Origin of the sequence: Actinomyces mediterranea (assembly GCF_900155595.1) — a bacterium.
In the GTDB taxonomy this organism is placed as follows: Bacteria; Actinomycetota; Actinomycetes; order Actinomycetales; family Actinomycetaceae; genus Pauljensenia; species Pauljensenia mediterranea.
On sequence record NZ_FTPB01000003.1, the window covers coordinates 57,672 to 173,014 of the forward strand.

Here is a 115,343-nt window from a genome sequence, read left to right on the forward strand (position 1 = left end):
GCTCAGCGGCGTGCGGTCGTGCCAGCAGTAGGGCAGCACGCGGTGGCCCTCGTAGGCGAGGTTCTTGTCATAGAGAGTCTTGAACGCCCAGATCACCGATTCCATGTACTCCGGGTCGAGGGTCTTGTAGTCGTTCGCGAAATCGACCCAGCGGGCCTGGCGGGTGACATAGTCCTCCCACTCGTCTGTGTAGCGCAGGACGGAGGAGCGGCAGGCGTCATTGAACGCGCCGATGCCGAGGCCACCTTCGCGGGTGATCTCGGTGACGTCGTCGATCCCGAGGATCCGCTGGGCTTCGAGTTCTGCGGGCAGGCCGTGTGTGTCCCAGCCGAAGCGGCGTTCGACGCGGTGCCCGAGCATCGTCTGGTAGCGGCCGACGATGTCTTTCACGTAGCCGGTGAGGAGGTGGCCGTAGTGGGGCAGGCCGTTCGCGAAGGGAGGGCCGTCGTAGAAGACGAACTCGTTCTCGCCATTGGCTCCGGCGGGACGGTTGTCGATGGACCTGTGGAAGGTGTCATTGGCGGCCCAAAAGGCCAGTGTCTCGCCTTCCATCTGCGGGAAGGACGGGCTCGGGTCCACCTCGGTGTCGCGGTGGCGGGGATAGAAGCCGTGCTTCGTCATGGTGTCCTCGTCTGTTCGTTGCACAGGGACGAGGACCGGCGACGCCGGGACCCGCGGTACCACCCCGCTTGCCGCTCCCCCGACTCGGGGGTGCAGCCGCTTATTCACAGCTGTGTCGGGCTTACCCGTCCGGTTCTAATGAGGCACTGCCACGAAGCGGGCGCCCGTTCTTCCGAAAACTCCCCGGTGATACCCCCGTCTGCCGCCCGAAGGCGAGGATCCGGGGCCGGATCAGCGTCACCGCCTACTCTAGCGACTAGTCGTCTCATCTGCCGCATCGGTATGCGTGCGCTTGGACTCAGTCGGCTGCTCGCCGAGCTGGTCCTCCATGGGGCCGCAGGGGCCGACGACCTCGAATCTGAAAGCGTTCCTGGGCACGATGAGGCCGCGTGCACGTGCGGCGACGAGCAGCACGACCGCAACCGACAGGCAGAGGAGGACGGCCGTCACCGATCCTTCGAATCCCATGTCACCGCCCGTCAACCACCAGGGCCCCTCGATACGCGCGGAGAGGAGCCCTGTGTTCTCCAGGCCGTTGCCGGACACGTCGGAGGAGAAGATCCCGCCCTGCATAAAGTTCCATGCGGCGTGGACCCCCATGACCAACCACAGTCGGCGTGTGACGATATAGCAGGCACCGAGCAGCACTCCCGCTTCGAGGGCGATCGCGATGGCTCCCCACCAGTCGGCCTCCGGGTTGGCGAGGTGAGCGGCACCGAAGAGCGCGGAGGTGAGGACCAACGCCCACCATGTGCCGAGCCGGTGCTCGATGAGGCGCAATAGTCCCGCTCGGAAGGCGATTTCCTCCACGACGCCCGCGAGGGCGGCCTGAGCGCCGGATGTCACGATGAGCCTGTTCGGGTTGATGCCGACTACTTCGTACGCGCCTAATGCCCACGCGACGGCGACGACGATGCTCATAATGATCGCGCCGAGAAGGATGCCAACCGCGAGTTCGCCCGCCCATCCGCGCTTGTCGAAGTCAGTGGCGGGTCGTTGGGCGACGAAACGGACGGCGACGATGTAGACACCGATTGAGAGCATGATTGCGACGAGGCTGCGAAGGACTTGCGCAGCCTCGCCCCCGAACATTCCGTGGGGAATGATCGTGTGGGCGATGATCTGGGCGGTGATCACCCCGAAGCAGAGGACGAGGCCCTGGAGGATCGGCATGCGCCCGGTCGAGGACAGTGCGGCGAGGGCCTTCGGTCCAGGAGCGGGGATAAAGGGGGCGCCAACGTCAGCACGCCGAGGCGGGATCCAGGTCGTCATGCCTCTAGTGTCGCAGAGGCGCACAAATGCACACAGTCTCGCTCGTGCGACGACCGTCACCGTAACGTGAACCGCAGTATCATGCGGATCGAACGAACACGATGATCGAAGAGTGTGTGCATTTTCGCGGGTGGTGGCGCTGGGGCAGATGATGCCTACCCCGCGCATCCAGAATGCGGACATCGGATTGCGCAGGTCACTCCCATCGCTACAGTCATCACCGTGACGACATGCACAACCCGCACCTGGTGGCGGCTCCCGTAAGGCGAGCCGCTCACTGTTGTACCCTATTCACGCTCGCCCTCGTCGGCGGGCGTTTTTCGCACCCGGGCCCGCCTGACACTCGACCATCAACTCAGGAGAAACCCCGATGACCGCTCACAACCCCGCAGGAGCCGCTCCCACCGCCAACCGCATCCCGACGGGAAGCATTGACGGACTCGGCGAGGCGAGAGTCCGCGACACCATCCTCCCCGCATTCTTCGGCCGCTTCGGCGGCCAGGAAGTCCCCGACTTCCTCCTCCCCGCACTCGACGAACTCGAAGCCGCCTTCACCGAAGCGATGAGCGACTCGGAGTTCCTCGCCGAACTCGACGAGTTGCGCCGCACCTACCTCGGACGCGAGACCCCTCTCTTCGAATGCCGCAACCTTCCCGTCGGCGGCGGAGCGCGCATCGTCCTCAAGCGCGAGGACCTCGCCCACGGCGGCGCCCACAAGGGGAACAATGTCCTCGGGCAGGCGCTCTTGGCCAAGAGGATGGGCAAGAAGCGCCTCATCGCAGAGACCGGCGCCGGCCAGCACGGCACCGCCACCGCCATGGTCGCCGCACTCATGGGAATGGAGTGCACCATTTACATGGGTGCTCACGACGTCGCCCGCCAGCGCCCCAATGTCGAGCGCATGGAGCTCATGGGCGCAACTGTCATCGGCGTCACCCAGGGCAATCAGGGCCTCAAGGACGCGATTGACGTCGCCCTCGAAGAGTGGAGTACGCGCCTGGAGGACACCTTCTACCTCCTCGGCTCTGCCACCGGCCCCCACCCCTTCCCCACTATCGTCCGCACCTTCCAGGAAGTGATCTCCCAAGAATCACGCGCCCAGATGCTCGATCGCTATGGGCGCCTCCCCGACGCGGTCGTCGCAGCCGTCGGCGGCGGCTCGAACGCCATCGGCTCCTTCGCCAACTACATCGCCGACGAGGGCGTGCGCCTCATCGGCGTTGAGCCCGCCGGAAAGGGCCTCGATTCGGGCGAGCACGGCGCGCCGATCTGCGCTGGCAGGATCGGTTCCCTCCACGGCATGCGCTCCTTCGTCATGATGAGCGACGAGGGCGAGGTACTCCCCTCGCATTCCATTTCGGCGGGCCTCGACTACCCGTCGGTCGGCCCCGAGCATGCGATGCTCGCCGACACCGGCCGCGGCGAATACGTCGGCATCACCGACGACGAGGCTCTCGAGGCGTTCAAGCTGTTGAGTTGTTGCGAAGGCATCATCCCCGCGATGGAGTCCTCGCACGCCGTGGCGCAGGCGCTGAAGATGGCGCGCGAGAACATAGAGGCGAATGGGGCGGACGCCGAGCCGCTGCTGCTGCTCGTCAACCTGTCGGGCCGGGGCGACAAGGATATGGAGCAGGTCGCCGACCGGCTCTGAACGGGCCATTTCAAGGACCTGCGAATCGAGGCAGACCGGGCGCTGGCGCCCGGTCTGCCCGAATGCGGGCAAGGGAGTCTTACTCGCGCGTCTCTTGCGGCGAGTCTTCCCTGCGTCCCTCGGGCGAGGGCGGCGCCCCCTCTTCGACCTCGACGGCGAGGCTCGACTGTGCCTCTTCCTCCTCAACGAATCGGGGCGCTCCCGTTACGAGGATCTCATTCATCGCTTCGAAGGCCGCAGCACCGGACCCGGATCGGCGGCGCCGCCAGTAGATCCACCCTCTTGACTCGGCCCGCAGTAAGAACCTATCGATGAGGAGCACTCCCACGACCACGAGAACGAGGATCAGGAGGATTCGCCCCATGCTCCCTCTCAGCCCTTCCGCGCGACGAGGGTGTTCGTCGCCTGTGCGACGGGCCGGATGATGAGGGAGTCGATGTTGACATGCGAGGGACGAGTGAGCGCCCACACGATCGCGTCAGCGACATCCTCAGCGACGAGTGGCGCGGCGACACCCTCGTAGACCTTCTCCGCGGCTTCGGCGCTGCCCAGACGGTTGAGCGAGAACTCCGGCGTCTTCACCATGCCCGGAGCGATCTCAATGATGCGGACGGGTTCGCCGACGAGTTCTTGACGCAAGGTGTTAGCGATGATGCGTTCGGCGTGCTTCGCCGCGACGTAGCCGCCCCCACCGGGGTAGGTGTCGTGCCCCGCCGTCGAGGTGAGGAAGAGGAGGTCACCGCCGCGCTCGCGCATCGCGGGCAGGAATGCACGGGTGCAATGCAGCGCCGTCATCACATTGCGCTCGTACATGGCGATCCACTTGTCTGGGTCTGCCTCGGCGACGCTGTCCACTCCGAGCGCACCGCCCGCATTATTGACGAGGGCGTCAACGGGGCCTGCCTCGCTCACCCGTTGGGCCATCGCCTCTACTGCGGCACCGTCACGCAGGTCGACTGCTTCGAATGAGCAGCCCGTTTCAGCGGCGAGTGCGCGCAGCCGCTCCTCGCGGCGCGCCACTGCGACGACGTCCCATCCGAGCTTCCTCAGTTTGCGAACAGTGGCTTCGCCGATTCCAGTCGATGCCCCGGTAACGACGGCTTTGCGACGTTCACTCATGGTCGGCCTCCTCGCTTATCGGGGCGGATTCGCCCTCGATGGATGTCGTGTCGACGCCGACCGCTGTAGTCTCCGCAGGAGCGAACGCCCCATTGGAGACTGTGGTGGCCGTGGGCGCATTGCGGCGCCACCAGCGCCCCGCGCCATTGTCGGTATTCGTCGCCTGGAGCGCTCGACGTGCGCGCCGTCTGCGCCACCACCAGATGAGCAACGCCACCAGTGGGACGATGACGATGAGCCACGGGGCGAGCATGATGAGGACGTAGGCGATGATGTTCATTCCTTCGAGGAAGGACTCCCACGATCTGACCCACACCGACCGCGAGGGGGCGGCTTCGACTGACGGGGAGGACAATTCGATGTCGAGCGTCGACAGGGCGACGCGGTCCGCGTACCAGGCGCGCTGGGAGTTCAACGAGTCGAGGTCGGCCTGGCGGTTCGTGAGTTCGCGCTCCGCCTCAAGCACCTCCCCCGTTGTCGCCGCATCTTTCATGAGTTCGGTGAGCCGAGCGATTGAGGATTCCAGTGCGGCGATCCGCGCATCGAGGTCGGCCACCTGCGCACCGACGTCCTCGTTCGTCGTCGTCATCGATTTGACGTCTCCGAGTTCGTGAATCTGGGAGAGGGCTTGATCGAAGGAGGCCGCGGGGATTCGCGCCGTCATATTCGCATACGGCAGGTTGGAGCGCGTTGAGAGGGACTGGGAGGCGATCTGGCCTCCATGGGCTCTCACAATATCCGTGATCTGCGATGCGGCGTCGCCGGGACTCTCGACGACCATCCGCAGCGATCCAGTGACGATGATCTGTTCATCAACGTCGATTCGAGAGGCGTCTGTGGGGGAGGCGGAGCCAGCGGTCCCCGCGGTCTTGGTGCCGGAATCCATCGGTTCCGCTGATGAGTCCGCACTGCCCATGCTGTACGAATAGTCTCTGGCCTCGCTGGCCGACGGCATCGAGGACGAGCATCCGGACACTGCGATGGCGCATGCGACGCCCAGTGCCGCAGCGTGCGTGAGGACACGGCGGTGTCGAGTGGTCATATCAGCCTCCTTGATCGCCACGTGTCACTACTGTCTCAAAGACTCGCCCCCTCCGCCAGCGTTTGACCGCTTCGCACCCCGATCGACACCTCGGTGCACGACTGCGACACGACGACGATGGCTCGCAGACATTGGTGGCTGCGGGCCCCTGTCACGGTGGATCAGTGCAGGCCGTAGGCCTTGTGGATCAGCCAGATCGGGTGCACGACATTCGCACCCGTCGCTGTGCGCAACTGCCAGCGGCAGGTCTCGGTGTCGCACGCCGCCAATTCGACATTCACTTGTTTGATGAAGTCGAAGACGGGTTTGCCGACCGCCTGAGCGATGTCGTACTTCTCCTTCTTCATGCCGTAGGTGCCCGCGATGCCGCAGCACGGCTGGTTCGATTCTTTGACGGTCACGCCCGGGATAAGTTCCATGAGTTCAACGGCGGGCAGGCCCAGCCCCTGTGACTTGAGCTGGCAGGGAGCGTGGTACGGGATGGTCACGTCGATCCGGTTGAAGCCCAGGTCGAGTTCTCCCCTGTCGTACAGGTGCATGAGGAACTCGCAGATGTCCCATGTGCGCGAGCCGACGTCCTTCAGCTCGGGCGTGTCCATTTCGAGGATCTCGTGGGCCTCGTGGCGCAGCATTCCCGCACACGAGCCGGATGCGGAGATGATCGGCGCGTCGCGATTCGCCTTACGCAGGTCATTCGTCAGCTTGGACACGTACTTCCTCGACTCGTCGTACAGGCCGTTGGACTGTAGGGCGAGGCCGCAGCAGCCGTGCTTGGGCACGAGGACCTCGTAGCCGAGGTGCTCGAGCACTTGGACGGAGTGGATGGAGGTCTCGACTTCGAAGTACTGGCCGGCGCAACCGTGGAAGAAGATGACCTGCCCCTTCGTTCCGGAGTTGGGAAGGGGCGTGTGCTTCTTGAACCAGCCTTCGAAGGTGCGCCCCGCGGCCTTGGGCATAGGAGCGGAGCGGTGGACGCCGATGACGGCTTCCATTGCGATGCGGATCGGCTTGACGTCGAGGGCCCAATTCGCGATCGGGGCGACGGGCGTCATCATCGTGCCGATGAATCCGGTGCGCCCGATGAGCTGGTCGCGCATCGGGATGCCTTGCTCCTTCTTCATCTTCGTGCGGGCGTGGTGGATCATCTCGGTGACCTTGACGCCCTGGGGGCACACGAGTGAGCAGGTGCCGCATGAGGAGCAGTAGTCGATGGACTTGTCGACGATGACGCCAGGTTTGCGGTACCGCTCCGCTTGCGGTCCTGAATACTTGGGGCCCGCGAAGAGGTCGGTGACGCGCATGACCGGGCACTGGGTCTCGCAGATCGTGCACTTAACGCAGGCGTCCAATGTGGCGCGCAGGCCGAACTCTTCTGCCGTTAGGTCCAGGACGGATGCTTCTTCGATGGTCATGCGATGCTCCCGAGGATCTCGTCGGCGGCGCGCAGGGCCGAGGCGAGGGCGATGCCCTCGCCCGACTTCTCGCGCCAGCGGGTGGCGCCCGCAAGGTTGGACCCTGCGGCGTAGACATTGGAGTAGACGGGGCGTCCCTGCGCGTCGAGGGGATGCATCGCATCGTCGACGTTCAGGCCCGCGAGGAAGACCGGCTGGTCGGACCCCCAGAAGTCGCCGTGGAGGAGTTGTCCCTCGGCTCCGAGGATCGGAAGGCCTAGGATCGTGTCGGTGACGGTGCCATAGGAGTCCATGTCGATGGCACCGGACTCGAATCCGCCGGCTGCCAGGACGACGCTCTTGGTCTCAATGCGCGTGTTCCGTCCCGCGGTGGAGATCGACACTGCTCGGACCTGCCCGTCCTCGACTTCGATGCCGGTGACCTGAGAGCCGAGGATGAAGCGCGCCTCATCCTTGACGAGGGCGGTCAGCGTCTGGTTGAGTCGCATCCCGGGGACTGATGGCGGCTGCATCAAGATCTCGAAGACCTCGTGCCCGAGCCGGGACGCGAGGTCCTTCCACGCGGCGAGGTCGTTCAATCCGAGGATCGCGGGCAGGCCGACGACTTCGCCGTCGCGCACGAGCGGGGCAATGGCGTCGGCGAGTCGGGCGCGCATCTGCGGATCGTCGAGGGCGCGCGCCGCATTCGTCGAGGTCGTATCCGCTTCGCCCGGGCGGATCTCGAAGTCGATGATCTCGGCGCGCGCGATGATTGGCTGTCCGTCGGCGCCGCTCTGACGCGACAGGTTCTCCGCGATGAGCGTCGAATAGAAATCCTTGATCTGACGCAGTCCGACGATCACGTACCCGCGCCCGGCTTTCGGGATTCCCGCAGCCATTGACGGCTGGTAGAGGCTGGTGGGGCGGAGCGCGCCGACGGCGGTCGGCAGGAGCACATTCTCATCGGGGTCCCCGACGAGCAGGTCATCGCCGAGGAGGTCTCGCACCCACGATGCTGCTTCGCCTACGTAAGAGGGTGTGAAGTGGGTGTAGGGGTGGGTGGGGCGCGTCGCCACATGGGATTCGATGGCCTCCAGGGGCGCGTCGACGCGATCGGCGGAGTACCCGAGGATGTCGATGGTGCCCTGGGAGAGCTGGAGCCCTCCCAGTCCCTTGGCGACGAGGGTGACTCGCGCACCGCCTCGGGCCAGACGGAGTGTTGCGGCCAAGCCTGCGATGCCGGCGCCGATGACTACTGCGTCTCTCATCGCACGTCCTCCTTGACGGGTGCGGGAAGGTGCTCCACGTCGAGGGCGCCCTCGTGGATCCAATTGTCGAGAGCCGCCTGGCGCAGTTGCTTGCCGTAGAGGATCGGCCACAGTCCGATCCAGCGGTTCTTGAGGAAGAGGCGGAACAGCTCATTGGCCTTGACGGAGTCGATGTCGCCGCGCTCGTGGGCGATGCCGGTGGCCCGCTGCGAACAGTAGCCGCCCTGGCAGGGGCCCATTCCGAGGCGCACCTGGCGGCGCACATCGTCGAGCTGACCACCAGGGAGGGTATCCATGACGGATTCGAGCATGGAGCGGGTGATGAGTTCGCATTCGCAGATCACCTGATCGTGGCTGGGCGCCGTATTGTTGTGCTCAAGCTCTTCGAGACGGTGCCCGATCGTGTAGAGCCTGCCCCCCTCGGCGGGCGGGACGACCTCGTCGGCCGTGCGACACTCACGTTGCTCACCCATCTCGTCGCACATGATGTCGACGATGCGCTCAGCCATAAGCCTGTAGGTGGTGAGTTTGCCGCCCGCAATCGTGAGCATGCCGGAAACGCCGTCGCGGCTGTGGTGATCAATGACGCTCATGCCGCGCGCCATGTGGCGGGTATCGGATGCGGCGACTCGGGAGTCTTTAATGAGGGGGCGCGCCCCCGCCCAGGCGTGCAGGGCACGCGCCTTGCGGAATCCGGGAAGCATCGCCTCGCCTGCGTCGAGCATCTGCTGAACCTGCTCTCCCGGAATGGACAGGGCATCGGGATCCTCCACTTTGAGGTCGGTCGTCCCGATGATGCACACAGGGTGGTCGGGGACGATAATGTCGCCGTCGGCGGGCCAGATGCACCGGTTAAGGACGGATTGGGTGAGCCGGTAATTCATCGCGATCATGATGCCCGCACCGGGGACGACCTCGACGCCGTGACAATCGCCCATAGCAGCGATCTGTCCCGCCCAGGGGCCACCGCAGTTGAGCACGAAGGCGCATTCGATACGGATGTCCTCACCGCCGCGCTCATCGTGGACGATGACTGCGCTGACCCGGTCGCCCTCCCGCTCGATATTCGTCACGCGGTGGTAGGTGAGGATCTGAGCACCGTAGGCCTGTGCGGAGCGGATGGCGCCCCACACCATCTGCCAACCGTCGACAGAGCCGTCGTTGACTTCGAAGGCGCGCTTGAGTCCCGGGTCGAGTCGCGGCTCGCGTTTGAGAGCCTCTGATACGGGGATCTCTCGCGCCGCCACCATCGTCGCATTTGCGCGCTCGACGAATGTGTCGGCGTATTCCTCGTCGTCTTGGGATGTGACGACGAAGAGCCCACCGGTGTCTTCAATGGAGTTGGCATTGATGCGTTTGAGGATGAGGTTCTCCTCGGCGCATTCGGTCGCGGATTCGGGGTCGGACGCGACATAGCGTCCTCCCGAGTGGAGCAGTCCATGGAAACGTCCCGAGGTGCCCTGCGCAATATCGGCACGATCGACGAGGACGCTTCGAAACCCCCTCATTGCGACATCGCGAACGACACCGGCACCGGTGGAGCCGCCACCGATGACGACGACGTCAGTGTTGATCGTCTTCACCTTCGATCCCTTCACTGTCAGTCCTGTGGGCGCGGTCCACCCGGGCCTCTTCGCTATCTTCAATAGTGCCGCGCCGTCAGCATATTGAGCGCATTGTTCACACCCTTCGCACATACGTGCACGCATCCGCGAGAAGGTCTTGACGATTCGCATGACACGGCTTACACGCACCTTTCCCCCCCCGAATTACATCGCATTGCCGTAGCCAAAATCCGATCCGGAGTCCGCCGCATTATCCGCATACTCCTCTTCTCTCTGATCATCACCGTTCGGATGCCTCCGCAGCGATGATCGTCCCCTACAGTGGGAGCCATGTCTGACAAGATTCGCGCACACGTCCTCGATCCGAACACCATGGATCCCTCCATCCGGCCGCAGGATGACTTCTACCGGCATGTCAACGGAGCGTGGCTGGCCCACCACGAAATCCCCGCCGACCGCCCCGTCGACGGGGCATTCCACGCGCTGCGCGATCTGAGCGAAGAACGAGGGCGCGCCATCGCCGAAGAGGCGGTCGTCGGAACACTCGACGACCCGGATGCCGGGGTCATCGCCACGCTGTGGTCGCAGTTCATGGACGAGGACGCAATCAATGCCGCGGGGATCGGCCCTCTGAGCCCCGATCTCGACGCCATCGCGAACGCGGCGACCCGCGACGAGTTGGACGCCCTGTCGGGGCGCCTCATGAAGGAGGGAATCGGCTCTTTCTTCGGCGTCTACGTCGGAACGGACCTCCACGACTCCTCCGCCTATATGCTCTCCTTCGTCCAATCCGGGATCGGACTGCCTGACGAGGCCTATTACCGTGAGGACGCCTACTCGCAGATCCGCAACGAATACGTCGCCCACCTCGAACGACTCATCACTCTCGCCGACATCAACGAGGACGCTTCCGGCGCATCGGGGCGCATCATGAGCCTTGAAACCGCATTCGCCTCATACCACCGCGATTCGGTGTCGAATCGCAACCCGTTGCTCTCCGACAATCAGATGACATGGGCTGAACTCAGGGAATCGGCCCCCGGGTTCGGCTGGCACCAGTGGGCCCAGGGTGCCGACGCGCCCCTCGACGACGAAACGGTCGTCAATGTCGACCAGCCGGACTTCCTCACCGCCGCCGCCCGGGCATGGGGGCAGACGAGTCTCGACGATATCAAACTCTGGCTCTCCGTTTCCCTTATCGACGCGCGCGCATCGCTGCTGTCGCACGAATTCGTCGAGGAGAACTTCTCCTTCTTCGGCCGCGTCCTATCGGGGACGAAGGAGATCCGCCCCCGGTGGAAGCGCGCCCTCGGACTCGTGCAGAGCGCGGCGGGGGAATCAGTCGGACGCATCTGGGTCGCCAAGCACTTCCCGCCCTCGTCGAAGGAGCGGATGGATGAGCTCGTCGCGGGGCTGCTGCGCGCCTACGAAGAGGCGATCCGCGCCTCGGAATGGATGGGAGAGGAGACGAGACGAAGGGCTCTCGACAAACTCGCGACATTCAAGCCGAAGATCGGCTATCCGCCGAAGTGGAAGGATCTCGCCGGGCTCGACGTGTCGGAGCAGCGCCCACTCGTCGCGAATGTCGCCGCAGCCATTGCCTTCGAGACGATGCGCGAGTGGAAGAAGCTCGGCACGGCCGTCGACCGTGACGAATGGCTGATGACACCGCAGACCGTCAATGCCTACTACAATCCGGCCCTCAATGAGATCGTCTTCCCCGCGGCGATCCTCCAACCCCCCTTCTTCGACCCCGAGGCGGATGACGCCGTGAACTTCGGCGCGATTGGCGCCGTCATCGGACACGAGATCGGCCACGGTTTCGACGACCAGGGATCCCGCTACGACGCGCACGGCAACCTGGAGAACTGGTGGGAGGAGGACCGCGAACGCTTCGACGAACTCACGTCCGCCCTCGTCGACCAGTACGACAGCCTTACCCCAGCGGATTTGGCGGGTGACGATGCGCCGACTGTTAATGGCGCGCTCACCGTCGGGGAGAACATCGGGGATCTCGGCGGTCTGTCGATCGCGTGGGCGGCGTGGGTCACCGCTCTTGAAGCCCAGGGCCTCACTCCCGAGTCGGCCCCCGTCATTGACTCCATCACCGGGCCGCAGCGCTTCTTCTACTCGTGGGCGAGGGTGTGGCGCACTGCGGCGCGTATCGAGTTCGCCACCCAGATGCTCGCAGTCGACCCGCACTCCCCTGCCGAGTTCCGCTGTAATCAGGTTCTGTCCAATGTCGACGAGTTTTATGCGGCATTCGATGTTCGCCCCGATGACGCGATGTGGCTCGCCCCCACTGAGAGGGTGCGCATTTGGTGACGCGCCGACTAGCGAATACACACGGTTTTCTCTCACCCGGATGCAGGATCGGGTGCAAGAGTGCAAAAATGCCTGTAATCATCCCTCACGTCCTATTGATTCGACACTGTGAAAGGTGACCCATGCCCGGCCTGAACCTCACCCGCGACGAGGCGTCTGAGCGCGCCGACATCCTGTCGGTGCACCACTACGACATCGATCTGGATCTCACGACGGGCGCCGCCGATTTCCGTTCTCATACGCGCATCGAGTTCGATGCCGTTCCTGGGGCCTCCTCCTTCGCCGATCTCGTGTCGACGAATGTCCGCTCCATCCGCCTCAACGGCGCCGATATTGACCCGTCGGCCCATCAGGACCATCGGATCGGCCTCGATTCGCTCGCCGAGCACAATGTGCTCGAAGTCGACGCCGACTGCCAGTACATGCACACGGGTGAAGGACTCCACCGCTTCACCGATCCTGCGGATGGCAAGGACTACTGCTATTCCCAGTTCGAGGTGCCCGACGCGCGCCGCGTGTACACGACTTTCGAACAGCCCGACCTCAAGGCGACATTCACTGTGACGGTGACCGTGCCCGCGGGATGGGTGGTCTTCTCGAATGCGCCGACCCCCGAGCCCGAGAAGTCGCCATCCGCGTGGATCTATCGCTTCGCCGAGACGGAGCGCATGTCGACGTATATCACGGCGATCGTCGCCGGACCCTACGAGGGCGTCAAGGATTCGCTCGTCTCCACCGACGGGCGCACCATCGACCTGGGCGTCTGGTGCCGCGCATCCCTGCTCGAACACCTCGACTCCGACCGGATCCTCGATATCACCCGCAAGGGATTCGCCTTCTTCGAGAAGCAGTACGGCATCGCCTACCCCTTCACGAAGTACGACCAGATTTTCGTCCCCGAATACAACGCCGGGGCGATGGAGAACGCGGGCTGCGTGACATTCCGTGACGCCTACGTCTTCCGCACCCGCCCGACTGCCGCACAGCTGGAGACGCGCGCCAATACGATCCTTCACGAACTCGCCCATATGTGGTTCGGCGACCTGGTGACCATGAAGTGGTGGAACGACTTGTGGCTTAACGAGTCCTTCGCCGAGTACATGAGCCACCTTGCTCTCGCAGAGGGCACGGAGTTCACTGATGCGTGGACCGGGTTCATGCTCCGCAAAGACTGGGGGCTCAAGCAGGATCAGCTGCCCACCACCCACCCGATTAAGGCGGAGATCCGCGACCTCGCCGACGTCGAGGTGAACTTCGACGGCATCACCTACGCCAAAGGAGCCTCCGTGCTGCGACAACTCGTCTCCTACGTCGGGCGCGACGCCTTCTTCGAGGGCCTGCACGCCTACCTGACGGCCCACTCCTACGCCAATGCGACGCTCGCCGATCTGCTCTCCGAATTGGAGACGACCTCGGGCCGCGACCTGTCCGCCTGGGCGAGGGTCTGGCTCGAGGAGGCCGGGGTGACGCTGCTGCGCCCCACCGTCGAATTGAGTGACGACGACACGATCACGACCCTCGCGGTCATCCAGGAGTTCTTCTCCGAGGGCTCCTCGCTGCGGCCGCATCGCATGGCGGTCGCGGGGTACTCCCTTAACGAGCGGGGCTCGCTCGCGCGCATCTTCCATGAGGAACTTGACGTCGACGGCGAGCGCACCGAGATCGCCTCCGCTCGGGGGCTCAGGCGTCCGGACCTCATCCTCCTCAACGACGGGGACCTCGCCTATGCGAAGATCCGCATGGATGACGAGTCCCTCGCCTTCGCCACCCGTCATATCGACGCGATCACGGATTCGCTGACCCGCGGCATCGTCACGGCGATCGCATGGGATATGACGCGCGATGGGGAGATGTCGGCGCACGACTTCCTGACGATGGCGACGGCCACCATTTCGCGAGAGACGAATATGTCGATGTTGCAGCTCGTCCTGCGCCACATTGAAGAAGCGGTCCGCACCTTCGTCGCCCCCGAGCGCCGCGACGGGGCCCTCGCCGGAGTCGCTCGCGATCTGCTGTTCCTCGCCCGCACCGCCGAGGCCGGGTCGGATTCCCAGAACATGCTGGTGCGTGCAGCGGCCCGGGCCGCGACCGCCGATGACCAATTCGCGGCGATCAAGGCGCTCTACGACGGGACGGATACCCTGTCGGGGCTTGACCTCGACCTCGACTGCCGGTGGACGCTGCTGACATCACTCGTGCGCGGCGGCGCCGCAGGCGAGGACGAGATCGCCGCCCTCGAGGCGGAGGACGGCACGATGACCGGCCACCAGAACGCCGCCTGTGCCCGGGCTGCACTCGATGATCCGGATAACAAGCGGCGGGTCTTCGACGCCGTCGTCTCCGACCAGTCGATTCCCAATGATACGCGCTGGGCGATGGTGTCGGGCTTCTGGGCTCAGGCTCGCACCTCCCCCCAGTCCTACGCCCCCTTCGTCGAGGACTACTTCAATGCTCTTGAGCGCGTATGGGCGGACAACACCTTCCACACGGCCGAGGACATCGTCACCCTCATGTTCCCTTCGGATATTGCCGGATATGCGGATGGCGTCGACCTCGTGGTGAGTGGACAAAAGTGGATTGACGCCCACCCGGACGCGTCGGCGGCACTCATCCGCATCATCCGTGAGCGCATGGATGTCGCCCGCCGCCAAGTGGAAGCGCAGGCGGCCGACAAGCAGCAGATCACTCCCCCTCGCGGCGACTAGCCTCCCAGGCGCACCGCGAGGGCGTCGAGCGCCGTGCTCGTTCCCGACTCGATGCGCACATCGGCAAAACGGTCCACCTCCGTTGGCCCGCGGTTGATGACGGCGAGCGTTGCGCCGGATCGCAGGGCCTCTTGGACGACCCATCTGCCCGTCGACACGACGAGTGAGGTGCCGGCGACGAGGACGACTCGACATCGGCATGCCGCATCCAATGCGGGGCCGAACGCCGCTTCGGGCAGTCCCTCGCCGAACATGACGATGGAGGGTTTGAGCATCCCGCCACAGGCATCGCAATAGGCGGGCGTGAAGGTGCAGGCCTCGGCGCGGGCGCGGTCCGCCTCGGGCGTGATGTCGACGTGTGCGGGGTCGGTGTCGTGCGGGCAGTCGGGGTTGAGCGCGCTCAGCCTCTCCGAGAGCTCTGCTCGGGTGGTACGGCGCCCGCAGTCGAGGCAGTCGACGGTGTCGTAGCGACCGTGGAGCTCCCACAGGTGCTGTACTCCGGCTCGTGCATCGAGGCGGTCAATGTTCTGGGTCGCGACGCCGATGAGGTGTTCTGAGCGTTCGAGCGCCGCCAGTGCCCAATGCCCCGGGTTCGGTTCGAGATTCTCGAGGGCGAGCCATGTCGCCTCATTGCGGTACCAGAGCCAGCGGTACCACACCGGGTCGGAGACGAACATGTCGAGTTCGACGGGCGGTTTGGGCGTCGATCCCGTCCCCCGGTAGTCGGGCAGACCCGAGTCGGTGGATAGTCCCGCGCCAGTAACCGCGAGGAGGCCGCCCCCTGCGCACATCTCCGCGAGCTCATCGATTCCACTCATAGCGCCTCCCCTGTCGTAGCATCGCTCCCCACCCTATGCCCGCCCCGGTTGTAATAGGCGCCGTCGTCAAAAGGACGATGCCCCCCAGTGAAAAGTTGACGACACGGCCGTCGGCGATGATCGCACCCTTGTCAAAAGGCCACGTCATCGGGGCGGGCGCGCAAGTCGTGCGCTTGACCCACTGTATGCCTGTATGAGGCGCATGTCGACACATATTGTTTATCATCTCAATAAATAGATGGCGTCGTAGCCGCCTCGAATCCGCGACGCTCATGATCCTCCTCGGGACTTGTAAGCAGACACTGTCACCAGGGAGTTGATGGCGCGGATCGCGCCATCGACGGACGCTTCAATGGACGGCTTGGGCTGCGCAAGTCGAATAGCACCGATTGAACGCCATATGGACTCCGGTGGCCGCTTGTGCGCCCCGGGCGCATAGTGGAAGCATCGACCATCGACAGGGGGCAGGCATCTGCATGGACACTGTGGCACAGCAGCGATTCACCGGGGAGCGGGCACTGTTCAAGGCCCGCGATCTGACCATCACCGATTCAGTCTTCGACAACGGTGAGAGCCCTCTGAAGGAGTCGGCCCGCATCAGCATCGACGATTCGATCTTCCGCTGGAAGTACCCCCTGTGGTACTGCCGGGACATCACAGTCGCCAATAGTGCTTTCCTCACCATGGCCCGGGCGGGCATCTGGTACACACGGGACGTCGACCTCGTCAATTGCACCTACCAAGCGCCCAAGGGCATCCGCCGCTGCTCGGACGTCACCATCACCGATACCGCCTTCACCGACGCCCAGGAGACCCTGTGGTGGAACGAGCGCATCACCCTCGCGAATGTCACCGCATCGGGCGACTACTTCGCCAAGGACTGCACCGACATTCGAGTAACGGGCCTTCGGCTCGTCGGCAACTACGCCTTCGACTCGTGCCGCAACGTCCTCGTCGAGGATTCCCATCTGCTCGCCAAAGACGCGTTCTGGAACTGTGAGAACGTCATCGTGCGCAACTCGTTCATCACCGGGGAGTATCTGGGTTGGAACACCCGTGCCCTCACCCTGGAGAACTGCACGATCGAGAGTCTCCAGGGGCTGTGCTACGTCAATGGCCTGACGATGCGCAACTGCCGACTCATCAACACGACTCTCGCATTCGAGTACTGTACGGACATCGACGCCGAGATCACGACGACAGTCGATTCGATCCTCAACCCCGTCAATGGGCGGATCCGCGCCGCAGGATTCGGCCAGATCACTATCGACGACCCCGATATCGACCCCGCCCGCACTCGGCTCATCACGGAGTAAGCATGCCCTCCCCCTTCGACGCTCTTTTCGATCAACCCGTCAACCGTCGCGGTATCGGCTCCTACGCGTGGAATATCGATGACGGCGAATTGCCGATGTGGGTGGCGGATATGGATTTTACGACCGCGCCCGCGATCATCGACGCCATCGGCGCACGCCTTCAGAACGGCACCTTCGGCTATTCGATCATCCCCGACTCCTTCGCCCAGTCGGTGCGATCGTGGTGGCAGCGCAGGCATGATGTCGATTTCCCCGAAGGATCCATCATCTTCTCCAGCGGCGTCATCCCGATCATCTCCTCCGCTGTGCGCTCATTGACGAATGTGGCCGAGTACGTGTTGATCCAGCCACCCGTGTACAACATGTTCTACAACTCGATCGCGAATAACGGTCGGCGCATCATGTCCTCCCCCTTGAAAGAGCAGTACGGGGAGTACTCCATGGATTGGAAGGATCTCGAGGCCGCGCTGTCCCACCCCCAGTGCACCCTCATGATCTTGTGCAACCCCCACAATCCGACGGGGACCGCGTGGGATGCGCCGACTCTCGCCCGCCTGGGCGACCTGTGCGCCGCGAACGGCGTCACCGTCCTCTCCGACGAGATCCACTGCGATGTCATGGCCCCGGGCAAACGCCACACGCCCTTCGCCGCTGCCTCGCCCACCTGCAGGGATATCGCTGTAACCTGCGGATCTCCGTCGAAGGCCTTCAATATTGCGGGACTGCACGCCGCCTATTGCATTGTGGAGAACCCCCGGCTGCGGGCGCGCGTCGAGCGCGGACTCAACACCGACGAGGTCGCCGAGCCCAATGCGTTCGCCGTGGGCGCCCTCGTCGCCGCCTATAACGAGGGCGAAGAATGGCTGGACGCGGCATGCGCCTATATCGACGCCAATAAGCGCGAAGCGGTCGCCGACATCAACGAGCACTGTTCCGGCGCGCACGCCCTCGACTCCGAGGCGACCTATCTCGTGTGGGTCGACTGCTCCGGGTTCATGCGCGAACGCGGATTCGAGGATTCGAAGGAACTCGCCTCCCACATTCGCAAGACGACAGGACTGGTCCTGTCTCCCGGCTCCATCTACGGCGAGCCCGGGCGCACATTCATCCGTATGAATGTCGCGACCTGCAAGGAGCGCCTGAGGGATGGCCTCCAGCGCTTCGCACGGGCGCTGGCGTAGGGGGTATTGCACAGGTCGGGCATGTTCAACGGCAGCGACCGCTAGCCGACGCTGTTTACGAGTCAGTGACACGAGCGGGACCACCTGCGCTCCATCAGGGCGTCGGAAAGCGAGTCCCCTACCCGTGATGATCACTCGGATGTTGTCCGGATAAAGCGAAGGATCGATCTTATCGGCGAAGCGGGTAGGGCTCTTGGCTGCTTGGTCGATGACTTGTGAATGCCACCCGAGCTTGACTTCAACGAGGAGCACGGGCCCCTCTGGATACTCGACGATGGCATTAGCCTCTGCGCCCATGGTGTCTCAGGCGTGGCTCACCATCTGCCCGGAATAGACGCAGATCGTGAATGACCTGTGACTCGAATAGCTGATCGGTGTAGCGCAGATCCCGCATCAGCATGGCAGGCGTCGCATTGAGCGCAGCGACGGCCAATGAAGGATCGGCAAGACGACGCTGTGCTCTCTTGATGCAGCCTTGCCTTCGAGCGCAGGAGGCTCGACCACGCCGGTTGGTCATCCAACGCGAGGACACGGGTCAGAGGACTCAGATATTGTCGCTCCGCATCGCGGGAGAGCTGCGCGCCCGCAGCCAGTGTCGATACCGTCATCTCGGTCGCAATACCACGCGCGAGGGCAACCAGCAGTCGTCGCATGCGCAGCGGATCGTGAGCGACTTCTACTCCTTGGGGCACATCAACCTTCACGAGTGACGTGACATAGTCGCGCACGGCCTCGATCGCCGCATCAGAAGACTCTCCGACAGAGTCGAGGCTAAGTGTCTATAAGGCCGGAACCGTCTCGATCAACGGGTCCTCTTTTTATCTTGGAGGACGCCCAATAAGGTGAAAAAACCTGGCCTGGGACGAGGAAAGCATTACAGTGCTCTGCCGCAGAGTATCTTCGACAACCATGCCCCCACATCACAAGACCAACTGTCAAGGATATCCTGATACATCACGTATTTCAGTGTCTCGTAAACCTTTTAGCGGACGCCAAACAATTTAGCGGATACCGTCCCAGCGTCCTCAGGGCACCCAGTCCAACCTCTAAAACCGTCCTCATTCCATCCTCGCGAGCTCGATCAGGCCGTCACCGAGAAACCCCATCAACAGCCAGAAACCCGCGATAACAAGTAAAAACACCCATTCCAATACGCCAACCCGACCAAGCCGGGCTTTGTATCAAAATGAGCGTCAAAATGGTGGAGCTAAGGGGATTCGAACCCCTGACCTCTTCCATGCCATGGAAGCGCGCTACCAACTGCGCCATAGCCCCGTCTTCAGTTGAATGCCGCCCCACGGCGACCTGTTAAGAGTAGCGGGAGCAGAGCCGATCCGGCAAATCCTCCGCCTGTGCAGGTCACCACAACGCCCTCGTCAAGCGCCGAGAATATCCTCACGATGCCCGATATTGTGCGAGGTCAAGCGCCAGGACGCCCGTCCTGATGCGCCCGAGCCCCCACCGCCCATGCGCACGACCTCCGACCAATGGCAGTTGTCCAACCCCCGCAATCCGTCGAAGGACAGGGGATTCAAACCGAGCAGGGTGAGGATACCCCGGATAATCGCACTGCCGTGTGAGACGACGACAAGGGTCGACTCCTTCCCCGCCGACCTCGCCGCGTCCTCGCACGCGTCGCGCATTCGAGCGCCAACCGCGTCCGAACGCTCGATTCCGGCCTCGGCGCATTCGCCGGTATCGCGCCATTGAGCGAGTTCAGCGGCGTGCGTCTGTTCGATCTGGATCGTCGTGAACCCCTCGAAGACGCCGTAGTCGCGCTCGATGAGGCGCTCATCGACACTCAGACCATCGACGTCTGCGCCCGCATCGAGGAAACAAGCATGCAGGATCTGCGCCGTCTCGTGAGCGCGCGACAGAGGCGAGCACACAATCTGAATGCGGGACCTGGCCTGAGGAGCGACATTGACGCCGACCTGAGCGCTCGGGGACAGGACCCGTGACGCCAGAACGGCACCCGCCTCGCGGGCCTGCCTGCGACCGCGCTCATTAAGAGGCCGATCAATGATGCCCTGGAAGCGGCGCTCCACATTGAAATCCGTTTGCCCGTGGCGGACGAAGACAATCCGACGAGCGCCCCTGCCCGCCTGAGAATCGCCGCTCATGCGCCGACCCCCGCCTGAGTTCCCACGTGGGTGATCGTGCCGTCGGCCCACAACTTCTCCAGGGCGTAGAAGCGTCGATCTTCGTCCACCATGACATGGATGACGCAGTCCGTGTAGTCGATGAGGATCCACCGGGCACCAGAGCGCCCCTCGATATGGGCGGGCTCGATGTGCAGTTCGTGTGCGACGCGGTCCATGATCTCTTCGGCGATTGCGCGCACTTGGCGCTCAGTGGGGGCGGAGAGGATGAGGAAATACTGGGCGATTGCGAGCCTGGCCGAAACGTCGACGAGAACGGGATCCTCTGCCAGTTTGTCCGATGCCGCTTCTACGGCTGCTTCGACGAGGGTTCGTGTCTCATCCGACACAGCGGCTCCTTCACATGGTCCGGTCAATAATACGTATTCCGATACAGATCATACTTATTGATGTACTGGACGACACCATCGGGGACGAGATACCACGCGGGCTTGCCAGCGCTGACACGCGAGCGCACATCCGTTGAGGAGATCGCCATGGCGGGCACCTCCACCAGGGATACGGCATTGCGGGGGAGACCCTTCGGGTCGAGTGCGTGACCCGGGCGCGTCACCCCGATGAAGTGCGCCATGTCGAAGAGCCTCGCCGCATCCTTCCACTGCGCGATCTGCGTGAGGGCGTCCGCGCCGGTGATGAAGTAGAAGTCCGTGTCCGGGTACTCGCCGTGCAAGTCCGTCAGCGTGTCAATCGTGTAGGTCGTCTGCCCGCGGTCGATGTCGACGCGCGACACCGTGAACCGGGGGTTCGAGGCGGTCGCGATGACCGTCATGAGGTAGCGGTGCTCCGCGTCGGTCACCTGATGCCCCGCTTTGAAGGGCTGCATGGCGGCGGGAACGAAGATCACCTGGTCGAGGGCGAACACCTCCATCACCTCAGAGGCCGCGACGAGGTGCCCGTGGTGAATGGGGTCGAAGGTGCCGCCCATGATGCCGATCGATCGGCGAGGGCGCCCCGCGGAGAACTCCTTCGCGGCGCTCGTCGTCACCGATCGCCTCGACGGCGACGGCTGCGGTGCGCCGACCTCGCCCGTCGGAGTGTGCTCGTCGCTCATGGGCGGATCGTCCCATCGCCCTCAATGATCCACGTTGACGTGGTGAGCTCTTCAAGGCCCATGGGGCCGCGCGCGTGGAGCTTCTGCGTGGAGATGCCGATCTCTGCGCCGAGCCCGAGCTGTCCGCCGTCGGTGAAGCGGGTGGAAGCGTTGATCGCGACGGCCACCGAGTCGAGTTCCGCGCGGAAACGGTTGGCGGAGTGGATCGAACGGGTGCAGATGGCCTCGGTGTGCCCGCTTGAATAGCGGCGGATGTGGTCGATCGCCTCGTCAATGGAGCCGACGACTTTGACCGCGAGATCCATCGCCAAGTATTCGCGCTCCCAATCCTCGTCAGTGGCATCGACGACCATGTCGGCATCGATCGACGGATTCGCATCGGCGATCGCGCGGGCGCGCTCATCGACGTGGAGGGTGACGCCCGCTGCGCTCAGACGCGCAAGAGAGCGGATCAGGAACTCCTCGGCGGCGTCGACATGCACGAGGAGTGTCTCCGCGGCATTGCACACTCCGACGCGCTGCGTCTTCGCGTTCATGATGATGCGCTCCGCAGCGTCCAAGTCCGCCCCCGCGTCGACGTAGATGTGACAATTCCCGGTGCCGGTCTCAATGACGGGCACCGTCGACTGGGCGACGACCGCCGTGATGAGTCCGGCGCCGCCCCTGGGGATCAGGACGTCAATGCCCCCGCGGGCGCGCATCATCGCAGTCGCGCCCCCCCTGCCCCACGGATCGACTGTTTGGATGAGGTCGGCGGGAAGGTCCACTGCTCGCAGGGCGTCGCGCATGACGGAGATGATGACCCGATTCGTCTGCTCCGCCGCAGAGCCCCCTCGCAGGATGACCGCATTGCCGGACTTGATGGCGAGAGAGGCGGCGTCGATGGTGACATTGGGGCGGGCCTCGTAGATCATGCCGATGACGCCCATGGGGACTCGCACCTGTGTGATACGCAGCCCTAGTTCATTCGTCGTCCCTCGGATGACCTCCCCCACGGGATCCGCGAGGGCGATGACGTCGCGGACCGCGTCGGCGATCGCATCGAGGCGGGGGGCGGTGAGCGCGAGACGGTCGAGCAGCCCCTCGCTCATGGAGTTCTCGCGGCCTCGCTCGCAGTCAAGGGCATTCGCTTCGAGGATCTCATCGCCGCGGTCGACCACGGCATCGGCGATTGCTGCGAGAGCGCGATTCTTCACGCCGGTTGTCGCGGTGGCCAGGACGCGCGCGGATGCGCGGGCGGCTGCGGTCATAGAGGAGATGTCGATGTCGCTCATGGCCTCATAATCGCACACCGCGGTCCGAGAATGCGGTTCAGAGCACAGGCGCGAGATCGTCGCGGTGGATGATGGGACGCGGATGGTCCCAGCCCGCCAGTCGCAGGTCCGCCGCCGAAGAGCCCGCCATCTGGGCGATCGTGTCCGAATCATAGGTGACGATGCCCCGTCCCACCAACCTGGTCGGCGACGCGATGTTGACGACGTCCCCGGAGTCGAAGTGTCCATTCACCCCGGTGATGCCCGCGGCGAGCAGCGACTTCTTCCCCGTTGTCACCGCCTCGCCGGCGCCCTCGTCGACGAGAATCTCCCCGCGGGAGGGGGCGGCGTGGGCGATCCACAGGCGCCGCGACGCCGGCCGGATCGACGTGGGTTCGAACCATGTGCCCGACTCGTTGCCCTCAAGCACTTGGGCGAGTTCGTCGGCGCTGGTCAGGACCACGCCGATGCCCGAGGAAGCCGCCATGGTCGCCGCCTGGACCTTCGAGACCATTCCACCCGAGCCGATCGCGGAGCCGGAACCCGTGACGAGGACGGCGTGCAGTTGATCGGTGGATGTGACCTCCCGAATGAGAGCAGCGCCGGGGCGCGAGGGCGGCGCCGTGTACAGGCCGTTGACGTCGGTGAGCAGGACGAGGGCGTCCGCGGCGACCATCTGTGCGATATAGGAGGCGAGCCGGTCATTGTCCCCGAATCGCAACTCTCGGGTCGTCACCGCGTCGTTCTCATTGATGATCGGCACGACGCCGAAGCCCATGAGACGATCGAGGGCTGCGCGCACATTCGTGTAGTGCTCGCGGCGCATGACGTCCTCAGTGGTGAGCAGAACCTGCGCGACGTCGAGATGGTGGGCCTGGAAGGCGGCGCTCCACCGGGCGACGAGCAGCCCCTGGCCCATTGCCGCGGCAGCCTGGACGGAGGCGAGGTCTCGAGGGCGGTGCGCCATCCCCAACGGGTCGATGCCCGCGGCGACCGCGCCGGAGGAGACGATGAGGATCTCCTTGCCGACCGTCTTCCACTTGGCGACGAGTTTGGCGACCGCGTCGATGCGGTTGAGGTCGAGACCGCCATCCGCCCTCGTCAGGGAGGAGGAGCCGATCTTGACGACGATGCGCCCGGCCTCGTTGATACGCCCTTTGAGGGAGGTCACCGCTTCGCCTTCCCGCTCGTGTCCTCATCGGTCCACATGCCCGCCTGGCGCTCCATCCACAATTCTTCGCGGGCAGCGGCCTTGGCATCCATGACCTGATGATAGACCTCGCGCTTCTCCTTGCGGGTGGGGCGTTGCGACTGATCGAGGCGAAGGTCGGTTCCGCGCTGCCCGAGCAGCTCGGGCCCTGTCGTCAGCGTCGGCTCCCAGTCGAAGACGACGCCGCCCACGAGATCTCCGATGACGACCGTGTCCCCTGCGACGGCGCCCGCCTCCATGAGCGCGTCCTCTACTCCTGCCGCTGCAAGGCGGTCGGCGAGATAGCCGACGGCCTCGTCGTTGGAGAAGTCCGTCTGGCGCACCCAGCGCTCCGGCTTGTCGCCGCGCACCTGGTAGACGTCCTCGCCGTCTTTGCTGGTCACGGTCACGCTGATCTTCGAAGCAGAGCCCACCGCCTTGGGGCGGATCACGGGCCGGGCCGCTTCGAGCGCGGGCAGTGAGGCGCGGTGTTCGAGGACGAGCCGGGCGAGGGTGAAGGACAGTTCTTTGAGTCCCTCATGAGTGGCCGCCGAGACCTCGTGGATCGGCCAGCCGAATCGTTCCAGGTCGGGGCGCGTGATCTCGGCGAGGTCGCGGCCGTCGGGGACGTCGATCTTGTTGAGGACGATGACGCGGGGGCGCTCCATGAGCGGCACATAGCCCTCGACGGCTCCCAGATCGCCCTCGTAGGCTCCGAGCTCCTCTTCGATCGTTTCAAGATCGGAGACCGGGTCGCGCTCCACGTCGTAGACGGCGGTGTCGAGGACGTGGACGATGACCCCGCAGCGCTCGATGTGGCGCAGGAAGTCCAGTCCGAGGCCCTTGCCCCGTGATGCCCCGGGGATGAGGCCGGGGACGTCGGCGATCGTGTAGCGGGTGTCCCCCGCTTGAACGACCCCAAGGTTGGGGATGAGGGTGGTGAAGGGGTAGTCGGCGATCTTGGGGCGCGCCGCGGACATGGCGGCGATGATTGACGACTTGCCTGCCGAGGGGAATCCGACGAGGGCGACATCGGCAACCGACTTGAGTTCGAGGACGACGTCGCGCTCTTGTCCGGGTTCGCCCAAGAGCGCGAAGCCGGGGGCCTTACGGGCCTTCGAGGCGAGCGCGGCATTGCCCAGTCCCCCGTGCCCGCCCTCGGCGATAACGAAACGTCCGCCCGCGCCGGTGAGGTCTGCGAGGAGTTCACCGCTGGTGGATTTGACGACGGTGCCGTCGGGGACCGGCAAGATAATGTCCTGCCCGGTCTTGCCCTGGCGGAAGTCGCCCATGCCCCCGGTGCCGTTCTGGGCGCGCTGGTGGGGACTGCGGTGGTAGGCGAGTAGCGTCGTCACCTGCGGATCCACTTCGAGGATCACAGACCCCCCATTGCCGCCGTCGCCGCCGTCGGGGCCGGCGAGGGGCTTGAACTTCTCGCGCTTGATCGAGGCAACGCCGTTGCCTCCGTTACCGCCCGCCGCGTGAATAGTCACGCGATCAACGAAGTCTGCCATATCGACTCCCTAAAGCCTGGGGGTGGGAAGTGTATGGGAAAAGGGCGCCCGGCTGTGCCGGACGCCCCCTGCCGAATGGTCGTCGTTGTCAGGCGGATGCCTGCTCGACGACGTTGACGACCCTGCGGTCGCGCTTGGTACCGAATTCGACTGCACCGGCGCGCAGGGCGAACAACGTGTCGTCCTTGCCGCGGCCGACGCCGTCGCCCGGGTGGAAGTGGGTGCCGCGCTGGCGGACAAGGATCTCGCCTGCGTTGACGAGCTGGCCGCCGTAACGCTTCACGCCCAGCCTCTGAGCGTTCGAGTCGCGGCCGTTGCGGGAGGAGCCAAGGCCCTTCTTATGTGCCATCAGAAACTACTTTCTGCTCGAATGATTCTCAGGTCAGGCGATCTCGGTGATCTTAACGACCGACATCTTCTGACGGTGTCCCTGGCGCTTGCGGTAGCCCGACTTGTTCTTGTACTTGATGATGGAGATCTTCGGACCCTTTGCAGAATCGACGACCTCGGCCTTGACGGTGACCTTACCCAGCTTGGCAGCGTCGACGGTGATGACATCGCCATCAACCAGCATCAGCGGCTGAAGCTCTATGCTGGAGCCGATTTCCTCGGCACGCTTGTCGACGACGACGACGTCACCGACGGACACCTTTTCCTGTCGGCCGCCAGCCTTGACGATCGCGTAGACCACGTTGAGCTCATCTCTTCTCGAAAACGGAGCGGGAACCTTCGGCACCGACCCCTGTCAGAGCGAATAGTCATCCCGTTGGCGCTTCTTGCGCCGACGATCAAATTTAGCCGAATCGACCAACGAAGGGCAACTTCGACGGCCTATTCGCACAGTATTCCCACTGTGCGATTCCACACCCCGAAGAGCGGGTCGCGCCCCTTGGAGCATTCACCCGGCGTTGACGACGCCCGTCGAGGCAACGCGGCGGCGCCTCTTCGTCTTGGGGACGCTGGCGTCGCTCGGAGCCTCGGGCAGGGTGATCATATCGGTGGTTTGCGTGGCCGCCTCAGGGGACTGTTCGACTCGAGCGGGCAATTCGAGCGTCACGACCGGGGCCTGCGCCTGCGGTTCCGTGCTCGACGCAGCAACCGCTCGCCTGCGGCGGGGGCGCTTGACCGGTTCGGGGGCTGGCTCCACGGGTGTTGCGGCCCCGCCGACTGTTTCGGCAACGACGGGCGCATCGACGACCGACTCTGAGGCGACGCGGCGGCGACGTCGGGGCCGGGGTGCTTTGCCCTCGGCTCCACCCGCCGTGGCGGGCTCATCGGCCCCCGACGTAGTCCCCGCGGCCTTGCTCGGATCGGTGTCGGCGGCCTCCGACGGCTCCTCCTCCGCCTTGCGGGTCGCGGCGGCGATCGCGGACAGTGCTTTCTTTGCCTTCGCGTGCTCGGCGTCGTCCTCGATGCGCCGGAGTTCGACCTGGTTCTTCTTACGCTTCGAGGACTTCGATCCGCCGGTGCGGTCCTGGGCTCCGCTGAGTTCAACCGGGTGGGAGTGGACGATGAATCCGCGGCCCTCGCATGCCTCGCACGGCGTCGAAAAGGCTTCGACGAGGCCCTCCCCCACTCGTTTGCGGGTCATCTGGACCAGTCCGAGCGACGTGATTTCGGTGACCTGGTGGCGCGTTCGATCCCTGCCGAGGCATTCGACGAGACGGCGCAGAACGAGGTCGCGATTGGATTCGAGGACCATGTCGACGAAGTCGACGATGATGATGCCGCCGATGTCACGCAGGCGCAGCTGGCGGACGATCTCCTCAGCGGCCTCAAGGTTGTTGCGGGTGACCGTCTCTTCGAGGGTGCCGCCGTGGCCGATGAACTTACCGGTGTTGACGTCGATGACGGTCATCGCCTCGGTGCGGTCGATGATGAGGGTGCCGCCGCTGGGCAGCCACACCTTGCGGTCCATGCCCTTCGACAGCTGCTCGTCGATGCGGTTGGCGGCGAAGACGTCGTCAGTGCCGACCCATTTCTCCACACGGCCCGACAGTTCGGGTGAGAGCTCATCGATATACGACTTCACGGTGTCGTAGGTGTCTAAGCCCTGGATGATGAGCGAGCCGAAGTCCTCGTTGAAGATATCGCGCACGACCCTGACGGCGAGTTCGGGCTCGCCTCGCAGCAGGACGGGGGCGTTCTTCGTCTGCGTCTGTTTCTTCTCAATATCCGCCCACTGCTTCGCGAGGCGTGCGACGTCGTCGCGGATCTGTTCTTCGGAGGCGCCCTCGGCTGCGGTGCGCACGATGACTCCCGCGCCCTGGGGAACGATCTGCTTGAGGATCTTCTTCAGGCGGCTGCGCTCACGATCGGGCAGTTTGCGGGAGATCCCCATCATCGACCCATTGGGGATGAGGACGAGGTAGCGCCCGGCGAGGGTGATCTGGCTGGTGAGACGCGCGCCCTTATGGCCGATCGGGTCCTTCGTGACCTGGACGAGGACGGGGTCGCCGGACTTGAGGGCGGACTCGATGCGGCGCTGCTTGCCTTCGAGTCCGACGGCATCCCAATTCACTTCGCCCGCATACAGCACGGCATTGCGTCCGCGACCGATGTCGACGAATGCGGCCTCCATCGAGGGCAGGACATTCTGCACCCTGCCCAGGTAAATATTGCCGACCATCGACTTCTGGGTGCGCCTGGCCACGTAGTGCTCGACGAGCAGGCCGTCTTCGAGGATCGCGATCTGGTCGAGGCCCTCGTGGTCGCGGATCACCATGGAACGGTTGACGGATTCGCGGCGCGCAAGGAACTCCGACTCGGTGATTCCGTGACGGCGGCGCCCCTCCTTGCGGCCCTCTCTGCGGCGCTGCTTCTTCGCCTCGAGCCTGGTGGAGCCCTTGAGGGCCTTCACCTCGTCATCGGGCTCGGCATCGTTCACCGCTTCCGTCGAGCGCGAGCGGCGGCGGCGGCGACGGCTCGTCCCCTCTTCGGTCTCGTCTGCGTCCGAGGCGGAGTCGTCCGTCTGCGGGGCCTCCGACGGCTGTTCGGCGGCCTCGTCCCGGACGGGTGCGGCCTGGGCGTCTGCATCCTTGTCTTTGCGGGTGCGGCGCTTTCGCTTGGGCGTCTCCGGCGCGGCGGGCGCGGATTCTTCTGCAGGCGCCTCTTGTGCGTCGGCGGGCTCAGCCTTGCGGCGCGAACGGGTTTTCTTCTCCCGGATGGGCGCTTCCTGGGGGGCCGCTTCACGTTCGTGCGGAGCCTCCTGGAAGACGGGTGCTTGGAATGCCGGTGCTTGGAACAGCAGCGAAGCCGCCGGTGTTTGAGGTGCCGACGCGTTATTCTCGGTGCTCACGATTCTCCATTTTTCGGCGACATCCCCACACCGGGCGTCGCCCTCGTACTCACCCGCTCGGGGTGGAAACCTATTGCGGTTCGCGCTGTGCCCGACGGCTCGCCGGAACCCGCAGGCCCACTCGGCGCAGCACATGAGGCGATGGTGTGCTCCCCTCAACCACGTCTGCGACCATTGTCGCACACACCGGCGCGCTTGCATGATGACAAGAAACACGCCCCCGTCACCCCCAAGGAGATGGCGACTTGGCCATGTATGTCACCAAAGTGCATCAATCACCCCTATACGGCCGAAAGGCCTAGGTTTATGGGCTATCTTTTGCACTAAGCCTATGACGATAGTCCTAGACAATCCTGGACCGTCGTCAAACAGCGGTCCATCCATCACCACATCTCTTGAGGGAAGGCACACAACATGACCCTCGCTCAGGCTGCGCTCGATTCAGTCATGATCGGACGATGGCAGTTCGGCATCACCACCGTCTACCACTTCATCCTGGTCCCGCTGACGATCGGCCTTTCGCTATTGGTCGCCATCATGCAGACGTGCTGGCACACAACCGGAAGGGAGCATTGGCTACAGGCCACCCGATTCTTCGGAAAACTCCTCCTCATCAACTTCGCCCTCGGCGTCGCCACCGGCATCGTGCAGGAATTCCAATTCGGCATGAACTGGTCGGAGTACTCGCGCTACGTCGGCGACATTTTCGGAGCCCCGCTTGCCGTCGAGGCGCTCCTCGCGTTCTTCCTCGAATCCACATTCCTCGGACTGTGGATCTTCGGCTGGGGACGCCTGTCCAAGACCCTCCACCTCGTCACCATCTGGTGCGTCGCCGCGGGAACAACGATCTCCGCCATGTGGATCCTCGGCGCGAACTCCTGGATGCAGCACCCTGTGGGCGCTGTGTTCAATCCTGAGACAGGACGCGCTGAACTCGACGGCCCCATGTCCTTCTTCCAGATCATCGCGAGCCCCGTGTTCTTGTGGGAGTTCGTCCACGTCATCGCCTCCGCCTGGCTCGTCGCCGGTACCTTTGTCGCAGGCCTCGCCCTGTGGTGGATGGTCCGCGCGCAGCGCGAAGGCTCCGCCGAGGCGAGAGCACAGGCGTCGGATGTGTGGCGCCCCATCGCCCGATTCGGCCTCCTCGTCGTCCTCATCGGCGGCCTGGGGACCGTGACGACCGGCCATTTCCAGGGCCAGCTCCTCGTCGAGGAACAGCCGATGAAGATGGCGGCAGCCGAGGGCGTGTGCGTCGACACCGAGGGCGCCGCCTTCACCGTCGCCCAATTCGGGTCATGCCCCCTGAATGAGTCGGGCAAACAGCCCACGAAGTTCCTTGAGGTCCCCGGCGTCGCGGCATTCATGTCGCACAACTCCTTCACCGCCGAGGTACAGGGCGTCGTCGACATTCAGGAGCGCATGGTCGAGTTGCTCAATGCGAATGAGGACTTCACCGCCAAGTACGGAGACGCCTCCGCCTACGACTTCCGCCCGCCCCAGATGGTGACCTTCTGGAGCTTCCGATTCATGATCGGCCTGGGAATGGTGGCATTCCTGCTCGCCGCGTGGGGCCTGTGGGTCACCCGTAAAGGCGGGGTGTCGGATTCGAAGCTCCTCGGCTGGTTCGCCCTCATCAACCTGCCGCTGCCCTTCCTCGCGGCGACCTTCGGGTGGCTCTTCACCGAGATGGGCCGACAGCCGTGGATCGTCGTGCCGAATCTGCTCGCCCTCCAGGCCGGAGACCTGTCGGGCTCCGTCCTGCTGATGACGGATGCGGCCATCTCGCCGAATGTCTCGGCGGGAGAGATGCTCGCGACCCTCATCGGTTTCACCCTGCTGTACGCCATTCTCGGCGTCATTTGGTTCCTCCTCATGAGGCGCTACGCCCTTGAGGGCATCCACACGTCTCAGAAGCAGAGGGAAAGCGCCGAGCAGCCCGTTGCCGCCGATCTTTCCTTCGGATACTGAGAGGAGACTCAGGTGTCACTGTCCATCCTCTGGTTCATTCTCATCGCCGTCTTGTGGACGGCCTACCTCGTCCTCGAGGGCTTCGACTTCGGTGTGGGCGCCCTGCTCCCCCTCGTCGCCAAGAACGATGAGGAGCGCACTCAGGCCGTCAGGACGATCGGCCCCCACTGGGACGGGAACGAGGTGTGGCTGCTCACCGCGGGCGGTGCGACCTTCGCCGCCTTCCCCGAGTGGTACGCGACCATGTTCTCTGGTATGTACCTCGCACTGTTCCTCATCCTCTTCGCCCTCATCATCCGTATCTCGGCGCTCGAGTGGCGTTCGAAGATCGCGAGCCCCGCGTGGCGGCGCATCTGGGACATCACACACGCCGTGTCCGCATGGCTCGTGCCGATTCTGCTCGGCGTCGCATTCGCGAACTTCATCCAGGGCATGGCGATCGAGGTCCTCGACCCGGCGACGGGCGAGGTCGTCGCACCCGATATGGTCGCCGACTCGCTGGCGACCGCCACACACCAGTTGACCGGCGGGTTCTTCTCGCTCCTCACGCCCTACACGATCCTTGGCGGCGCAACCGTCCTGGCCGTGTGCCTGGCCCACGGAGCGCAGTTCCTCGCACTCAAGACGGAGGGCAATGTGCGCGAGCGCGCCAACGCCCTCGCCGCTCCGCTGACGGTCGGCGCCACCATCGTGGCGGCAGTGTTCTTGCTCATCGGACAATTCGCGTACACCACGAATGTCTTCGCGTGGGTCCCGCTGCTCGTCGCCGCCCTGTCGATCATCGCGTCGGCCGTGTTCTCGCAAAAGGTCCTGCGCCGCGAGGGCCTGTCCTTCGTGTTCTCGGCGCTGGCGATCACCGGCACCGTCGCCTGGGTCTTCTCCTCGATGGCCCCGGCCGTTCAGAAATCCTCGATCGACCCGTCGTATTCGCTCACCATTGAGCAGGCGTCGTCCTCGCAGGCGACCCTGACGGTGATGACGATCGTCGCCGCGTGCTTCGTCCCGATCGTCCTGGCGTACACCGCCTGGTCGTACTGGGTGTTCCGCACAAGGGTGTCGGTCGATGATGTCGATCATTCGGTCGGACTGCTGCCCAAGTCGATCCGTCTGGGAGAGAACTTCCTCGCGGGCTGATCTCCCCGTCACATGGTGGGGTCCCGGTATGGCACGACACCGGGACCCCACCGCATCTCAGGACTTTCGACCTAAATAGGCTTTGTGGGGAATAATGGTTCAGTGCGTCCTTTCGATCCTCGTCTTCTGCGTTATGCGAAGTCCGCTCGCGGTCCGATTCTCCTGACAGCGCTGTTCGGAACCCTCATCGCCGCGGCAGTGATCGCCCAGTCACTGCTCATCTCCGCATCCGCATCCCCGGTCATCACGGGGGAGAAGTCCCTGTCCGACGTACTCCCCCTCATCGGCATGCTCGCCGCGATCATCCTCCTTCGCGGGCTCCTCGTCGCCGGTAGGGAGAAGGTCGCCCAGCACGGCGCGGATAACGCCATCCGGGACCTGCGCCGAGCGGTCGGCGACGCCGCGGAAGAACTCGGGCCGAGATGGAGGGCAGTTCACGCCTCGGATACGACGACGCTCTTGACGCGCGGACTCGACGATCTCGTCCCCTACTTCGTCAAATTCCTCCCCCAGCTGGTCCTCACCTTGACGGCGACGCCCCTCTCCCTGGCCGTCATGCTCTACCTCGACCCCTGGTCGGGCGTGATCGCCGTGCTCGTCATCCCCCTCATCCCGATCTTTATGATCCTCATCGGCCGCTTCACGCAGGACTCCTCGCGGGCGAAACTGGCGACCATGGAGCGCCTCGGCTCTCAACTCCTCGACCTCATGGCAGGGCTGCCCACCTTGCGCGGCCTCGGACGCGAAGACGGTCCCCGCCGCCACCTCAAGGCCCTCGGCAAGGAGCACACTCGCACCACCATGGCGACGCTGCGCGTCGCTTTCTTGTCCGGCGCAGTCCTGGAGTTCCTCGCGACGCTGTCGGTCGCCCTCATCGCCGTCGAAGTGGGCATGCGCCTAGTCGGCGGACACGTCGACCTGTTCACGGGGCTCGCCGTCATCATGCTCGCACCCGAGGTCTTCGAGCCGCTGCGCCAGGTGGGCGCACAATTCCACGCCTCGACGAACGGCGTCACAGCTTCACAGGCGGCCTTCACGATCATTGAGATGCCGAGGCCGGGCCGGTCCGACTCACCCGAAGCGGCCCCCGATGTGCGCTGCAGCGACATCGTCCTCGACTCCGTTTCGATCGCGGCGAGGGGCACGTGGGCACCCTCATCCTTATCGGCGATCATCCGCCCGAATCGGATCACCGCTCTCGTCGGCGCCTCCGGGTCGGGCAAGACGACGACGATCATGGCGATCCTCGGCATGCTCGACCCGACGAAGGGGACCATTACCTTACGCCCGTTGGACGGGACCCGTGGCGTTGATCTCTCCTCGATCGACCCGGACTCGTGGTGGCGTCAGATCACGTGGGTCCCTCAGTCCCCGACGATCATGCCGGGAACGATCCTCGACAATCTCTCACTCGACGCTCCCACCGATGAGCTGTGGGCGGCCGCCCGCATCACCGGCTTCGACGCGGTCATCGACTCCCTGGCGAACGGGTGGCAGACCCGTCTCGGCTTCGGAGGCGTCGGCCTGTCGGTCGGACAGCGCCAGCGCCTCGCCCTGACGCGCGCCCTCATCGTTGCCGCGCCGCTCGTCGTCCTCGACGAGCCGACCGCGCACCTCGACGCCGTCAACGAGGAGGTCATCGCGAAGGCTCTGACGCGCCTCATAGACGATGGGCGCACCGTCCTTGTCATCGCGCACCGCAGGGCCCTCATCAAGCACGCGGATGACATCATCGAAGTGTCCAGCGCGGATGCCACTGACGAGGAGATCGCCCGCTTCCCGCAACTATCACCCGACACGACGAGTGAGACGATGAACATCGACATGCCGGGCATCCTCTCCGACGTCCCCGAAGAGGCGGTGCGCGCATGATCATCACCGCCACCGAGCGCCGCTCCCTCAAGCGAATCGTCTTTCTCCTCAACGTCGATGTCCCGGCCTTCGCCCTATCCGTCCTCCTCGGAGTGGGTGCGTTGGGGGCAGCCATTGCGCTGAGCGCCACATCGGCGTGGCTCATCGCCCGCGCCTCCCAACACCCTCCAGTCCTCTACCTCACCGTGGCCGCCACCTCAGTGCGACTCTTCGGAGTCTCACGGGCAGTATTGCGCTACCTGGGGCGTCTCGCGAGTCATAGGGTCGCCATCGGCGGCATGGATTCCCTTCGTCAGAACCTCTACCGGGCCCTGGCGGCGAGAAGGATCGATCGCATTACCATGCTGCGCCGCGGCGACGTCCTCGCACGCACCGGGGTCGATGTCGACGAGGTCGGCAACCTCGTCATCAAGACCCTCCTGCCGGTGCTGGTCGCGGCTATCGTCGGCGTCGGCACCGTTGCAGGACTCGCGTTTATCTCCCCCGCTGCAGCGCTCATCGTCGGAGCCTGTCTGCTCGTTTCAGGCGTCGTCGCACCGCTGATCTCGATCAGGTCCGCCAGAATCGCCGAACTCGATACCATCGAAGCGAAGACCGAACTCGCGGCGGGCACACTCGCACTTATGGAGGGCGCAACCGAACTGCAGGTGTCGGGGCGCATCCACGAATTGCGCGCACGGATAGCGGACACGGAGAGCGCACTGACGAGCGCCTCCCACCGCAGTGCCCGTATGGCCGCCCTCGCGTTCGGGATCGACCGCTTCGCCATGGGTGCCTCGGTCGTTGCCGCCCTGCTCATCGGCATTCCCCAGACGAGCGCCGGAGCGGTTGCGGCCGTCGCATTGAGCGTCCTCGTCCTCACCCCGCTTGCCTCCTTCGAGGGCACGACGGAACTCGCACCCGCCGCAGTCCAGCTCGTGCGCTCCGCGACCGCTGCGGCGCGCATCGATGAGCTCCTCGGCGAGGAGGAGTCCCACTCCACACACCCGATCCCCGAGCCCTCTCCCGCTCCAAGGATCACGGCGGACCGATTGTCAGTCGGATGGCCTGGCGGCCCCATCCTCGTCGAGGACGTTTCCCTCGAGGTCGAACCCGGCCACTCGATCGTCATCGTGGGGCCATCGGGCATCGGGAAGACGACGCTGGCCCTTACCCTCGCAGGGATGCTCGCCCCGCGCGCAGGCACCGCGACCCTCAACGGTGCGCCCACATGGGAAGCCGACCGGGCAGATGTCACCCGCCATGTGACGATCACCGCCGAGGACGCCCACATCTTCGCGACCTCCGTCTTGGAGAACCTCAAGGTGTCGCGCGCAGACCTCGACCGAGGCGAGGCCGAGCACCTGGTCGGCGCAGTCGGGTTGGGCTCCTGGCTGGCGGCTCTGCCCCAGGGGATCGACACCCTCATCGGCTCCGGCGGGACGACCGTGTCCGGCGGGGAGCGCAGGAGACTCCTCATCGCACGGGCACTCGCCGCGCCTGCTCCCCTCCTCATCGTCGACGAGGCCGGGGAGCACCTCGACTCCTCCACTGCGGACTCCCTCGTCCGATCCCTCCTCACCGACCCCGAACGTGGCGTCGTCCTCATCTCGCACCGCCTCTCCGCCCTCGACGCGGCCGATGAAGTCATCGTGCTGGGGCGCTCCGACGAGTCGCAGCCCGCCCGGATCGAAGCGCGCGGCACTCATGAGCACCTGCTCGCCACGTCGGAGCACTATCGTTGGGCATTGGCACAGGAGGATGAATGACGCCCACTCACACCGACCTCACGCTGCTGCGCGCGGCGCTCGACCTGACGAGCACCCTCGACCTGCGTTCGGCGCTCACCTCCTTCGTCGATTCGGCGTGCGCGCTCACCCGCGCCCGCCACGGGGCCCTGTCTGTCCTCGACACGTGGGGCGCGACGACCCTGCTCATCGAACGGCATGCGGAAGACCCCGCCCCCGGGGTTCCCGATCTCCTCGTCTCCCGGATCCCCCCGATCGGCCACCTCCTCGTCAATGACATGGATGAGCTCGAGGACATCAGCGCGCCGGGAGTCGAGAACTTCCTCGGAGTGTCCGTCCTCGTTCACGAGCAGGTGTACGGGCGCCTCTATTTGACGGACAAGCCCGGTGGATTTGATGAGTCCGATGTCGCGATCGTCGCTGTCCTCGCACCCGCCGCAGGCATCGCCGTGGAGAACGCGCACCTGTACGCCGACGCGCGCAGGACCGAGCGGTGGATCTCCGCCTCCCAGTCGTTGACGACAACCATGCTCGAGGGGGCCGACGAGGAGGAGGCTCTCGAACTCATCGCGGCCACCGTGCGCGAAGTATCGAAAGCGGACACCGCGATCATCGTTTTGCCGTCGATCGGCGATACCTGGGCTGCGGAGATCACCGACGGCTACCTCGCCGACACCCTACTCGGCGTCGTCTTCCCCTCCCAAGGCCGTGCCATGTCGGTCCTCAACGAGGGAACCGGCATGATCGTCGATTCAATGGCCCGCGCCCAGACGATGCGCGTCCCCCAGCTCTGCGCCTTCGGGCCCGCTCTCTACGCTCCTCTGCTGTCGCGCGGCAACGCCGCTGGCGTGCTCATCCTTCTGCGCCGCATTGGCAGCCCCGAATTCGATTCCTCGGAGCTCTCCCTCGCAGAGTCCCTCGCCTCTCAGGCGGCCCTCGCCCTCGAATTGGCCTCCGCCCGGCATGCGGAGGACGTGGCGACTCTGCTCGACGAGCGCGACCGGATCGGCCGCGACCTCCACGACTTCGCGATCCAGCAGCTCTTCGCCACCGGCATGCAGCTCGACGCCGCCAAGCAGGCCGTCGCAGACGGGTCCATCGACACCGACGCGATGACGAATGTCTTCGACCGTGCCCTCGCCTCCATCGACGAGGCAGTCCGTCAGATCCGCGCTATCGTCCATCATCTGCGCGAGCCCGACCAGTCGGTCGCCCTCGTGGAGAGGATCCGCCGCGAATCCTCGCTGACCCGTTCCGTCCTCGGATTCGCGCCCTCCCTGCTCATCACCCTCGACGGGCACGCCATCAATGAGATCCCCGATGAGGAGATTCGCGCGATCGACGACATCGACGCCCGCATCGACATGGATCTCGGCGACGACATCGTCGCCGTCGTGCGCGAAGGCCTGTCGAATATTGCGCGTCACGCTCACGCGACTGCGGGCTCCGTCTTCGTCGATATCGTCGGACGCGGCGAGCGAGGGAGTATCACCGTGCGCATCGCCGACGACGGCAGGGGCATTGCCCCGGATCGTACGCGCAGTTCTGGCCTGTCGAATATGCGCGAGCGGGCCAGGCGCCACGGCGGCGACTTCAATGTTGGCCCCGGCATCGGCGGTTTGGGCACCGAGATCGCGTGGAGCGTCCCGCTCGGTTAAGGAAATCAGACTCCAACAGACCTCCCAGGTTCTCCGCGCTCAAACGATGATGGGAGGCGGGTCGCCCCCTCGGGCGGCCCGCCTCCGATGCTCAGATTCCTCGCCCCGTGCTCACGCACTCAGACATGGAATCTACAGTTCTAGCGGATACCTTGCCTCCTGCGTCTAGACGCTGCGACAAGGCCCGCGACTGCGAGAGCACCCGCGAATCCGACAATCACACTCGTCTGTGCGCCCGTTGATGCCAGTCGCGACGCCCCGGCCTTGTCGGCAGGTTTGACCGGAGTCGAAGCTCCAGGCTCCTCCGGGGTCGGCTGAGGCAGCACTGAAGCGGCCTTCACCGTGAGTGCAGCCTCAGCTTTCTTCTCCTTCTGTGTGAGGATCACCTTGTGCTCGCCCGGCGACAGACTCGTTGGAAGAACGAACTCGAAAACAACCTCCCCCTTCGCATCGGCCTTCTTCGTCCCGATAGCAATCGGGTCCGAATGCAGCACCGCCTCAACGTCCACATCGGGCAAGAAACCGCGACCTGTCACAACGATCGACTCTCCCGGTACCGCCGACTCCTTATCCACGGTCACACTCGCCACAGGACCGGGTTCCGGGTTCGGCTGGGGTTCCGGGTTCGGCTGGGGGGCAGCGGTCTTCACCTTGACAATAATCAGACCGGATTCAGCAGTGCCCGCCGAATTCGTCGCCTTCAACATGAACTGGGCGCCGTCTGTCGAGGTATCGAAACTCAGCGAGAAGTCGGGGCCCTGCTCCTCAGAGAGGGCCTCCCATTCTCCCGCACCAGCGGGCTTCTTCCACCACTGAAGCTCAGGATCCGGGGTGCCGGAAACTGAGGCTTTGAGATCCACAATCTTCCCCGCAGGAGCCGTCACCGTCCGAGACTGACCGTCACCGGCAAGTTCCACATCACTCATGTCATCGGCATCCACCTCAATCGGAGAGATCGTCGGGGGAACGCTCGTCGAGATCGGATCACCGAAGACCTCCACCTCTGCGAGTGCCAACTGCGCATTGGGGCCGGGCAGAACGACGCGGACGTAGCGCCCCTCGAATCCATCAATGGCAACCGAGGAGGGGAATCCTCCGACGCCCTCGACCTTGACGGCCTTCACATCCTCAGGAATCGCACCCGCAGCCGGATTGAAATCAGAGGCGAGTTCTTCCTTCGACGCAACCACCCAGAAATCCTTCAGGCGCTGATCACAGGTCATGAAGGAACACTTGTCCTGCGCAGATCGGTTCCACACATCGACGCTCTTAAGGGCGAACTCCTCTCCGAGATCAACCTGCCACCAAGCCACCTGGTCGAAGCCTGTGTGGGTCACCGAATTATTGTCGAAGACACCGTCCGTGTTGCCGTCATTCGCACGCGAAGCGACGCCGCCCCACGCCGTTGACGACTGGGTTGCGGGCTTCTCAAGGGCGAGGTTCGTCGACTTCTCAAAAACGGTGAGAGTCGCGATCTGCGAGGTCGTCGAACCGACGGAGTTCGTCGCCACTGCGTAGTAGCGCGCACCGTTATCCGAAAGAGCAGCCGTGAAGGAGAGACGGGAAGTAGTCTCGCCTTCGAGGGCGACGCCGTCCTTGGCACCCGGAGCAATCCGGTACCACTGATAGGTCGGTGCAGGCCTCGATGCAGCGGAGGCCGAGAATACGGCCTTGGTACCGGAGGCGACCTCCGTGTCACGCGGTTGAGTCCTGAAGGTCGGTGCGGTTTCAGACAGTTTCTTTTCGAAGGCCTCCACCGTCAGCTCAGCGTCACGCACCCCCAGACCATTGGCGTAGTATGGGGGATTCGCGAGCTCGATGCGCACACGAGTCACCTGATTCGGCGCCAGTGTGAGGCCATCGCCGAAAGGACCGGCAGCGATATCAGCACCTGTGACGACCATCGTCTTGTCACCGAAGGTCACCTTGTATTCGGTCTGCGCATCGAAGGAACCTTTGAGGGTCAGTTGGACATCCTCATAGGTCTTTCCGGAGCGATCAACGATGTAGGCGTCGCGCGCAACCGCGCCGTAGCGGGAATTGGCCGAATTCAGGCCTTGCATCGCTGCATTCGGCACGACCCCGAGTCCGTTCTCGAGTTCAACGGTTGCGGTCGAGATGTATCGGGGCGCCTCGGCGAAGGAGACCTTGATGACCGGAAGTACCTCGTCCGGCTGTCCTCCGGCCATCTTCACGGTGAGTTTCGTCCCCTCCTGAGTGAACTCCAGGGGGGTTTTCGTGCCGTCGACGGTCACGGCAGTGACCTTGGAACCGACGCCGTCAAGAACGAGGGATTCACCGTCCGCCCAAGTCCGCGGGAAGAGGTGAAGATCGTTGCCCTTCGTGGTGATACGACCCCAGCTGGGGATGGGGAACCAGGTGGCCTTGGCGCCGATGATCGCATCGGGATGGCGCTTCATCCACGCGCCGATGCCGTCGAGCACCTTCGTATCGAAGTCGTCGAAGGAGCCGTCGCCCTTGGGACCGACATTGAGGTCGAACTGGCCGCCGCCCGAGATCGTCGTGACGAGTTCGCTGGTGAGACTGCGGATCTTGTACCCGACATTCGACTCAGAACGGTCCGCCCTCCCGTCGGAGCAGTAACTCCAGCAGCTCGGGAAGATTGAAAGGATCGATTCCCAGGGGCCGACGCGGAAGTCGGTTGGCACATGGTTGTCGCCGCCGACCTCGAAATCGCCCTTGTCGTTCCACACACGAGAGTTCACCATTGTCTCGGGCTGCTTGTCGTGCACCCACTTCGCCATGCGCGCGGACTGATCAGGAGTCGGACCGCCCATGTCGAACCAGAACTCCGCAATCGGCCCGTAGTTCGTCATCAACTCGTCGATCTGCGGTTTGATGATGTCGCGCATCATCGCCTCGGTGATCGGATTCCGGTTGCCGTAGGGTTCGGCCTCGTGCTGGGTCCAGTCGATGATCGAGAAGTAGAAGGCGAGCTTGATGCCGCGCTTTCCGCACTCATCGGCGAGTTGTTTCATCGGGTCCTTGGCGAAGGCGGTTTGCTTGACGACATTGAAGTCCGTCGTCTTCGTGTCCCACATCGCGAAGCCATCATGGTGCTTCGTCGTGATCATGACGTACTTCATGCCGGTGTCCTTCGCCTTCTGACACACGGCGCCCGCATCCCACTTCTCAGCGGTCATCTTCTTAGCCTCGGCGAGATAGTCCTCGTCCGAGATTTTCATCCAGGCCTTGATCTGTTCGGGATATCCGATGCTCTGTTGCTTGCCCTTGAAACTCCCCTCGAACATCGAGTAGACGCCCCAGTGCATGAAGAGCCCGAACTGGAGGTCCTGCCAGTTCGATATTCTCTCCACCGGGCTGTTCGGAACCGCCGCCGGAATGCCGATAACTCCGGTTGGCGACTCGGGCGGCGCCTCGGAGGGCGCCGCAATCGCGGGGGCGGAGAGTCCGGCACATGCGATCGCGACAGCCGACATACCTCCCACGATGGATCTCTTGAGGTTCACCTTTGCACCTTTCGAAACGTGCCTCGTCGACCGACTTTTTTTCGATCGATCATCGATAAGGCCCTACTAAGGTAGCGAGTTTCACTCTCAATTATTCGCAGTTTGGGACAAAAACAGTGACTATCCGGTATTACCCCTAGGGGATAACCCTGATTTCTATCTATTTTCTTTTTGGAGACTTTCGATGTATTAACGAAAACCGCGTTCTGGTCGTGCAATGCCATCGCAATTCGCTCGCCTCAGACCCCGCTCCCGACACATGCAACACGTCGACCATGTGCCCTGGCACCCGGGTGTGCAGATCATTAGTGTGGAGGAAGCTCAGCCAGAAAGGTTGGTCATGGCCGTACACGACGACGCGCAGTCCCGCGCGGATAAGAAGACGCTGACCATTATCATCTCAGTCGTTTCCCTCGTAGTGGTCGCCGTGACGATCACTGTCGCAGTAATCCTCATGAACGGGGTTCGCGCCGAGCAGACTCCTCCCGCCGCTCAGTCCCCCTCCGCTTCCTCCGCCACTTCCACCGATTCGGCGTCCCTCTTCGGCGACTATGCCGACGGCAGGCCCATCATCATCTCCCACAAGGGAGTCGGGCAGGCAGACGACTCCCTGCCTACGGTCACCGAATACTTCGATCATTCGTGCCCCGGCTGCGTCCAACTCGCCACCGCAGCCGACGCCGACCTCATCGCGGGCGCGCAGGCGGGCGACTACAACTTGGCCTTCGCCGCAGTGGCGTCCCACAACGCCGCATGGAATCCCATCGCCACCGCCGCCTCGGTGCTCGTTGCGAAAGAGACCCCCGACCAGTGGGTGGCGTTCCACGAAGCCCTCATCGCCTACTATTACGCGGCAATGCGAAGCGGGGACGGAACGACAGTCACGGACACTGACGCATCTCTCGAACAGGTGCGCATCATCGCTGAGAAGGCGGCAGTCCCCGCCTCCGTCATTGAGACCTTCCCCGTCGCTCAAGTCGGCCAGGAGTATCTCAATGCTTCATCGTTGAAGTGGCAGGAATCAATGGCCGAGGGCCGCACGAAACTGAGCACCCCTGAACTCGTCGTCAACGCCACTCATGTCGAACTCGTCGACTACAGGTCGCAGACCGTAATGAGCGAAATCCGCAGACTGATCGGCCGGTAAGCGGGCGGCCTAGGAGGAACTGCGTCCCCGGGCACATGCGCAACTCCCGCCACAAACACACCAGATGCAGTCGCAGACGTGGCAGGCGAGCGGCAGCCTCAGTTGCGCCAGGCTGCGGCCCTTTGGCCGGCCACCCACGCTGCCACCTGCGTGCGCCGCTGCAGACCCATCTTCGACAACAACGACGTGATGTGGTTCTTCACCGTTTTCTCCGCGACGCCGAGCTTCTCACCGATCTCACGATTCGATAGTCCATCGCCAATCAACTCAAGGACTTTGCGCTCCGACGGGGTCAGATCCGCAGTCGGATCATCATGGTCGGCGCGCCTGCGCGTCAGTGTGCGCTCGTCGAGGAGCACCCGGCCGGCGGCGACGGCCTTGATGACGTCGGTGATCTCCGCGCCACGCACCGTCTTGAGAACATAGGCGCGCGCGCCCTTGCCCAAGGACTCAGCGAGCGCCTCGTCATCGTCGAAGGAGGTGAGGACGATGGGGAGGATATCGGGGTGACTCTGCCCCAGCGCCGACATGATGTCGATACCCGTGCCGTCGGGGAGTTGAAGGTCGACGAGGATGACATCGGGGCGCACGAGGTCGGCACGGCGCAGCGCATCCTCGACGGTGCCTGCCTCGGCAACGACTTCCAGGCCATCGGCGCGATCAACGATTTCAGCGATGCCGCGTCGCACGATCTCATGGTCGTCAACGATCATGACGCGGATCGGCGTATTAGGCTGGGCGTTCTCACTCACGCGACTATCCTAACGGTTTGTGGGTCCCCTCACGTAATCGACCCCGACGCAGCGGTCAGTCAGCGCCGGTCTTACTCATCGCGTCTTTCGCCGCAGCGGTCTCCGCATGCTTCTTCGAGGTCGCAGTGCCCTCGCCAATGGGCTCCTCCAGGGAGGCGACGAATGCTCGGGCAGTGAAGACACGCTGATGATCCGGTCCCTCGCCCGAGACCTCGTAGCGGACTTCCCCGAGCGAATTGGCGATGGCGTATTCCACGAGGAGCGTCTTCCAATCGGCGTGCGAGCCTCGCCGGTAGGCGTTTTGAAGCAGAAAGTCGAGGTTCGCGAGAATCACCCTGCGCGCCTCGTCGAGACCCGACGTCAGATAGGTCGCGCCGATGAGGGCTTCGAAGGTGTCCGACAGGATCGAGTCCTTGTCGCGTCCGCCGTAATTCGACTCGCCCTTGCCGAGGTAGATGAACTCCCCGACTCCGATTCTGCGAGCCGCCTCAGCGAGGGGTTCTTGGGAGACGGTGGCGGCGCGCATGCGTGACAGGTCGGATTCGGAAGCACCGGGATAGTCGTGGAAGAGACGGTCCGCGATGACGACCGACAAGACGGCGTCGCCGAGGAATTCGAGGCGCTCATTATTGGCGATGCCGCCCGCCTCATTCGCGTAGGAGCGGTGGACGAGGGCGAGGGCGAGCAGATTGGGGTCGATCCTGGCCCCCCAAGCGCTCTGAAGCACATCCACATCGGTTCTGGGGGGTACGGGAAGCCGTGGTTTCTTCGCCATCAGTCAGTCGGATCCGAAATCGGTTGGTCGAGCAGGGACGCCAATGATGCGAGTCTGGGATCGATGAGGACGTGCTCGTGATCGGCCGGAAGCTCATCCCACTTCTCGCCGCACACGTCGCACAGACCGGGGCAGTCGGCGCGGCACAGGGGGCGGGCGTCGACGAGCGTGACAATGGAATCGCGCAGCAGCGGCTCGAGGTCGATCGTGTCGCGGGGGCCGATGAGGCGCGCATCGTCCGCCTCGGGATCGTCCTCGTCAGTGGGCGGAGCGATCTCGAAGTACACGTCTGCGGCGTCGACGTCGTGTCGGGCGCGCACCTCATCGAGGCAGCGCACGCACTCGCCCACGAGTTCCACGCTCGTCGAGACGCGCACGAGGACGCCCCCGTCGACAGAGGTGAGGTCTACATCGAGAGGGATCACCGTTCCTGTTTCAACCCTCATTGATGGGGTCCCCAAGTCGTCGGGCGCCGTCCACTCGATGTCATGGTGGAGGGTCGCGCCGAGTTGACGGGGCAGCTCGACGAGAGAAAGGACGAGGACGTCAGTCATTGTCGAGCTCGATATCGGTGACATCAACGCCCCGGCGCTCCGCGATACTGCGCCGACCGGCTTCAGTGCGGCGCTGCAAGTCGGCGAGCAGGCCGGACAACTCCGCCAGGGACTTCGCGACATAGTCGTCGGTGCCCTGACGCATTTGAGCGTCATTCGATCGGGCAGCGGCGACGATCTCACGGGCGCGATCCTCCGCCATATGCGTGATGTTCTCCGTGGAGATCAGTCGATCCGCCTGGGCGTTGGCGTCAACAAGGATCGCCTCTGCTTCGCTGCGCGCCTGCGCGAGAGTGGCCTCGGCCTCCTCATTGGCCTGTTCCACTGTTCGGCTGGCCTGCTCATTCGCCGTTTGAACGATCTGGGCGGCCTTGTCATTGGCCTGATCGAGAGTGGATTGGGCGCGCGAGTTGGCCTCTGCGATTGTGGTCTCCGCCGCCGAGTCGGCCCGTCCAAGCACGGCGTCCGCATCAGCGACAACGGCGTCCGCAGCGACGAGGTCCTCGGGCAGGGCCTCGCGCGCCTGGTCGAGCAGGTCGAGCAGTTCAGCGCGGTTCACCATGATCGACGCCGACAGGGGGACGGCGCGCGCCTGCTGAACGAGGTCCTTGATCTGGTCGAGTGCCGCGATCACCGTCGAGGGACCATAGACGCTCTGGTCGTCCCATTCCTCGTGCGCGGCGGAACCGGTGTCCGGCGTCTCCAGATTCGACATCGTGCCCTCCAAAATCATGATCCCCCAAGTGCGGGCGAACTACTCATTGATCATTGTCCACCAGCAGTGGGCGGATCGTCGCGGGAACATACCGGGAAGCATCCATTCCGAGGCTCAGCAATTCCCTGACAACCGATGACGAGACGATCGCGTACTCTGGGCGCGCGGGAATGAGGAGCGTCTCGATCCCCCCGAGGTCGCTGTTGATGACCGCCTGGGCGAGCTCCCACTCGAGATCGGCGGAGCTGCGCACCCCCTTGACGACGCTGGACGCTCCGACGGCGCGCGCACAGTCGATGAGAGTACCCTCCATGTCGATGACTCGCACGCCATCAAGATGCGCAGTCGCGACCTCGACCATCTGCCTGCGCTCGTCGAGGGAGTAGCTGTAGGTCTTGCGCCCATTGACTCCCACGGCGACGACGACGTCGCAGAAGCTGCGGGTCGCCCGCTCGATGATGTCGAGGTGGCCGAGAGTGATCGGATCGAAGGATCCCGCGATGAGGACGGTTGTCATTGCTCGTCTCCTTCGTCGTCGTGAGTCTCGGGGACGGGTGGGCCCGCGAACCATGCGCGAGTCTCCCCCCAGCTCCGCTCGTCCTCACGGACCAGGAAGTCGGGCCATGTCGGTTCGGGGCTGCGGGTAGATCGTTCGACGACGACGAGGGCGTCCGGAGTGATCCACGGGCCGAGAAGGGTGAGGACCTCCTCAAGATCGGATTCATCAGCATCGTAGGGAGGGTCGATGAGGACGAGGTCGACGTCGCCCCTGAGCGCTTCGGACGTGCGGGTGGACAAGTACCTCGATGCGCTGAGGCAGTGGACCCGGGCGGGTAGGCCCGTGGCGGCGATATTCCGTGCGATGATCCGGACCGCAGCAGAGGAGTTCTCAACGAGGTCGACACTGGCCGCGCCGCGCGACGCCGCTTCGAGGCCGAGTGCCCCCGACCCGGCGTACAGGTCGAGCACGCGTGTGGAGTTGAGCATCCCCATGTGGTCCAGGCGGGAGAAGAGCGCCTCGCGCACTCTCTCCGACGTGGGACGGGTTCCCTGCGCAGGCACGGCGAGAGTACGTCCCTTGGCGGTTCCGGCGACGATCCTGGTCATGGCACAACTCTACGCCGCACGGGTTACGACCAGCGCGTCAGGACCTGGAGATCCAGTCGAGGCCTGCGTCGGGCATGCGGCGGATCGCTTCGGCGAGCCCGGGGTGTTTCCCCAGGGACGGGTCCTCTTCTACGATGCGGCGGGCCTCCCGACGGGCCTCTTCGATGAGGGTCCCGTCGCGGCGCACGGACAGGAAGTGCAGGTGGGAGGCTCTGCCCGATTGGTCCGCCCCCAGCACGTCGCCCTCTTTTCGGATCTCCATATCCTTCTCGGCGAGTTCAAAACCATCGGTAGTAGCGGCGAATGCCTCGAGGCGCTGCATCGATTCGGGCGCGAGGCCGGTGCGGTGGACCGCCATGCACACGCTGGGCCGGTCGGAGCGCCCGACTCTCCCGCGCAACTGATGGAGCTGCGAGATGCCGAACTGTTGGGCGTCGATGATGATCATCATGGTCGCCTCTGGAACGTCGACACCGACTTCGATCACCGTCGTCGCGACGAGCAGCGGCGTGTGACCGGATGAGAAGCCCTCCATCACGGAGTTCTTCTCCTCGGCGCTGCTCCTGCCCGTCAGCGTCGCCACCGCGATAGCCGTAAGGGCGGGCAGTGTCCTCAGGGATGCTGCCACCGATTCGACGCTCGCCAGCGGCGGGCGGGCACCCGACTCCGCGTCCTCGACCTCGTCGGAATCGTCGATGTGGGGGCAGACGACGTAGACGCGTCCGCCCTCGTCGATCTCTTCTCGCGCGCGCTGCCACAGGCGCTCCATCCACGCGGGATTCGCCGCGTCAACGAGGTACGTGGCCACGGGCGTGCGCCCGGGGGGCAGTCCGAGCATGCGAGTCTCTTCGAGGTCCCCGAAGACGGTCATTGCGATCGTCCTGGGGATCGGGGTCGCCGTCATGACGAGTTGATGGGCGCTGGTGAGGTCCCCGGTGACGCGCAGGGCATCACGCTGTGCGACGCCGAAGCGATGCTGCTCATCGACGACGACGAGGCCGAGGTCGGCGAATCGCACGGAGTCCTGGATCAGCGCATGAGTGCCGACGATGATGAGCGGAGCGCCGGTCTGGGCTGCTGTGAGGATCTCACGTCGCGCCTGGGGCGGGGTGGAGCCCGTCAGCAGGCGGATGTCGATCGGCATGCCCTCGACGTCGAGGCCCACGACGAGATCGCGCATGGAGGCGATGTGCTGGACGGCGAGGACTTCCGTCGGCGCCAATAGCGCCCCCTGATGCCCGGCGGCGAGGACTTGGAGGAGAGCCGCGAGCGCAACCACCGTCTTCCCGGAGCCCACATCGCCCTGGAGGAGGCGCTGCATCGGATGCTCTCCGGCGAGGTCGGCGCTGATCTCGCCGATGGCGCTGCGCTGTGCCGCTGTCGCGGTGAAGGGCAGGCGGGAGATGAACTCGCGGACCAGGAGCGAGTCGGGTGGACTGGAGGGCGCCCTTAGGGATTGGGCTCCGCTGCGGCGCATGGCGAGGACGGTCTGCAGGGTGAGAGCCTCTTCCCAGGCCATTGCGCGCCTCGCCCGCTGGTAGTCCTCGTCGGTGCTCGGCCGGTGCAGGGCGCGCAGAGTCTGCGCACGAGCGGGAATGTTGTAGCGGACGCGAACTTCGTCAGGGAGGATGTCGGCGATATCGGAGTCGTCGAGGCCATCGAGGATCATCCCTATCGCCCGTGCGAGGACCCACGAGGAGAGGCCCGCTTGGGAGGGGTAGATGGGAATGGGGCGCGCGGAGCGTTCCTCGGCCTCGTCGATTCCGCCGTCTGCTCCTTCAAAACTCGGGTGGGTCAGTTGCAGGCGGCCCCGGTAGGCTCCGACTTTGCCCGCGAAGAGGAATGAGGCGCCCGGGGTGAGGAGCCTGCGGTGGGGCGTGAGTTTGTATTCGTTGGCGGCGAAGAATATCGCCGTCATCATCTGCGTGCCATCGGTGATGAGTACTTCGAGGCGCACCCCGCCGCGGCTCCGATTGGCGACGAGCGTCGCAGAGACCACTTCGGCGAGGATCGTGACGTCTTCGCCCTGGTGGAGCATGTGCATCGGGGTGAGAGCGCCCCAGTGGTAGTAGCGGCGCGGCGCCAGCAAGAGCAGGTCGGCAACCGTCTCAATGCCCTGGGAGGCCAATTTCTTCGCGATCCGTGCGGGCAGGCGCAGACTCAGCGGCGCATTGAGGGCGTTCACGCCCTCAGCCCCTGGATGAGGCTGGTGCCGTCCTGTCCCCCGTCGATGACCGTGATGTCGGCGATGGGCGAGTAGCGGGCGATGAGCTGGCGGATGAGTGCCGCCAATTCGGGGCCGTCGCCACGCCCCATGAGGAGTCTCCAGCGCGTTGGCGAGATCCTCGCGATGTCGGAGACTGCGGCGATGACGCCGAGTTCATCACCGTCCCCCGCCAGTGCGACCACCGAGGAGGCGGCGTGTGCTCGGCGGGCGCCGTCGGCGAGGATGGTCTGCATCACAGGGGCGGTGGCCCTGCCGCCGGGTTGGGGGACGAAGAAGCCTGCGCAGGTCTGCGCTGCGGAGAGCACCGACAGATCATCCCTCGTGGGGGCGACGATGAGGACTGTCGCATCCTCTTCACCGGTGGCGAGGTGTTGTTGGCACGCGTGGGCGAGTTCGGCGTCCGCCTCGTCGGCGGGGAGGATGAGCGCGACTCCCGTTGATGAGCAGGCAGCCAGGTATTCGATGCCGGGGGCGTCGTCAATGGTCGGGTAGAGTAGGACGACCGCACCCGAGCGGGCGAGGTAGTCGACGAGGCCGGGGGCCTTGGTGCAGGCGATGACTCTGGCGCGCTCGACCCTGCGGCGGGGGCGGCGTTCGAGGAGTCGCACTCCGCGGTGGGTGATCCCGGTGTTGTCGAGTTCGTCGACTCCGAGTTCCTCATCGGGGCGCGCATCGGCGACGCAAAAGCGCAGTGTGCGTCCGAATCTGGGGTGAACGGATAAAGGCGCGGAGGTGTCGACGTGGAGGCGCCAGGTGCCCATGGAGAACAGGTCGACGGCTCCGACGCAGTTGAGCTTCGCGCCGACGGCTTCAATGGAGTCGAAGAGGCGCGTCGCCTCGTCAACGGTCCCCTCCCACACGATGTCGACGGTAAAGTCGCGTCCCGGCTGCGGCGGGTTCGGCCTCGGGGCGGGGCCGTAGGAGTCGGCGTCGGCGATTCCCGCGAGCATTTGTGCGAGGGATTCGAGTCCGTCGGTGGAGTCCCGGACGGTGGAGTCGAAGGATGCGAAAAGGACTGCGAGGACGCATGCGCCAGCGTCGAGCAGGTTCGACTGTTCATTGATCGCATTGACGATGCCCTGTTGGGCGCTGAGGGAGTACCAGGAGATGAGGTAGTCCTCGTCCGGGATCGTCATCCCGAGCCCCCAGGTCTCGTCGTGTGCTTCTGCGAGGACGTGAGTAATGGCCTCGGAGACGGTGAGGCGTTGGTCGTCGGAGGCGAGATCAGTGGTGAGCATTCGGCGAATGGTGACCGGTGTGAGTGCGGCGGCGCCATCGATACTCCTGGCCCATGCTGCGAGTTGGGAGGTGAGGATGACGCCGATGGTGCCGACCGCCTTCGTGATGCCCGCATTAATGGCGAGTTCGAGTGCTTCGGCGAAGGATGCGGATTCGTCAAGGTCGGCGAGTGCGTCGCGCATAGCGGCGAGGGTGAGGGCAGCGTTCGTGCCGGTATCGCAGTCGACTCCTCCCCATCCGTCGAGGTCGTTGAGGAAGCGGGACAGGGTCTGGGTTTCGGCGGCGGCGCATTCGAGGGTGCGCGCGAGGGTGATTCCATTGAGTGCCACGTTGTCCAGCTTCCATCCGGGGTCGGCGTCTACAGTGGATTATCGCAGTTGTGTTCACGCGAACGCAGGAGCACACTCGCGCGGAGGGATGGTGGGAGCCGCGTCTGACGCCGATGTGGGGGACCCGACAGTCTTGGGCGGTGCCATGACTTGGAGATGCGCGGCCGGAACCGTTATTCTGTCATGGTTATACCCGCGGTTTTATTCACCGCTGTTCAACCATTCCGCCTCAGGCGGGATCGACCGAATTGGAAACCGAGGAGATCATCGTGGCTGCCGTTTGTGACGTGTGCGGTAAGGGACCCGGCTTCGGCAAGAGCGTGTCGCACTCGCACGTTCGCACCAACCGCCGCTGGAATCCGAATATTCAGCGCGTTCGCGCCCTGGTTAAGGGCACCCCGAAGCGCCTGAACGTGTGTACCAAGTGCCTGAAGTCCGACAAGGTCGTCCGCGCGATCTGATCGCACGACCTCGTCGCAGATCCGCCTGAAGCGGATCGACCTATCGCTGTGGCCCGCAGGATCACTCCTGCGGGCCACACGTGTATGCGCGGTGTCGTGTCTGGGAGTTCACCGGTGGTTGTCTAGGGCTTTCGCAGTCGGTGGGGCGCCGTCCTCGTCCGCTTCGGATTGACTGCACGACTCCTGCCCGCGCCCGAAGCCTCCCCTGGTCGACGCCACCACCTGCGCCCCACAACACCAACGCCGATCCGAACGCTACACACACCACCGGAACACTCCGCACACCATCCGAACATTGCACCGTTCACATCCAAGCCGCACCGCTCCGAACAAGGCCACACCGTGTGGAACAGAACCACAGCGTGTGGAAACACGCACTGATCCACCCGCAGACGGAAGGATGCTGTAATAGCGTCCGATCGAACGGCAACCAGCCAAAATGCACACACTCCCCGAACACCACACTGTGCGACACACGTGTCCGCGACTGTGAACTGCAGATATAAACAACAACTCAACAGACCACCACGAACCAACACACAGACTGTGTGCAGTTATACCAGTCGACACGAACAACGAACACGCACACCACGACTGCCGAGGCCGCTGAACCACGTAAAACCGTCAGTCTTGTTTGAAGTGATCCCAGCCGCCAGTGACTTCCGCACCGTCGAGGAGCAGAACTGGCGCCTCACCCTCGCCGGGTGCGCGCATGCGCCCAATGACGGTGAAACCGTCGGGAAGCGCCGCTTCACCATTGAAGGCGGCGAGCATCCCATGGTCTTCTCCCCCGCCGAGCACCCACGTCATCGGGTCCGCCCGGCAGATCGACGCGACATCCGTCAAACGCGCAGCCTCCCTCTCGAGCGCCGCACGATCCAGGTCGATGACGACCTGCGAAGCACGGGCCATGCGCCCAGCGTCCTTCGCGATCCCATCGGATAGATCCATCATGGCGTGAGCACCGGCGCGCGCAGCAGACGGTCCGGTCTCCAGGGGCGGTTCGGGCGCCCTGTAAGCGTTGAGAGCCTCGGCCATCACTCCCATGGATGCGTCGTCTCGCAGCGAAGGATCGACGTGCCCGCCGAGCAGCAGATCGAGGCCCGCATTCGACAGTCCCACCCGGCCGGAGAACGCGAGGACATCGCCCGGTTCGGCGCCGCTGCGCGTGATGGGAGCATTTTCGCACCAGCCGAAGGCGGTAATGGACAGTACCAGCCGATCCCCCGCCGACAGATCTCCCCCGACGACGCCGGCGCCCGCGGCACGCGCGCGTTCGGCGAGTCCCTCGACGATGGACATCAGCCAGTCAACTTCGGTATCGCCGCTGGTCGCAACGGCAACGACGAGGCCGGAGCAGCGTCCGCCCATGGCGGCAATGTCGGCGAGGTTCTGGGCGGCGGCTCTGGCACCGATCTGCTCGGGGCTCGACCAGTCGCGACGGAAGTGCTCATCCTCAACGATGACATCAGTCGTGGCGATGAAGGATCCCTCAGGAGCCGCGATCTGAGCGCAATCGTCGCCAATGCCGAGCAGCGTCCGCTCGCCCGTGGGCAGGAGTCGTTCGAATCGGGCGATGAGTTCACCCTCGGACATGTCACTGATGCGCGTCATACGCCCAGGGTAGAGCAGCCTAGTCGGATCAGCCGCGCATCGTTCGGACTATTTGGGAGGCGTAGAGGCACATTGCGGCGGCTGAGGCCACATTGAGGGATTCGGCGTCGCCGGTCATGTCGATGCGCACCAGCAGATCGCAAGCGTCGAGTTCCGCATCCGACAGGCCCTTCGCCTCGTTGCCGAAGGCCCAGGCGTGCGATCCGGTCAGCCAGCCGCGCGCTTCCAGCGTCGCAGAGAACATGAGGTCAGCGAGGTCGTGGGAACCCGCCACCCCAGAAGTGCCGAACACCTGCGCTCCGAGATCATGAACGAGGGCGACCCCCGCGTCGAAGTCGGAAACGGCGACGATCGGCAGATGAAACACGGAGCCCGCCGAAGCGCGGATCACCTTCGGTCCGGTGACATCGACCGTGCCCGCAACGGTGATGACGGCGCTGGCGCCCATCGCGTCGGCTGTGCGGATTATGGTGCCGACATTGCCGGGGTCGCGTCCCTGGGCGAGCACGACGAGCGTCGATCCGGGGTCAATGCTCGGGGTGGTGCGGCTGATAGCTTCGGCGCGCGCAACGGCGATGACGCCCTGGGCATCGGAGCTCATTGCGACGGCGACCTCGTCACTCACCTCGTGGACCCAGCGCGTGGCTGCGCGAGCGTCAGCCTCGACATCCGGGTGGATGCGGGCCGCTCCCTCGGTGAGGTAGACGTCCTGGACCTCGTCGGCGCGGTGTCGGACGAGTTCACGGACCGCCTGCGGGCCTTCGACGAGAAGAAGGCCATGGCGTGAGCGCGCCGAACGCCCGGCCAACGCCGCGATCTTCCGCACGCGTTCAGCGCGGGGGTTGTCGAGCATGGTCGGGCGTTCGGGGAAAGGCGTCACCGTCGGTTCAGGCCTTGGGGGCGTTGACGTCGGCGGGCAGCGCGTCCTTGGCGACCTTGACGAGGGCGTTGAACGCATTGATGTCGTTGACCGCGAGCTCGGCGAGCATACGACGGTCGACCTCGACACCGGCGAGACCCAGGCCCTGGATGAAGCGGTTGTAGGTCATGCCCTGGGCGCGGGAAGCAGCGTTGATGCGCTGGATCCACAGACGACGGAAGTCTCCCTTGCGGGCCTTGCGGTCGCGGTAGGAGTAGACGAAGGAGTGAGTGACCTGCTCCTTGGCCTTGCGGTACATGCGCGAACGCTGGCCGCGGTAGCCGGAGGCCTGCTCGAGGACTGTGCGACGCTTCTTCTTGGCGTTAACAGAACGCTTAACACGTGCCATTTCTAATTCTCCTATTCAGTCCGTCACTTGCCGAGGAGGCGCTTGACGCGCTTGACATCAGCCCTTTCCAGGACCTGATCGGTGGCCAGGCGGCGGGTCTTGCGGGAGGACTTGTGCTCCAGCAGGTGGCGTGCACCGGCCTGCTCGCGCATGATCTTGCCCGAGCCGGTCACGCGGAAGCGCTTCTTAGCACCGGAGTGCGTCTTATTCTTCGGCATTTTGATTCCTTCTTGTGTCACGTTGACGAGGGGACCCGTCTTCGTCAGTTCTTGTCCGTGGTGGCGTCAGCGTGAGCGGAGCGCGCCTGGTCCTTGCTGGCGCGCTCGGCGCGCTTGCCGCGGCGTTCGGCGCGCTCGACCTCGCGACGCTTGCGCTGCTCGTTGATGGCATCCGACTTGCGCTTGGTGGGGGCGAGCACCATCGTCATATTGCGCCCGTCTTGGCGGGGCATAGACTCGACGGTGGCGAGTGCACCGACCTCATCGGCAAGGCGCTGGAGCAGGCGCACGCCCGCCTCGGGTCGGGACTGTTCGCGTCCGCGGAACATGATCATGACCTTGACCTTGTCGCCCTGGGAGAGGAAGCGCTCAACGTGCCCCTTCTTGACGGCGAAGTCGTGGTCATCGATCTTGAGGCGGAAACGGATCTCCTTGAGCTGCGTGTTCGCCTGGTTGCGGCGGGCGTCGCGGGCCTTTTGAGCGGCCTCGTACTTGAACTTGCCGTAATCCATGAGCTTAGCGACCGGCGGCTTGGCGTCGGGAGCGACCTCGACGAGGTCGAGTCCTGCTTCTTCCGCCAGGCGGAGTGCGTCCTCGACTCGGACAACACCGACCTGTTCCCCTCCGGGGCCCACGAGGCGGACCTCGGGGACACGGATCCGCTCGTTAATGCGCGTCTCGCTGATGGGTGGCTCCTTCCACGGTTCCTTTTCGAAGCACAAAGAGAAAACCTCCGTTGCGCTTCATGCGCACGGAGGCTCGCCCACAACGGCAACGCACGAGGGCGATGCCACCAGACCCGATCCCCTTTTATGTGCGACGCGAGTCGCAAACCCCGTCACGAGGACGAGGCGAGTATCCAGGTGGGAGAGACTCCACTTGCATGTCGGGCAGCTGCCCGAACGGTTGGTTCAACACTAACAGGAACCCGATGTTCGTAGCCAATCCACTGGGTTTTGCGCCCAGTGGATCGGCTCACACACACAGTTCGAGGATCGGCGCGGCGGGTGGTGCTTCACTCGTCGTCGGCGGCTCGCTCCGCCGCACGGTCTCGCAGGACGGCGATCCAGCCGACGATGACCACGAGGAGCATGGCGCCGCCCGTCACCAACGAGGAGGCGGCAGCCTGTCCCGAGCCCAGCAGACTGACGGCCGACATGCCGTTCAGCAGCACTGCGACGCCGGTCACGAACAGCGTGAATATCAGGCGTTGGCGGTTCGTCGCGAAGAATGCGTCCTTCAACATCGCCCATAGGGTGAAGACTGCGAACATCAACCAGAAGATCACCGACGATTGCGTGTACACGTCGGCCCACTCCCCCAGCAGATCGTTGAACAAACCATTGAGCATCACGACCACGAGAGTGAGCGTGAAGCAGGTGAGGCCGATGCGGCCGCGCGCAGCGAGTTGCCGTTCGTCATAGTGTGCGGGTTTTGAAGTAGGCATTATTCCTCCCAGAAAAGGTCGTCGAGGGTTACGTCAAGGGTTTTGCAGATCGCGAGACACAGAGCGATGGTCGGGTTGTAGTCCCCAGATTCGACGGCATTGACCGTCTGACGCGTGACACCGACGCGCTCGGCGAGTTGAGCCTGTGAGAGCCCCCGTGCGGCTCGTGCGGCTTTCATCCGCAGATTCTTCGCCATTGGATAGCCCCCTTTCTGACATGTCCACTATATACGACATTCTGACGTATATGCAAGACATTGTGCATATTTAACCCGACTTTCTGTCGACTATACCGGACTATTAAGCGATGGCAGGGGTGTGAGCAGCGCGGATACCCAGTCGTTGACGTCAATGATCGTGTCGAAGGGTGACGACTCCGCGAAGAAGGCGACGAACCTCGCACTGTCAATGGGCTCTTCGAGGAGGTCGACGAAGCATCGTACTGCTCGGCGTTGCAGTGAAGCGACAGTGATCCACCGCAGCCGGTGCAATCATTTCCTGTCCATGCTCTCTGCTATCGGCGTCCACCCAGATCGAAGAGCAACCATTCAAGCTCGTCCGGACGTATCTCACGTTGCTGGTCACTGGATAACCGTTGTGCCCATCGTTGCAGGGAATCGCAATACCACAGGTAATCCGTCGACGACCAGCCGCTCGTCGCCAGCTGTGTTCCCGCAATCGAATTGAGGGCCCGGGCGACTCGCGCGTCGAGGATCACACAAGATCCAGGAAGTCGTCATCCAATGCGTGTTAGACGCTCGCCTGCCGCTTCGAAAAGATCCATACGTGATGTTCCGCTGGCAGAGACATCCGAGTAGATTCTCTCACCGATGTCTCGACCACTGATGGCACGGGCCTCGTCGTTGAACCAGCCATACGACAACGACGACGGGGGAAACCAAACCGTGCGGAAAACCTCAGCAGATGTATCTCCGACCGAGATGGTCGCCTCAGCCAATGCCTGGACAACATCCTCGTCTGCTTTCATGTCGATACTCCCCCTGTTCAGCCCGAACGGGCACGAGTTCGATGCGCTCGGCTGCGGCATTGAGACGCGCGCAGGCGCCCACCGCACGCAGTGCCTGCTCAATATCCCGGCGCGCGGCCCTCTCATTCGATGCACCGTTGATGAGCAGTTCCACTCGCACAATGCCGCCTCCCGCATAGGCGACGCGCACGTCTCCAATCGGTCCGGATTGAAGCGTGCCGCGCAGTTCGACGAAGAGTTCTTCGTCTTTCCAGGCGGGAAGCCAGTCATCCCCCTGGGCGAGGGCGGCGACCGCTGGACGTGGGATGAGGACGCGGGCTCCCGCCGGATCGATGAGGATGCGGCCCCGGGTCTCGACGAGGGCAGAGAGGCACAGTTTGTCCACGTCGAATGCCATCGGCCGGTATGAGGGGTCGAAGGATTGAAGCTCCTCGACCGAGGAGAAGGCGGCGAGGGCGGGGCCGCTGGACATATCGACGCGGACGAAGTCGATAGGAGCATGCGGCTCGTGGGCGAGCCCCTCCCCGAGTATGTCCCCCGCAGGGCGGTCGCTCACATTTCGCTCTCCCGCAGCACGCTCCCCCGCTGCATGACCGCCCGTGCTTCGCTCCCCCGCCCGATCTGCACCATCCGCGACCCGGGCTTCGACCTCGACGGGGACGATGAGCCTTTCAACGCTGAGGGCTGCGACGAGCGCCTCCAAGCGCACCGCACCATGGTCCGCATCCGCGCCGAGCGCGAGCGCGGCCGCCGTCAAGGGCAGCGTCTGCCCACGGTCGGACCTGTCCGCTGCGGATAGGGTGAGGCGCTTGGCGACTTTCGCGCGCTGTTCATCGCTGAGCAGCGGCACAGCGCCGGGGCGACGAGTCACTCCCCGTCCTTCCCGGCAGCGACGCTGAGGGCCTCTTCGAGAGTGAAGGCGCCCGCGTACAGGGCCTTGCCGACGATGGCGCCCTCGACTCCTGCGGGGACCAGCTCCCGCAGGGCGATAATATCGGCAAGAGAGGACACTCCGCCGGAGGCGATGACGGGAACGTCAGTCGTCTCGCAGACGCGGCGCAGCAACTCGGTATTGGGGCCGGACAGCATGCCATCGCGGGCGACGTCAGTAACGACATAGCGCGAGCATCCGACGGCGTTGAGCCGGTCGATGACCTCCCACAGGTTGCCGCCGTCACGGGTCCAGCCGCGCGCCGACAGGGTTTCACCGCGCACGTCCAATCCGACGGCAACCCGATCGCCGAACTCGGCGATGACCCGTTCGGCCCACTCGGGATCCTCCAGTGCGGCCGTGCCGAGGTTGACGCGACGCGCTCCCGCGTCAAGGGCGCGGCGCAGGGATTCGTCGTCGCGGATTCCTCCCGACAGCTCCACATTGATCGGCAGTTCTCGGGTGATGTCGGCGAGCAGCGGGGCATTCGATCCGCGTCCGAATGCTGCGTCCAAGTCGACCACGTGCAGCCACTGGGCTCCGGCCTCGACGAAGCTCCGCGCGGCCTCAAGCGGGTGGCCGTAGTTCGTCTCGGTTCCTGCCTCGCCCTGGGTGAGGCGTACGGCCTGTCCGTCAACCACGTCGACAGCGGGCAGCAGGATCAGTGTGTCGGTCATCGGATGCCTTTCATAGATGCAGGACGAGGACGCGCGCGATCACAGCGTGTCAAGCCAGTTCTTCAGCAGGGCCAGTCCCGCCTCCCCGGACTTCTCCGGGTGGAACTGGGTGCCCATGAGCGGCCCGTTCTCCACGGCTGCAACGAAACGCGATTGCCCGTGACGCGACCACGAGGTGAGCGGCAGCGCCGTGGCCCCCGGACCGAGGAGCTCGGCCGGGTCGGTGAGCGCCGCATAGGAGTGGACGAAGTAGAAACGCTGGTCCTCAACACCTGCAAAGAGGCGTGAGCCGTGCGCCGCTTCGACCGGCGACCAGCCCATATGGGGGACGACGGGCGCATCGAGGAGTTCCACGATCCCCGGCCACTGTCCCAGCCCCTCGGTCTCACCCTTCTCCGTGGAGCGTTCGAACATCACCTGGATGCCGACGCATACTCCGATGACTGGGCGTCCGCCGGCGAGCCGCTGGTCGATGATCGCGTGTCCGTCGACGGCTGTGAGCTGCTCCATCACCGCTTTGAAGGCGCCCACTCCGGGGACGAACAAGCCGTCGACGCCCAGCGCGGCATCGCGATCCGCCGTCAGTTCGACGTCGGCCCCCACATGTTCGAGGGCGCGGCACGCTGAGCGCACATTGCCCGACCCGTAGTCGAAGACGACAACTCTCGATGTCATGAGCCTACTTCCTGCGGAACCAGCCGAAGGGGCCGGGCCTGCGCCTAGAGCCGTCGGCGAGAACTGAGTCCGAGTAATCCGATGGTGTGGTGCGCCCCAGCAGGAGGTCCTCAGTCGCCTGCGGCATGGAGCCAAGGAGAAGCCCAGCAGGGATCGCGTCCTCGGGTGAACCCCCCACGTAGCGCTGGGCGGTGATGCGCCCGGAGACGCCGGGTTCGACGCCGTCGCCTTCGACAAGCCACGACATGAGGGCGACAGCCCCGTACTTCGACAGGCGCGACACGACGCGGGCGACTCTGTCGACGGCGTCGGGCATGGGGCGCGACTCGGCGAGGAGGGCGTCCAACTCGTCCTCGTCGGTGGGCTGGGTCTCTACTCTCAGCCACACTGCGGTCCACGGTTTGAGTCGGACGACGGATTCGACGACTCCGGTCAGAGCCAGCAGCGAGTGGAGGGCCTCGGCGGATGGCACGGGGGCGAGGACGAGGGCGACCGACAGCCTCCCGCCATCCAAGTGCAAGGACTCGTCAACGGGGACATCGTCGGGGTCCTTGAGCATCTGTTCGAGGGCGGCGAGAGTCTCATCATCGCCAGTGGAAGCATCCCCAGGCGCGGGGCCATCCGCGTCGGGGACGTCAGCCGTGGACGTGGCGTCCAGTCCCGCAATGAGATTGCGGAACTCGGCGTCGATGTCGTCATCGTGCGACATGGATCCCCTTCCCCTGGTGTCAGATGCCCGTCGTGATCGTACCTCAGACCTTAGAGGGCTCCCTTCGTCGAGGGGATCCCCTCGACGCGGGGGTCCGGCTCTACTGCTGTGCGCAGCGCGCGGGCGAGTGCCTTGAACTGCGCCTCCACGATGTGGTGCGGATCGCGCCCATTAAGGACGCTCATGTGCAGGCAGATCCCGGAGTTGAAAGTGAGGGACTCGAGGACGTGCCTGGTCATCGAACCGGTGAAGTGTCCGCCGATGAGATGGTATTCCTGGCCCGCGGGCTCGCCCTCGTGAACGATGTAGGGCCGTCCCGCGACGTCGACGACCGCGCGGGCGAGCGCCTCATCGAGGGGGACGGTCGCATCGCCGAAGCGTTTGATGCCGCGCTTGTCGCCGAGGGCCTGCTTGAGGCCGAGGCCCAGGCAGATCGCCGTGTCCTCCACCGTGTGGTGGACGTCGACATCGGTGTCGCCCGTGGCGCGAACCGTCAGGTCGATGAGCGAATGCTTGCCCAATGCGGTGAGCATGTGGTCCCAGAAGGGAACGGTCGTCGAGATGTCTGTCGTGCCCGTGCCGTCGAGATTCATCTCCACGTGGATCGTGGACTCTGAGGTGGCGCGGTCGATGACGGCGATGCGGGGGGTTTCGAATACCGTGCTCATCGGGTGATCTCCTCCAGTGCGGTGGTGAACAGGCGGGTCTCGTTGGGGGTTCCGACGCTGACGCGCAGCCATCCGTCGGGGCCGACGACGCGGACGAGGATGCCGCGCTCCAGCAGAGCCTCAAAGACCGCGTTACGGTCGTTGAAGGTGCCGAAGAGAACGAAGTTCGCGTCCGAGTCGAGGGCATCGAATCCGTGGGCGCGCAGCCAGTCGACGAGGGCGTCGCGCTCGTCGCGCAAAGCAGCGACCTGCGCCATGAGGGATTGTCGGTGGCGCAGCGCCGCCAGCGCCGCCGCCTGCGTGACGGCGGACAGGTGGTAGGGCAGGCGCACCAGCATGATGGCGTCGATAACCTCACGGGCGGCGCTCATATAGCCCAGGCGCAGGCCCGCCATACCGAAGGCCTTCGACATGGTGCGGGTGACGACGAGGTGGGCGGCCTCGTCGAGCAGTTCGAGAGCGGAAGGGGCGCCTGTGCGGCGGAACTCCCCGTAGGCCTCGTCAATGACGACGAGTGTCGCGGTGGCACGACCATCGATGATGGGCCCGGATTCGCGGGTCATCTCCAGGATCGCCCGCTGCTGCTCCTGGGGCAGCGCCGTGCCCGTCGGATTATTCGGGCTGGCGAGCAAGAGCACTGCGGGCCGCTCGTCTGCGAGGGTCTGCGTCACGGCGTCGAGGTCGAGGGAGAAGTCGTCACGTCGGTGTCCCTGCACCCACTCGGTGTTCGTGTCGCGCGCGTACTCGTGGTACATCGAGTAGGTGGGCGCGAAAGAGACGACGGTGCGCCCAGGTCCCCCGAATGCTTGGAGGATCTGGCTCATGATCTCGTTTGACCCGTTGGCAGCCCAGATGAGCTCCGGTGCGCGCACGGTCCCCGACTCCGCTTCGAGGTACTCGGCGAGAGCGGATCGCAGATCCATGAAATCCCGGTCCGGGTAGCGGTTGAGGGTCGCCGCGGCTTGGGCGACTGAACTCGCAATGTCGGCGATGACCTCGGGAGAGGGCGCGTAGGGGTTCTCGTTGACATTGAGGCGCACGGGCACGTCCGATTGGGGCGCACCATAGGGTTCGAGTCCGGTGAGATCGTCGCGCATCGGGAGGATGATGCTCATCGGACGCTCTCCTTGCCCTGACGGATGAGTGCGGCTTGTCCGTGCGCGGGCAGGTTCTCCGCCCGCGCGAGCACATCGAGTTGGGGCGTCAGCTGTGCGAGCGCCTCGGCACTGTATTCAACGACCTGCTGGCTGCGCAGGTACTGGGTGACATTAAGACCCGATGCGAAGCGGGCGGTGCCGCCGGTGGGCAGGACGTGGTTCGACCCGGCGATGTAGTCGCCGAGCGGGACCGGCGTGTAGGGACCGACAAAGATCGCCCCCGCGTTCGTCACCCGCATCGCCACGCCCGGGGCGTCGGCGGTGTGGATCTCCAGGTGTTCGGCGGCGTAGGCGTTGACGACTCGCACCGCCTCGTCGAGCGTATCGACGAGGACGATCCCCGACTGGGGTCCCGACAAAGCGGTGAGGATCCGCTCCGTGTGGGTGGTCGCGGCCGCCTGTCCGGGGATGAGGGCGTCAACGGCATCGGCAAGTGCGCGCGATGTGGTGACGAGGACGGACGCGGCGGCGGGGTCGTGCTCGGCCTGGCTGATGAGGTCCGCTGCGACGAATTCGGGCGTCGCCGTCTCATCGGCGAGAATCGCGATCTCCGTCGTGCCCGCTTCGGCGTCGATGCCGACACTGCCCTGGACGAGCCGCTTGGCGGCGGCGACGTAGATATTGCCCGGCCCGGTGACGACGTCGACCGGTTCGAGGGCGTCCTCGCCGTCGGTGACGCCGTAGGCGAAAGCGGCGATGGCCTGTGCGCCGCCGATGGCCCATACCTCGTCAACGCCGAGGAGCGCGCATGCGGCGAGGATCGTCGGGTGGGGCAGACCGCCGAACTCGGCTTGAGGGGGCGAGGCGAGTGCGATCGACTCGACGCCCGCGACTTGCGTGCATACGACGTTCATGACGACGGACGATGGGTAGACGGCGAGGCCGCCGGGCACGTACAGGCCGACACGGCCCACGGGCAGCCACCTCTGAGTGACGGTGCCGCCGGGGATGATCTGCACTTGGGCGGGCGCGGGGAGCTGTTGGGAGTGGCCGATGCGATTGTGCTCGATCGACGTTTCCAGGGCGGCGCGCACCTGCGAGTCGAGGGAGTCGAGGGCATGCGCGATGGTGGAGGCGGGGACTCGCAGTCGCTCGGGGCGAATGCGGTCGAAGCGCTCGGCGAGTTCGTAGAGCACGGGCGCGCCCTCCTCCTTGACGCGGTCGATGAGGGGGGCGACGACTTCGGCCGCTTTCGCGGTGTCGAGGGCGGCGCGCGGCAGCACGTGCGACAGGTTCACAGTCTTGAGTGCGTCACCCGTCAGATCGATGCGTCTCATCGTGGAGGTCATGGACTCACAATAGGCGACTCACCGGCGATGAGTCCCCCTCGACCACGGCGCGAACACGCTCGTGGGGGCATCTGTGACATGCTGGGGTGGCTACGCGCGACCAGTGAGGAGAATGCCCATGTCCACCGTTCCCATCATCGGGGTGTCCGGCGTCATCCGTTTGGGGCAGTTCCTCAAATTGGCGGGCCTCGTCGAGGATGGGGCGATGGCGCGCGAACTCATCCGGGGAGGCGACGTCCTCGTCAATGGCGAGGTCGAAACGCGCCGCGGACGCCAGCTCTCGCACGATGATGCCATTGAGGTCGACTCCCCCACCGGCGTCTACACCGCCCGCGTCCGCATCGTCGATTGATGCGCGCGGGGGCTCTCCCACTGCTTATGTGAAGTCGTCGTGTATTCAAGAGTCAGTCCTCACGGTCGCGGACCCCGCAGGGCGGGGGTGGCAATAGCCCGGATTCGCGTAAAGAGGGGCACCTCCAAGAATCCGACATTGCGTCAGTATCCCACACGGCGGACTGAAATAGTCAGAGTGTGAGATGCGCAGATTTGATGCGGCGACTACGACTCGTTCGCTGTCTTCACCCCATTGACTCCGACAACGGCTTTGATCTGCGAGAAGAAGGCGCTCGACTGGGCGATCCTCAGGTTGGGGTCCAATTCGACGATCGTCGTGCGTCCCGTCTCTCGGATGTGCAAGCGCACTGGGGAACCTCCGGGGAAGGACTCGAGGACATCCTTGAGTTCCGTCAAGAGCCGAGGCGTGCACTGGGTGACGGGCAACTGCACATCGATCGGCGCATCGGCATCCTCATTCACATCGAGCAGGGTCATCGACTGTCCATAGACGCTCATCCCCTCGTCGCGTACATTGACGCGCCCCTCCACCTGGACGATGACGTCCTGAACGAGGTGCGTCTGAATCGTCTCGTAGGTGCGGGGGAAGAACAAGACCTCCACCGATCCCGACAGATCCTCGATCGTGGCGATCGCCCACATGCTGCCCTGTTTGGTGACCTTCGTCTGAACGTTCGACACCAGGCCCGCGATCTTCACCGTCCGATCCGCCATCGTCTCCTCCGAGCCGACGACCTGCGCGATCTCATAGTCCTGGTAGCGCGCCAATGCGGCCTCCACGCCGCGCAGGGGATGATCCGACACGTACAGGCCGAGCATCTCGCGCTCCTGTGCGAGTTTGTTCTTCCGGTCGAACTCCGGGATGTCCGGAATCTCGATCGCCAGCGATGACGAGGAGGGGCCCTCGTCGCCCAGCCCGCCGAAGAGGTCGAATTGGCCGAAGGCCTCATTACGCTTGACGTCAATGATCGCGTCGACAGCCTCGTCGCAGCGCGCCAGCATCGCCCGTCGTGTGCGCCCCATCGAATCGAAAGCGCCCGAGCGGATGAGGGATTGGATGGTGCGCTTATTACACACGACCTGCGGGACCTTGTCGAGGAAATCATGGAAGGAGGTGAAGTGCCCCTTGTCCTTACGGGCCTGCACGATCGCCTCGACGACATTCGCACCGACGTTCTGAATGGCGTTCAGGCCGAAGCGGATCGCCTCTCCGTCTGGTGCGAAGTTGCCCTGCGAGGCGTTGACATCAGGCGGAAGGACATTGATATTCATGTGCCTAGCCTCGGCGAGGTAAAGAGCGCGCTTATCCTTGTTGTCCTTCGTCGAGGTGAGCAGCGCCGCCATGTACTCCGTCGGATAGTTCGCCTTGAGATACGCCGTCCAATAAGAGACGACACCGTAGGCCGCCGAGTGCGCCTTGTTGAAGGCATAGGCGGAGAAGGGGACGACAACGTCCCACAGGGCCTGGATCGATTCTTTGGAGTATCCATTGGCGAGCATACCCGCTTGGAATCCCTCGAACTGTTTGGCGAGCACCTCCGGCTTCTTCTTGCCCATCGCCTTGCGCAGGATATCCGCCTGGCCGAGCGTGTAGCCCGCCAGTTTCTGCGCGATCTGCATGACCTGTTCCTGGTAGACGATGAGGCCGAAGGTCGTGCCGAGGATCTCTTCGAGGGGCTCTTTGAGTTCGGGGTGGATGGGGACGATGTCTTGGCGCCCGTTCTTTCGCAGCGCGTAATTCGTATGCGAGTTCGCCCCCATGGGACCCGGCCGGTACAGGGCACCGACGGCGGAGATGTCTTCGAAGTTGTCGGGCTTCATGAGCTTGAGCAGATCGCGCATACCACCGCCGTCAAGCTGGAACACGCCGAGGGTCTCCCCCGCCGACAAGAGGTCGTAGGTCTTGCGGTCGGTGAAGGGCAGGTGTTCGAGATCGGGATCCGCCTTGCCGTTGAGGGCGATATTGTCCAGCGCATCGGATAGGACCGTGAGGTTGCGGAGCCCGAGGAAGTCCATCTTCAACAATCCGAGCGTCTCGCACGTCGGATAGTCGAATTGGGTGATGACCGCGCCGTCCTGGGGGCGCTTCATGACGGGGATGATGTCGGTGAGCGTGTGGGAACTCATGATGACAGCGCAAGCGTGGACGCCCCACTGCCGGGTCAGTCCCTCCAATCCGAGGGCGTAATCGACGACCTTTTCAACCTCAGGCTTATTCTCCTCGTAGAACTTGCGGAACTCGACCGCCTCCGCGTAGCGCTCGTCCTTCTCATCGAAGATGCCGTGGACGGAGATGTCCTTACCCATGATGGACGGCGGGAGCGCCTTCGTCAGCTGCTCGCCGACTTTGAAATCCTTGCCGAGGATGCGCGCCGAATCCTTGAGCGCCTGCTTCGTCTTGATCGTGCCGTAGGTGACGACCTGGCTGATGCGGTCCTCTCCGTACTTGCGCTTGACGTATTCGATGACTTCGTCGCGGCGGCGCTCGTCGAAGTCGACGTCGAAGTCCGGCATGGAGATGCGCTCTGGGTTGAGGAATCGTTCGAAGATGAGGCCGTGTTCGAGGGGGTTGAGTTCGGTGATCTTCATGGCGTAGGCGACCATAGAGCCCGCGCCGGATCCTCGTCCGGGTCCGACTCTGATTCCCTGCTTCTTCGCCCAGTTGATGTAGTCGGCGACGGTGAGGAAGTAGCCGGGGAAGCCCATATTGATGATGACCCCTTCCTCGTACTCCGCCTGTTTGCGCACGTCATCAGGGATACCGTTCGGGAAGCGGTCGTTGAGGCCGCGCTCGACCTCTTTGATAAACCAGGAGGTCTTGTCCTCGCCCTCGGGGACCGGGAACTCCGGCATGTAGTCCGCGCCGTCTTCAGTGGTGCGGAAGGAAACCTCGCAGCGTTCCGCGATTTCCAGGGTCGCATCGCAGGCCTGAGGCAGTTCACTCCACGCGGCCCTCATATTCTCCGAGGAGCGGATGTAGTAGTCATTGCCCTCGAATTTGAAGCGATCTTCATCGTCGATCCGCGAACCGGAGTTGATGCACAAGAGGGCATCTTGGATCTTACGGTCTTCTGCGCGCACGTAGTGGGAGTCATTCGTGACGACGAGGGGTGCCTTCATGAGATCGGCGAGGTCGAGGAGCTGCTTCTGGACGCGCCTCTCGATCTCAATGCCGTGGTCCATGAGCTCGACGTAGAAGTTCTCCGGGCCGAAGATTTCGCGCAGTTCCCCGGCCTCGCGGACGGCTTCATCCCATTGTCCAAGCCTCATGCGCGTCTGCACCGCACCCGAGGGGCAGCCGGTGAAAACAATGAGCCCCTTGTGGTAGCGGGCCAACAGCTCCTTATCCGCTCTGGGGTACTTACCGAATTGGCCGTCCGTCGACGCATAGGAGCCGAGGCGGAACAGATTATGCATGCCCTCCGTCGAATAGGCGATGAGGGTGAGGTGGTTGTACGAGCCGCCGGCGGAGACGTCGTCGGATCGCTGCCAGGGCTCCCCCCACAGGACCTTCTTGCGGTCGAAGCGGCTGGTCCCCGGGGTAACATAGGCTTCGAGGCCGATGATCGGCTTAATCCCCGCCTTCTTGCAGTTCGCGTAGAACTCGTAGGCGCCGAACAGGTAGCCGTGGTCCGTGAGTCCCAGTGCCGGCTGACCCAGACGCGCGGCCTCTTCCGCCATCGCCTTCGTCTTCGCGGCACCGTCGAGCATCGAGTACTCGGAGTGGTTGTGCAGGTGGACGAAGGAGTCAGTGGCCATGGGGCAGATCTTAGCCCGCGCGGCCGCTTCAAGCAGCCCGGTCCACCGCACCCAGGGGCTCTCATGCCCTCCCGTCGAGGATGCGCCTCATTTCACGATGCTCGATGCCCGCGTCGAGGAAGACCTCCCCAGTCGTCTCCTCATACCCCTGGGCGGCGTAGAAACCCTGCGCCTGGACCTGCGCGTCGAGGGTGACGACCGCCTGAGCGCCGCGCGGGGTGCGGCAGGCGACCTCGTCGTGGACGGCGGCGACCAGGGCAGCCCCCAGGCCGCTACCCCGCGCTTCGCGCTTGACGGCGAGTCGTCCGAGGTGGAAATGGTGGTCGCCGTCGGGGATGACGCGCACGGTGCCCAGTGCGCGCCCGTCCTCGTCGAGGGCGGCGAGGTGAAGGACGTCTAGCCGCATATCCCGCGCGTCGATTTCGAGGACCATGGGGACGGCCTGCTCGACAATGAAGACGTCCCAGCGTACGCTCATGGCCTCCAGGCGCAGCTCATCGGAGTCGGCGACGAGGATGCGGGAACGATTCTCGTCGGTCACTGGGGGTTCCTCAATTGATCGAGTGCCGACTGGAGGTCCGCGGGGTACGGGGAGCGCACGCTGGTCGGCAGGCCCGTCCGTGGGTGGGCGAAGCCCAATTCCACTGCATGGAGCCACTGGCGCTCCAGACCGAGCTGTGCGGCTCTCGTTGGGTCCGCGCCGTAGAACACGTCGCCGACGCAGGGGTGGCCGACGGCGGCCATGTGGACGCGGATCTGGTGGGTGCGCCCCGTTTCCAGGTGGATCTCCAGCAGGCTCGCCCCCGCCATGAGTTCCAACGTGTCGTAGTGGGTGATGGCCCCTTTGCCGCCGTCGATGACCGCCATGCGCCATTCGCGCGAGGGGTGGCGCCCGATGGGCGCGTCGATGGTACCCGAATCGGGGTCGAGGTGCCCGGCGACGATCGCATGGTAGATCTTCGACACAGTGCGCTCTTTGAAGGCGCGTTTCATCACCGAGTAGGCGAGTTCGGACTTGGCGACCATCATCGCCCCGGAGGTGCCCACGTCGAGCCTGTGAACGATGCCCTGGCGCTCCGGCGGCCCATGCGTCGTGATCCGATATCCGGCAGCCTCGAGATTACCCAGAACGGTCGGCCCCTCCCAACCCGGGCCCGTATGTGCGGCGACTCCCACCGGCTTGTCGACGACTACGACGTCGTCATCGTCGTAGAGGATGTTCATGCCTGTGACGGGCGGGGGCGCGGTGTCGGGCTCCGGGATCGTCACCTCGATGAGGTCGGTTGCTGCGAGCCGGGTGGACTTCGAGGAGGCTACGCCATTGACGAGGACGAAGCCGTCCTCGACGAGACCCGCGCACGACGAGCGCGATATGCCGAGCATCCGTGACAGCGCCTGGTCGACGCGCTCGCCCACGAGGGCGTCGGGCACCGGGAACATCCGCGCATCACTCATCGGCGCTCGCCGATCGCTTCTGCGAACCCGTGAGTGCTTCGGGAAACTCCATAGACACTGCGAAAGCGAGCCACAGCGCCCCCAAGACGATCCAGATGTCGGCGACATTGCCGACGAATGCTCCGAAATAGTCGATGAAGTCGATGACGTGTCCGACCCCGAATGCGGGGGGCTGGACTAGTCTGTCGATGAGATTGCCAATGGCGCCCCCGGCGAGCAGGCCGATCGCCAACACCGACTGCCAGGACTTGACCTTCGTGAAGCCCCAGACGAGGACGGTGAGGATCACAACCGTGAGGATGGTGAAGATCCAGGTTGTACTCGCGCCGAGTGAGAAGGCAGCCCCGGAGTTGCGGATGAGGTGAAGGGTGAGCACATCGCCGAGCAGAGGCACCGTCTGTCCATCGCTGAGCCCGCTGATGGCCGCTGTCTTCGTCGCCTGGTCCGATGCAACTGCGGCGAGGACGAGGGCGGAGAATGCGGCGACGCGGATGCGAAGGGGCGGGTGGGTGATGGCGGTGGCCTGACTCATGGACTTCTTTCTTCACACATGATGGTGGCGGCGGTGCCTTGAGGCACCACCGCCGCCACTGTATCTGTATCGCCGTGAGTCAGTTCTCGATGCCCGCGTTGACCTCGTTGAGGAGGGACTCGAGGTGTCCGCGCAGGTTCGAACGGTACTCGGACTCGAAGGTGCGCAGCTCGTTGATCTTCGTCTCGAGTAGATCGCGCTGCTGGTCGAGCTGGGCGAGGATGGTCTCGTGCTGGTGTTGTGCGTCGGCGACGATCTCGTCGCCCTTGACGCGGGCCTCGGCGATGATACGCTCGGACTCTTCGCGTCCATCGCGCACGTACTCGTCGTGGACGCGCTGAGCGAGGGCAAGCATCGCGGTTGCAGACTCGGGGGTCTGACCGGTGGGCACCTCGGCAATGGGGGTGGCCTCTTCGACGACGGGAGCGGCCTCTTCTTCGACTTTCTCCTTTTCGGCCGCAACGGGCTCGGCGACAACGGGCTCCGAGGCAACGCCCTCGGACAGCTCGGCGATGCGGCGCTCCGCAGCTTCGAGCTTCTCCTTGAGATCCTGGTTCTCCACCTGAAGGGCGTAGATCGTCGACACGACTTCGTCGAGGAACTCGTCGACCTCGACTTGGTCGTATCCCTCGCGGAACTTCACGTACTGGAACTTCTTGTTCAGAACGTCCTCAGTTGTCAAAAGGGCCATTTCCTCGCCTCTCGGTCTAGGGTGCGATGCGAGCCCAAGCGGTTCCCGTCGGTCGCGCATCAGGACAGCGGATCAACCGCTGCCATTTGACACATTACTGGAATAGTAACCGACCCACGTGCCACAGGCACACCATTGACCACATCCTGTGCAGATAAATCCTTGATATTGCTCACCCTGTGCGGCTCAGGCGAGGACCTGGATCACATATCCGAGCCGTTGAATGATAATCACCGCGATAAAGAGGACCATGAAGCCGACGTCGAGGGCCGCTCCCCCGCCCAGCCTCAATGGCGGGATCACTCTGCGCAGGACGCGCAGCGGAGGATCCGTCAGCGCATACACGACATTCGCGAGGACGAGTACGACTCCCCTGGGCCGGAACGACGGGATGAGGAATTGCATCCAGTCGATCACCATTCGGACGAATAGAACCAGCAGATAAAGGCTGGCCGTCGTATATACGACCCAGCCGAGGAAGGAGATAACCGCCAATGCGTCAGCCCTGGTTGAAAAGTGAGCCGCGGCGCGAACCCGCAACATCGCCGGTCACCTCGACTGTGCGGGGCGACAGCAGGAACACGCGGCTGGTGACGCGCTCAATAACGCCGTGCAGTCCGAAGGTCAGTCCGGCGGCAAAGTCGACGAGACGACGGGCGTCTTCCTCGTTCATATCCGTGAGGTTCATGATGACGGGCGTCCCCTGACGGAAAGCCTCGCCGATGGTGACGGCGTCCGAGTAGGCGCTCGGATGGACGGTCACAATGCGGGACAGATCTGTCGCCGCGACCTCGCGGACCTCACGGTGGACCGGCGCAATAACGGGCCGCTCGACGGGGGCGATTTCGGTGACGGGTGCGACGTCAGTGTACTCCTCGAATTCCTCGACATCATCGATAGCATCCTCCGGCGTATACCAGCCCATGAACTTGCGTGCCTTTGCACCGAATGTGTCGCCCATTTCTTCTCCTCACCCAGGTTGATTCTCACAAGGTAGTGCGCGATTCACGCAAGTCGCGGCACTTGCGTCGGCATGTCGCCGCTTGATTCGCGCCTATGCGCGCGGCGCGATGACCGAGGCGTTCCTCCCACAGCCGCTATCGCGCCGATACGAGTGCAATTCCAGGGTCTCGAGGGTGCAGCGCGGGTCGATGGTGATACTCTGGCATCCGGCCGCGTCAAGGACCGCGCGAGCACCGGCTCTGAGGTCGAGTGAGGGCGTGCCCCATGAGGTGGTCGCGCGAGTCGCAGGATTGGTGAGCGTCGCCTCGTCGCGCATCCGCTCGGACACCTCGTAGCACGCCGCACAGATGGAGGGGGCGATATAGGCGTGGATCGCAGAATCGGGGTCAAGGGACCGGATGAGGCCGACCGCCCGGGAGGCGATGCCATTGAGGAGGCCCCGTCGCCCCGCATGTACCGCCGCGATGATCCGCCCGCCTGCTGCGGATAGCAGGATCGGGAGGCAGTCCGCGGTAAGGACCGCCGCCGCGGGCGCATCGGTCCAGTCGCGCGCGTCGATGACGACCCCATCCGCTTCAATCGATGCCATGGAATCATCGAGTTCGAGCGGATCGGCCCCCGCTGCCTCGTCGCCTCGTATGAGGGCGACGCGTGTGGAGTGGGTCTGGTTCATCCACACGACTCTGCGTCCGATGCTCGCGGCGAGGGCGTCGCGCCTGACGCGCACAGCCTCCGGATCGTCGCCGACGTGGTGACCGTAGTTGCCCCGGAACGGATCGGCACCCCGATCCGCCTCGGGCAGGTAGATCGGAGTGCCATCCGCTAGGAACCGTGTCACTGTCAGCGTAGGAAGTCCGGGATGTCGAGTTCCTCGGGCTTGTCGGACTCCTCATCGAAGATTCTGGGAACTTCGAGTGAGCGGTCCTCGTTGTGCTCAGCGGGGGGCGCGGAACGCGTTGCCACGGGGATTGCACCCGTCCTCGTCGGAACGTCAACGACAGCGCGATGGGCGCCTCCGCGCACAGAAGGCACTTCGCCAAGAGAGCGCGTCGCCGTGGTGGGGGCTTCTGCTTCGGCGACCTGATCGACGGGGGCCGCGGCGACCGGCTGCTGCCACGCGGCACCGGGCGCGGACGTGTCGACCATGGGGTCTTCTTCCGGATCGTCGAAGCCCGCGGCGATGATGGTGACGCGGATCTCGTCGCCGAGGGCGTCGTCAATGACATTACCGAAGATGATATTCGCCTCGGGGTGGGCCGCCTCACGGACGAGCTGCGAAGACTGGTAGATCTCTTGGAGCCCGAGGTCCGATCCGCCCTGGAAGAACATGAGGACGCCGTGTGCGCCGTCAATGGAGGCTTCGAGCAGCGGCGAGGAGATCGCCGTCTCCACTGCACGCACTGCGCGATCGTCGCCCGTTGCGGCGCCGATGCCCATGAGCGCGGAGCCCGCGTCCTTCATCACGGACTTCACGTCGTTGAAGTCGACATTGATGAGGCCCGGCGTGGTGATGAGCTCCGTAATGCCCTGAACGCCGGACAGGAGCACCTGGTCTGCGGCACGGAAGGCATCGAGGACGGAGATATTCGTATCGGAGATCTCTAGGAGGCGGTCGTTCGGGATGACGATGAGGGTGTCGACCTCTTCGCGGAGATTCTCGACACCGGTCTCTGCCTGGGCGGCACGGCGGTTGCCCTCGAAAGAGAAGGGGCGGGTGACGACGCCGACGGTGAGCGCGCCCGCAGAACGGGCGATCCGCGCGACGACGGGTGCCGCGCCGGTTCCCGTGCCGCCGCCCTCGCCCGCGGTGACGAAGACCATGTCGGCCCCCGCGAGGGACTCGGTGATCTCGTCGACGTGGTCTTCCGCGGCCTTGCGCCCCACATTCGGATCGGCACCGGCACCGAGCCCGTGAGTGAGGTCGCGGCCGATGTCGAGCTTCGTCTCCGCATCCGACATGAGGAGCGCCTGCGCATCGGTGTTGACGGCGATGAATTCGACGCCTTTGAGACCGACTTCGATCATCCGGTTGACCGCATTGACTCCGCCGCCGCCGACGCCGACGACTTTGATCACTGCCAGGTGGTTCTGGGGTGCCGCCATTCCTCTTACTCCCTTGCGAAACAATCCTTCACCCTCAGGTTGAAGGTTGAGCTTGTCCCTGCGCGTTGTCGGAAGAAAGTTAGGGACCAAGCGCCCCGTCTTCAAGCCAACACGCGGGCGTGTCTCATCGATTACGAGGTGACGGGGTGCGCCGGGGAGGACACGTCATAGCGGGACGCCGCCCGCTGGGAGATGAGAACCTCCAGGACCTGTGATTTCAGCTCATTCTCGTCGGGAGTGCCCCACGCCGCACTCGCACCGCTCGTCAAGGACAGCGTGACGGTGGAACCATTCGCATTAATGGAGGCGACCTGTGGTTTCATCGAATCCGACAGGCTGGACCACACGGTCATCGCATCCGTCGCAGCGTCGAGACGGTCATCCCCCTCGGCCAGTGAGACAAGGGGAAGACCCGAGGGCGCATCCGCGACCGCTTGGAATGCGACCGCGTTGGCATCGACGAGCGAATACCCATTCGCCGTCTTCTCTGCCATGACGGCGGTGCGCAGGGTGATGGAGACGCGAAGGCCCGAGGGCCAGCGCCTGGTCACCTCGGCATCGTTGACGACGAGGTGGGACTCGATGGACTCCTCGATCTTCGAGGTCGGGATCCTCGGCAGGGGAACCCCCTCATAGGGGGTGATGGAGGTGAAGACCTGAGCCGATGACAGGGACTCCTCCTCATTGCCCTCCACGATCACTCGTGACGGGTCGAGGGCGAAGAGAGTGGAGAAGAAGACCACCCAGATCACCACGCCGATGAGGACCGCGCCGCCCAGACCCGTCAGGGCCGCACGGATGTAGAAGGTGAGTCTCGCCCGCTTACGCTCGTGGCGCCTCTCCTCGATGCTCGTGGCGCTCGCATTCTTCGACGGCCCGAGAATCGAGGCCGCATCAGTCTGCCCGACGGGTCGGCTGAGATCATGCGATGTGGGGGTGGTCGGCTCCATCTGTCGGGAGGCCCTCTCGCCGACGCCTCGTAAGAAGCGGCGCTTGGAGCGCGCAGCCGGGGCAGTGTGCCGGGGCACGGGCGCGGCTGAGGATTCGGCCGGAGTATCCGCGGGGGCGGCGGGGCGCGCCGGTCGGCGCGGAGCAGGAGGCTTCACTTGGTTCCCCCGCGCATCCACTCGTCGAGGACATCGTCCCCGCATGAGGTGATCGATCCGGCGCCCATGGTGATGAGGATGCCCCCTTCGCCGACGAGACGAGCGCCGACGCGGGCCGCCTCGTGCATATCGGGGACGAAGAACGCGCCCTCGATCTGATCGGAGATGAGCCGCGAGGTCACGCCCTCCTCAGGATCCTCGCGGGCGGCGTAGACGTCGGTGAGCACCACATGGTCGGCACCGCGAAGCGCGTCGGCGAAGCGGTCGGCGAAAAGCCGCGTGCGCGAATACAAGTGGGGTTGGAAGACGACCGTCACGGAAGCTCCATCGGCGACGGTGCGCGCCTGCGCGATCGCCGCCGCGACCTCGGTCGGATGGTGGGCGTAGTCGTCGAAGAGCCGACGCCCATCGACCTCGCCTCTCTTCTCGAATCTGCGCGAGGTTCCCGTGAACGCCGACAGAGACGCCGCCATCGCCTCGGGGGCGACCCCCAGTTCGACGCCAGCAGCGAGGGCCGCCACAGCGTTGAGGACATTGTGGGCGCCGGGGACGCTCAGGCGAAGAGCAACCGTCCAGGAGGAGGCGGCTAGGCGCGAGGAGGCACCCGTTGCGTCAACGCTCACCCCCGTCAGAGCGATATCGGGGCGATCATCGCAGTAGTCGGGGCGGCCGTAGGTGATGACGCGGTGGCCGAGCCCGCGAGCCGCGTGGGCGAGGCGCATGGCGCCCTCGTCCTCGCCGCAGCAGATGAGCAGGCCACCGGGGCGCAGACGATTCGCGAAGTCCACGAAGATCGCTTCGAATGCCTCGCGCGTCCCATAGCGGTCAAGGTGGTCGGGCTCGACATTCGTGACGATCTCAATCGTCGGCGAGTAGTTGAGGAAGGAGCCGTCGGATTCGTCGGCCTCGGCGACGAAGACGTCGCCCGAGCCCAGGTGCGCGCCGGAGCCGAATTGGGGAACGAGCCCCCCGACCGCGACACTCGGATCGAGGCCCGCATCGCGCAGGGCGACGGCGAGCATCCCCGAGGTGGTCGTCTTGCCGTGCGCCCCGGCGACACCGACGAAGCGCATACCCGATGCGGCGAGGGCGAGCGCCTGCGAACGGTGGATGATCCTCTGCCCCCGTTCGCGCGCGATCGCAAGCTCGGGGTTCGATTCGCGGATCGCCGTCGATACGACGAGAGTTGCCTCCTGCGGCACATGGGAGGCGTCGTGGCCGACATGCACGTCGATGCCGAGTCCGGACAGTCGAGCGAGCAGCGCGGAATCCGCTTTGTCTGAGCCCGATACGGTGGCGCCGCGCTCGTGGAGCAGTTCGGCGACGACGGACATCCCGGCTCCGCCGATTCCAATGAGGTGGAAAGGGCCTGACAGTGCGACGGTGTCTGTCGTGGTCATTGCTTCTCCTCTAGGATCTCCTCAATGGCATCGACGAGGACGCTCGCCGCGTCCACCCGTCCCAATTCGGCCGACGCCTGCGCCATCGGGGCGAGGTCGGGCGAGCCGAGCAGGGTGAAGACCCTATCGGTCATGTATTCCGGCGTGAGGTTCGCGTCGTCGATGAGTCTGGCCCCGCCCGCTGAGACGTGCTCTTGAGCGTTGAGTCTCTGCTCCCCATTGCCGATCGGCAGCGGGACGTACACACAGGGCAGGCCGAGGGCCGTCATTTCGGCGACGGTCCCCGCACCGGAGCGACAGATGACGAGGTCAGCGACGGCCAGGGCATCCTCCATGGTCGTCAGGTAGTCGACGACGAACCAGCGGTCGGCGACCCCCGCCGCTTCGACGGCTCGGCGCACGGGGGTGTCCTTGTCCCGTCCGGTCAGGTGGATGACCTGAACGCCCTCGGGCAGTGTCGCGGCAGCGACGGAGGCAGCGGTGTTGAGGGAGAGGGCTCCCAATGAGCCGCCGGTGATGAGCAGTGTCGGAGCATCGGGGCTCACCCCGAGGCGCCCCGCTGCTTCGATGCGCGCGGCTCGGCGATCCTCGTCGGTGGAGCGCCGCGCGGCGAGAGCGGCGATGGGGGCCCGCAACGGCAGGCCCGTGACCGTTGTGCGCCCGCGGCGCGCCCGCAGGGGCGTGTGCGCGAATGTGAGGGCGACGAGGGCGGCGCTGCGCGCCCCCACCCGATTCGCGAGCCCCGGTCGGGCATTCTGCTCGTGGATCGCAACGGGAATGCCGCTGCGCTGGGCCGCACGATAAGCGGGGGTGGAGACGTAGCCGCCGAAGCCGATGACGCAGTCGGCACCGCGGATGACGTTCTCGCACAGTGACACGGCGGTCCGCCAGCGCCTGGGCAGGGTGAAGAACGCCGGGGAGGGGCGCCTGGGCAGCGGCACCTTCGGGATCGTGTGGAGGGGGAAGCCCGCTGCGGGGACGAGGTCGGATTCCAGCCCCTCTGCGGTCCCCAGGACATCGACCTCGAAACCGCGGGAGACGAACTCCGCAGCCGTTGCAAGAAGGGGGTTGACATGTCCGGCTGTTCCTCCGCCCGCCAGAACTACCCTATGTGCCATCGTGTTCCTCACTTCCGCACGCGTCCCACGCCCCTGCGACGGGGCTCGATCCGCGGATCGCGCGCCCGCGTCTCAGCCGACGTGCTCCCCATCATTCTCATACCTGCGCTCGTTCTCGCGAAAGAGGCCACGACGCCGACAGCCACAGCGGTGAACAGGAAGGAGGATCCGCCATAGGACACGAGGGGCAGGGGGACTCCGATGACTGGGCCGATTCCCGTCACCGACAAGACGTTGACGACTGCCTGAACGCCGATCCAGGTCGCCACTCCTCCCGTCGCGATGACTACGAACGGATCCGTTGCATCCTGGCAGACCCGCACCATCCCCCAGACGAGCATGCCGATGGCGATGAGCACCGCGAGGGTACCGAGCAGCCCGAACTCTTCGCCGATAATGGCGAGGATGAAGTCGGTGTGGGCGGCCTGCAGGTAGTTCCACTTCTCGCGCGAGGCCCCCGGCCCTAATCCCATGAGCCCGCCTGAGCCGAAGGCCCACAGCGAGTGGTCGATCTGTTCGGGCGCAGAGATATCCCGCTCCACTGTATTCCATGGCAGGATCGCCTCAATCCGCTTCATGCGCGTCGGATTGGACGCGACGAGGAATGCTAGGGCGGGCAGGGACAGCGTCCCCAGGACGAAGAACCACTTGCCGGGAATGCCGGACATCCACACGGCGCCCACCGCCGCAGCGGCGACGATCATCGCGGTCCCCATGTCGTGTCCCAGCATGACGTCCCCGAGCGCCACGACGATGGGCAGACCGGCAATTACTCCGATCTGCTTCCAGTCGTTGATGCGCGTCCCCTCTCTGTCGATGGCTCTGGCAATGACGAGGACGAGCGCGAGTTTGAGGAACTCTGAGGGCTGCACGAGGAAGGGGACGCCGGGAATGTGCACCCAGTTCGCATTACCGCCCTCCGAGCGCCCCAACGGCGTGATGACGAGGACCTGCATGCCCAGGGCGATAAGGAACAAGGCGATCGCCGAGCGCCGGAACACCCACGTGGGAATGAGATGGACGATGAAGGCGATCACCAGGGAGAAGACGATGATGCCGAGCGGGCGCAGGAAGGCGATATACGGGTTCTCCCCCGCCGCGATATTCGTCACCGCCTGCGAGGAGAAGCCCATCATGAGGCCGAACACCGCGAGGACGAGGGCCGGGACCACGACGAGGTAGTACGTCGCAACGGGTGAGCGCGCATGATGGGAATCCCCGCCCCTGCCGACTTCGATGCGCGGAATGGCGCGGATGAGCTCCCCGAGGCGCTTAAACGGATTCGCCATCAGAGGATCCCCATTGTTCGGCGAGGCGATTCACCGCATCGGCGAATGCATCGCCGCGCTGGCCATAGTCGTCGAACTGGTCCCAGGAAGCGCACGCCGGTGCGAGGACGACCGTGTCGCCCGGCATCGACAGCGCGACGGCCTCGTTGACGACGGAGAACATCCAGCCCTCGTGGGCGTCGACCTCGACGACGGGCACTCCGGGCGCTCCCAGGCGCAGGGCGTCAATGAGTGGCGCCCGCTCCTCGCCGATGACGACGACGCCGCGCAGGGCGGGGGCGACGGAGGCGATGAGTCCGGTGAAGTCCTGGCCCTTCGCGTCCCCGCCGAAGATCCATACGGCGCGTTTGGCGGGGATGCCCGCAAGCGAGGCCTGCGCAGCGTGCGCATTCGTCGCCTTCGAGTCGTCGATCCACGTCAGATCCGCCGCATGGGCGACGACTGCGCGTCTGTGCCCGGCGGGGCGGAACTGGCGGAGTCCCGCGGCGACCGCTTCGGGGTCGACGCCGTGAGCTCGGGCGAGTGCGGCGGCGGCGAGGGCGTCCCAGACGACGGCGATGCTCGGATGGCTCCCGTATGCGCCGGACAGGTCGTCGAGGTCGGCGAGGTGGAGGGCGCGGGTCGCGCGGTCGGTGAGGAATGCCCGATCGACGAGGGCGCCCTCGACGATACCGACCTGGGACACTGCGGGCGCCCCGAGGGTGATGCCGATGGCGCGGGCCCCTTCGATGACATCAGCCTCTTCGACCATTGTCTGCGTCACCGGGTCTGAGGCCGTGTACACGCAGGCCGTGCGGGTGTTCTCGTAGACGCGGGCCTTATCGGCAGTGTAGGCGGCCTCAGTGCCGTGCCAGTCGAGGTGGTCGGCCGCCACATTGAGGCAAATCGACGCTTCCGGCGACACCGTATGGGCGGTGTGGAGTTGGAAGCTCGACAATTCGACGGCGAAGACCGTCGCATCGGAGTCGATCGCCTCGGTGATGGGGGTCCCGATATTGCCCACTTCGAGCGCGTTCTCACCATTGGCGCGAAGGATGGAGCCGAGCATGCCCACGGTCGTCGTCTTCCCGTTGGTGCCGGTGACGGCGAGCCAGGGGCGCCCCGCATGCAGCCCGGCTTCTTGGAGGCGCCAGGCGAGTTCGACCTCGCCCCACACGGGAATGGAGTTCTCGGCGCAGGCGGTGAAGATCGGGGCGTGCGCGGGCACTCCGGGAGATACGACGACGAGGTCGACCCCCGATTCGATGACTCGGCGGGCGAGAGAGTGCGGATCATCGTCGACCTCGACGCGCACCTCGTCGAGGCCGACGCCGACGTATGCGGGCGGTCGCGCATCGAAGGCGATGACGCTCGACCCCCTGGAACGCAGGGCGCGCGCGGCGGCCCGCCCGGACTTGCCCCAGCCGATGATCGCGACGAGGCCGTTCACCGGGCGGACACCCATTCGGCGTAGAAGGCGCCCGCGCCGCCGATCGCGAAGAGCGCCGCGATGAGCCAGAAGCGGATGACGATCGTCACTTCCTTCCAACCGGCGAGTTCGAAGTGGTGATGCAGCGGCGCCATGCGGAATACCCGCTTACGGGTGACCTTGAAGACGCCGACCTGGATGGCGACCGACAGAGTGATGATGACGAAGAGTCCGCCGATGAGGATCGCGAGGAACTCAGTGTTCGTGAGCATGGACAGGCCGGCGACGGCGCCGCCCAGGGCGAGGGAGCCCGTGTCGCCCATGAAGATCTGAGCGGGTGAGGCGTTCCACCACAAGAACCCGGCGAGGGCACCGACGAGTGCCGCTGAGAAGACCGCCAGGTCAAGGGGGTCGCGGGTCGTGTAGCAGGCCGACACATTGTCATTGACGGTCCAGCACGATTGGATGCGCTGGAAGAAGGTGATGAAGGTGTAGGCGCCGAAGACGAAGATCGAGCAGCCTGTCGCCAGTCCGTCGAGGCCGTCGGTGAGGTTCACGGCATTCGACCACGCGGCGACGATGAAGTTCGTCCAGATGAGATACAAGACGATCCCGATACCGAATCCCGCGAAGGCGAGGGTGAGAGTGGAGGGGCGGGCGAAGGAGATCGCCATTGAACCCGGGGTCGTCCCCCATTCGTCGGGTCGTGTGACGGACGCCAGTGCGAATGCCGTTGCGACTGCGATCTGGCCGAGGAACTTGCCGCCCGCGTGGAGTCCGAGGGAGCGTCTTCGCACGATCTTGATGCCGTCGTCGAGTAATCCGATGAATCCGAGGCCCGCGAAGAGGATGACGAAGCAGATGCCGGACCACGAGGGGCCCGCGCCGGAGATCACCGATCCTGCGAGCCAGGCGACTATGGTCGCAATGATGATGACGATGCCGCCCATGGTCGGAGTGCCGCGCTTGGTCAGGTGCTGGGTGGGTCCGTCTTGGCGGATGAATTGGCCGTACTGGTGGATGACGAGGAAGCGGATGAGCAGCGGTGTCGCGAGGATCGACGTCGCCATCGCAATGATGAACGCCGCTATCAAGCCGATCATCGTGCATCTCCCTTCTCGGTGAGGCCGTCGGCGACCTTCCACGAATTCGACCCCAGTGAGCCTTTGACGAGGACAACACAATCGTGGGTCAGTGTGTCACATGCGGTCTCGATCGCTTCGGCGACACCGCCGACCACCGTGCATTGGACAGAATCTGCGGCGCCCTCGCAGTAGTAGTGCGCATCTTCTCCCATGACGATGAGGGTGCCCGCGCCCGCATCGGCGGCCATGCGCCCGACGGCGCGGTGGATGTCGGCCGATTCATCGCCCAGTTCAAGCATCTCCGACAGGACCGCGATCTTCTTCTTACCTGAGCCGATGCGCGTGAGTGCGTCGAAGGCGGCCCTCATGGAGTCGAGGTTCGCGTTATAGGCGTCGTCGATGAGGGTGAACCCGCATGAGTCGATCTCAAGCATGCGTACATCCATCCGGTGCGGGGACAGGGCGCGCGCCCGGTTGAGGGCGTCTGCGATGACGTCGAGGCCGAGGCCGAGGACGAGGGCGCCGCTGATCGCGGCGAGGGCGTTGGCGACGTGATGGACGCCGACGATTTGAAGGCTGATGTCGGCGCTTTCTCCGCGCGCAGTGACTGTGAAGGAGGCGCGCCCGAGGGGGTCGAGGACGACATCCGATGCGATGACATCTGCGCCGGAGTCCGTGCGCGTGGAGAAAGTCGTGATGGGGCCGCGCGCCTTATCGACCATGGCGGCCACGCGCGGGTCGTCCGCGTTGAGGATGGCGGCGGCGCCGTCGCGACTCCCCTTGAGCAGTTCCGCCTTCGCACGGGCGATCGCGTCGATGGAGCCGAATCCGCCCAGGTGGGCGTGGCCCACCATCAGTTCGATCGCGGCGTCCGGCGGGGCGATCGAACTCAGGTAGGCGATGTGCCCGACAGCGGATGCCCCCATTTCGAGGACCATGTGGCGGGTCTGCTCATCTGCGGTGAGGACCGTCAGGGGCAGCCCCACCTCATTGTTGTAGGAGAGCTTCGGGGCGACCGTCGGACCGTCGGCGGACATGATCTGCGCCAACAGATCCTTGGTCGTGGTCTTGCCAACGGATCCGGTGACCGCGATGACATCAATGTCTCCGCGGGCGCGCAGGTCCTCGAGGTGGGCCGCCGCTAGGCGCCCGAGGGCCTCGGTCGATTCGTCGACGACGATCTGCGTGAGGCCGCCGCCGACCTCGACAGCCCTCTCCACGATTGCTGCGACGGCGCCATTGGCGAGGGCCGCCCCGACGTAGTCGTGACCGTCCGAGTTCTCGCCGCGGCGCGCGACGTACAGGCCGCCCGGGGCGGCCTCGCGAGAATCAGTGACGATGGGAGCCGTGACGTCGACATCGGGACCGTGAATGGTTCCACCCACTGCGCGTGCGATCCACTGCGTTGAGCGTTGCATGGTTCTCCCTTCGGGGCGATCCCCCATCGCCAGCGGAGTCACTGCTGGGGCGTCGTCGGATAGAGCTGCGGAGCCTGTGATGAAGCCGGGATCCCGAGATTGCGCACGGCCTCGCGGGCGATGTCGCCGAAGAGCGGAGCCGAGGAATCGGAAGAGATGTAGCCGACCTTTGGATTGTAGAGCACGACGGAGATCGCCAAACGCGGGGCGTCCACCGGCAGCAGGCCGGCCGTCGTGGAGACGATGCCCTGCTGTCCGTCGACGATGATATCGGCGGTACCAGTCTTAACGGCGAGACGGTATCCGTCGACCTTCGCAGCGCCCGCCGTTCCCAGTTGATCGGAGACGACGGATTCCATCATGAGCATGAGTTGCTGTGCGGTGTCCGCGGACATCACCTGGGTCGGTTCGGGCTGTTCGGGCGTCTCCACCGTCCCATCTGCATTCGTCCAGGATTTGACCAGGCGCGGCGCGATCCTCACTCCCCCGTTGGCGATCGTCGCCATGAGGGAGGCCTCTTGGAGGACGGAGATGGAGTAGGACTGCCCGAACATTGAGACATAGCGGTCGCGACCCGCCCACTCGGAGGCGGGGCGAACGATGCCCGCAGTCTCCCCGGCCAACTCGATGCCGGTGAGACTGCCGAATCCGATCCGCTGCATCATCTCGTAGCGCTGCTCGTCGCTGACGGTCTGACCGACGAGGACGGTCCCCGTATTCGACGACTCGGCGAGGATTCCCGTCGCCGTGAGCGCTTCGACATCGTGGTAGTGGAAATCGTTGATGGAGCCGCCGGCGTCGGGCATGTCGAGCGAGTAGGGCACCGTGAATTGCGTGGTCGGCGTGATGGCGCCCGCATCGAGGGCGGTGGCGAAAGTGACGACCTTGCCGACGGAGCCCGGTTCGACGGCGTATTGGACTGCGGACACGGGTTGCGGCTTCGCATTGTCGGGCTCGGTCGAATTCGAATCGGCGAGCACGAGGACCTGCCCGGTGGACACGTCCTCAATGACGACCGCACCCCATTCCGCCTCATGCTGGGCGACTCGGGCATCGAGGAGCTTTTGCACGATGTGCTGCAGATCCGCCCGGATGGTGACCGTCAACGAACCGCCGTCGGCGGGCTCTTTCGTCGTTTTCTTCCCGCCCGGCAGGATCGCCCCATTCGGCGCGATTTCGAAGGCCTCGGTGCCGGGGACCCCTTGGAGCAGTTCGTCGAATTGCGCCTCCAGGCCAGACGAACCGACTCCTTCAGCGTTGACGGTCCCAACGACGGGCGCCGCCACATTCCCATTGGGATACGTGCGCTCGTACACGGCTTCCCACTCGATGCCGTAGATATTGAGCGCGCGAATCGCGCGGTATGTCATGGCGTCGACATTGCGCTTGACGTAGGCGTATGTGGAGTCCCCGACGAAGAGACCGCCGAGCTCGGCAGCGTCTATCCCGAGCGGGTCGGCGAGCTGACGGGCGGCCTCGGCGGGCCCCCGTCCTACTTCGACCTTACGGGTGACGCCGCCGACCGTCTCCTCCTCGTAGTGGACGTAGGAGCGGATATTGACCTGGTTGACAGCGATGTCGTAGGTAAGGATCGAGTCGGCGAGGACGACCCCGGTGGCATCGGTGATGGTTCCGCGCTTAGCGGTGATCGCAGTCGTCGATGTGCGGACCTCTTCGCCCTCTGCGGCGAGCGAGGGCCCCTGAATGATCTGCAAGTCGACGAGGCGCGCTGCACACAGTGAAAGGACGACGACGATAATCCCGAGAATGACTCTCGATCGTCTCACCGATGTCACAGGCGGTTCTCCTGTCTCACTTCGCGGGTGCGCCACCCTCTACGGTCCCGGTTTCCAGAGTGATGAAACCGGTTTTTCCGGCTGCCACCATACCCTGGCTCTTGGCCGCAGCGTCGAGCGAGGACGGCGAGGCGGCTATCTCGATCTGGGCCTGCATCGACCACGCCTGAGCGTCGAGTTCATTGAGGTAGATCTGCTGCTCGCGGATCGCGAATGCGGTCTGCGCCATACGGGTGTGAAGCACCATCGACCCCGCGATTGAGATGAGGATCACCGCGATCGTCATGATCGCGATCGCAAGGAGGGAGCGCGTGGGACGACGCCCCTCGACGACGCGCAATTCGCGCGCCTCGGCGCGGAGCCGCTCGGGGCGCGATGCGGGTCGCGTGGACGCTGCGGCAGTGCTCATGAGAGCTCCTTCCATTCGCGAATGAGTTCCGCTCCGCGCAAGCGCACGGAAGCGGATCTGGGGTTCTTCGATCGTTCGGTGTCGTCGGCGAGCCTGGCCCCTCGGGTGAGCAGTCGCAGGCTCGGCGCCGCTTCCTCGGGGATGACGGGCATATCGGGCGGGACGTCGATATTCGAGGCTCTCTTGAAGACGTCCTTGACGATCCGGTCCTCCAGGGACTGGTAGGACTCGACGGCGATGCGCCCGCCGATGACGAGGGAGGCGCATGCTGCGGGGATGGCGCGCTCGAGGATGCGCAGCTCATCGTTGACGGCGACGCGCAGCGCCTGGAAGGTCCTCTTCGCCGGGTTGCCTCCGCTGCGCCGGGCGGGCGCGGGGATCGCCGTTTTCACAATGTCGGCGAGTTCACCGGTCCTCGTGAGCGGAGCCTTCTCACGGCGCTCGACGATGAGCCGGGCAATGCGCGGGGCGAACTTCTCCTCGCCGTAGACGCGCAGGATGCGCACGAGTTCGGACTCGCTCACGCTGGCGAGCAGTTCGGCGGCGCTGATGCCGCTGCTTGGGTCCATCCGCATGTCCAGGGGAGCGTCGTGCGCGTAGGAGAAGCCTCGCTCGACCTCGTCAAGTTGGAAGCTGGAAACCCCCAGGTCCAGGAGGATGGCATTGACCCTCCCCCCGTCGCCGTAGTCTTCGGCGATCTCGCCGATATGGTCGTAGGTGGTGTGGACTGCGGTGAAGCGATCGGCGTAGGGGGCGAGCCGCTCGGAAGCGAGGGCGATCGCCTGGGGATCCCTGTCGATGCCGATGAGTCGGATGTGTTCGAAGCGGCGCAGCGCCCCCTCGGCGTGTCCGCCCATGCCGAGGGTCGCATCGATGAGGACGGCGTCGCCGACGTCGAGGGCGGGGGCGAGCATATCGAGGCACTCGTCGAGGAGTACGGGGATGTGACGGTCGGATGTCGGCCGAGTCTGACCCATAGCATCTCCTTTCGATGAGTGCGGTTCCGACCCGTACCGCCAGGTCCCCCACCGTGCTCCGCCATCGGGGAAGTGATGTCGGAACCGCAGATGGAGACCTCGCGGTGCGCGTCAGAAGACGCCCGGAATGATTTGTTCTTCGGTTTGGGCGAATACGTCCTCCTGGACGGCGAGGTAGTCGCGCCAGGCGGAGGAGTTCCAGATTTCTGCTCGCAGACCCGCGCCGATGACGGTGAGTTCGCGATCGAGGCCCGCATAGGCGCGCAGATCTGCGGGGAGGGAGATCCTCCCCTGCTTATCCGGGACCTCTTTGTATGCGCCCGACAACATGACGCGGCTCCAGTCGCGCGCCTGTTTGTGCGACAGGGGCGCCCTGATCATGTCCTTCGTCATCTCGTCGAACTGTGCGGCGGGGAATGCGTAGATGCAGTGCTCCTGTCCGCGAGTGAGGACGATGCCGCCCTCCATGTCTTCACGGAACTTCGCGGGCAGGAACACGCGCCCCTTGTCGTCGAGCTTGGGCTCGTACGTGCCGAGGAACATGTGTCACCGCCTTCCCCCGTTCAACACTTTCCACCACTTTACCCCACATTTTTTCCTTATCAGCCATTTCAATGCTCAAATTTTACAAATTGTACTCAGAAAACCGCATGATTCTGCTGAAAATTTAAGTGGAGGAAAGTGGGGAATTTTTTCGACATTTCGCACACATCGGCAATGAAGCGACGGGATGAGGTGCTGGAGCGCCGGAGATGAGGAGCGGACCGGGGAGTGACCCGAGGGCGGGTACTCCCCAGTCCGCGGAAACCCTGAGCTGCCTGTCCTCCCCAGGATGCGACCCGCGCGGGTGCTCCCAGGTGCACGGAGGCCCCGGTGAGCATGCCCGAAGACGGCGGGCACGATGGTGGAGCACAGTGGAGGGCAATGTGGCACCCCCTGGAGGCGGGGGCACCCTACTACGACGACCGACCGGAGGCCATGGCGTCCGGGCGGAATCGTCCTCGCCGACGATTACCTGCGCGCCGCAGCCTTCATCCGGCTCGCAAAGGACACCAGATCCTTAGCGAGCGCCTCGACGTCGACGCGGGACCGGCGTACACGTAGCCCCTCGAACTGTGCGCCACCGCGTCGAGGGTCTTCTTCGACGACGAGGGCGCACCTCTTGCCCATCTCCTCGAGCATGACCACCGCCCTGGCGACGACGGACTACTCCCTGAAGGAGCTGCCCAGGCGCATCCGCACCTGCTCGAGGCCCTTATCGCCGCGACCCGACAGGCAAACGAGCAGATGGGGCGCGGGGCATCCGCAGGGGTATCGCGGACGATCTTCAGGGCCTGCGCGAGGGCGTGCGCCCTCGGTGGGGACGAGTCCGGCTCTGACGAGTCTTTCGAGGAGGCGCCCTGCGTCGGTCCGGTATCGAATGGATCTCGTTGCAAGATCCGGTTGCCCGTGAGTCATGAGGGTCCTTGTCGTTGGAGTCAGGACCCGCCTCTCGTGGGACACAAGAAGAGCCCGCCTGACGGCGAGCTCGTGAGTGGTTCCGTATATGCGTGATGAGCGGCTCGCCTGTCAGCTGAGCCACCACCAGCGGAGGGAACGCGTTGTCATCATGTGTTGAGATAAAGCCGCTGCGTTGCGGCTCCCCGGCGGCGTCCTCATTCTGGGAGGAGGTGAGGGCGACACCCGTTCTCAGTCGTCGCGGCGGCGTTCCTCCCAGCGGCGCTCCTGGTCGGCGATGAAATGTGACCAAGCGCTCGGCTTTCGAGATCCGCCGCCCGGGCGCGAACCATTGGCGGCGGCATTCTTCGGGGAGGACAGTGCGAACCAGATCCCTGCGACCATGAGGACGAATCCGAGGACTCCGAGGAGGATCGACCACAGTGAATAACCGAGAGAGACGGCTGCGACGAGCACTCCCAGTCCGATGACGGCGATGACGATTCCGACTGCGATGCGGCGCACCGACAGCGTGATCCCTGCTCTCGAGGAGGTCTGCGCGCTGGCCATCTGTTTCGATAAGTCCGGGTCGACGCTGCGGAACTGCGCCTCCATCTCGTCGAGTACCTGTTTCTCATAGTCCGACAGGGCCATAATTCCTCCTCTCATCCGTTCACTGTCTCAAGTCTAGTGGCTGTGCCCGTCTCAATGCGATTCGGGCTCATCACGCGGCCCCAGCAGCGACGCTGGGCGCAGAGCGTCACGCCCGAATCTGAGACTCACCTCGTCCATCGCCCGCTCCGATGCGAGCGGCTTCTCGTCGCTGTCGAGGGTGACGGCGACCCCGTCGAGCCGGGATTGCAGGCCCTCGCAGCGCACTCCGCACAGGCGCACTCCCCCTGCGGGCATACTCTCGGCGGCGAAGAGGAGGCGGACTGCCTCGAAGATTGTGCGCCCGACATCCGTCGGCGTGTGCAGGGTCGTTGAGCGGGTGATCGTGTGGAAGTCGGCGCCGCGCAGTTTGAGGACGACGGTCCAGGCGACCATCGACCCCGAGCGCAGGCGTCGCGCACAGGCATGGGAGGCGATGAGGAGGAAGCGGTCAATGACCCGACGGTCGATGATGTCCTCGTCGAAGGTGGACTCGGTTCCCACGGACTTCTCATCGCCCCTTGGTTGCACAGGACGGGGGTCGATCCCCCATGCAAGATTGTGCAACTGATGGGCGTGGGCGGCGCCGAGGAGCCGCGACAGCCTGGCCAGGTCGGTGTGGGCAAGATCCCCGATCGTGTCGATGCCCTCGGTGTCGAGGCGCCTGCGGGTCACCGCTCCCACGCCCCACAGTGCCCCGACGGGTAGGGAGTGGAGGAAGGCGGTCGTCTGGTCGTGGGGGATGAGCAGCAGCCCATCGGGTTTGGCGTGGGCGGATGCGATCTTCGCGACGGATTTGACTGCTGCGATGCCCACCGAGGCGGGCAGGCCGACCTCGTCCCGGATCCTGGAGCGGATGAGGCGTCCGATGGTGACGGGGGTGCCGAGCCGCCTGCGAGCGCCCGCAACATCGAGGAAGGCCTCATCGACGCTGAGCTGCTCCACCTTGTCCGTGATCTCGCGCAGTATCGTCATCACCCTGGCCGAGTAGTGGGAGTAGAGGCCGTGGTGACCGGGCACGACGAGGGCCGTGGGGCACAGCGCCCTCGCTCGGGAGATCGGCATACCGGCACGCACCCCGTAGGCGCGCGCATCGTAGGTCGCCGAGGTGACGACTCCCCGATTCCCCCGCCCGCCGACGATGACGGTCCGCCCCGCAAGCGACGGGTCCTCTTGAATCTCCACTTGGGCGAAGAAGGAGTCCATGTCGACGTGGAGGATCGGCGTCAGGGAATCATCATCGCCCCAGGAACGCCTGGCGCGCTGATCGCGCGGCGCATTCGACATCGTGGACACCTCCCGGCATCCAGTATGACTCAGGCCGACGAGCGCCGACTACCATGGGCTCATGGCCAGGCGAACACGCGGATCGGAGTTCTACGAGGTCGACTCGGGGACGGTGGAGATCCGCTGGGAGGGGACGAGGGCGACCCTGTTCCTCGAAGGCATTGAATCCTCCTGCATCGACACCGCCCGCCCCGAACAACTCGAATTCGAGTACATGCAGCACATGACCTGCGCCGTGAAATGCCTTTTTGACGCAGACCAGCCGATTCGCGTAATTCACCTGGGGGGCGCCGGATGTGCGCTGCCCTCTGCGTGGTCCCTCCTCTTCCCCCGCTCGCGCCAGACCGTGGTGGAGATCGACGCGGCGCTCGCCGCCGGGGTGAGGAACTGGTTGGATTTGCCCCGCTCCTCCGCCCTGTCGATCCGCGTCGGCGACGCCCGAGAGGTATTGGAGTCCCTGCGCCGCGAATCGTGTCAGATCATCGTCAGGGACGCGTTCGATGCGGGGCGGGTCCCCGATCATCTGGTGACCGTCGAATGCGCACAAATCGCCTGCGATCGCCTCCGCGACTCCGGGTTGTATATCGTCAATGCTGCGCATGGAGCGGGCGAGGACGCACGGCGGGAGGCGGTGTCGCTGCGGGAGGTCTTCCCCGGCGTCGTCACCATCGCCGACCCGAAGGTGGGACGGTCGGGCCGACGCGGCAATGTCGTCATCGTCGCCCATAAGGCGCCTGCGGGCGCCTACCCCATCGCCGACCTCGACCGGGAGTTGCGCAGGCTCCCGCTTCCGGCGCGCGCCACCAGTGGCGCCGCCCTCGGCAAGTGGTGCGCGGGTGCGCGGCCGCTGTTCGATGTTGCTCCGGCGTGATCGGTGCGCGTCGTCGCTGATCGGTCGCCAGTTCAGTCAGCGGCGTCCGTGCCCGACGGATCCTCCGCGTCGGCGTCCGCGGCGGAGGTCTCTTCCGCCGCCGCGCGGTGTCGCGGCGCCGCCATTCCGCGGGCCGCTTCGGGGTCGGCACGGCGCAACTCGACGCGTCTGAGGGCCGCCTGAAGCGGGTCTTCCTCGTCGAATACTTCGACCTCGTCGACTCGGACTTCGTCCTCGCCCTGTTCGAGGCGGGTGATATTCGCCAGGTAGGCCTCGATGACATCGCCGATGTCCTTCGAGTCCTTGCTCTCCTCCTGAGTGTCGCGCCCTCCCAGGGTGCCTAGGGGAATAGAGGTTGCTCCGCCCGTCCACGCGTCGTAGTGCTTCTCAAGAGCTTCCACGGTGTGCATGATCTCCGGGTTCGCCGCAACGAGTTGGGCGATCGTCCCCTGATCCTCCGCAGCCCCCTGTTCGAGATCGCCGACGGGCAGCGACAGGTCCGCGAAATCCGACAGGGTCGTCAGCAGCGCGGATGACGCCGCCGGGTAGGGGGAGTCAGAGGTGTAGAAGGGCACTGCGGCGAGCAGGGCGAGGCCCGAGATCGACTCTTCGGACAGGCGCGTCTGAAGGAAGGAGGTCATCGGCGCGGGGAACTGCATGATATTCGCCATGCGCGGTTGACTGGGGATCAGCGACGAGTCCGTCGCCTGGAAGTGCACAGGGGTCGGCCTCGTGTGGGGCACCCCCGAGGGGATGCCGTGCAGGGACACGGAGATCTCCACCCCCGCCTCTTTCGCAATCTCGGTGATGATGCGCGCGAAGGACTCCCACCTGGCGTCCGGCTCGGGACCGTGGAGTACGAGGATCGGGTTCCCCAGGTCGTCGAGGACGCGATCAATGACGATCTCGGGCATCTCCATATCGGAGGTCACCCAGTCCTGGATAGTCATGATCGGCCGGTGCGAGCGGTAGTCGATGAACTGATCGGAGTCGAATGTGAGGATTCTCTCGACGGACAGGGAGCGCAGCATCTGCGAGATCGCCATACGCCCCGCAATACCGGCGTCCATCGCGCCGGAGAAGTGGGTGACGAGGATCCGGGCATGGATGTCCTCAGTGTTTCCGCGTTCGAACAGGCGCTCGTCGTCTGGTCGCATCTCCATCTCCTCCTCCGTGCACAGTCGACTCCTTATTCCTCCTGTCTCAACGCTACCCGGCCCAGCCCCTTTCGGCTCGTCCGAATCCCGCATTTTGCCGACGGCGTAGCGCCCGTCCACGCTGTGTCACCCGCTGGGCGCTTCGAGTCGGATGGGGCACAATGAATGGCCCCATTTCAGATCCCAGTGGAGTAGTCGAATGGCAGACCAGCCCGACACGTCGGATTCGACGCAGGCGATGCCTGAACAGGATTTCGTTGATTCCGCATACGCGAGGCTCGATACCCTGCGCGATTCCTACCGCGAGCGCCAGCGCCGAGCCCACGCGACGCACGGAGTCGGCAATGCCCAGGCGTGGACCGAGCGAGACGCCATCTCCTCCCACCTGGGAGATGTGGCCGCCAGATTGGAAGGGGTAGAGGACCGCCTCGTCTTCGGACGCCTCGACATGACCGACGGCGAAGTCCACCACATCGGCAGGGTCTCTCTGTCCCGCGAATCCGGCACCCCCCTGCTCATCGACTGGAGGGCCCCCGCGGCGATGCCCTTCTACCAGGCGACCGCCGTCACCCCGCTGTCGGTGGTCAGGCGTCGTCACATCACGACGCGCGCGCGGCGCGTATTGGCCGTCGAGGACGAGCTGCTCGACGCGAGCGGCGGCTCCGGCCTCGATCTTCAGGGCGAGGGCGCCCTCATGTCGGCCCTGGGCAAAGCGCGCGATGGCAGGATGGGCGATATCGTCGCAACGATACAAGCAGAACAGGACCGCGTCATCCGCGCCCGCCAGCGCGGCCTCATCGTTGTGCAGGGTGGCCCGGGGACCGGCAAGACCGCTGTGGCGCTGCACCGCATCGCCTATCTACTGTACGCCGAGCGCGAACGCCTCGAACGCTCGGGAGTGCTGCTCATCGGCCCGTCACGGATTTTCTTGCGCTACATCGAACAGGTCCTGCCATCCCTGGGTGAGACGGGTGTCGTATCGACGACCATGGCCGACCTGCTCCCGGGGATCAGCGCACAGTGCTCCGATTCTCTCGAGGTCGCCGACGCGAAGGGCGCCGCCGGGTGGGCGAACCTGCTCAAGCAGGCGGTCAGGTCCCTCCCCCGCGTCCCCGATGAACCGGTGACGCTGACGGTATGGCACCGGCAAGTGACGCTCCACCCGCACGATGTGGCACAAGCGCTGCGCCACGCTCGCCGTTCCCATCGCCCCCACAATGGGGCCCGCGAGGGATTCGCCCTTGAGCTCATGGAGATTCTGGCGAATCGCTTGGCCGCCCAGTCGGGCGACGCCGACGCGTCGGGGGCCGTGTCGGGAGAGGAACGGCGCACGTGGATGGCAGAGATCCGCGATTCGATCGACGCGCGCCGAGCGATCAACCTGGCGTGGATGCCGACGAGTGCGACGACCCTCCTGTCGCGCTTGTACGCCCGCCCGACTCTGCTCGCCGCGGTGAATGAACAGGCCGGTTCTCCCCTCAGTGCCGAGCAGCTCGCCCTCGTTGAGCGGCGAAGCGGGGCGTGGACCGCAGCGGATGTGCCGCTGCTCGACGAGCTCGAAGAACTTCTCGGCCCGCTGCCCGCTTCATCGTCTCCGTCGGCGTCCGTAAATGATGACGTGGCCCGCGCGCAAGAGGCGATCGACGCGCAGGGCCTGGGCGGGGGCATCGTCACTGCGGCGATGCTCGCCGCCGCGACTTCGGACCGCAATGAGTGGGCGCCTTTGGCGGAGAGGGCCACGACGGATCGCGCATGGACGTACGGGCACGTCGTCGTCGACGAAGCCCAGGACCTGTCCCCGATGGCGTGGCGCTCCCTGCTGCGCCGCTGCCCCGCCCGCTCCTTCACCGTCGTCGGCGACCTCGATCAGCGCAGGGGCGCGAATCGTCCGACGACGTGGGAGCAGGCCCTGGGGCCCGCTGCCCGCGCTTTCGACAAGGAGTTCGTCCTCACGGTTTCCTACCGCACGCCCCGAACGCTGACGAGGATTGCCGAAGGGGTGATGGCCCGCATCGGTGAACCCGTCTTGCATCCACTGACGGCTGTGCGCGATGTCGACGGCTGTTACGCGGTGTTCTACGTCCCCGGCCCCGCCGACGCGAGCGGGCGCGGCTCAGACCCCCTATGGGGCGCAGTCCATGATGCGGTGGCGCGCGCCGGTGCGAGGCTCGACGAGGAGTCGGGTCCGGGCCGGGGGCGCATCGGCGTCATCGTCGGGCATCGACGCGGCCTCGCCTGGCAGGCCGACTCGTCGGGAGCGCAGGGCCTCGATGAGCGGGTCGCCGTGCTGACGGCCGGAGCCTCGAAAGGTCTGGAGTTCGACTCGGTCGTCCTCGTTGAACCCGCGGAGATCCTCGCCGACGGCCCGGGTGATCTTTTCGTCGCATTGACGAGGGCGACTCACGATGTCACGGTCGTACATTCAGCGCCCTTGCCTCCGGGGATGGACGACTGGCAGTAGACTCATCCGCTGGCCGGTCACCTGCGTCATCAATGCCTCAGCTTCTGGCACCATGGGGCACATGACGCGTGCACTGCTTCTTGAGAATCCCCATAAGGTTGCTGACGATGTCTTCACGGGCCAGGGCATCGAAACGGTTCGCATTAAGGGCGCTCTCGATGAGGATGAGCTCATCACCGCGCTGGAGGGGATGACCTATCTCGGAATCCGGTCCAAGACCACGGTGACGCGCCGCGTCTTGGAGGCGCACCCGCAGTTGCAGGCGATCGGGGCGTTCTGCATTGGGACAAACCAGATCGACCTCGCCGCTGCGACCGAGCTTGGAATCAGCGTCTTCAACGCCCCCTATTCGAATACCCGTTCCGTCGTCGAACTCGCCATCGGCGAGATCATTGACTTGACGCGCCGCGTCACCGTGAAGAACTCGCGTCTGCACCGGGGCATTTGGGACAAGTCCGCCGACAGGGCGCATGAGGTGCGCGGGCACACCCTCGGCATCATTGGCTACGGCTCGATCGGAACTCAGCTGTCGGTGCTCGCCGAGGCGATGGGCCTCAATGTCATCTTCTACGACGTCGCCGAAAGGCTCGCCCTCGGAAATGCGACGCAGATGCCGACGATGGAGTCCGTACTTCGCGAGGCGGATGTCATCTCCATCCACGTCGACGGCAAGGCGTCGAATACGAATCTCATCGGTGCGCGCGAATTCGCGATGATGAAGCCTGGCGCTTTGTTCATCAACCTGTCGCGCGGGCACGTCGTCGACATTGACGCCCTCCACGAATCCCTCGTCTCCGGTCACCTCGCGGGCGCCGCCATTGATGTGTTCCCTGAGGAGCCGAATAAGAATGGTGATCCCTTCTCCTCGCCGCTGGCCACACTCGACAATGTGATCCTCACACCGCATATCGGCGGCTCCACCGAGGAGGCTCAGTACGACATCGGTCGTTTCGTCGCGTCGAAGATCTGCGACTTCGAGCACACCGGGTCGACGGATATGAGTGTCAACCTGCCGAATCTGCAGCTGGCGGTCACCGATGAGTCGCGTTACCGGATTCGCCTCATCCACCGCAATACGCCTGGCGTCCTGGCACGGGTCAACAACCTATTCGCGCAGACCGGCGCCAATATCGGCGGCCAGATCCTCTCCACTGCGGGCACGATCGGCTACGTGCTCACCGACATTAATTCGGAGCTGCCCGTCGATGCGCTGGACGCGATCCGCTCTCAGCCGGACACGATCCGTTTGACGACGACTCGCCTGTGATCCGTCAATAGCAGGGCGAACGCTCTTGCGAGGGGGTAACCTACGGAAGCGTAGGAAGTTCATTGCCGACTCTTCGGAGGTTGACGTGACCCTGACTGAGCAGTTGCGCAGCCAATACGCACCCGGCGTCGCCGCAACGGTCGAAGTCCCGGATCAGACGATCCCCCAGATGTTCGAGGAGGTCGCCAGGCGCTATCCCGACCGCGTCGCCCTCGACTTCTTCTCCCGTTCGACGACATACGCGCAGCTGGTCCAACAGGTCAGACAGGGGGCGATGGTCCTGTCCAAGGCGGGCGTATCTCCCGGCGACCGAGTCGGGCTCATCATGCCGAATTGTCCTCAGCACGTCGTTGCGATCCTGGCAACCATGCTCATCGGCGGAGTCGTCGTCGAGCACAATCCCCTCGCCCCCGCACAGGAACTTGAAGACGAATTCTCCCACCACGGCGCCCGCGTCGCCGTCGCCTGGGAGAAGTCCATCGAGAAGCTCTCCTTCCTGCGCGGAAGGGCCCTCGTCTTCTCGATGGATCTGACGCGCGCCCTGCCCCGCACCAGCCAGTTCCTCTTGCGCCTGCCCGTCGCATCCGCGAAGGAGAAGCGCGAGGCGCTGTCCGCCCGCGCACCGGCGTGGACGAAGTCTTGGGACGCAGAGGCAGCGCGCAGCCCGATCTGGCGCGGCGACTGCCCCGTCGCCCCGTCGGCTCCCGCGCTGCTCATCCACACGGGTGGAACGACGGGCGTTCCGAAGGCCGCGTGCCTCACACACCGCAATATCCTCGCGAATGTCACGCAGTCCATCGAATGGGTTCCGGTCCTGCACGAGGGCGCAGAGGTCTTCTACTGCGTGCTCCCCATGTTCCACGCCTTCGGCTTCACCATCGGCCTGTTCGCGGGCGTGCGCCTCGGCGCGACGATCGCTCTCTTCCCCAAGTTCGACACGACGATAATCCTGACGAGTCAAAAACGCCTGCCGTGCACCTTCTTCCTCGGCGTCCCCCCGATGTACGAACGGCTCCTCGCGATGGCGGAGCAGCTCGATACAGACTTGTCGTCAATGACCTTCTCATTGTCGGGCGCCATGCCGCTGTCGGGCGAGCTCGCCGACCAATGGGAGGCGGCGACGGGCGGCCTGCTCATCGAGGGCTACGGGATGACGGAGGCCTCCCCTATCATTCTCGGATCCCCCCTGTCGCCCTCGCGCCGACCGGGCTCCCTCGGCTTGCCCTTCCCATCCACCGAGATCAGGATCGTCGATCCGGAGGATCCGTCGCGCGATGTCGACGAGGGCGAGATCGGCGAGCTCATCGCCCGCGGCCCCCAGGTGTTCTCCGGCTATTGGGAGCGCCCCGAGGAGACTGAGGAGACGATGTTCGAGGATTGGCTGCGCACGGGCGACCTCGTTCAGGTGCGAGACGGCTACATCTACATGGCGGATCGGCGCAAAGAGATGATCAACGCCTCCGGCTTCAACGTCTACCCGAGTCAGGTCGAAGAGGCCGTGCGCTCAATGCCCGGGGTCCGCGACGTCGCCGTGATCGGCATTCCCGCGGGTTCCACCGGTGAAGATGTCGTTGCCGCGATCGTCTTGGAGGCGGGCGCATCGATCACGTTGACGGATGTGCGCTCATGGGCGGAGAAGTCGCTGTCCCATTATGCTCTGCCCCGCCAGCTGGTGGTGATGACGGAACTGCCGCGAAGTCAGCTCGGCAAGGTGATGCGCAAGAAGGTGCGCGAGCAGGTGATGGATGCTGCGGACAGTGCGGCGTCGAAGATCCGCCAGTTCACCGCGAGGCGCGACTCGTAGATCACGAGTCGAGGAGGGTGGGCGCCGTCTCCAGCGGTGCTTGCTTCTTCTTGCGCCGTTTGGGCGCTTGGGCGGGTTTGGCGACTGGTCGGCCTTTGAGGCGGGCAATCGCAGCTTCGAAGTCTTCGAGGCTATTGAACGCCTGATAGACGGATGCGAAACGCAGGTAGGCGATTTCATCGAGGTCGCGAAGGAACGGCAGGATGGCCTTGCCCACTTCGTCGGAGGACACATTCGACACGCCTGCGGTGCGCAACTGCTCTTCAACCTGTTGGGCGAGGATCGCGAGGTCGTCGTCGGAGACGGGTCGCCCTTGGCATGCTTGTTTGACGCCGGAGACGACTTTGTCCCGTGAGAAGGGTTCGACAACGCCGGAGCGTTTGACGACTTGGAATGATGATGTTTCGAGCGTCGTGAAGCGCTTCTTGCATGCAGTGCACTCGCGACGACGCCGGATGGAGGCGCCATCGTCGGCGATCCGCGTATCAACGACCCTGGAATCGGGGTTATGGCAGAACGGGCAGTGCACTCCATAACGCTACACGGTTCAGACGCATCATTGGTAACACACGACTCAATCGCCCCATTATTCGGGACTATTTGAGCGCATGACCGCGCTTTCAGTACACGGGCACGACGATGCGCTCCCCGACTGCGAGGCCGCCGTCGAGACTATTGAGCGTTTCAATATCGATGACCGTCTGTTCGAGGGAGGAACCTCCTGTAATGCCCTGGGCGATACTCCACACGGATTCGCCCGGAGTGACGGAGTGGGTGCGTGTCGGACCCGAATAGGCGCTCGGCTGGGCGAGGGTGCCGAGCCAGAATCCTCCGGCGGTGACGGCGATGATGGCGAGGACGCCCGCAATGACGGAGACGGGCGAGGAATGACGCGAGGCGCGCGTCCTGACACAGGCGGGCTTGCGGCGCATCGACGGCGGTTCCGCGATGAGGGCGGCGCGGCGCCGCTGGAAGGAGGGGGCGGAATCGATGGAGCGGACATCCCCCTGGGACCATTGCGGAACAGGTGTAAGGATGCGCCGCTCGGGGCGGCGTTCAACGTATGAGCCGGTCATTACAGCATTCGCACTCATCACTATATCTCCTTCACTGCGCTCGAACACCTGTTCGTCGAACATCTGTACGATATCATGGTGCACAGGCGATGTCGAGACCCGCTCGAACAAATGTTTCATCTGCGCATCAGATTCGTTTAATCTGACCCCGACAGTGGAACAGAGGGCATAGGCATTTGCGTCCGCACCGACCTCGAGGAGGCCCCATGAACCAGCACGAAGGGCTCACGCCCCGCCAGCAAGAGATCCTCCGTCTCATCCACGAAGAGGTCTCCTCGCACGGCTTCCCCCCGTCGGTGCGTGAAATCGCGACACGCGTTGGCCTCGCCTCCCCGTCGACGGTCAAACACCACCTCGACGCCCTCGAGCGCAACGGATACCTGCAGCGCTCCCCGGGCCTGCCCCGCGCCCTCGAATTATCCGATCAGGCGCGCGAGGAACTCTCCCTCACCCCCCCGCATAAGGCACAGCCTCAGCCGCAGGCGCGGGTCGTCACTATCGACGTGCCCGCGGGTCTCGTTGACGAGGACACCTCCTCCATTCCCCTGGTCGGCAGGATCGCGGCCGGAGCGCCCATCACCGCCGAGCAGTACATCGAGGACGTCTTCGAGTTGCCTACCCGCCTGACCGGTCACGGGAACCTGTTCATGCTGGAGGTCAGCGGCGACTCCATGGTCGATGCCGGGATCCTCGACGGCGACTTCGTCGTCGTGCGTTCGCAGAACACGGCATCACCCGGAGAGATCGTCGCCGCGATGATCGATGGCGAGGCAACCGTCAAGGTGCTCTCGCGGGCGGACGGCCACATCTGGCTCCTGCCCCGCAACGACGTCTACGCGCCCATCCCCGGCGATGAGGCGACCATCCTCGGCCGGGTCGTCACCGTCATCCGTTCCTTGTAGAACCCATTCTCTGCGCATCGGCGCCCCGACACATCCGGTGTCGGGGCGCCGATACTCGTCGGGGAATCAGAAACCGAGGTTTCTAGCCACCTCGCGCAGGCGGGCCGCCGAGGCGGTCAGACCGTCGCGCTCGTCGAGGGTCAGCGGCGGGCACAGCACGCGGCCCGCACCATTGCGGTCGACGAGGGTCGGCGCGGCCATACAGACGTCGGAGATGCCCTCCCAGTTCTCGAGGAGCGTGGACACTGTGAGAACCCGGTTCTCATCGCGCAGCACAGCGGAGGCAATATTGGCGCCCGCCAGACCGATGGCGTAGTTAGTCGCGCCTTTACCCTCGATGATCTTGTAGGCGGATTGGACGACTTCTTCGGCGATGCTCTTGCGAAGGTCGGCGTCGAAGGGAACGCCCGATACCGTCTGACCCCAGCGGGTCAGGGGGATGTTGCCGATCTCCGCTGAGGACCACAGGGCAACCTCGGAGTCGCCGTGCTCGCCAGCGATGTAGGCGTGGATATTCTGCGTGGCGACGCCCGTCTGCAGCGAGACGAGGTAGCGCAGACGCGAGGTGTCGAGGACGGTTCCCGAACCGAAGACCTGGTTGCGCGGCAGGCCGGTGATCTTCAGAGCCGCGTAGGTGACGACGTCAACGGGATTCGTGATAAACATGAAGCGCGCGTCGGGAGCGACATTCTGCAGGTTCGGAACAATCTTCTTCATGAGCCCGATGGTGGACTCCGCCAGTTCGAGGCGCGACTGGCCGGGTAACTGCTTGGCGCCCGCTGTGATGATGACGAGGTCGGAGCCGCGGACGATTTCGACGTCGTCAGAGCCCTCGACGCTGCCGCAGGGGGTGAACTGAATGCCATGGGCGATGTCGAGGGCTTCGGCCTCTACCTTCGCTTTATTGATGTCCTGTAGGACGATGTTGCGGGCGTCTCCGCGCATCGCGCAGGCGTAGGCGACTGCTGTGCCGACTGCACCAGCCCCGATGATGGCGATCTTCGATGGGCGACCTGTTGATTTTGCTGGGTACAGGCTGCTTTTTCCTGTTGCGGTCACGATTCCTCCTCTGGACCAACGGTGCCCCTATCATTCCAGACTGGATGAGAGGTGCACCACCCTTTCATAATTGTTGGCAGTCGCCAATTCGGCGGGGCGGTGCTCCCACAGTCTGAATTGGGACCTAGGGACGTGCGGCCAAGCGCGCAAGAGCCTCCCTTACGACCTGCGCATCCGTCGTCGGCCACATGGTCGGCATCGAGGAGCGGATGAAGGACCCGTAGGACTTGCTCACCACTCTGCGGTCAAGGATCGCCACCACTCCCCGATCTTCGCCCGAACGCAGCAGGCGCCCGGCTCCCTGCGCCATGAGCAGGGCCGCGTGGGTGAGCGACACCGTCTGGAACCCGGACATGCCCCTACGTTCGGCATCAATGGCCCGCGCCTTCGCCACCGGGTCTAATGGATGGGGGAAGGGGATCCGATCCATCACCACGAGGCGGCATGACGAACCCGCGACATCAACGCCCTGCCACAGCGACAGGGTCCCCACCAGGCAGGCGTCCCGGTTGGCGCGGAACCTGTCGACCAGCGCAGACAGGGTCTCATCCCCTTGGACGAGGATCTCCAGATCCGTACGCTCCCTCAGTGCCTCTGCCCCCGCCTGAGCTCCGCGCCACGAGGAGAAGAGGGCGAGCATTCCCCCACCCGACGCCTGGGCGAGGCCAACGAGCTCATCGAGGGCCCCCTCGTTGGGCCACCGCAGCCCCGGGTCCTCCAGATGCGCGGCGACGTAGACGATGCCCTGACGGGCGGGGTCGAACGGGGAGCCGACATCGATCGCCCTCCACGGAACCTGGCCCATCATGAATCCGCATTCGCGGGCCATTGCGTCGAAGGATCCGCCCAGTGACAGGGTCGCTGATGTCAATACGACCGGGTGATCGGCGAAGCCCTTGAGCCCCAACGCGGGAGCAACATCAAGGGGGCACATCGACAGGGTCGTCGCCGGGAAGTCATCCGGCCTCGACACCCAGGTGATCGTCTCGGCTTCGCCTCCCGACCAGGCACTCATCGCATCTTTGAGCTCATCGAGTGCACTGCGCGCCAGGGCCTTCGCGGCGGCATCGGCCTGGCAGTCCTGCACGCCCGTGGCTGCGCGTCGCACAGCGTCGTCGACCAGCCTCATCGCATCCCGCACCGGCTCCGGCCTCGTCATCATAAGGCCCACTGGCTCCGGCCCCAGGGCCGCTCCCAGCTCTGCACCCGCCGTGTCGAGATCGTCGACCACCACCTTCGCGTGGGTGCGCACAGTCCTCACGACCCGTGCGATCCCCGACTGCGACAGTGATTGGGTCGACTGGGTGCGCACACGATCCGACAACTCATGAGCCTCATCAATGACGATGGCGTCAATATCGGGAAAGAGGTCAGATTCGCTCGTCGCGTGGATCCCGAAGAGAGAGTGGTTCGTGACGACGAGATCAGCCTCATTCGCTGCTTCGCGGGCGCGCTGGGCGAAGCATTCGTCAATCATCGGGCAGTTCTTGCCCAGGCACTCTCTCTTCGACACGGACACCTGCCGCCATGCGCGATCCGACACACCGGGGACGAGGTCGTCGCGGTCGCCCGTGTCGGTGTCGGAGGCGAATTCGCGGAGCCTCAGGATCTGCGCCCCCAGGTCCGAGGAGGGGCCCGCTGATGCGTCGGTGCCGAACCCCTCGAAGAGCGTCCCCTCGCTCGGATAACCGCCGTTGATGCGATGCAGGCACAGGTAATTCGACCAGCCCTTGAGGACGGCGACGGTCGGGCGCACACCGGTGATCCTGCCGACCGCCTCCTGAACGATCGGCGCGTCCTTGGTGAGGATCTGACGCTGGAGTGCGAGGGTCGCAGTGGAGACGAGGGCCCTGCGTCCCGTTGCCGCACACGACACGAGGAGCGGGACGAGGTAGCCGATCGACTTGCCGGTGCCGGTGCCCGCCTGGACCATGAGGCGCGTCCGATTGCAGATCGCGTCGTCGATTTCGGCGACCATGCGCTGCTGGCCCTCGCGCGTGCTTCCTCCCATCGCCTCGATGACGGCGTCGAGGACATCGCGGGCGGTGGATGCCGTTTCGCTCATTCGTCTGTGCCGGTCTGCCCGGCGGCGCGCACGGCGGCGGCGAGGTGTTCGTCGACGCGGGCTTCGATATGTGTCCCCTCGGCGACGTACTCTTCCGCGTCGACCTCCCCGTCCTCGTGGATGCGGTGGATGAGGTCGCCGCGCGAATACGGGATGACGCAGTCGATGACAACTCTCGGGCGCGGAAGCGCGCCGTCGATGCGTCTGCGCAATTCGTCGATGCCGAATCCGGTGAATGCCGACACGGGCACGGCGTCGGGGAAGTAGGTGCGGGTCAGGGCGATCTGTTCGGCGGTGGCGAGATCGGCCTTATTGAGGACGATGATCTCCTCAATGTCCTCGACCCCGTCCATCTGCTCGAAGACCGCATGGACCGCTTCGACCTGACCGACCGGATCGGGGTGGGCGGCGTCGATGACGTGGACGATGAGGTCCGCTTCTTCTACCTCTTCCAGCGTCGAGCGGAAAGCTTCGACCAATTGGGTCGGCAGGTTGCGCACGAAGCCGACGGTGTCCGTCAACGTGTAGGCGCGCCCATCCGCCGTCTGGGCTCGTCGCACCGTCGGATCGAGGGTTGCGAAGAGGGCGTCTTCGACGAGGACGCCCGCACCGGTGAGCCGGTTGAGCAGCGTTGACTTTCCGGCGTTCGTGTATCCGGCGATGGCGACGGAGGGGACTGCGCCGCGACGCCTCGACAAGCGCTGCGTGCGCCTGGCGGGTTCCATCTTGCGGATCTCCTCACGCAGCTTCGCCATGCGGGTGCGGATCCTGCGCCGGTCGAGTTCGATTTTCGTCTCACCGGGGCCGCGAGAGCCGATGCCTGCGCCCGCTGCGACGCGCCCACCCGCCTGTCTCGACATGGATTCGCCCCAACCTCTCAAGCGCGGAAGCAGGTATTCGAGCTGGGCGAGTTCGACTTGTGCCTTGCCCTCGCGGGACTTCGCGTGCTGGGCGAAGATGTCGAGGATCAGCGCCGTACGGTCGACGACCTTCGCGTCGACGACGTCTTCGAGGCCGCGGCGCTGGGAGGGAGACAACTCCTCATCGACGATGACGGTGTCGGCGTCACAGGCCGCCACAATATCAGCGAGCTCCTTCGCCTTGCCGGAACCGAGGTAGGTCGCAGGATCCGGGGTCACTCGTTTCTGGACGACGGCGTCGAGGACTTCGGATCCTGCGGTGTGAGCGAGGGCCGCGAGTTCGCGCAGTGAGTTGTCGACCTCATCCTCGCTCTGCGTCGTGCGCAGGGCGACGAGGACGACCCGCTCGAGTCGCACCTGGCGGTACTCGACCTCGGAGATCATCTCGCGGTCATTGGACGGCCCCTGGATGCGCCGTGTCCCCGCCCTCGCCTCACGTTCCAGGGCACCCGCCTCGTCCCGGTGGTCGACGCCCTCGGTGGAGGCCATGGCCGTTGCACGACGAGCGAGGATTCTGGCGACCACGTCCGCGGCCCGGTCCCGTTCCTGGGGAGTCAAAGCGCCGTCGTCGTGTTGAGGCCGATCCATGCCTCCCCTTCCCGATCGAAATGATGCCCTGCCAGTGTGTCACGCCCAACGGCATTTGTATTGTCGACGGGCCCGCCCGATTCTGAAGCAAACCGATAGGCTGAGTGCGTGGCTGAACAGTACTTCACGGATCACGCCCCCGCGCTGGAGGACGATCTTCACCTCATCACCATGTCGGTTAGGGGCACTGACTTGCAGATGTGGGTGTCACCGAAGGTGTTCTCGTCGAACCGCCTCGACCTGGGCACCCGTCAACTCCTTGCTGAGGCTCCTCCGCTTCCGCCAGAGGGCACATTCCTCGACATCGGCTGCGGATGGGGTCCCATTGCCGTATCAATGGCGTTGGAATCGCCCGCCGCCCGCGTATGGGCGATCGACGTGAATTCACGTGCACTCGACCTGACGCGGCGCAACGCAGCAGTCAATGAGTGCGATAACGTCATCGCCCTGTCCGAAGAGGAGGCTTTGTCGCGCGTTGAGGCCGAGAACACCCGCTTCGATGTCATCTGGTCGAACCCTCCGATCAGGATCGGCAAAGAGGCGGTGCACAGCCTCCTGCTCACGTGGCTCGCCCGACTCGCCCCGACTGGCAGGGCATTCCTCGTCGTGAGTAAAAACCTTGGCGCCGATTCCCTTATCTCCTGGCTCAACCAACAGGGATATTCGGCGGCGAAGATCGCCTCGAAGAAGGGCTACCGGATCATCGAGGCCGCCCACGACTGACGATTCCCGAACTATTCGACGAATACTTTCGCCCCTGTCTGCGCCATTGCAGTCAGGGGCGATTGCATCGTCCCTCAACGGAGTTGGGGAACGTCTCCTGGGCTCTCGCGCGGTGCGCGGGGGCGGTGCGGACATCGGATACTGCGTTGTCCGGCTGCCTTACGCTATCGGATGTCAGTCCGTCGAGTATGCCTCAATCGCCCGTTGGACAATGTCAATGGCGCGACTCGTCATATGCTCCTCGTCTGCTGCGTCGATCCAGTGGACGCGGTGATCGGGGCGCAGCCACTTGATCTGTCTACGCGCCAGCTGCCGGGTGGCGACCCCGATCGATTCGGCGGCCTCGTCGACGCTCATCTCCTCATTGATGACGCTGATCGCCTGCGCGTAGCCCGTCGCCATGCGCGCGGTCTTCGCGTCGCGCAGCCCCCGGTCGATGAGGCGCCGTGTCTCGTCAATGAGTCCGTCGTCGAGCATGCGGCGGATGCGGATGCGGATCCTCTCGTCGAGTGCATCCAGGCGATGGCGGATCGCGATCATCACGGCGGGCCGGATGAAGGTCTTGGCTGGCATATGCGACGAATAGGGGCGCCCTGTGATCTCAATCACTTCCAGGGCACGGATGATGCGGCGCGCGTTGTGCGGATCGATGCGCGCCGCGGATGCGGGGTCGAGTGCAGCGAGCCTGGCATGTAAGCCGCGCGGTCCCATGGGACCGGCGCCTTCGGCTTCCAGGGCCGCGCGGATGCTCGGGTCGGTGCCGGGGAAGTCGATGACGTCGAGGAGGGCCCGCTGGTACAGGCCCGATCCGCCTGCGACGACTGCGACTGCCCCCCGGGAGTGGATCGCCGCAATATCTGAACGCGCCTCCTTCTGATAGCGGGCGACCGATGCCTCTTCGATCAGGTCGAGCACGTCGATCTGGTGGTGGGGGATCCCGCGGCGTTGTGCGACGGGCGTCTTCGCCGTCCCGATGTCCATCCCCCGGTACAGCTGCAGCGCATCGGCGCTGACGATCTCACCCGTCCCTTGCGCTCCCATGACGTCGGGCAGTCGCTCGGCGAGGTCGAGGGCGAGGTCAGATTTGCCCGATGCGGTCGGCCCGACCACGGCGACAATGAGGTCGCAGGGACGTTCGAGAGCGGCAGAGACTTCGAGTGCTCTTTCAGGCATGAATACGAGTCTAGACGCAGCGCACGGCCGCGCTTGTGCCCGAGCCGATAGGGTACGACTATGAGTTCATCAGATAGTGCGCCCGTCACGCTCGAGCGCATCGCATCCGCGCTCGACGCCATGGGCATCGTCCCCTTCGTCGCGTCGAACAACCAGGTGGCGGCGATCCTGCCGACGAGGACGATCCGCATCGTCTTGCCCGAGGGGCGACCCGCCCAGGGCGTCGCCGATTATCCGCGCGTCTTCCACCCCTCCCATGCGCAACAGCTGGCGCAGACCATCGCCATGTTCAATGCGACGACCTACGTTCCCAAGGTGACGACCGGACCGGCGGATCAGGGGACGATCGGCGTGCGCGTGCACCACTGCTTCAATTGGGTGACGGGCGCCTCTGACGCCCAGGTCAACGCGGAGGTCTCGCAGTTCGTCCTCGCATGCGTCGCCCTCATGAATCGGCTCGACCAGATGTACCCCGACCAGTGGGCTAAGGAGGCGCACGATGCCTGAATGGAAATCCTGGACGCTCGGCTCCGATGACGACGTGTCATTCCTCGTTCCCACGCCCGAGGCTCCTGCGGCTCCGACCGATGCCGCGACTCCTGTGGGGATGGAGCCCGACGAGGCGGCGGCGAAGTGGTCGACCGAGATCGAACCCGTGACGATCGAACGGGTGGAGAGGGTCGTCGAGGGCGATGGTCTGCCCCACGGGTCGACCGAGTTCGTCATGGTGACCGATGCGGGCGGCATTCGCCTCCAGTTCCACCGCGAGCCCGCCGACGCCGCCTGGCTGCAGGTGGAAACGCGCCTCCCCCTCGATGAGGAGATCCTCGCGGGACGCGGCCGAGTCGAACTCGACGAGGTCGCGAACACGTGGAATACGGAGAACCTTCAGCCGACCGTGTTCCCCTTGCAGTCGGACGGCGCGTGGGCGCTCGTCCTCGCGACGCGCTTCTTCGTCGGTGAGGGGATGTCGGATCGCCAGATCCACGCGATGGTGCGCCGCGGCATCGGCGTCACCGTCCAGGCGGCGCGAGAACTCCCCCAGCGCCTAGCCCAGAGCTGAGCGCGCGGGCACCGACTGCGCGTTGGCCGTGGGTCGGCCGTGGGCTCAGCGTCCGACGCGCAGCGCGGGCATCCCCAGGGATACCCTCGTCTCCTCGTCGCTCGCCTGGCGGTTCTGCCAGGCGTCCCCCGCGCGGGTACGGCGCATGACGTAGGTGCCGCCGTTCAGCGCGGAATCGGCGATGAGGTGGTGGGGTGCTCCGTGGGTGACCGTCGCCGTCACCATGTCCCCCGGACGGGGGCGCTCGTCCTCGCCGATGTCTGCGGGCAGGGCGACGTGGACGAGCCGATTGTCGCGCGCCCGCCCCGTCACGCGGCGGGTCGCGTCGTCTTTGCGCCCATCGCCCTCGGAGATGAGGACTTCTACGTCGCGTCCGACGAACTCGGCATTGTCTTCGGCGCAGATCCTCTCTTGGAGTGCGACGAGGCGCTGGTAGCGTTCGAGGGCGATGTCGGCGCTCACCTGGTCCTCGCGGTCGGCGGCGGGGGTGCCCGGGCGCGGCGAGTACAAGAATGTGAAGGCGGAGGAGAATCGTGCCTCTTCAACGACGTCGAGGGTGAGTTGGAAGTCTTCTTCCGTTTCGCCGGGAAAGCCCACGATGATATCCGTGGTGATCGCCGCCTCGGGGATCGCAGCGCGCACGCGGTCGAGGATCCCCATGAACTTGTCGCGTCGATAGGAGCGCCGCATCTGTCGAAGCACAGCGTCCGAACCGGATTGCAGGGGCATGTGGAGGCTCGGCATGACGGTCGGCGTTTGGGCCATCGCGGCGATGACATCATCGGTGAAGGCCGCCGGGTGGGGACTGGTGAAGCGGACCCGCTCGAGGCCTTCGACGTCTCCCGCGGCGCGCAAGAGGGCCGCGAAGGCGCCGCGCTGGCCGAATCCGACTCCGTAGGAGTTGACGTTCTGGCCGAGCAGGGTCACTTCGATGGCGCCCTCGGAGACGACGGCCTCGATTTCGGCGAGGATTTCGCCGGGGCTGCGGTCGCGCTCCTTGCCGCGCAGGTGGGGGACGATGCAGAAGGTGCACGTGTTATTGCATCCCACGGAGATGGACACCCATGCGGCGTAGGCGCTCTCGCGGCGGGTCGGCAGGGTCGATGGGAAGACTTTGAGGGACTCTTCGATCTCGACGGCGGCCTCGCGATTGTGTTCGGCGCGGCGAAGCAGGGCGGGCAGGACGTCGATGTTGTGGGTTCCGAAGACGGCGTCCACCCATGGGGCCTTGGCGACGATGCCGTCGCGCATCTGCTGGGCGAGGCAACCGCCGACGGCGATCTGCATGCCGGGGCGTTCGCGTTTGACCTGTGCGAGCTGCCCGAGGTTGCCGAAGAGTCGGTTGGCGGCGTTCTCGCGCACGGAACAGGTGTTGAGAACGACGACGTCGGCGCCCATGTCCCCCGCTTCGGTGGCGCGCGCAGCGGCGCCGGGAACGAGGTGGACGGGGAGCAGTCCGGCTTCTTCAAGCAGGCCCGCCATGCGTTCGGAGTCGTGCTCGTTCATCTGACAGCCGAGAGTGCGCACGGCGTAGGTGCGGGGCAGCTGCGTCATCGGGGTATCAACGGTATTCATCGGTGGCAGTCTAGTCGCCCGCGCCCTGGTCCCCCGAGTCGAGGACGGAGCGGACGAGGTGAAGTGCGGCATCGACGCTGAGCGCCCGTATCTGTGCGCGCTCCCCCACCAGATGCAGTTCCCTATGGTCCTCTCCCCCGGGTCCGTTCACTGCGATGTGGACGGTGCCGACCTCGTGCCCATCGGCGGGTCCGGGCCCGGCGACGCCGGTGGTGGACACCCCGATATCGGCTCCCATGAGGGCGCGCACGCCGCGGGCCATCTGCAGCGCGACTTCAGCGTCGACGGGGCCCCGGGCGGCGAGCAGGTCAGCGTCCACGCCGAGGACGCTCGCCTTGAGGTCCGTGGCGTAGGTGCATACTCCCCCGCGTACGACGGCGGAGGCGCCGGGCACGTCAACGAGCCGGGCGCACAGAGCGCCTCCCGTCACGGATTCGGCGGTCGCGATCGACAGTCGCGCCTGCGAGAGGTCGTTGATGAGTCGGTGAAGGTCGTCACTGTTCACGGGTACAGCCTATGCGCTGTTGGCGGGGTCAAGGCGCTTCTGGGAGGCTCTCGGCCTCGCTCGGCATCCTCTTCGCTGCCTCGCCGTAGAAGCAACCGATGCCGGTGATCGCCAGGAGTGGCGCGATGATGAAGTTGACCCATTGCAAGAACATGTACGGCACATACGCGGCGTAGGCCACTCCGAGGGTTGCGACCATGTACACGCCGGTGGTCGTCCACGGGAGCATCGGCTCGATGAACGTTCCATAGTCCTCGATCGATCTCGACAAGACTTTACGCGGAATCCCCGCCTCGTCGTACTTGGGTCCGAAGGCCGTGCCGATGATGAAACTGGTGGCGTACTGATTCGAGGAGAAGCTGTTGATGAAGGCGGAACTGACGAGCGAGGAGATGATGATGCCCGGTCGTGATGTGATCCTGCCGAAGGCCTTGTCCACCACTGTCCCCATCGCATTGATGAGGTCCAACGATCCGATGTACATGAAGACGCACAGGGTGATGAGCACTGCGCTGGCCATGGAATAGAGACCGCCGCGTTCGATGATCGAGACCGCCTGTTCACCGACCTCCGCCCCTGTCATATCGATGGAGACGCCGTTGATCAGTGATCGGATGACATTGTCGAGGCTGAAGCCCTGTGTGATGAGTGCGACGAGCGCGCCGGAGGCTGCGGAGTAGAGCAGGGTCGGCAGCGGGGGCTTGCGCAGGAATGCCCCGATCAGCATCACGAGCAGCGGCACCCACACAAGGAGGGTGAAGTCGAATGCGCTGGCCAGATCGTCTGCGACGGGGCGTGTGAAGGCCGACACGTCCACGCCCTCGCCCCGGGCAGGCTGGAAGACGCCGAAGACAGCGGTGAGAACCAGGGCGACGAGGTACGCGGGACCCGTCGTATTGACCATGGACCGCACGTGCGAGTACAGGGGGACGCCCGCACCCATGGCGGCCATATTGGTGGTATCGGACAGCGGTGACATCTTATCGCCGAAGTATCCGCCCGAGATGATCGCCGCAGCGAGCAGACCGAGATTCGCGTCGGTGGCCATGCCGATGTTGATGAGGACGACCCCGATGGTCCCGACAGATCCCCATGACGTGCCGGTCAGTACTGAGAACAGCGATGTCAGTAACAACGCCACGATGTAGATCCAAGCGGGGTCGATGATGAGCATGCCGTAATGCACCAGCATCGGGATCGTGCCCGCCGCCGTCCACGATCCGATGAGGATGCCGATGGCCATGAGCATCCAGATGGCGGGTAGCGCGGTGCGAGTGCGCCGCGCCATCGCCGTGGCGATGGCGTCGAAGCGGAAGCCGAGATGGAACAGCAGCAGCCATGTCGACAGGGCTGCGAGGACGAAGGTGAACTCCAGCGGCCAGGACGGCAGATCGAATGCGAGTGGGCCGACGATCATACCCCAGATGATGAAGACGACCAGGACGGCGACGGGCAGGAGGGCATGCCAGAAATGCACGGGTTTGGCGGCCGGTGGAAGCGGCTCGGTGTCGAGCAGCGAATGATCGACGCGTTGTGTACTCATCGGGTTGTCCTTCCTTCAACCGTGCATGCCAGTGCACACGGGAGTCGTCGTTGGGCGGGCGGGAACAGGCGCGTCCCCTGTGTGTCGAGGGCGTTGCCGGTGGCGAGGTCCGCAGCACTCGTGATCTTCCAGGGCAGGTTGATGACATCGGGACCGTCGGTGGTGACCAGCACGTATACCGTGCCGTTGCGCTCAACGGCGAAGGCTCCCTCGCCGAGGTCGAGGTGCAGCGGCTCGGTGTCGTAGATAGCACCCTTGTTGGCGTCGAGCCACTCCCCGATCTCGATCAAGCGCTGGCGCTGGACCTCGGGAATCGTGCCATCCTCCCGTGGGCCGACATTGAGGAGGAGGTTGCCGCCTCGGCCGACCGTGCGCACCAGCAGGTCGATCAGCTCCGGGGTCTGAGCGTAGTCGTCGAGCGTCTCGGCCCTGTTGTAGCCGTAGGACTTGCCGATGCCCCTGCTCTCCTCCCACGGGTGGAGCGCTCCATATCCCTCGATGTCCGAATACTCGGTGGAGAAGTAGTCGCCGTGCCGACCGGGCATTCCGACATGCATGCGGTCGTTGACCACGACCTCGTCTCGGTTCGGCGCCTCTGTGTAGAGCCATGTGAGCAGTTCACGGGAACGGGTGTAGTCCTCGGAGAGGTCCCATTCCCCACCATCGGTGTAGATGACGGAGGGGCGGTAGCGCTCGTTGAGTTCCTTCCACTGGGGATGCAGGACTTCGTCGGGATAGTCGTCGGGATCCATGCCGAAGAGACGCACGTCGTGCTCGGGGACGAAGTATCCTCCGTCGCATCGGTGACTGGGATGAGTCTCCCACTCGGGGATGGAGTAGTAGACTCCCATTTTCATGCCCTCGGCGCGCACTGCATCGGCGAGTTCTCCGAGAATGTCACGGCGCGGTCCGACATCGCCTGCGTTCCACCCGCTCTTGTGGGGGTTGTCAGTGGCCCACATGCAGAAGCCGTCGTGGTGTTTGGAAGTGAGAACGACGTAGCGCGCTCCGGCGCGGCGGAACAGTGACGCCCATTCGACGGGGTCGAAGCGCTGTGCGGTGAAGAGGGGGGCGAAGTCGCGGTAGGCGAAGTCCTCTCCCCAGGTCTCACGGTGGTAGTCCGGGTCCGCGTTGCGGTACTCCCCGTAGACGCAGGCGTAGTACCACTCGGCGTAACCGCCGAAGAGCTCATCCGACACAGTGCGCCACGCGGGAACGGAGAAGGGCCCCCAATGGATGAAGATTCCGAATTTGGCCGCAGGGAACCATGCCGGAATGGGCCTGGCATCGAGTTGTTCCCAGGTCTGGGTGTCCACTATGCGGCGCTCCTCATTGTGCGACTAGCCTTGAATCATCAGATTACTGCGATTGTCTGACAATAACAGGAATTTTCTCGATATAAAACCCATATTTAACCTGTTTTGTCAGACAGTAAGGTTGTGGAGGTTCATATGAGCGCCGTCGACGAAGCCCGTTCCGCATTGTGCACGATGCTCTCCACGGGTGAACTCTCACCCGGTCAGCGCCTCCCCGGGGAACTGGAGTTGTGCGAGCGCTTTGGCCTGTCGCGCAGTTCTCTGCGAGAGGCGCAGAAAATGCTGGTAGCAGTCGGAGTGCTCGATTCCCAGCCCGGCGGACGGCTCACAGTGTCCGACATGTCTGCGCCCAAATTGATGACCGGCCTGTCCATGGTTGTGCCGCTGTTACCGCTCGAACGCCTTTTGGAGCTGTTCGCACTACGCCAAGTCCTCGAGGCCCACACGACAGCACTGGCGACGGCTCGAATGTCCGACGAGCAACTTGCCGCCTTGAGGGGGTTGGCCGATGAAGTCGCCGGATTAGATGTCGACGACCCCTGTTTTGAGGAGCGCGATCAGGAGTTCCACCTGCGCATCATCCAAGCCGCGGGAGACCCCATGATCCAGGCGCTGCTCGAGACCATCCACCACCGCGGCGCCGACTACCACCTCTTGGCGCACGGGGAACTCAAACGCCTCAGCGATGCCGCCCATCGGAGGATCGCCGAGGCCATGTCCCTCAGACAGGCCGGATTGGCTCAGGCACTCATGACCGCACACATCCAGGATTCGTACGAGTGGCTGGCGAATCTCAAACCCGCGCCCCACCCCGGGGGCGCCGCCGCTTCTTAGAGGCCGCGACCGCCGGGAGGAGTCGGCGCCGAGTCGTCGTCGCGGCCGTTGAGCGCTGCGGAGATGACGGCGTTGGCGAGCGAGGGCGAATATCCCTTGCGGGCGAGCATCCCCGCGAGGCGCCGATAGGCGGCGTCGCGTGATACGGCGTTCATGGAGCGCATCTTGCGCTCGACGAGTTCACGGGCGCGCTCGAGCTCATCATCGGGATCCACCGCGTCAAGGGCACGGGCAATGGTCTCGGCGTCGAGGCCCTTGCGGGCCATCTCCTCCGTGAGAGCGCGGCCGACTCTTCCGCTGCCGCGGAAGCGGTCTGCGACGAGGGCGCGCGCGAACGCGTCGTCGTCGATGAGGCCGACGCGGGTGAGCCGCTCGAGGACTTCCTCGGCGATCGCCTCGTTGAAGCCCTTCGAGGTGATCGCTGTGCGCAGTTCACCCGTGGAGCGCGAACGGGTGTCGAGGAGGCGCAGGGCGACCTCCCGGGCTGCCTCAACAGCCTCTGCGCCGACGAGGGCGGCGTTGCGCTCGCGTATGAGGGTGAGCCTCTCGGCCGGTGAGCGCCGCGCCTTCTCGCTGCACTCACCGAGCTCGGGATGCTCCTCCGGGTCAAGGTAGCGGACCATTTAGAATCCGGCGTCCTCCATCGGGTCAATGGCCGCTGTCGAGTCTTTCGACGCGGGCGTGTCCTCTTGGGGGGCCTCGGCGACGCCGACGGCGATGAGGATCTTGTTCTCGATCTCATTGGCGAGTTCGGGGTTGTCGACCAGGAACTGGCGGACGTTCTCCTTGCCCTGTCCGAGCTGATCGTCGCCGTAGGTGAACCAAGAGCCGGATTTGCGAATGATCCCCGCGTCGACTCCCATGTCGATGATCGACCCCTCTCGCGAGATCCCCTTGCCGTAGACGATGTCGAACTCGGCCTGCTTGAAAGGCGGGGCCATCTTATTCTTGACGACCTTGGCGCGGGTGCGGTTGCCGACGGGGGCGCCCGCTTCCTTGAGGGTCTCGATGCGTCGCACGTCGATGCGAACGGAGGCGTAGAACTTGAGGGCCTTGCCGCCGGTCGTCGTCTCGGGGGAGCCGAAGAAGACGCCGATCTTCTCGCGCAACTGGTTGATGAAGATGGCGGTGGTGCCGGTTGCGGACAGTGCGCCCGTGATCTTGCGCAGGGCCTGGCTCATGAGGCGGGCCTGGAGGCCGACGTGGGAGTCTCCCATTTCGCCCTCGATCTCAGCCTTGGGGACGAGGGCGGCGACCGAGTCGATGACGATGATGTCGATGCCGCCGGAGCGGATGAGCATGTCGGCGATTTCGAGGGCCTGTTCGCCCGTGTCGGGCTGGGAGACGAGGAGGGCGTCGGTGTCGACGCCGAGGGCCCGGGCGTACACGGGGTCGAGGGCGTGCTCGGCGTCGATGAAGGCTGCATTGCCCCCGGCTTTCTGAGCGTTGGCGACGGCGTGGAGGGCGACGGTCGTCTTGCCGGAGGATTCGGGTCCGTAGATCTCCACTACTCGGCCGCGCGGCAGGCCGCCGATTCCGAGGGCGACATCGAGGGCGAGGGAGCCCGTGGGGATCACCTGGACGGGCGGCCTGGAGTCGTCGCCGAGGCGCATGACCGAGCCCTTGCCGAACTGCTTATCGATCTGGGCGAGCGCGAGTTCCAGCGCTTTGTTGCGATCCCCTCCGCCCGATGCGGGAGTCGACTTTCGTGCAGCGGCCATGTCATGTCCTCTCATAGTGGAGCCTCTCCGGCCCTCGGATGATCTGATCGATCAGCGCGGGTCCCCTCTCCGGGGTCGCGCGATGACACTACGCCCGACCATTGGCGTTTGCGGTAGGCGTTGCCCCCTCCTGTGGATGGGCAGCCGTACCCGCGTCATCTGTGGACAACACTACTGTGGAACATATGTTCGACACATGTCGACACGCCGTATCAATCCCATGCACTCGACGTCCAGTAGGCGACCTAACCGCGGTATCATATCTGCCCGTCCGGTTTCTACGAGCGAGGGCCTGAACTCGATCGGTGGGTCATACTTTGCAGGGGCCATGGTCTGAGATTATCTCCTATGTAACTCACTGCCTCTCACGAGCTTATTCGGCAAGAAACAGGGGCCGAAATGGTCGGCCCGGGACCGGCGGTGCATGATGACCCGTGCACCATCGTCGACTCCCGTGGGGTCGTGCGCCACAAGCTCGACGTCTAGGCCCCTTAACGAGTGGTGGTTGACGGATATCACCGAGCATCCCAGGGGTGAGGGCACGCTGTATGTGTGTGCCGACAGACGTCTTCTCACCAGATTCGACAAGCTCCTCGATCGACTCGAGGATGAAAGCACGGCTCGCGGTCGACGCGCTCACCCATGCCGTCCGTATGCGCGGCGAGGTTGCTGGCTGCATCGTGGACTCGGACCGAGCAAGCCAGTTCCGGTCCACGAAGGACCCAAAAGCCCTCGCCCGCAACCGCCTAGCCGCCCCCATGAGCACGGTCGCCTCGTGTGGGGACAACGCCGCCATGGAGACTGTTCTTCAGTCTCCTACAAAAGAACGATTCTCAACCGGCACAGATGAGCAACCCGAAACCAACTGCGCATCACAATCATCACCCGGATCGAGCACACCTACCACAGACGCCGCACGCACAACCACCTCACACACTTGACCCCCACCAAACGCGAAACCACCATAAGCCAGACACCAACCACCACCCCACCCACCCTGCCACCAACCCCACACCAGACCCTGGAGATTCAGACCAATCTTCCACCGTTAATTACTGAGGTTGTCTGCAAGTTGTGGACAGTTTGTTAAGCGGCTTTGGGGGTAACTGGGTCTGGCTTGGCGGGATCCTTGATGATGGAGTTTTCGAAGGTCACGGGTGTGTGCATTCCAAGTGATGAGTGTATGCGGCGCTGATTGTAGACTACTTTGATCCATTGTGCGACTGCCTTGCGTGCTTGATGACGTGTGAGCCACTTCTTTCGATCATAGAATTCGGTCTGTAGTGTTAACCAGAATGACTCCGACATGGCGTTATCGAAGCACACGCCAGTACGCCCCACGGATTGGGCGATCCCCAGATCCTGACAGACCCGCCATATCCGGTCACTGATGTACCGCCTCCCACGATCAGCATGGAATACAAGCCCCCCCCTTAGGGATCTCACCGCGCAACGTGTACGCCATCTGTAATGCTCGTTGTACCAGGTCAGTAGACTGGGTATCATCCATCGCCCAGCCAATCACACAGCGGGAATGACCATCACGCACCGCACACAGGTATAGCCAGCCTTCACCAGTGCGCAGATAGGTAATGTCACTGAGCCATACGCGGTTGAGCTCGCCAACATCAAACAACCGTTTAACCACGTCAGGCAATGTAGATTTCTTCTTCGACGCAATTGTGATCACCGGCACGAACACACGCGGCGAGATCCCCTCAACACCCATTACTCTCATACATTTAGCCACGGTTTTCCTATTCACCTTGATACCCCTCTTAGCAAGCATCGCAGTGAATCGAGGAGCACCATAGACTTCATCAGAATCTTCCCAAAGCACATAAATATGCTGGTCAAGATCTTCAACAAATGCCTGACATGAATCAAGACCCATGTGTTTAGCGTCGTCTTTAGTCGCCCAGACGTAATAGCCGGAACGAAACACTTTTAAGAGTCTGGCCATACATATACTGCTGAAATGCGCCTTCTCCTGCTCCATTAGTTGAAACTTTTCCTCTCTCACTGCTTTGCAACGAAGAGAAGGCTGCAACTTTTGACAAGAACACGTTATCTAAACGAACCTCAGCACGCTCACGACGCAAACGAGCATCCTCAAAACGAAGATCAACTCCCCTCCAACCATCCTCACTACCCCATCGTTACCGCTCCCGCTTAACCCAATTACCCAGTAGCCCAACACTCACACCAAGCTCTGCAGCAACCCTAACAATTAACCGACCAGACTCAATAACCAACCACGCAGCCTCCACCCGACACCCCGAAGCATACCTCCGACGTCATTACTGACTCATAATGAACATCCCCTCCCACGGACACAACATCCGCACAAACCAGGCACCCACTACCCGAGAATAACCTCACCGCGAAGACCTACGTATCGCGATCACCACCCGGATCAAACGCACCCACCACCAACACTGTAAGCACAACCACCTCACACACTTAACCCCACCGAACACGAAAAGATCACAACCACAACAACCCACCAAACTACATACCCACTATCACCCAAACCTACAACAGACCCCCAGCATCGTCATAGAGCAACATGACTTGCGGTGGCGAGTAGCTGTACTTGGGTCCGATCTGGGTCGTCACCATACTCGATGAAATCGGACCACCATCAGTCATTCGACCGTCAGGAGATGAGAGTGACGAAGATCGGAAAGGTGACCTCGATAGCATCTCCCGTATCGCGGACCATCACCACAATGTCAAGGTCAGGCGTATCACGATTTCCATCATGAGATGACACAGCCTCAGTTCCCCAACAAGAAGCTTGTTCTCAACCACCAGTTTCCCTCAACATGCTTCGTATGCCTGTTACCCGTATGCATTTCCAACGCGTCTTCACCCACGTCACACCACTGACGAGGCAGCAGTACACGGCGATCCCAGGGCATGTCCTGCTGCTGCGTTCACCGCTCCTTCGGGTCGACGCGGTGGAGGAAACGAGCGGCCTCGTCGACGCCCATCTCATCGAGGAGGGCGTTCCACACCTGCTGCGGTTCGACATGGGCGTCGAGGGCATCGACGCAGGTACCGCCGAGGGCGGGGATGTACAGGTCCGAGGCGTAGGAACGACCGAGGGCGGGGCTGAAGACTGTGTCGACGCCCTCCCAGAACTCTGAGCGCTTCACCGTCAGGAGATGAGGGTGACGGGGATCAGATCGTCCGGAACGGTATCGGGGACGACTGCGCCGTCGAGGAGCGCCATGCGGTCGGAGATCTCTCGCAGAACGAACCACAGGGGCACGCCGAGAGCCGTGCAGATCGCTTCGAGGAGTTCCGAGGAGGCCTCCTTCTGGCCGCGCTCGACCTCGGAGAGATATCCGAGGGAGACCTGGGCCATGGAGGACACTTCCCGCAGAGTGCGACCCTGGTGCTTGCGCAGTCCGCGCAGCACGTCGCCGAGCTCGGTACGCAGGAGCGGCGTTGAAGTACGGGAAGTGTTCATACCCCGACTCTAGACCGAGTGGGCGCACCCGTGCATCTTCAATCCACAGTCGAAGACTGTGAAACAGTATCCACCCCGCCGCGTGCAACGACTTTTCCGCTTAATAGAGCCATTTGACATAAAACTGAATATCTGCTGAGAACCTGTGAATTGCGTCGCCCAGACTCAACTTTGCTCGTTGGACGCTCTCCACAGGCGAACGCCCTCGGACACATACACCCAGCCCGACCAGAGGGTCACGATCAAAGCGAGCCCCACGACGATAAGTCCGGCGATGGAGAACCCACGGGCGATGGGCGCCACCGCGTCATAGCGCTGCGCGATCGCATCCCACGGGATGAGCAGCAGCCAGATGCCGAGGATCTGCAGCACAGTCTTGAGCTTGCCGCCCTTATTCGCCGACACGACGATATCGCGGCGCAGCAGCACCGCGCGCAAAGCCGTAATACCCAGCTCGCGCACCGCG

106 protein-coding genes, 1 tRNA gene and 1 pseudogene (2 of these 108 cut by a window edge) are annotated in these 115,343 nt (G+C 64.6%); 23 read left to right on the forward strand and 85 right to left on the reverse strand.

The window, feature by feature from the left end:
• Positions 1-621, reverse strand: partial view of an isoleucine--tRNA ligase gene (gene ileS, locus BQ7471_RS01390; protein ID WP_076463662.1) — the start only. It extends 2,661 nt beyond the left edge of the window; only the first 621 of its 3,282 coding nucleotides appear in the window; its start codon is at positions 619-621; its stop codon lies beyond the left edge, outside the window.
• 249 nt (positions 622-870) lie between these two features.
• Positions 871-1,893 (reverse strand): CPBP family intramembrane glutamic endopeptidase, encoded by a 1,023-nt coding sequence (locus BQ7471_RS01395; protein ID WP_076463664.1) that lies wholly within the window; start codon positions 1,891-1,893, stop codon positions 871-873.
• A 370-nt stretch (positions 1,894-2,263) separates the two neighbouring features.
• Here BQ7471_RS01395 and trpB point away from each other — a divergent pair, with 370 nt between their 5' ends.
• On the forward strand, positions 2,264-3,544 hold the full coding sequence (gene trpB, locus BQ7471_RS01400) for a tryptophan synthase subunit beta (protein ID WP_076463665.1): 1,281 nt from the start codon (positions 2,264-2,266) through the stop codon (positions 3,542-3,544).
• 79 nt (positions 3,545-3,623) lie between these two features.
• Here the strand turns inward: trpB and BQ7471_RS01405 are convergent, their stop codons facing one another.
• The 6 genes from BQ7471_RS01405 to glpA form a co-directional block, all read right to left on the reverse strand.
• A complete protein-coding gene (locus BQ7471_RS01405) occupies positions 3,624-3,908 on the reverse strand; it encodes a hypothetical protein (protein ID WP_076463667.1) in 285 nt (94 codons plus the stop codon).
• 8 nt (positions 3,909-3,916) lie between these two features.
• The gene (locus BQ7471_RS01410) at positions 3,917-4,663 is read right to left on the reverse strand and encodes an SDR family oxidoreductase (RefSeq protein WP_076463668.1); all 747 of its coding nucleotides are present in this window, start codon (positions 4,661-4,663) and stop codon (positions 3,917-3,919) included.
• Positions 4,656-5,705 (reverse strand): DUF4349 domain-containing protein, encoded by a 1,050-nt coding sequence (locus tag BQ7471_RS01415; protein WP_076463670.1) that lies wholly within the window; start codon positions 5,703-5,705, stop codon positions 4,656-4,658. Before BQ7471_RS01415 ends, BQ7471_RS01410 begins: the two co-directional genes overlap by 8 nt.
• A 161-nt stretch (positions 5,706-5,866) precedes the next feature.
• On the reverse strand, positions 5,867-7,117 hold the full coding sequence (locus BQ7471_RS01420) for an anaerobic glycerol-3-phosphate dehydrogenase subunit C (protein WP_076463671.1): 1,251 nt from the start codon (positions 7,115-7,117) through the stop codon (positions 5,867-5,869).
• Positions 7,114-8,364 (reverse strand): glycerol-3-phosphate dehydrogenase subunit GlpB, encoded by a 1,251-nt coding sequence (gene glpB / locus BQ7471_RS01425; RefSeq protein ID WP_076463673.1) that lies wholly within the window; start codon positions 8,362-8,364, stop codon positions 7,114-7,116. Before glpB ends, BQ7471_RS01420 begins: the two co-directional genes overlap by 4 nt.
• Complete coding sequence (gene glpA, locus BQ7471_RS01430) at positions 8,361-9,947, reverse strand: anaerobic glycerol-3-phosphate dehydrogenase subunit GlpA (protein WP_076464363.1); 1,587 nt, start codon at positions 9,945-9,947, stop codon at positions 8,361-8,363. Before glpA ends, glpB begins: the two co-directional genes overlap by 4 nt.
• Positions 9,948-10,259: 312 nt before the next feature.
• Here glpA and BQ7471_RS01435 point away from each other — a divergent pair, with 312 nt between their 5' ends.
• Complete coding sequence (locus tag BQ7471_RS01435) at positions 10,260-12,254, forward strand: M13 family metallopeptidase (protein ID WP_076463674.1); 1,995 nt, start codon at positions 10,260-10,262, stop codon at positions 12,252-12,254.
• Between the two features lie 122 nt (positions 12,255-12,376).
• Positions 12,377-14,959, forward strand: a complete 2,583-nt coding sequence (pepN, locus tag BQ7471_RS01440; RefSeq protein WP_076463676.1) for an aminopeptidase N — start codon at positions 12,377-12,379, stop codon at positions 14,957-14,959.
• On the opposite strand, the gene BQ7471_RS01445 is transcribed toward pepN, so the two are convergent.
• A complete protein-coding gene (locus tag BQ7471_RS01445) occupies positions 14,956-15,777 on the reverse strand; it encodes an SIR2 family NAD-dependent protein deacylase (protein ID WP_076463678.1) in 822 nt (273 codons plus the stop codon). The genes pepN and BQ7471_RS01445 overlap by 4 nt on opposite strands.
• Before the next feature lie 476 nt (positions 15,778-16,253).
• Here BQ7471_RS01445 and BQ7471_RS01450 point away from each other — a divergent pair, with 476 nt between their 5' ends.
• The 3 genes from BQ7471_RS01450 (at position 16,254) to BQ7471_RS11310 (ending at position 18,984) form a co-directional block, all read left to right on the forward strand.
• The gene (locus BQ7471_RS01450; RefSeq protein WP_076463679.1) at positions 16,254-17,093 is read left to right on the forward strand and encodes a DUF3737 family protein; all 840 of its coding nucleotides are present in this window, start codon (positions 16,254-16,256) and stop codon (positions 17,091-17,093) included.
• Between the two features lie 2 nt (positions 17,094-17,095).
• Positions 17,096-18,274, forward strand: coding sequence for a MalY/PatB family protein (locus BQ7471_RS01455; protein WP_076463681.1), 1,179 nt, complete (start codon positions 17,096-17,098; stop codon positions 18,272-18,274).
• A 551-nt stretch (positions 18,275-18,825) separates the two neighbouring features.
• Positions 18,826-18,984, forward strand: a complete 159-nt coding sequence (locus BQ7471_RS11310; RefSeq protein ID WP_159438503.1) for a hypothetical protein — start codon at positions 18,826-18,828, stop codon at positions 18,982-18,984.
• A 489-nt stretch (positions 18,985-19,473) separates the two neighbouring features.
• Here the strand turns inward: BQ7471_RS11310 and BQ7471_RS01465 are convergent.
• The 10 genes from BQ7471_RS01465 to BQ7471_RS01510 all read right to left on the reverse strand — a co-directional run bounded on the left by BQ7471_RS01465 (position 19,474) and on the right by BQ7471_RS01510 (position 28,741).
• Positions 19,474-19,549, reverse strand: a tRNA-Ala gene (locus tag BQ7471_RS01465).
• A 101-nt stretch (positions 19,550-19,650) separates the two neighbouring features.
• Entirely contained in the window at positions 19,651-20,397 is a 747-nt protein-coding gene (locus BQ7471_RS01470; RefSeq protein ID WP_076463683.1) for a histidine phosphatase family protein, read from the reverse strand.
• Entirely contained in the window at positions 20,394-20,765 is a 372-nt protein-coding gene (gene rsfS / locus BQ7471_RS01475) for a ribosome silencing factor (RefSeq protein WP_235821203.1), read from the reverse strand. The genes BQ7471_RS01470 and rsfS overlap by 4 nt, the downstream gene beginning before the upstream one ends.
• Positions 20,766-20,788: 23 nt before the next feature.
• Complete coding sequence (nadD, locus tag BQ7471_RS01480; RefSeq protein ID WP_083663180.1) at positions 20,789-21,487, reverse strand: nicotinate-nucleotide adenylyltransferase; 699 nt, start codon at positions 21,485-21,487, stop codon at positions 20,789-20,791.
• Positions 21,484-22,761 (reverse strand): glutamate-5-semialdehyde dehydrogenase, encoded by a 1,278-nt coding sequence (locus BQ7471_RS01485; RefSeq protein ID WP_076463686.1) that lies wholly within the window; start codon positions 22,759-22,761, stop codon positions 21,484-21,486. Before BQ7471_RS01485 ends, nadD begins: the two co-directional genes overlap by 4 nt.
• Before the next feature lie 37 nt (positions 22,762-22,798).
• Positions 22,799-23,911: a glutamate 5-kinase gene (proB, locus tag BQ7471_RS01490; RefSeq protein ID WP_076463688.1), complete on the reverse strand. Its 1,113-nt coding sequence runs from the start codon at positions 23,909-23,911 to the stop codon at positions 22,799-22,801.
• Positions 23,908-25,443 carry a GTPase ObgE gene (obgE, locus tag BQ7471_RS01495; protein ID WP_076463689.1) on the reverse strand — a complete coding sequence of 512 codons (1,536 nt, stop codon included), beginning with the start codon at positions 25,441-25,443 and terminating at the stop codon, positions 23,908-23,910. The genes proB and obgE overlap by 4 nt, the downstream gene beginning before the upstream one ends.
• A gap of 88 nt (positions 25,444-25,531) precedes the next feature.
• On the reverse strand, positions 25,532-25,792 hold the full coding sequence (gene rpmA / locus BQ7471_RS01500) for a 50S ribosomal protein L27 (protein ID WP_076463691.1): 261 nt from the start codon (positions 25,790-25,792) through the stop codon (positions 25,532-25,534).
• 33 nt (positions 25,793-25,825) lie between these two features.
• Positions 25,826-26,134 carry a 50S ribosomal protein L21 gene (gene rplU / locus BQ7471_RS01505; RefSeq protein ID WP_076463692.1) on the reverse strand — a complete coding sequence of 103 codons (309 nt, stop codon included), beginning with the start codon at positions 26,132-26,134 and terminating at the stop codon, positions 25,826-25,828.
• 207 nt (positions 26,135-26,341) lie between these two features.
• Complete coding sequence (locus BQ7471_RS01510; RefSeq protein ID WP_076463694.1) at positions 26,342-28,741, reverse strand: Rne/Rng family ribonuclease; 2,400 nt, start codon at positions 28,739-28,741, stop codon at positions 26,342-26,344.
• 414 nt (positions 28,742-29,155) lie between these two features.
• Between BQ7471_RS01510 and BQ7471_RS01515 the strand changes: the two genes are divergently transcribed.
• The 5 genes from BQ7471_RS01515 (at position 29,156) to BQ7471_RS01535 (ending at position 37,100) form a co-directional block, all read left to right on the forward strand.
• Complete coding sequence (locus BQ7471_RS01515; RefSeq protein ID WP_076463695.1) at positions 29,156-30,709, forward strand: cytochrome ubiquinol oxidase subunit I; 1,554 nt, start codon at positions 29,156-29,158, stop codon at positions 30,707-30,709.
• A 12-nt stretch (positions 30,710-30,721) separates the two neighbouring features.
• The gene (gene cydB, locus BQ7471_RS01520; RefSeq protein ID WP_076463697.1) at positions 30,722-31,843 is read left to right on the forward strand and encodes a cytochrome d ubiquinol oxidase subunit II; all 1,122 of its coding nucleotides are present in this window, start codon (positions 30,722-30,724) and stop codon (positions 31,841-31,843) included.
• Positions 31,844-31,945: 102 nt separating this feature from the next.
• Positions 31,946-33,715 carry a thiol reductant ABC exporter subunit CydD gene (gene cydD, locus BQ7471_RS01525; RefSeq protein ID WP_076463698.1) on the forward strand — a complete coding sequence of 590 codons (1,770 nt, stop codon included), beginning with the start codon at positions 31,946-31,948 and terminating at the stop codon, positions 33,713-33,715.
• On the forward strand, positions 33,712-35,463 hold the full coding sequence (gene cydC, locus BQ7471_RS01530) for a thiol reductant ABC exporter subunit CydC (RefSeq protein ID WP_076463700.1): 1,752 nt from the start codon (positions 33,712-33,714) through the stop codon (positions 35,461-35,463). The genes cydD and cydC overlap by 4 nt, the downstream gene beginning before the upstream one ends.
• On the forward strand, positions 35,460-37,100 hold the full coding sequence (locus tag BQ7471_RS01535) for a GAF domain-containing sensor histidine kinase (RefSeq protein WP_076463701.1): 1,641 nt from the start codon (positions 35,460-35,462) through the stop codon (positions 37,098-37,100). The genes cydC and BQ7471_RS01535 overlap by 4 nt, the downstream gene beginning before the upstream one ends.
• Before the next feature lie 140 nt (positions 37,101-37,240).
• Here BQ7471_RS01535 and BQ7471_RS01540 read toward each other — a convergent pair whose 3' ends face one another.
• A complete protein-coding gene (locus tag BQ7471_RS01540) occupies positions 37,241-40,561 on the reverse strand; it encodes an alpha-L-fucosidase (protein WP_129583302.1) in 3,321 nt (1,106 codons plus the stop codon).
• A 370-nt stretch (positions 40,562-40,931) separates the two neighbouring features.
• Between BQ7471_RS01540 and BQ7471_RS01545 the strand changes: the two genes are divergently transcribed.
• Entirely contained in the window at positions 40,932-41,738 is an 807-nt protein-coding gene (locus BQ7471_RS01545; RefSeq protein ID WP_076463705.1) for a DsbA family protein, read from the forward strand.
• Between the two features lie 98 nt (positions 41,739-41,836).
• Here BQ7471_RS01545 and BQ7471_RS01550 read toward each other — a convergent pair whose 3' ends face one another.
• The 8 genes from BQ7471_RS01550 to BQ7471_RS01585 form a co-directional block, all read right to left on the reverse strand.
• Positions 41,837-42,451, reverse strand: coding sequence for a response regulator (locus BQ7471_RS01550; protein ID WP_076463706.1), 615 nt, complete (start codon positions 42,449-42,451; stop codon positions 41,837-41,839).
• Positions 42,452-42,545: 94 nt separating this feature from the next.
• On the reverse strand, positions 42,546-43,265 hold the full coding sequence (gene rnc / locus BQ7471_RS01555; protein WP_076463708.1) for a ribonuclease III: 720 nt from the start codon (positions 43,263-43,265) through the stop codon (positions 42,546-42,548).
• A complete protein-coding gene (locus BQ7471_RS01560; protein WP_076463709.1) occupies positions 43,265-43,819 on the reverse strand; it encodes a YceD family protein in 555 nt (184 codons plus the stop codon). Before BQ7471_RS01560 ends, rnc begins: the two co-directional genes overlap by 1 nt.
• Positions 43,812-44,534: a FliH/SctL family protein gene (locus tag BQ7471_RS01565; protein ID WP_076464366.1), complete on the reverse strand. Its 723-nt coding sequence runs from the start codon at positions 44,532-44,534 to the stop codon at positions 43,812-43,814. The genes BQ7471_RS01560 and BQ7471_RS01565 overlap by 8 nt, the downstream gene beginning before the upstream one ends.
• Before the next feature lie 43 nt (positions 44,535-44,577).
• Positions 44,578-45,051, reverse strand: a complete 474-nt coding sequence (gene coaD / locus BQ7471_RS01570; RefSeq protein WP_076463711.1) for a pantetheine-phosphate adenylyltransferase — start codon at positions 45,049-45,051, stop codon at positions 44,578-44,580.
• Positions 45,048-45,641, reverse strand: a complete 594-nt coding sequence (gene rsmD, locus BQ7471_RS01575) for a 16S rRNA (guanine(966)-N(2))-methyltransferase RsmD (RefSeq protein WP_076463713.1) — start codon at positions 45,639-45,641, stop codon at positions 45,048-45,050. The genes coaD and rsmD overlap by 4 nt, the downstream gene beginning before the upstream one ends.
• Positions 45,642-45,678: 37 nt before the next feature.
• Positions 45,679-47,826 (reverse strand): ATP-dependent DNA helicase RecG, encoded by a 2,148-nt coding sequence (locus tag BQ7471_RS01580; protein WP_076463714.1) that lies wholly within the window; start codon positions 47,824-47,826, stop codon positions 45,679-45,681.
• Positions 47,823-49,436 carry a DAK2 domain-containing protein gene (locus BQ7471_RS01585; protein ID WP_076463716.1) on the reverse strand — a complete coding sequence of 538 codons (1,614 nt, stop codon included), beginning with the start codon at positions 49,434-49,436 and terminating at the stop codon, positions 47,823-47,825. Before BQ7471_RS01585 ends, BQ7471_RS01580 begins: the two co-directional genes overlap by 4 nt.
• Positions 49,437-49,705: 269 nt before the next feature.
• Between BQ7471_RS01585 and rpmB the strand changes: the two genes are divergently transcribed.
• On the forward strand, positions 49,706-49,897 hold the full coding sequence (gene rpmB, locus BQ7471_RS01590; RefSeq protein WP_022868011.1) for a 50S ribosomal protein L28: 192 nt from the start codon (positions 49,706-49,708) through the stop codon (positions 49,895-49,897).
• Positions 49,898-50,521: 624 nt separating this feature from the next.
• Here the strand turns inward: rpmB and BQ7471_RS01595 are convergent.
• The 16 genes from BQ7471_RS01595 to hisD form a co-directional block, all read right to left on the reverse strand.
• A complete protein-coding gene (locus BQ7471_RS01595; protein ID WP_235821204.1) occupies positions 50,522-51,511 on the reverse strand; it encodes a thiamine-phosphate kinase in 990 nt (329 codons plus the stop codon).
• A 28-nt stretch (positions 51,512-51,539) separates the two neighbouring features.
• Complete coding sequence (locus tag BQ7471_RS01600; protein WP_235821205.1) at positions 51,540-52,391, reverse strand: TrmH family RNA methyltransferase; 852 nt, start codon at positions 52,389-52,391, stop codon at positions 51,540-51,542.
• A gap of 7 nt (positions 52,392-52,398) precedes the next feature.
• Positions 52,399-52,779 carry a 50S ribosomal protein L20 gene (rplT, locus tag BQ7471_RS01605; protein ID WP_076463719.1) on the reverse strand — a complete coding sequence of 127 codons (381 nt, stop codon included), beginning with the start codon at positions 52,777-52,779 and terminating at the stop codon, positions 52,399-52,401.
• 23 nt (positions 52,780-52,802) lie between these two features.
• Positions 52,803-52,997: a 50S ribosomal protein L35 gene (gene rpmI / locus BQ7471_RS01610; RefSeq protein WP_076463721.1), complete on the reverse strand. Its 195-nt coding sequence runs from the start codon at positions 52,995-52,997 to the stop codon at positions 52,803-52,805.
• Positions 52,998-53,041: 44 nt separating this feature from the next.
• Positions 53,042-53,719: a translation initiation factor IF-3 gene (infC, locus tag BQ7471_RS01615; RefSeq protein WP_076463723.1), complete on the reverse strand. Its 678-nt coding sequence runs from the start codon at positions 53,717-53,719 to the stop codon at positions 53,042-53,044.
• Between the two features lie 293 nt (positions 53,720-54,012).
• The gene (locus BQ7471_RS01620) at positions 54,013-54,444 is read right to left on the reverse strand and encodes a hypothetical protein (protein WP_076463724.1); all 432 of its coding nucleotides are present in this window, start codon (positions 54,442-54,444) and stop codon (positions 54,013-54,015) included.
• Positions 54,444-54,641, reverse strand: coding sequence for a helix-turn-helix transcriptional regulator (locus tag BQ7471_RS01625; protein ID WP_076463726.1), 198 nt, complete (start codon positions 54,639-54,641; stop codon positions 54,444-54,446). Before BQ7471_RS01625 ends, BQ7471_RS01620 begins: the two co-directional genes overlap by 1 nt.
• A 317-nt stretch (positions 54,642-54,958) precedes the next feature.
• On the reverse strand, positions 54,959-55,162 hold the full coding sequence (locus tag BQ7471_RS11860) for an 8-oxoguanine DNA glycosylase OGG fold protein (RefSeq protein WP_407922672.1): 204 nt from the start codon (positions 55,160-55,162) through the stop codon (positions 54,959-54,961).
• 18 nt (positions 55,163-55,180) lie between these two features.
• The gene (locus BQ7471_RS10970; RefSeq protein ID WP_129583303.1) at positions 55,181-55,432 is read right to left on the reverse strand and encodes a hypothetical protein; all 252 of its coding nucleotides are present in this window, start codon (positions 55,430-55,432) and stop codon (positions 55,181-55,183) included.
• Positions 55,395-56,303: an SseB family protein gene (locus BQ7471_RS01635; RefSeq protein WP_076463729.1), complete on the reverse strand. Its 909-nt coding sequence runs from the start codon at positions 56,301-56,303 to the stop codon at positions 55,395-55,397. The genes BQ7471_RS10970 and BQ7471_RS01635 overlap by 38 nt, the downstream gene beginning before the upstream one ends.
• The gene (gene priA, locus BQ7471_RS01640; RefSeq protein WP_076463730.1) at positions 56,300-57,040 is read right to left on the reverse strand and encodes a bifunctional 1-(5-phosphoribosyl)-5-((5-phosphoribosylamino)methylideneamino)imidazole-4-carboxamide isomerase/phosphoribosylanthranilate isomerase PriA; all 741 of its coding nucleotides are present in this window, start codon (positions 57,038-57,040) and stop codon (positions 56,300-56,302) included. Before priA ends, BQ7471_RS01635 begins: the two co-directional genes overlap by 4 nt.
• 39 nt (positions 57,041-57,079) lie before the next feature.
• Positions 57,080-57,715 (reverse strand): imidazole glycerol phosphate synthase subunit HisH, encoded by a 636-nt coding sequence (hisH, locus tag BQ7471_RS01645; protein ID WP_076463732.1) that lies wholly within the window; start codon positions 57,713-57,715, stop codon positions 57,080-57,082.
• Positions 57,716-57,719: 4 nt separating this feature from the next.
• Positions 57,720-58,424 (reverse strand): hypothetical protein, encoded by a 705-nt coding sequence (locus tag BQ7471_RS01650; RefSeq protein WP_076463733.1) that lies wholly within the window; start codon positions 58,422-58,424, stop codon positions 57,720-57,722.
• A 50-nt stretch (positions 58,425-58,474) separates the two neighbouring features.
• A complete protein-coding gene (gene hisB / locus BQ7471_RS01655) occupies positions 58,475-59,092 on the reverse strand; it encodes an imidazoleglycerol-phosphate dehydratase HisB (RefSeq protein WP_076463735.1) in 618 nt (205 codons plus the stop codon).
• Positions 59,089-60,207, reverse strand: a complete 1,119-nt coding sequence (locus tag BQ7471_RS01660) for a histidinol-phosphate transaminase (RefSeq protein ID WP_076463736.1) — start codon at positions 60,205-60,207, stop codon at positions 59,089-59,091. The genes hisB and BQ7471_RS01660 overlap by 4 nt, the downstream gene beginning before the upstream one ends.
• Positions 60,204-61,538, reverse strand: coding sequence for a histidinol dehydrogenase (hisD, locus tag BQ7471_RS01665; protein ID WP_076463738.1), 1,335 nt, complete (start codon positions 61,536-61,538; stop codon positions 60,204-60,206). Before hisD ends, BQ7471_RS01660 begins: the two co-directional genes overlap by 4 nt.
• A 118-nt stretch (positions 61,539-61,656) precedes the next feature.
• Between hisD and BQ7471_RS01670 the strand changes: the two genes are divergently transcribed.
• The gene (locus BQ7471_RS01670) at positions 61,657-61,890 is read left to right on the forward strand and encodes an RNA-binding S4 domain-containing protein (RefSeq protein WP_076463739.1); all 234 of its coding nucleotides are present in this window, start codon (positions 61,657-61,659) and stop codon (positions 61,888-61,890) included.
• 206 nt (positions 61,891-62,096) lie between these two features.
• Here the strand turns inward: BQ7471_RS01670 and dnaE are convergent, their stop codons facing one another.
• The 24 genes from dnaE to dinB form a co-directional block, all read right to left on the reverse strand.
• A complete protein-coding gene (gene dnaE, locus BQ7471_RS01675) occupies positions 62,097-65,651 on the reverse strand; it encodes a DNA polymerase III subunit alpha (protein ID WP_076463741.1) in 3,555 nt (1,184 codons plus the stop codon).
• Positions 65,652-65,712: 61 nt separating this feature from the next.
• Positions 65,713-66,192, reverse strand: a complete 480-nt coding sequence (locus tag BQ7471_RS01680; protein WP_076463742.1) for a GNAT family N-acetyltransferase — start codon at positions 66,190-66,192, stop codon at positions 65,713-65,715.
• The gene (locus BQ7471_RS01685) at positions 66,189-67,091 is read right to left on the reverse strand and encodes an RluA family pseudouridine synthase (RefSeq protein ID WP_076463744.1); all 903 of its coding nucleotides are present in this window, start codon (positions 67,089-67,091) and stop codon (positions 66,189-66,191) included. The genes BQ7471_RS01680 and BQ7471_RS01685 overlap by 4 nt, the downstream gene beginning before the upstream one ends.
• Positions 67,092-67,098: 7 nt before the next feature.
• Positions 67,099-67,638 (reverse strand): signal peptidase II, encoded by a 540-nt coding sequence (lspA, locus tag BQ7471_RS01690; protein ID WP_076463745.1) that lies wholly within the window; start codon positions 67,636-67,638, stop codon positions 67,099-67,101.
• A 79-nt stretch (positions 67,639-67,717) separates the two neighbouring features.
• On the reverse strand, positions 67,718-68,329 hold the full coding sequence (locus tag BQ7471_RS01695; RefSeq protein ID WP_076463747.1) for a DivIVA domain-containing protein: 612 nt from the start codon (positions 68,327-68,329) through the stop codon (positions 67,718-67,720).
• A 186-nt stretch (positions 68,330-68,515) separates the two neighbouring features.
• A complete protein-coding gene (locus BQ7471_RS01700; RefSeq protein WP_076464369.1) occupies positions 68,516-68,824 on the reverse strand; it encodes a YggT family protein in 309 nt (102 codons plus the stop codon).
• A gap of 4 nt (positions 68,825-68,828) precedes the next feature.
• On the reverse strand, positions 68,829-69,290 hold the full coding sequence (locus BQ7471_RS01705) for a cell division protein SepF (RefSeq protein WP_076463748.1): 462 nt from the start codon (positions 69,288-69,290) through the stop codon (positions 68,829-68,831).
• Positions 69,291-69,383: 93 nt separating this feature from the next.
• Positions 69,384-70,130, reverse strand: coding sequence for a purine nucleoside phosphorylase YfiH/LACC1 family protein (locus BQ7471_RS01710; protein ID WP_076463750.1), 747 nt, complete (start codon positions 70,128-70,130; stop codon positions 69,384-69,386).
• A gap of 2 nt (positions 70,131-70,132) precedes the next feature.
• Complete coding sequence (ftsZ, locus tag BQ7471_RS01715) at positions 70,133-71,395, reverse strand: cell division protein FtsZ (RefSeq protein ID WP_076463752.1); 1,263 nt, start codon at positions 71,393-71,395, stop codon at positions 70,133-70,135.
• Between the two features lie 131 nt (positions 71,396-71,526).
• Complete coding sequence (locus BQ7471_RS01720) at positions 71,527-72,501, reverse strand: cell division protein FtsQ/DivIB (RefSeq protein ID WP_076463753.1); 975 nt, start codon at positions 72,499-72,501, stop codon at positions 71,527-71,529.
• The gene (gene murC, locus BQ7471_RS01725) at positions 72,498-73,901 is read right to left on the reverse strand and encodes a UDP-N-acetylmuramate--L-alanine ligase (RefSeq protein ID WP_076463755.1); all 1,404 of its coding nucleotides are present in this window, start codon (positions 73,899-73,901) and stop codon (positions 72,498-72,500) included. Before murC ends, BQ7471_RS01720 begins: the two co-directional genes overlap by 4 nt.
• Positions 73,898-75,019 (reverse strand): undecaprenyldiphospho-muramoylpentapeptide beta-N-acetylglucosaminyltransferase, encoded by a 1,122-nt coding sequence (murG, locus tag BQ7471_RS01730; protein WP_076463756.1) that lies wholly within the window; start codon positions 75,017-75,019, stop codon positions 73,898-73,900. Before murG ends, murC begins: the two co-directional genes overlap by 4 nt.
• An 8-nt stretch (positions 75,020-75,027) precedes the next feature.
• Positions 75,028-76,308 carry an FtsW/RodA/SpoVE family cell cycle protein gene (locus BQ7471_RS01735; protein WP_076463758.1) on the reverse strand — a complete coding sequence of 427 codons (1,281 nt, stop codon included), beginning with the start codon at positions 76,306-76,308 and terminating at the stop codon, positions 75,028-75,030.
• On the reverse strand, positions 76,292-77,752 hold the full coding sequence (gene murD / locus BQ7471_RS01740) for a UDP-N-acetylmuramoyl-L-alanine--D-glutamate ligase (protein ID WP_076463760.1): 1,461 nt from the start codon (positions 77,750-77,752) through the stop codon (positions 76,292-76,294). Before murD ends, BQ7471_RS01735 begins: the two co-directional genes overlap by 17 nt.
• Positions 77,734-78,819, reverse strand: coding sequence for a phospho-N-acetylmuramoyl-pentapeptide-transferase (gene mraY, locus BQ7471_RS01745; RefSeq protein ID WP_076463761.1), 1,086 nt, complete (start codon positions 78,817-78,819; stop codon positions 77,734-77,736). Before mraY ends, murD begins: the two co-directional genes overlap by 19 nt.
• The gene (locus tag BQ7471_RS01750) at positions 78,816-80,219 is read right to left on the reverse strand and encodes a UDP-N-acetylmuramoyl-tripeptide--D-alanyl-D-alanine ligase (protein ID WP_076463763.1); all 1,404 of its coding nucleotides are present in this window, start codon (positions 80,217-80,219) and stop codon (positions 78,816-78,818) included. Before BQ7471_RS01750 ends, mraY begins: the two co-directional genes overlap by 4 nt.
• 38 nt (positions 80,220-80,257) lie before the next feature.
• On the reverse strand, positions 80,258-82,015 hold the full coding sequence (locus BQ7471_RS01755) for a peptidoglycan D,D-transpeptidase FtsI family protein (protein WP_076463764.1): 1,758 nt from the start codon (positions 82,013-82,015) through the stop codon (positions 80,258-80,260).
• A gap of 16 nt (positions 82,016-82,031) precedes the next feature.
• Positions 82,032-82,424, reverse strand: a complete 393-nt coding sequence (locus BQ7471_RS01760; RefSeq protein WP_076463766.1) for a cell division protein FtsL — start codon at positions 82,422-82,424, stop codon at positions 82,032-82,034.
• Entirely contained in the window at positions 82,421-83,401 is a 981-nt protein-coding gene (gene rsmH / locus BQ7471_RS01765; RefSeq protein ID WP_076463767.1) for a 16S rRNA (cytosine(1402)-N(4))-methyltransferase RsmH, read from the reverse strand. The genes BQ7471_RS01760 and rsmH overlap by 4 nt, the downstream gene beginning before the upstream one ends.
• A 111-nt stretch (positions 83,402-83,512) precedes the next feature.
• Positions 83,513-83,944 carry a division/cell wall cluster transcriptional repressor MraZ gene (gene mraZ / locus BQ7471_RS01770; RefSeq protein WP_076463769.1) on the reverse strand — a complete coding sequence of 144 codons (432 nt, stop codon included), beginning with the start codon at positions 83,942-83,944 and terminating at the stop codon, positions 83,513-83,515.
• A 468-nt stretch (positions 83,945-84,412) separates the two neighbouring features.
• Complete coding sequence (locus BQ7471_RS11315; RefSeq protein ID WP_159438504.1) at positions 84,413-84,583, reverse strand: hypothetical protein; 171 nt, start codon at positions 84,581-84,583, stop codon at positions 84,413-84,415.
• Positions 84,584-84,607: 24 nt separating this feature from the next.
• Entirely contained in the window at positions 84,608-84,859 is a 252-nt protein-coding gene (locus BQ7471_RS10975) for a hypothetical protein (RefSeq protein ID WP_129583304.1), read from the reverse strand.
• Between the two features lie 231 nt (positions 84,860-85,090).
• Positions 85,091-85,492: a DUF3040 domain-containing protein gene (locus BQ7471_RS01775; protein WP_076463770.1), complete on the reverse strand. Its 402-nt coding sequence runs from the start codon at positions 85,490-85,492 to the stop codon at positions 85,091-85,093.
• Positions 85,493-85,543: 51 nt separating this feature from the next.
• Entirely contained in the window at positions 85,544-86,776 is a 1,233-nt protein-coding gene (gene dinB / locus BQ7471_RS01780; RefSeq protein ID WP_076463772.1) for a DNA polymerase IV, read from the reverse strand.
• 61 nt (positions 86,777-86,837) lie between these two features.
• Here dinB and BQ7471_RS01785 point away from each other — a divergent pair, with 61 nt between their 5' ends.
• Positions 86,838-87,647: a spermidine synthase gene (locus BQ7471_RS01785; protein ID WP_076463773.1), complete on the forward strand. Its 810-nt coding sequence runs from the start codon at positions 86,838-86,840 to the stop codon at positions 87,645-87,647.
• A gap of 32 nt (positions 87,648-87,679) precedes the next feature.
• Here the strand turns inward: BQ7471_RS01785 and BQ7471_RS01790 are convergent, their stop codons facing one another.
• Positions 87,680-88,804 carry a proteasome assembly chaperone family protein gene (locus BQ7471_RS01790; protein WP_076464371.1) on the reverse strand — a complete coding sequence of 375 codons (1,125 nt, stop codon included), beginning with the start codon at positions 88,802-88,804 and terminating at the stop codon, positions 87,680-87,682.
• Between the two features lie 199 nt (positions 88,805-89,003).
• On the opposite strand from BQ7471_RS01790, the gene BQ7471_RS01795 reads away from it, so the two are divergent.
• The 3 genes from BQ7471_RS01795 (at position 89,004) to BQ7471_RS01805 (ending at position 94,336) form a co-directional block, all read left to right on the forward strand.
• On the forward strand, positions 89,004-91,265 hold the full coding sequence (locus tag BQ7471_RS01795; protein WP_076463775.1) for a HelD family protein: 2,262 nt from the start codon (positions 89,004-89,006) through the stop codon (positions 91,263-91,265).
• 61 nt (positions 91,266-91,326) lie between these two features.
• Entirely contained in the window at positions 91,327-92,532 is a 1,206-nt protein-coding gene (serA, locus tag BQ7471_RS01800; RefSeq protein WP_076463776.1) for a phosphoglycerate dehydrogenase, read from the forward strand.
• Between the two features lie 85 nt (positions 92,533-92,617).
• Positions 92,618-94,336, forward strand: a complete 1,719-nt coding sequence (locus BQ7471_RS01805) for an AMP-binding protein (RefSeq protein ID WP_076463778.1) — start codon at positions 92,618-92,620, stop codon at positions 94,334-94,336.
• 1 nt (position 94,337) lies between these two features.
• Here BQ7471_RS01805 and nrdR read toward each other — a convergent pair whose 3' ends face one another.
• Together nrdR and BQ7471_RS10980 are read right to left on the reverse strand one after the other, a co-directional pair.
• Positions 94,338-94,865, reverse strand: a complete 528-nt coding sequence (gene nrdR, locus BQ7471_RS01810; RefSeq protein WP_076463779.1) for a transcriptional regulator NrdR — start codon at positions 94,863-94,865, stop codon at positions 94,338-94,340.
• A 91-nt stretch (positions 94,866-94,956) separates the two neighbouring features.
• Entirely contained in the window at positions 94,957-95,430 is a 474-nt protein-coding gene (locus BQ7471_RS10980) for a LysM peptidoglycan-binding domain-containing protein (protein ID WP_129583305.1), read from the reverse strand.
• Positions 95,431-95,618: 188 nt separating this feature from the next.
• Between BQ7471_RS10980 and lexA the strand changes: the two genes are divergently transcribed.
• On the forward strand, positions 95,619-96,314 hold the full coding sequence (lexA, locus tag BQ7471_RS01820; RefSeq protein WP_076463781.1) for a transcriptional repressor LexA: 696 nt from the start codon (positions 95,619-95,621) through the stop codon (positions 96,312-96,314).
• 66 nt (positions 96,315-96,380) lie between these two features.
• On the opposite strand, the gene BQ7471_RS01825 is transcribed toward lexA, so the two are convergent.
• The 3 genes from BQ7471_RS01825 to hflX all read right to left on the reverse strand — a co-directional run bounded on the left by BQ7471_RS01825 (position 96,381) and on the right by hflX (position 100,946).
• Positions 96,381-97,373: an L-lactate dehydrogenase gene (locus BQ7471_RS01825; RefSeq protein WP_129583306.1), complete on the reverse strand. Its 993-nt coding sequence runs from the start codon at positions 97,371-97,373 to the stop codon at positions 96,381-96,383.
• A gap of 124 nt (positions 97,374-97,497) precedes the next feature.
• Entirely contained in the window at positions 97,498-99,438 is a 1,941-nt protein-coding gene (locus BQ7471_RS01830) for an ATP-dependent DNA helicase (protein ID WP_076463784.1), read from the reverse strand.
• On the reverse strand, positions 99,435-100,946 hold the full coding sequence (gene hflX / locus BQ7471_RS01835; RefSeq protein WP_076463786.1) for a GTPase HflX: 1,512 nt from the start codon (positions 100,944-100,946) through the stop codon (positions 99,435-99,437). Before hflX ends, BQ7471_RS01830 begins: the two co-directional genes overlap by 4 nt.
• Positions 100,947-101,054: 108 nt before the next feature.
• On the opposite strand from hflX, the gene BQ7471_RS01840 reads away from it, so the two are divergent.
• Positions 101,055-101,669, forward strand: coding sequence for a class I SAM-dependent methyltransferase (locus tag BQ7471_RS01840; RefSeq protein ID WP_076463787.1), 615 nt, complete (start codon positions 101,055-101,057; stop codon positions 101,667-101,669).
• A 174-nt stretch (positions 101,670-101,843) separates the two neighbouring features.
• Here the strand turns inward: BQ7471_RS01840 and miaA are convergent, their stop codons facing one another.
• A complete protein-coding gene (gene miaA / locus BQ7471_RS01845; protein ID WP_076463789.1) occupies positions 101,844-102,842 on the reverse strand; it encodes a tRNA (adenosine(37)-N6)-dimethylallyltransferase MiaA in 999 nt (332 codons plus the stop codon).
• A 60-nt stretch (positions 102,843-102,902) separates the two neighbouring features.
• On the opposite strand from miaA, the gene BQ7471_RS01850 reads away from it, so the two are divergent.
• Both BQ7471_RS01850 and BQ7471_RS01855 read left to right on the forward strand, forming a co-directional pair.
• Positions 102,903-103,349, forward strand: a complete 447-nt coding sequence (locus BQ7471_RS01850) for a histidine kinase (protein ID WP_076463790.1) — start codon at positions 102,903-102,905, stop codon at positions 103,347-103,349.
• Positions 103,342-103,905 (forward strand): type III secretion system chaperone family protein, encoded by a 564-nt coding sequence (locus tag BQ7471_RS01855; RefSeq protein ID WP_076463792.1) that lies wholly within the window; start codon positions 103,342-103,344, stop codon positions 103,903-103,905. Before BQ7471_RS01850 ends, BQ7471_RS01855 begins: the two co-directional genes overlap by 8 nt.
• Before the next feature lie 45 nt (positions 103,906-103,950).
• Here the strand turns inward: BQ7471_RS01855 and miaB are convergent, their stop codons facing one another.
• The 4 genes from miaB to BQ7471_RS01875 are packed head-to-tail and all read right to left on the reverse strand — an operon-like array spanning position 103,951 to position 108,844.
• Positions 103,951-105,480 (reverse strand): tRNA (N6-isopentenyl adenosine(37)-C2)-methylthiotransferase MiaB, encoded by a 1,530-nt coding sequence (miaB, locus tag BQ7471_RS01860; protein ID WP_076463793.1) that lies wholly within the window; start codon positions 105,478-105,480, stop codon positions 103,951-103,953.
• A gap of 10 nt (positions 105,481-105,490) precedes the next feature.
• Positions 105,491-105,985, reverse strand: a complete 495-nt coding sequence (locus BQ7471_RS01865) for a CinA family protein (RefSeq protein ID WP_076463795.1) — start codon at positions 105,983-105,985, stop codon at positions 105,491-105,493.
• A 28-nt stretch (positions 105,986-106,013) separates the two neighbouring features.
• Positions 106,014-107,528: a Na+/H+ antiporter NhaC family protein gene (locus BQ7471_RS01870; protein ID WP_076463796.1), complete on the reverse strand. Its 1,515-nt coding sequence runs from the start codon at positions 107,526-107,528 to the stop codon at positions 106,014-106,016.
• A complete protein-coding gene (locus BQ7471_RS01875) occupies positions 107,525-108,844 on the reverse strand; it encodes an alpha-L-fucosidase (protein WP_076463798.1) in 1,320 nt (439 codons plus the stop codon). Before BQ7471_RS01875 ends, BQ7471_RS01870 begins: the two co-directional genes overlap by 4 nt.
• Positions 108,845-108,979: 135 nt before the next feature.
• On the opposite strand from BQ7471_RS01875, the gene BQ7471_RS01880 reads away from it, so the two are divergent.
• Positions 108,980-109,678: a FadR/GntR family transcriptional regulator gene (locus tag BQ7471_RS01880; protein ID WP_076463799.1), complete on the forward strand. Its 699-nt coding sequence runs from the start codon at positions 108,980-108,982 to the stop codon at positions 109,676-109,678.
• On the opposite strand, the gene BQ7471_RS01885 is transcribed toward BQ7471_RS01880, so the two are convergent.
• The 6 genes and pseudogenes from BQ7471_RS01885 to pgsA all read right to left on the reverse strand — a co-directional run.
• The gene (locus BQ7471_RS01885) at positions 109,675-110,301 is read right to left on the reverse strand and encodes a regulatory protein RecX (RefSeq protein WP_076463801.1); all 627 of its coding nucleotides are present in this window, start codon (positions 110,299-110,301) and stop codon (positions 109,675-109,677) included. The genes BQ7471_RS01880 and BQ7471_RS01885 overlap by 4 nt on opposite strands.
• Positions 110,302-111,399: a recombinase RecA gene (gene recA, locus BQ7471_RS01890; RefSeq protein ID WP_076463802.1), complete on the reverse strand. Its 1,098-nt coding sequence runs from the start codon at positions 111,397-111,399 to the stop codon at positions 110,302-110,304.
• Between the two features lie 1,086 nt (positions 111,400-112,485).
• Positions 112,486-113,669 (reverse strand): annotated as a pseudogene (locus tag BQ7471_RS11865) (IS3 family transposase).
• Between the two features lie 669 nt (positions 113,670-114,338).
• A complete protein-coding gene (locus BQ7471_RS01905; protein WP_076463806.1) occupies positions 114,339-114,560 on the reverse strand; it encodes a DUF3046 domain-containing protein in 222 nt (73 codons plus the stop codon).
• Positions 114,561-114,562: 2 nt separating this feature from the next.
• On the reverse strand, positions 114,563-114,877 hold the full coding sequence (locus BQ7471_RS01910) for a helix-turn-helix domain-containing protein (protein ID WP_076463807.1): 315 nt from the start codon (positions 114,875-114,877) through the stop codon (positions 114,563-114,565).
• A gap of 165 nt (positions 114,878-115,042) precedes the next feature.
• Positions 115,043-115,343, reverse strand: the 3' portion of a protein-coding gene (pgsA, locus tag BQ7471_RS01915) for a CDP-diacylglycerol--glycerol-3-phosphate 3-phosphatidyltransferase (RefSeq protein ID WP_076463809.1). Its footprint extends 329 nt past the window's final position; 301 of the gene's 630 nt are visible here — the last part of the coding sequence; its start codon lies beyond the right edge, outside the window — the gene reads right to left on this strand; it ends in the stop codon at positions 115,043-115,045.

What these genes read in the sequence shown, in the direction of transcription:
- recA (WP_076463802.1), bottom strand. Translation starts at nt 111,399, where the DNA reads ATGGCCGCTGCACGAAAGTCGACTCCCGCATCGGGCGGAGGGGATCGC.
- BQ7471_RS01395 (WP_076463664.1), bottom strand. Translation starts at nt 1,893, where the DNA reads ATGACGACCTGGATCCCGCCTCGGCGTGCTGACGTTGGCGCCCCCTTT.
- BQ7471_RS11315 (WP_159438504.1), bottom strand. Translation starts at nt 84,583, where the DNA reads ATGCTCGAGGAGATGGGCAAGAGGTGCGCCCTCGTCGTCGAAGAAGAC.
- pepN (WP_076463676.1), top strand. Translation starts at nt 12,377, where the DNA reads ATGCCCGGCCTGAACCTCACCCGCGACGAGGCGTCTGAGCGCGCCGAC.
- nadD (WP_083663180.1), bottom strand. Translation starts at nt 21,487, where the DNA reads ATGAGCGACGAGCACACTCCGACGGGCGAGGTCGGCGCACCGCAGCCG.
- rsmH (WP_076463767.1), bottom strand. Translation starts at nt 83,401, where the DNA reads ATGGGTCAGACTCGGCCGACATCCGACCGTCACATCCCCGTACTCCTC.
- BQ7471_RS01550 (WP_076463706.1), bottom strand. Translation starts at nt 42,451, where the DNA reads ATGATCGTTGACGACCATGAGATCGTGCGACGCGGCATCGCTGAAATC.
- priA (WP_076463730.1), bottom strand. Translation starts at nt 57,040, where the DNA reads ATGACCGACACACTGATCCTGCTGCCCGCTGTCGACGTGGTTGACGGA.
- hisD (WP_076463738.1), bottom strand. Translation starts at nt 61,538, where the DNA reads ATGACCTCCACGATGAGACGCATCGATCTGACGGGTGACGCACTCAAG.
- BQ7471_RS01410 (WP_076463668.1), bottom strand. Translation starts at nt 4,663, where the DNA reads ATGAGTGAACGTCGCAAAGCCGTCGTTACCGGGGCATCGACTGGAATC.
- BQ7471_RS01830 (WP_076463784.1), bottom strand. Translation starts at nt 99,438, where the DNA reads ATGAGCGAAACGGCATCCACCGCCCGCGATGTCCTCGACGCCGTCATC.
- BQ7471_RS01870 (WP_076463796.1), bottom strand. Translation starts at nt 107,528, where the DNA reads ATGAGTACACAACGCGTCGATCATTCGCTGCTCGACACCGAGCCGCTT.
- BQ7471_RS01415 (WP_076463670.1), bottom strand. Translation starts at nt 5,705, where the DNA reads ATGACCACTCGACACCGCCGTGTCCTCACGCACGCTGCGGCACTGGGC.
- BQ7471_RS01850 (WP_076463790.1), top strand. Translation starts at nt 102,903, where the DNA reads ATGAGTTCATCAGATAGTGCGCCCGTCACGCTCGAGCGCATCGCATCC.
- dinB (WP_076463772.1), bottom strand. Translation starts at nt 86,776, where the DNA reads ATGTCGAATGCGCCGCGCGATCAGCGCGCCAGGCGTTCCTGGGGCGAT.
- murG (WP_076463756.1), bottom strand. Translation starts at nt 75,019, where the DNA reads ATGGCACATAGGGTAGTTCTGGCGGGCGGAGGAACAGCCGGACATGTC.
- BQ7471_RS01455 (WP_076463681.1), top strand. Translation starts at nt 17,096, where the DNA reads ATGCCCTCCCCCTTCGACGCTCTTTTCGATCAACCCGTCAACCGTCGC.
- lspA (WP_076463745.1), bottom strand. Translation starts at nt 67,638, where the DNA reads ATGAGTCAGGCCACCGCCATCACCCACCCGCCCCTTCGCATCCGCGTC.
- BQ7471_RS01670 (WP_076463739.1), top strand. Translation starts at nt 61,657, where the DNA reads ATGTCCACCGTTCCCATCATCGGGGTGTCCGGCGTCATCCGTTTGGGG.
- glpB (WP_076463673.1), bottom strand. Translation starts at nt 8,364, where the DNA reads ATGAGAGACGCAGTAGTCATCGGCGCCGGCATCGCAGGCTTGGCCGCA.
- BQ7471_RS01405 (WP_076463667.1), bottom strand. Translation starts at nt 3,908, where the DNA reads ATGGGGCGAATCCTCCTGATCCTCGTTCTCGTGGTCGTGGGAGTGCTC.
- BQ7471_RS01685 (WP_076463744.1), bottom strand. Translation starts at nt 67,091, where the DNA reads ATGTTCCCGGTGCCCGACGCCCTCGTGGGCGAGCGCGTCGACCAGGCG.
- BQ7471_RS10975 (WP_129583304.1), bottom strand. Translation starts at nt 84,859, where the DNA reads ATGACTCACGGGCAACCGGATCTTGCAACGAGATCCATTCGATACCGG.
- BQ7471_RS01790 (WP_076464371.1), bottom strand. Translation starts at nt 88,804, where the DNA reads ATGCGACCAGACGACGAGCGCCTGTTCGAACGCGGAAACACTGAGGAC.
- BQ7471_RS01910 (WP_076463807.1), bottom strand. Translation starts at nt 114,877, where the DNA reads ATGAACACTTCCCGTACTTCAACGCCGCTCCTGCGTACCGAGCTCGGC.
- rplT (WP_076463719.1), bottom strand. Translation starts at nt 52,779, where the DNA reads ATGGCACGTGTTAAGCGTTCTGTTAACGCCAAGAAGAAGCGTCGCACA.
- ftsZ (WP_076463752.1), bottom strand. Translation starts at nt 71,395, where the DNA reads ATGGCGGCACCCCAGAACCACCTGGCAGTGATCAAAGTCGTCGGCGTC.
- BQ7471_RS01880 (WP_076463799.1), top strand. Translation starts at nt 108,980, where the DNA reads ATGAGCGCCGTCGACGAAGCCCGTTCCGCATTGTGCACGATGCTCTCC.
- hisH (WP_076463732.1), bottom strand. Translation starts at nt 57,715, where the DNA reads ATGACATCGAGAGTTGTCGTCTTCGACTACGGGTCGGGCAATGTGCGC.
- BQ7471_RS01445 (WP_076463678.1), bottom strand. Translation starts at nt 15,777, where the DNA reads ATGAGTGGAATCGATGAGCTCGCGGAGATGTGCGCAGGGGGCGGCCTC.
- BQ7471_RS01470 (WP_076463683.1), bottom strand. Translation starts at nt 20,397, where the DNA reads ATGAGCGGCGATTCTCAGGCGGGCAGGGGCGCTCGTCGGATTGTCTTC.
- murC (WP_076463755.1), bottom strand. Translation starts at nt 73,901, where the DNA reads ATGACCACGACAGACACCGTCGCACTGTCAGGCCCTTTCCACCTCATT.
- BQ7471_RS01660 (WP_076463736.1), bottom strand. Translation starts at nt 60,207, where the DNA reads ATGAGCATCATCCTCCCGATGCGCGACGATCTCACCGGACTCGAACCC.
- BQ7471_RS01650 (WP_076463733.1), bottom strand. Translation starts at nt 58,424, where the DNA reads ATGTCGCACGATGACGACATCGACGCCGAGTTCCGCAATCTCATTGCG.
- BQ7471_RS01855 (WP_076463792.1), top strand. Translation starts at nt 103,342, where the DNA reads ATGCCTGAATGGAAATCCTGGACGCTCGGCTCCGATGACGACGTGTCA.
- miaB (WP_076463793.1), bottom strand. Translation starts at nt 105,480, where the DNA reads ATGAATACCGTTGATACCCCGATGACGCAGCTGCCCCGCACCTACGCC.
- BQ7471_RS01775 (WP_076463770.1), bottom strand. Translation starts at nt 85,492, where the DNA reads ATGGCCCTGTCGGACTATGAGAAACAGGTACTCGACGAGATGGAGGCG.
- hisB (WP_076463735.1), bottom strand. Translation starts at nt 59,092, where the DNA reads ATGAGCACGGTATTCGAAACCCCCCGCATCGCCGTCATCGACCGCGCC.
- BQ7471_RS01795 (WP_076463775.1), top strand. Translation starts at nt 89,004, where the DNA reads ATGGCAGACCAGCCCGACACGTCGGATTCGACGCAGGCGATGCCTGAA.
- dnaE (WP_076463741.1), bottom strand. Translation starts at nt 65,651, where the DNA reads ATGGCCACTGACTCCTTCGTCCACCTGCACAACCACTCCGAGTACTCG.
- BQ7471_RS01420 (WP_076463671.1), bottom strand. Translation starts at nt 7,117, where the DNA reads ATGACCATCGAAGAAGCATCCGTCCTGGACCTAACGGCAGAAGAGTTC.
- BQ7471_RS01750 (WP_076463763.1), bottom strand. Translation starts at nt 80,219, where the DNA reads ATGCAACGCTCAACGCAGTGGATCGCACGCGCAGTGGGTGGAACCATT.
- BQ7471_RS01450 (WP_076463679.1), top strand. Translation starts at nt 16,254, where the DNA reads ATGGACACTGTGGCACAGCAGCGATTCACCGGGGAGCGGGCACTGTTC.
- serA (WP_076463776.1), top strand. Translation starts at nt 91,327, where the DNA reads ATGACGCGTGCACTGCTTCTTGAGAATCCCCATAAGGTTGCTGACGAT.
- BQ7471_RS01620 (WP_076463724.1), bottom strand. Translation starts at nt 54,444, where the DNA reads ATGCCTACTTCAAAACCCGCACACTATGACGAACGGCAACTCGCTGCG.
- mraY (WP_076463761.1), bottom strand. Translation starts at nt 78,819, where the DNA reads ATGATCGGCTTGATAGCGGCGTTCATCATTGCGATGGCGACGTCGATC.
- murD (WP_076463760.1), bottom strand. Translation starts at nt 77,752, where the DNA reads ATGGGTGTCCGCCCGGTGAACGGCCTCGTCGCGATCATCGGCTGGGGC.
- BQ7471_RS10980 (WP_129583305.1), bottom strand. Translation starts at nt 95,430, where the DNA reads ATGAGTGCGAATGCTGTAATGACCGGCTCATACGTTGAACGCCGCCCC.
- trpB (WP_076463665.1), top strand. Translation starts at nt 2,264, where the DNA reads ATGACCGCTCACAACCCCGCAGGAGCCGCTCCCACCGCCAACCGCATC.
- BQ7471_RS01435 (WP_076463674.1), top strand. Translation starts at nt 10,260, where the DNA reads ATGTCTGACAAGATTCGCGCACACGTCCTCGATCCGAACACCATGGAT.
- rpmI (WP_076463721.1), bottom strand. Translation starts at nt 52,997, where the DNA reads ATGCCGAAGAATAAGACGCACTCCGGTGCTAAGAAGCGCTTCCGCGTG.
- BQ7471_RS01540 (WP_129583302.1), bottom strand. Translation starts at nt 40,561, where the DNA reads ATGTCGGCTGTCGCGATCGCATGTGCCGGACTCTCCGCCCCCGCGATT.
- BQ7471_RS01545 (WP_076463705.1), top strand. Translation starts at nt 40,932, where the DNA reads ATGGCCGTACACGACGACGCGCAGTCCCGCGCGGATAAGAAGACGCTG.
- BQ7471_RS01885 (WP_076463801.1), bottom strand. Translation starts at nt 110,301, where the DNA reads ATGGTCCGCTACCTTGACCCGGAGGAGCATCCCGAGCTCGGTGAGTGC.
- BQ7471_RS10970 (WP_129583303.1), bottom strand. Translation starts at nt 55,432, where the DNA reads ATGAAAGCAGACGAGGATGTTGTCCAGGCATTGGCTGAGGCGACCATC.
- miaA (WP_076463789.1), bottom strand. Translation starts at nt 102,842, where the DNA reads ATGCCTGAAAGAGCACTCGAAGTCTCTGCCGCTCTCGAACGTCCCTGC.
- rpmA (WP_076463691.1), bottom strand. Translation starts at nt 25,792, where the DNA reads ATGGCACATAAGAAGGGCCTTGGCTCCTCCCGCAACGGCCGCGACTCG.
- hflX (WP_076463786.1), bottom strand. Translation starts at nt 100,946, where the DNA reads ATGGATCGGCCTCAACACGACGACGGCGCTTTGACTCCCCAGGAACGG.
- rnc (WP_076463708.1), bottom strand. Translation starts at nt 43,265, where the DNA reads ATGGCGAAGAAACCACGGCTTCCCGTACCCCCCAGAACCGATGTGGAT.
- rsmD (WP_076463713.1), bottom strand. Translation starts at nt 45,641, where the DNA reads ATGACCAGGATCGTCGCCGGAACCGCCAAGGGACGTACTCTCGCCGTG.
- coaD (WP_076463711.1), bottom strand. Translation starts at nt 45,051, where the DNA reads ATGACAACCGTCCTCATCGCGGGATCCTTCGATCCGATCACTCTCGGC.
- BQ7471_RS01485 (WP_076463686.1), bottom strand. Translation starts at nt 22,761, where the DNA reads ATGAGCGACATCGACATCTCCTCTATGACCGCAGCCGCCCGCGCATCC.
- BQ7471_RS01560 (WP_076463709.1), bottom strand. Translation starts at nt 43,819, where the DNA reads ATGACTGACGTCCTCGTCCTTTCTCTCGTCGAGCTGCCCCGTCAACTC.
- BQ7471_RS01535 (WP_076463701.1), top strand. Translation starts at nt 35,460, where the DNA reads ATGACGCCCACTCACACCGACCTCACGCTGCTGCGCGCGGCGCTCGAC.
- BQ7471_RS01705 (WP_076463748.1), bottom strand. Translation starts at nt 69,290, where the DNA reads ATGGGCGACACATTCGGTGCAAAGGCACGCAAGTTCATGGGCTGGTAT.
- BQ7471_RS01785 (WP_076463773.1), top strand. Translation starts at nt 86,838, where the DNA reads ATGGCCAGGCGAACACGCGGATCGGAGTTCTACGAGGTCGACTCGGGG.
- BQ7471_RS01595 (WP_235821204.1), bottom strand. Translation starts at nt 51,511, where the DNA reads ATGACGCGCATCAGTGACATGTCCGAGGGTGAACTCATCGCCCGATTC.
- BQ7471_RS01695 (WP_076463747.1), bottom strand. Translation starts at nt 68,329, where the DNA reads ATGGCCCTTTTGACAACTGAGGACGTTCTGAACAAGAAGTTCCAGTAC.
- BQ7471_RS01515 (WP_076463695.1), top strand. Translation starts at nt 29,156, where the DNA reads ATGACCCTCGCTCAGGCTGCGCTCGATTCAGTCATGATCGGACGATGG.
- BQ7471_RS01625 (WP_076463726.1), bottom strand. Translation starts at nt 54,641, where the DNA reads ATGGCGAAGAATCTGCGGATGAAAGCCGCACGAGCCGCACGGGGGCTC.
- obgE (WP_076463689.1), bottom strand. Translation starts at nt 25,443, where the DNA reads ATGGCAGACTTCGTTGATCGCGTGACTATTCACGCGGCGGGCGGTAAC.
- cydC (WP_076463700.1), top strand. Translation starts at nt 33,712, where the DNA reads ATGATCATCACCGCCACCGAGCGCCGCTCCCTCAAGCGAATCGTCTTT.
- BQ7471_RS01735 (WP_076463758.1), bottom strand. Translation starts at nt 76,308, where the DNA reads ATGGCGAATCCGTTTAAGCGCCTCGGGGAGCTCATCCGCGCCATTCCG.
- BQ7471_RS01565 (WP_076464366.1), bottom strand. Translation starts at nt 44,534, where the DNA reads ATGTCGAATCTGGAGACGCCGGACACCGGTTCCGCCGCGCACGAGGAA.
- mraZ (WP_076463769.1), bottom strand. Translation starts at nt 83,944, where the DNA reads ATGTTCCTCGGCACGTACGAGCCCAAGCTCGACGACAAGGGGCGCGTG.
- lexA (WP_076463781.1), top strand. Translation starts at nt 95,619, where the DNA reads ATGAACCAGCACGAAGGGCTCACGCCCCGCCAGCAAGAGATCCTCCGT.
- BQ7471_RS01760 (WP_076463766.1), bottom strand. Translation starts at nt 82,424, where the DNA reads ATGAGCACTGCCGCAGCGTCCACGCGACCCGCATCGCGCCCCGAGCGG.